General features: G+C 68.4%; 108 protein-coding genes, 3 tRNA genes and 1 riboswitch (1 of these 112 only partly in view). Of the genes, 51 read left to right on the top strand and 60 right to left on the bottom strand.

Annotated features, from left to right (window positions below; genetic code table 11):
* The 3 genes from QPR87_RS16305 to QPR87_RS16295 all read right to left on the bottom strand — a co-directional run.
* Positions 1–1,029: the start of a hypothetical protein gene (locus QPR87_RS16305; protein WP_285050384.1), read on the bottom strand. Its footprint begins 1,482 nt before the window's first position; the window shows 1,029 of its 2,511 coding nt (coding positions 1–1,029); the start codon lies at positions 1,027–1,029; its stop codon lies off the left edge, out of view.
* A 47-nt stretch (positions 1,030–1,076) separates the two neighbouring features.
* A complete protein-coding gene (locus QPR87_RS16300) occupies positions 1,077–1,445 on the bottom strand; it encodes a hypothetical protein (RefSeq protein WP_285050383.1) in 369 nt (122 codons plus the stop codon).
* A gap of 781 nt (positions 1,446–2,226) precedes the next feature.
* Positions 2,227–2,302, bottom strand: a tRNA-Ile gene (locus QPR87_RS16295).
* A gap of 171 nt (positions 2,303–2,473) precedes the next feature.
* Here QPR87_RS16295 and choX point away from each other — a divergent pair.
* The 7 genes from choX (at position 2,474) to QPR87_RS16260 (ending at position 9,157) form a co-directional block, all read left to right on the top strand.
* Entirely contained in the window at positions 2,474–3,409 is a 936-nt protein-coding gene (gene choX / locus QPR87_RS16290) for a choline ABC transporter substrate-binding protein (RefSeq protein WP_011748569.1), read from the top strand.
* Positions 3,410–4,906: a choline-sulfatase gene (gene betC / locus QPR87_RS16285; RefSeq protein WP_285050382.1), complete on the top strand. Its 1,497-nt coding sequence runs from the start codon at positions 3,410–3,412 to the stop codon at positions 4,904–4,906.
* 134 nt (positions 4,907–5,040) lie between these two features.
* A complete protein-coding gene (locus QPR87_RS16280; protein WP_011748571.1) occupies positions 5,041–5,622 on the top strand; it encodes a DUF1269 domain-containing protein in 582 nt (193 codons plus the stop codon).
* A gap of 39 nt (positions 5,623–5,661) precedes the next feature.
* Entirely contained in the window at positions 5,662–6,420 is a 759-nt protein-coding gene (gene mtgA / locus QPR87_RS16275) for a monofunctional biosynthetic peptidoglycan transglycosylase (protein ID WP_011748572.1), read from the top strand.
* Positions 6,421–6,505: 85 nt separating this feature from the next.
* Positions 6,506–7,195, top strand: a complete 690-nt coding sequence (gene fzlA / locus QPR87_RS16270) for an FtsZ-binding protein FzlA (protein WP_041529955.1) — start codon at positions 6,506–6,508, stop codon at positions 7,193–7,195.
* On the top strand, positions 7,176–8,219 hold the full coding sequence (gene queG, locus QPR87_RS16265) for a tRNA epoxyqueuosine(34) reductase QueG (protein WP_285050380.1): 1,044 nt from the start codon (positions 7,176–7,178) through the stop codon (positions 8,217–8,219). The genes fzlA and queG overlap by 20 nt, the downstream gene beginning before the upstream one ends.
* Positions 8,216–9,157, top strand: coding sequence for a DMT family transporter (locus QPR87_RS16260; RefSeq protein WP_011748575.1), 942 nt, complete (start codon positions 8,216–8,218; stop codon positions 9,155–9,157). The genes queG and QPR87_RS16260 overlap by 4 nt, the downstream gene beginning before the upstream one ends.
* 12 nt (positions 9,158–9,169) lie before the next feature.
* Here the strand turns inward: QPR87_RS16260 and QPR87_RS16255 are convergent, their stop codons facing one another.
* From QPR87_RS16255 to cysQ, 9 genes are all read right to left on the bottom strand, one after another.
* Entirely contained in the window at positions 9,170–10,525 is a 1,356-nt protein-coding gene (locus QPR87_RS16255; protein ID WP_285050377.1) for a hypothetical protein, read from the bottom strand.
* A 35-nt stretch (positions 10,526–10,560) separates the two neighbouring features.
* A complete protein-coding gene (locus tag QPR87_RS16250) occupies positions 10,561–12,261 on the bottom strand; it encodes a DUF5927 domain-containing protein (protein ID WP_285050376.1) in 1,701 nt (566 codons plus the stop codon).
* Positions 12,258–13,223, bottom strand: coding sequence for a glycosyltransferase family 2 protein (locus QPR87_RS16245; protein ID WP_502921617.1), 966 nt, complete (start codon positions 13,221–13,223; stop codon positions 12,258–12,260). The genes QPR87_RS16250 and QPR87_RS16245 overlap by 4 nt, the downstream gene beginning before the upstream one ends.
* A gap of 87 nt (positions 13,224–13,310) precedes the next feature.
* The gene (locus QPR87_RS16240) at positions 13,311–14,549 is read right to left on the bottom strand and encodes a glycosyltransferase family 4 protein (RefSeq protein WP_285050373.1); all 1,239 of its coding nucleotides are present in this window, start codon (positions 14,547–14,549) and stop codon (positions 13,311–13,313) included.
* Positions 14,539–15,537 (bottom strand): UDP-glucose 4-epimerase GalE, encoded by a 999-nt coding sequence (galE, locus tag QPR87_RS16235; RefSeq protein WP_230999365.1) that lies wholly within the window; start codon positions 15,535–15,537, stop codon positions 14,539–14,541. Before galE ends, QPR87_RS16240 begins: the two co-directional genes overlap by 11 nt.
* A gap of 5 nt (positions 15,538–15,542) precedes the next feature.
* Entirely contained in the window at positions 15,543–16,433 is an 891-nt protein-coding gene (locus QPR87_RS16230) for a UTP--glucose-1-phosphate uridylyltransferase (RefSeq protein ID WP_011748581.1), read from the bottom strand.
* A 146-nt stretch (positions 16,434–16,579) separates the two neighbouring features.
* Positions 16,580–17,773 carry a glycosyltransferase family 2 protein gene (locus tag QPR87_RS16225; protein ID WP_285050371.1) on the bottom strand — a complete coding sequence of 398 codons (1,194 nt, stop codon included), beginning with the start codon at positions 17,771–17,773 and terminating at the stop codon, positions 16,580–16,582.
* A gap of 14 nt (positions 17,774–17,787) precedes the next feature.
* On the bottom strand, positions 17,788–18,588 hold the full coding sequence (locus QPR87_RS16220; RefSeq protein WP_011748583.1) for a 3-deoxy-manno-octulosonate cytidylyltransferase: 801 nt from the start codon (positions 18,586–18,588) through the stop codon (positions 17,788–17,790).
* 4 nt (positions 18,589–18,592) lie between these two features.
* Positions 18,593–19,390 (bottom strand): 3'(2'),5'-bisphosphate nucleotidase CysQ, encoded by a 798-nt coding sequence (cysQ, locus tag QPR87_RS16215; protein WP_285050370.1) that lies wholly within the window; start codon positions 19,388–19,390, stop codon positions 18,593–18,595.
* A 141-nt stretch (positions 19,391–19,531) separates the two neighbouring features.
* Between cysQ and QPR87_RS16210 the strand changes: the two genes are divergently transcribed.
* The 12 genes from QPR87_RS16210 (at position 19,532) to QPR87_RS16155 (ending at position 33,401) form a co-directional block, all read left to right on the top strand.
* Positions 19,532–20,353: an ABC transporter permease gene (locus QPR87_RS16210; protein ID WP_011748585.1), complete on the top strand. Its 822-nt coding sequence runs from the start codon at positions 19,532–19,534 to the stop codon at positions 20,351–20,353.
* 257 nt (positions 20,354–20,610) lie between these two features.
* A complete protein-coding gene (dnaK, locus tag QPR87_RS16205; RefSeq protein WP_285050369.1) occupies positions 20,611–22,533 on the top strand; it encodes a molecular chaperone DnaK in 1,923 nt (640 codons plus the stop codon).
* A gap of 81 nt (positions 22,534–22,614) precedes the next feature.
* The gene (dnaJ, locus tag QPR87_RS16200) at positions 22,615–23,769 is read left to right on the top strand and encodes a molecular chaperone DnaJ (RefSeq protein ID WP_011748587.1); all 1,155 of its coding nucleotides are present in this window, start codon (positions 22,615–22,617) and stop codon (positions 23,767–23,769) included.
* 45 nt (positions 23,770–23,814) lie between these two features.
* Positions 23,815–24,606 (top strand): RadC family protein, encoded by a 792-nt coding sequence (radC, locus tag QPR87_RS16195; RefSeq protein ID WP_285050366.1) that lies wholly within the window; start codon positions 23,815–23,817, stop codon positions 24,604–24,606.
* Positions 24,607–24,788: 182 nt separating this feature from the next.
* Positions 24,789–25,376 carry a ubiquinol-cytochrome c reductase iron-sulfur subunit gene (gene petA, locus QPR87_RS16190; protein ID WP_104491673.1) on the top strand — a complete coding sequence of 196 codons (588 nt, stop codon included), beginning with the start codon at positions 24,789–24,791 and terminating at the stop codon, positions 25,374–25,376.
* A 10-nt stretch (positions 25,377–25,386) separates the two neighbouring features.
* On the top strand, positions 25,387–26,709 hold the full coding sequence (petB, locus tag QPR87_RS16185; protein ID WP_011748590.1) for a cytochrome b: 1,323 nt from the start codon (positions 25,387–25,389) through the stop codon (positions 26,707–26,709).
* 12 nt (positions 26,710–26,721) lie between these two features.
* On the top strand, positions 26,722–28,059 hold the full coding sequence (locus tag QPR87_RS16180; RefSeq protein ID WP_285050363.1) for a cytochrome c1: 1,338 nt from the start codon (positions 26,722–26,724) through the stop codon (positions 28,057–28,059).
* A gap of 138 nt (positions 28,060–28,197) precedes the next feature.
* Positions 28,198–29,067: a ribokinase gene (locus tag QPR87_RS16175; protein ID WP_230999368.1), complete on the top strand. Its 870-nt coding sequence runs from the start codon at positions 28,198–28,200 to the stop codon at positions 29,065–29,067.
* A gap of 39 nt (positions 29,068–29,106) precedes the next feature.
* Positions 29,107–29,910: a S49 family peptidase gene (locus QPR87_RS16170; RefSeq protein ID WP_285050361.1), complete on the top strand. Its 804-nt coding sequence runs from the start codon at positions 29,107–29,109 to the stop codon at positions 29,908–29,910.
* A 103-nt stretch (positions 29,911–30,013) separates the two neighbouring features.
* Positions 30,014–30,784, top strand: a complete 771-nt coding sequence (locus QPR87_RS16165) for an SDR family oxidoreductase (RefSeq protein WP_011748595.1) — start codon at positions 30,014–30,016, stop codon at positions 30,782–30,784.
* Between the two features lie 301 nt (positions 30,785–31,085).
* Positions 31,086–32,957 (top strand): excinuclease ABC subunit UvrC, encoded by a 1,872-nt coding sequence (uvrC, locus tag QPR87_RS16160; protein WP_011748596.1) that lies wholly within the window; start codon positions 31,086–31,088, stop codon positions 32,955–32,957.
* A 12-nt stretch (positions 32,958–32,969) separates the two neighbouring features.
* Positions 32,970–33,401 carry a DUF6841 family protein gene (locus QPR87_RS16155; RefSeq protein WP_011748597.1) on the top strand — a complete coding sequence of 144 codons (432 nt, stop codon included), beginning with the start codon at positions 32,970–32,972 and terminating at the stop codon, positions 33,399–33,401.
* 6 nt (positions 33,402–33,407) lie between these two features.
* Here QPR87_RS16155 and QPR87_RS16150 read toward each other — a convergent pair whose 3' ends face one another.
* From QPR87_RS16150 to QPR87_RS16130, 5 genes are all read right to left on the bottom strand, one after another.
* The gene (locus tag QPR87_RS16150; RefSeq protein ID WP_285050359.1) at positions 33,408–34,037 is read right to left on the bottom strand and encodes an ABC-type transport auxiliary lipoprotein family protein; all 630 of its coding nucleotides are present in this window, start codon (positions 34,035–34,037) and stop codon (positions 33,408–33,410) included.
* An 8-nt stretch (positions 34,038–34,045) separates the two neighbouring features.
* Positions 34,046–35,347: an MlaD family protein gene (locus QPR87_RS16145; RefSeq protein WP_230999371.1), complete on the bottom strand. Its 1,302-nt coding sequence runs from the start codon at positions 35,345–35,347 to the stop codon at positions 34,046–34,048.
* A gap of 4 nt (positions 35,348–35,351) precedes the next feature.
* A complete protein-coding gene (locus QPR87_RS16140) occupies positions 35,352–36,128 on the bottom strand; it encodes an ABC transporter ATP-binding protein (RefSeq protein WP_285050356.1) in 777 nt (258 codons plus the stop codon).
* Positions 36,125–37,219, bottom strand: a complete 1,095-nt coding sequence (locus QPR87_RS16135; protein WP_011748601.1) for an MlaE family ABC transporter permease — start codon at positions 37,217–37,219, stop codon at positions 36,125–36,127. Before QPR87_RS16135 ends, QPR87_RS16140 begins: the two co-directional genes overlap by 4 nt.
* A 443-nt stretch (positions 37,220–37,662) precedes the next feature.
* A complete protein-coding gene (locus tag QPR87_RS16130; RefSeq protein ID WP_285050353.1) occupies positions 37,663–38,580 on the bottom strand; it encodes a LysR family transcriptional regulator in 918 nt (305 codons plus the stop codon).
* 90 nt (positions 38,581–38,670) lie between these two features.
* On the opposite strand from QPR87_RS16130, the gene metF reads away from it, so the two are divergent.
* Complete coding sequence (metF, locus tag QPR87_RS16125; protein ID WP_285050351.1) at positions 38,671–39,534, top strand: methylenetetrahydrofolate reductase [NAD(P)H]; 864 nt, start codon at positions 38,671–38,673, stop codon at positions 39,532–39,534.
* Between the two features lie 27 nt (positions 39,535–39,561).
* On the opposite strand, the gene QPR87_RS16120 is transcribed toward metF, so the two are convergent.
* Both QPR87_RS16120 and QPR87_RS16115 read right to left on the bottom strand, forming a co-directional pair.
* The gene (locus QPR87_RS16120; protein ID WP_285050349.1) at positions 39,562–40,674 is read right to left on the bottom strand and encodes a T6SS phospholipase effector Tle1-like catalytic domain-containing protein; all 1,113 of its coding nucleotides are present in this window, start codon (positions 40,672–40,674) and stop codon (positions 39,562–39,564) included.
* Positions 40,675–40,754: 80 nt separating this feature from the next.
* Positions 40,755–41,912, bottom strand: a complete 1,158-nt coding sequence (locus QPR87_RS16115) for a type III PLP-dependent enzyme (RefSeq protein WP_041530253.1) — start codon at positions 41,910–41,912, stop codon at positions 40,755–40,757.
* Between the two features lie 138 nt (positions 41,913–42,050).
* On the opposite strand from QPR87_RS16115, the gene QPR87_RS16110 reads away from it, so the two are divergent.
* Positions 42,051–42,482, top strand: coding sequence for an Lrp/AsnC family transcriptional regulator (locus QPR87_RS16110; protein WP_011748606.1), 432 nt, complete (start codon positions 42,051–42,053; stop codon positions 42,480–42,482).
* Here QPR87_RS16110 and rsmD read toward each other — a convergent pair.
* Positions 42,449–43,045 carry a 16S rRNA (guanine(966)-N(2))-methyltransferase RsmD gene (gene rsmD / locus QPR87_RS16105; RefSeq protein WP_285050346.1) on the bottom strand — a complete coding sequence of 199 codons (597 nt, stop codon included), beginning with the start codon at positions 43,043–43,045 and terminating at the stop codon, positions 42,449–42,451. The genes QPR87_RS16110 and rsmD overlap by 34 nt on opposite strands.
* Positions 43,042–44,238 (bottom strand): NAD(P)/FAD-dependent oxidoreductase, encoded by a 1,197-nt coding sequence (locus QPR87_RS16100; RefSeq protein WP_230999376.1) that lies wholly within the window; start codon positions 44,236–44,238, stop codon positions 43,042–43,044. Before QPR87_RS16100 ends, rsmD begins: the two co-directional genes overlap by 4 nt.
* Before the next feature lie 79 nt (positions 44,239–44,317).
* On the opposite strand from QPR87_RS16100, the gene QPR87_RS16095 reads away from it, so the two are divergent.
* Positions 44,318–44,800 carry a peroxiredoxin gene (locus QPR87_RS16095; RefSeq protein ID WP_041530254.1) on the top strand — a complete coding sequence of 161 codons (483 nt, stop codon included), beginning with the start codon at positions 44,318–44,320 and terminating at the stop codon, positions 44,798–44,800.
* Here QPR87_RS16095 and QPR87_RS16090 read toward each other — a convergent pair.
* On the bottom strand, positions 44,734–45,447 hold the full coding sequence (locus tag QPR87_RS16090) for a winged helix-turn-helix transcriptional regulator (protein ID WP_011748610.1): 714 nt from the start codon (positions 45,445–45,447) through the stop codon (positions 44,734–44,736). The two genes, QPR87_RS16095 and QPR87_RS16090, sit on opposite strands and share 67 nt — an antisense overlap.
* A gap of 88 nt (positions 45,448–45,535) precedes the next feature.
* Between QPR87_RS16090 and QPR87_RS16085 the strand changes: the two genes are divergently transcribed.
* The 5 genes from QPR87_RS16085 (at position 45,536) to QPR87_RS16065 (ending at position 51,343) form a co-directional block, all read left to right on the top strand.
* The gene (locus tag QPR87_RS16085) at positions 45,536–45,892 is read left to right on the top strand and encodes a DUF1428 domain-containing protein (RefSeq protein ID WP_011748611.1); all 357 of its coding nucleotides are present in this window, start codon (positions 45,536–45,538) and stop codon (positions 45,890–45,892) included.
* Positions 45,893–45,903: 11 nt separating this feature from the next.
* Positions 45,904–46,692, top strand: a complete 789-nt coding sequence (locus QPR87_RS16080) for a VOC family protein (protein WP_285050345.1) — start codon at positions 45,904–45,906, stop codon at positions 46,690–46,692.
* Entirely contained in the window at positions 46,689–47,324 is a 636-nt protein-coding gene (locus tag QPR87_RS16075; RefSeq protein WP_285050343.1) for a YceI family protein, read from the top strand. Before QPR87_RS16080 ends, QPR87_RS16075 begins: the two co-directional genes overlap by 4 nt.
* Positions 47,325–47,327: 3 nt before the next feature.
* Positions 47,328–47,960 (top strand): glutathione S-transferase family protein, encoded by a 633-nt coding sequence (locus QPR87_RS16070; protein ID WP_285050341.1) that lies wholly within the window; start codon positions 47,328–47,330, stop codon positions 47,958–47,960.
* Between the two features lie 290 nt (positions 47,961–48,250).
* On the top strand, positions 48,251–51,343 hold the full coding sequence (locus QPR87_RS16065) for a valine--tRNA ligase (RefSeq protein ID WP_285050339.1): 3,093 nt from the start codon (positions 48,251–48,253) through the stop codon (positions 51,341–51,343).
* A 62-nt stretch (positions 51,344–51,405) separates the two neighbouring features.
* Here QPR87_RS16065 and QPR87_RS16060 read toward each other — a convergent pair whose 3' ends face one another.
* Together QPR87_RS16060 and QPR87_RS16055 are read right to left on the bottom strand one after the other, a co-directional pair.
* Positions 51,406–52,098: a sirohydrochlorin chelatase gene (locus QPR87_RS16060; RefSeq protein WP_285050337.1), complete on the bottom strand. Its 693-nt coding sequence runs from the start codon at positions 52,096–52,098 to the stop codon at positions 51,406–51,408.
* A complete protein-coding gene (locus QPR87_RS16055) occupies positions 52,091–52,654 on the bottom strand; it encodes a DUF4202 domain-containing protein (RefSeq protein ID WP_285050335.1) in 564 nt (187 codons plus the stop codon). The genes QPR87_RS16060 and QPR87_RS16055 overlap by 8 nt, the downstream gene beginning before the upstream one ends.
* Before the next feature lie 88 nt (positions 52,655–52,742).
* Here QPR87_RS16055 and QPR87_RS16050 point away from each other — a divergent pair, with 88 nt between their 5' ends.
* On the top strand, positions 52,743–53,252 hold the full coding sequence (locus QPR87_RS16050; RefSeq protein WP_230999382.1) for an NnrU family protein: 510 nt from the start codon (positions 52,743–52,745) through the stop codon (positions 53,250–53,252).
* On the opposite strand, the gene QPR87_RS16045 is transcribed toward QPR87_RS16050, so the two are convergent.
* Positions 53,236–54,252 carry an NAD(P)/FAD-dependent oxidoreductase gene (locus QPR87_RS16045; RefSeq protein ID WP_285050332.1) on the bottom strand — a complete coding sequence of 339 codons (1,017 nt, stop codon included), beginning with the start codon at positions 54,250–54,252 and terminating at the stop codon, positions 53,236–53,238. The genes QPR87_RS16050 and QPR87_RS16045 overlap by 17 nt on opposite strands.
* Before the next feature lie 47 nt (positions 54,253–54,299).
* On the opposite strand from QPR87_RS16045, the gene mnmC2 reads away from it, so the two are divergent.
* Entirely contained in the window at positions 54,300–54,956 is a 657-nt protein-coding gene (gene mnmC2 / locus QPR87_RS16040; RefSeq protein ID WP_285050329.1) for a tRNA (5-methylaminomethyl-2-thiouridine)(34)-methyltransferase MnmC2, read from the top strand.
* Here the strand turns inward: mnmC2 and QPR87_RS16035 are convergent.
* Entirely contained in the window at positions 54,953–55,669 is a 717-nt protein-coding gene (locus tag QPR87_RS16035) for a rhomboid family intramembrane serine protease (RefSeq protein WP_285050327.1), read from the bottom strand. The genes mnmC2 and QPR87_RS16035 overlap by 4 nt on opposite strands.
* Positions 55,670–55,773: 104 nt before the next feature.
* Here QPR87_RS16035 and QPR87_RS16030 point away from each other — a divergent pair, with 104 nt between their 5' ends.
* Positions 55,774–57,042, top strand: coding sequence for a 4-aminobutyrate--2-oxoglutarate transaminase (locus tag QPR87_RS16030; RefSeq protein WP_285050326.1), 1,269 nt, complete (start codon positions 55,774–55,776; stop codon positions 57,040–57,042).
* A 287-nt stretch (positions 57,043–57,329) separates the two neighbouring features.
* Here QPR87_RS16030 and QPR87_RS16025 read toward each other — a convergent pair whose 3' ends face one another.
* The 5 genes from QPR87_RS16025 to QPR87_RS16005 form a co-directional block, all read right to left on the bottom strand.
* Complete coding sequence (locus QPR87_RS16025) at positions 57,330–58,286, bottom strand: acetyl-CoA carboxylase carboxyltransferase subunit alpha (protein WP_011748623.1); 957 nt, start codon at positions 58,284–58,286, stop codon at positions 57,330–57,332.
* A gap of 68 nt (positions 58,287–58,354) precedes the next feature.
* Positions 58,355–58,795, bottom strand: a complete 441-nt coding sequence (locus QPR87_RS16020) for a molybdenum cofactor biosynthesis protein MoaE (RefSeq protein ID WP_285050322.1) — start codon at positions 58,793–58,795, stop codon at positions 58,355–58,357.
* Position 58,796: 1 nt separating this feature from the next.
* Positions 58,797–59,048, bottom strand: coding sequence for a molybdopterin converting factor subunit 1 (gene moaD, locus QPR87_RS16015; protein ID WP_011748625.1), 252 nt, complete (start codon positions 59,046–59,048; stop codon positions 58,797–58,799).
* Positions 59,038–59,667, bottom strand: coding sequence for a CDP-diacylglycerol--glycerol-3-phosphate 3-phosphatidyltransferase (gene pgsA / locus QPR87_RS16010; RefSeq protein ID WP_011748626.1), 630 nt, complete (start codon positions 59,665–59,667; stop codon positions 59,038–59,040). Before pgsA ends, moaD begins: the two co-directional genes overlap by 11 nt.
* A 59-nt stretch (positions 59,668–59,726) precedes the next feature.
* Entirely contained in the window at positions 59,727–60,167 is a 441-nt protein-coding gene (locus QPR87_RS16005; RefSeq protein WP_011748627.1) for a MerR family transcriptional regulator, read from the bottom strand.
* Between the two features lie 88 nt (positions 60,168–60,255).
* Here QPR87_RS16005 and QPR87_RS16000 point away from each other — a divergent pair, with 88 nt between their 5' ends.
* On the top strand, positions 60,256–62,454 hold the full coding sequence (locus tag QPR87_RS16000; RefSeq protein WP_285050318.1) for a heavy metal translocating P-type ATPase: 2,199 nt from the start codon (positions 60,256–60,258) through the stop codon (positions 62,452–62,454).
* Positions 62,455–62,618: 164 nt separating this feature from the next.
* On the opposite strand, the gene QPR87_RS15995 is transcribed toward QPR87_RS16000, so the two are convergent.
* The 10 genes from QPR87_RS15995 to QPR87_RS15950 all read right to left on the bottom strand — a co-directional run bounded on the left by QPR87_RS15995 (position 62,619) and on the right by QPR87_RS15950 (position 72,637).
* Positions 62,619–62,694: transfer RNA gene (locus QPR87_RS15995), tRNA-Ala, on the bottom strand.
* Between the two features lie 107 nt (positions 62,695–62,801).
* Positions 62,802–65,630 carry an aminomethyl-transferring glycine dehydrogenase gene (gcvP, locus tag QPR87_RS15990; protein ID WP_285050316.1) on the bottom strand — a complete coding sequence of 943 codons (2,829 nt, stop codon included), beginning with the start codon at positions 65,628–65,630 and terminating at the stop codon, positions 62,802–62,804.
* Between the two features lie 159 nt (positions 65,631–65,789).
* Positions 65,790–66,146 carry a glycine cleavage system protein GcvH gene (gene gcvH, locus QPR87_RS15985; protein WP_285050314.1) on the bottom strand — a complete coding sequence of 119 codons (357 nt, stop codon included), beginning with the start codon at positions 66,144–66,146 and terminating at the stop codon, positions 65,790–65,792.
* 10 nt (positions 66,147–66,156) lie between these two features.
* The gene (gene gcvT, locus QPR87_RS15980; RefSeq protein WP_285050312.1) at positions 66,157–67,269 is read right to left on the bottom strand and encodes a glycine cleavage system aminomethyltransferase GcvT; all 1,113 of its coding nucleotides are present in this window, start codon (positions 67,267–67,269) and stop codon (positions 66,157–66,159) included.
* A gap of 133 nt (positions 67,270–67,402) precedes the next feature.
* Positions 67,403–67,491, bottom strand: a riboswitch (glycine riboswitch).
* Between the two features lie 54 nt (positions 67,492–67,545).
* Positions 67,546–68,328 carry an SDR family oxidoreductase gene (locus tag QPR87_RS15975; protein ID WP_285050309.1) on the bottom strand — a complete coding sequence of 261 codons (783 nt, stop codon included), beginning with the start codon at positions 68,326–68,328 and terminating at the stop codon, positions 67,546–67,548.
* Positions 68,329–68,386: 58 nt separating this feature from the next.
* A complete protein-coding gene (locus QPR87_RS15970) occupies positions 68,387–68,725 on the bottom strand; it encodes a hypothetical protein (protein ID WP_011748633.1) in 339 nt (112 codons plus the stop codon).
* Positions 68,722–69,336, bottom strand: a complete 615-nt coding sequence (locus tag QPR87_RS15965; RefSeq protein WP_285050307.1) for a hypothetical protein — start codon at positions 69,334–69,336, stop codon at positions 68,722–68,724. The genes QPR87_RS15970 and QPR87_RS15965 overlap by 4 nt, the downstream gene beginning before the upstream one ends.
* 83 nt (positions 69,337–69,419) lie before the next feature.
* The gene (locus QPR87_RS15960) at positions 69,420–70,745 is read right to left on the bottom strand and encodes an ATP-binding response regulator (protein WP_285050305.1); all 1,326 of its coding nucleotides are present in this window, start codon (positions 70,743–70,745) and stop codon (positions 69,420–69,422) included.
* 3 nt (positions 70,746–70,748) lie between these two features.
* Positions 70,749–71,930: an FIST N-terminal domain-containing protein gene (locus QPR87_RS15955; protein ID WP_011748636.1), complete on the bottom strand. Its 1,182-nt coding sequence runs from the start codon at positions 71,928–71,930 to the stop codon at positions 70,749–70,751.
* On the bottom strand, positions 71,927–72,637 hold the full coding sequence (locus QPR87_RS15950; protein ID WP_011748637.1) for a response regulator transcription factor: 711 nt from the start codon (positions 72,635–72,637) through the stop codon (positions 71,927–71,929). Before QPR87_RS15950 ends, QPR87_RS15955 begins: the two co-directional genes overlap by 4 nt.
* A gap of 188 nt (positions 72,638–72,825) precedes the next feature.
* Here QPR87_RS15950 and QPR87_RS15945 point away from each other — a divergent pair, with 188 nt between their 5' ends.
* From QPR87_RS15945 to QPR87_RS15935, 3 genes are read left to right on the top strand one after another with little or no spacing between them, the layout of a single operon-like run.
* Complete coding sequence (locus tag QPR87_RS15945) at positions 72,826–73,815, top strand: ABC transporter substrate-binding protein (protein WP_285050302.1); 990 nt, start codon at positions 72,826–72,828, stop codon at positions 73,813–73,815.
* Positions 73,816–73,822: 7 nt separating this feature from the next.
* Entirely contained in the window at positions 73,823–74,605 is a 783-nt protein-coding gene (locus QPR87_RS15940) for an ABC transporter permease (RefSeq protein ID WP_011748639.1), read from the top strand.
* Positions 74,595–75,185, top strand: a complete 591-nt coding sequence (locus tag QPR87_RS15935) for an ATP-binding cassette domain-containing protein (protein ID WP_285050300.1) — start codon at positions 74,595–74,597, stop codon at positions 75,183–75,185. The genes QPR87_RS15940 and QPR87_RS15935 overlap by 11 nt, the downstream gene beginning before the upstream one ends.
* Here the strand turns inward: QPR87_RS15935 and QPR87_RS15930 are convergent.
* From QPR87_RS15930 to pqqA, 6 genes are all read right to left on the bottom strand, one after another.
* Entirely contained in the window at positions 75,173–75,943 is a 771-nt protein-coding gene (locus QPR87_RS15930) for a quinoprotein dehydrogenase-associated SoxYZ-like carrier (protein ID WP_285050298.1), read from the bottom strand. The two genes, QPR87_RS15935 and QPR87_RS15930, sit on opposite strands and share 13 nt — an antisense overlap.
* The gene (gene pqqE / locus QPR87_RS15925) at positions 75,940–77,076 is read right to left on the bottom strand and encodes a pyrroloquinoline quinone biosynthesis protein PqqE (protein WP_011748642.1); all 1,137 of its coding nucleotides are present in this window, start codon (positions 77,074–77,076) and stop codon (positions 75,940–75,942) included. The genes QPR87_RS15930 and pqqE overlap by 4 nt, the downstream gene beginning before the upstream one ends.
* A complete protein-coding gene (gene pqqD / locus QPR87_RS15920; RefSeq protein ID WP_011748643.1) occupies positions 77,073–77,381 on the bottom strand; it encodes a pyrroloquinoline quinone biosynthesis peptide chaperone PqqD in 309 nt (102 codons plus the stop codon). The genes pqqE and pqqD overlap by 4 nt, the downstream gene beginning before the upstream one ends.
* A complete protein-coding gene (gene pqqC / locus QPR87_RS15915; protein ID WP_285050296.1) occupies positions 77,378–78,172 on the bottom strand; it encodes a pyrroloquinoline-quinone synthase PqqC in 795 nt (264 codons plus the stop codon). The genes pqqD and pqqC overlap by 4 nt, the downstream gene beginning before the upstream one ends.
* Entirely contained in the window at positions 78,169–79,059 is an 891-nt protein-coding gene (gene pqqB, locus QPR87_RS15910) for a pyrroloquinoline quinone biosynthesis protein PqqB (protein WP_104491611.1), read from the bottom strand. The genes pqqC and pqqB overlap by 4 nt, the downstream gene beginning before the upstream one ends.
* A 66-nt stretch (positions 79,060–79,125) precedes the next feature.
* A complete protein-coding gene (gene pqqA, locus QPR87_RS15905) occupies positions 79,126–79,218 on the bottom strand; it encodes a pyrroloquinoline quinone precursor peptide PqqA (protein ID WP_024843519.1) in 93 nt (30 codons plus the stop codon).
* A 139-nt stretch (positions 79,219–79,357) separates the two neighbouring features.
* Between pqqA and QPR87_RS15900 the strand changes: the two genes are divergently transcribed.
* The 6 genes from QPR87_RS15900 (at position 79,358) to QPR87_RS15875 (ending at position 90,235) form a co-directional block, all read left to right on the top strand.
* Positions 79,358–80,413 (top strand): quinoprotein relay system zinc metallohydrolase 2, encoded by a 1,056-nt coding sequence (locus tag QPR87_RS15900; protein ID WP_285050293.1) that lies wholly within the window; start codon positions 79,358–79,360, stop codon positions 80,411–80,413.
* Positions 80,414–80,470: 57 nt separating this feature from the next.
* Entirely contained in the window at positions 80,471–85,972 is a 5,502-nt protein-coding gene (locus QPR87_RS15895) for an alpha-2-macroglobulin family protein (protein ID WP_285050291.1), read from the top strand.
* 154 nt (positions 85,973–86,126) lie between these two features.
* Positions 86,127–87,125 (top strand): GAF domain-containing protein, encoded by a 999-nt coding sequence (locus QPR87_RS15890; protein ID WP_049792328.1) that lies wholly within the window; start codon positions 86,127–86,129, stop codon positions 87,123–87,125.
* 106 nt (positions 87,126–87,231) lie between these two features.
* Positions 87,232–88,758, top strand: coding sequence for an aldehyde dehydrogenase (adh, locus tag QPR87_RS15885; protein WP_011748649.1), 1,527 nt, complete (start codon positions 87,232–87,234; stop codon positions 88,756–88,758).
* Between the two features lie 83 nt (positions 88,759–88,841).
* Positions 88,842–89,876 carry an alcohol dehydrogenase AdhP gene (gene adhP, locus QPR87_RS15880; RefSeq protein ID WP_011748650.1) on the top strand — a complete coding sequence of 345 codons (1,035 nt, stop codon included), beginning with the start codon at positions 88,842–88,844 and terminating at the stop codon, positions 89,874–89,876.
* Positions 89,877–89,878: 2 nt separating this feature from the next.
* On the top strand, positions 89,879–90,235 hold the full coding sequence (locus tag QPR87_RS15875) for a DUF779 domain-containing protein (protein WP_011748651.1): 357 nt from the start codon (positions 89,879–89,881) through the stop codon (positions 90,233–90,235).
* A gap of 53 nt (positions 90,236–90,288) precedes the next feature.
* On the opposite strand, the gene QPR87_RS15870 is transcribed toward QPR87_RS15875, so the two are convergent.
* The 5 genes from QPR87_RS15870 to QPR87_RS15850 form a co-directional block, all read right to left on the bottom strand.
* Positions 90,289–90,480: a Trm112 family protein gene (locus tag QPR87_RS15870; protein ID WP_011748652.1), complete on the bottom strand. Its 192-nt coding sequence runs from the start codon at positions 90,478–90,480 to the stop codon at positions 90,289–90,291.
* On the bottom strand, positions 90,477–91,115 hold the full coding sequence (locus QPR87_RS15865) for an LON peptidase substrate-binding domain-containing protein (RefSeq protein WP_285050287.1): 639 nt from the start codon (positions 91,113–91,115) through the stop codon (positions 90,477–90,479). The genes QPR87_RS15870 and QPR87_RS15865 overlap by 4 nt, the downstream gene beginning before the upstream one ends.
* Before the next feature lies 1 nt (position 91,116).
* The gene (gene trxA, locus QPR87_RS15860) at positions 91,117–92,028 is read right to left on the bottom strand and encodes a thioredoxin (RefSeq protein WP_285050286.1); all 912 of its coding nucleotides are present in this window, start codon (positions 92,026–92,028) and stop codon (positions 91,117–91,119) included.
* A gap of 90 nt (positions 92,029–92,118) precedes the next feature.
* A complete protein-coding gene (locus tag QPR87_RS15855) occupies positions 92,119–92,904 on the bottom strand; it encodes an exodeoxyribonuclease III (RefSeq protein WP_011748655.1) in 786 nt (261 codons plus the stop codon).
* A gap of 303 nt (positions 92,905–93,207) precedes the next feature.
* Positions 93,208–93,894 (bottom strand): response regulator transcription factor, encoded by a 687-nt coding sequence (locus tag QPR87_RS15850; protein WP_011748657.1) that lies wholly within the window; start codon positions 93,892–93,894, stop codon positions 93,208–93,210.
* A gap of 133 nt (positions 93,895–94,027) precedes the next feature.
* On the opposite strand from QPR87_RS15850, the gene ribA reads away from it, so the two are divergent.
* Together ribA and QPR87_RS15840 are read left to right on the top strand one after the other, a co-directional pair.
* The gene (gene ribA / locus QPR87_RS15845; protein WP_011748658.1) at positions 94,028–95,089 is read left to right on the top strand and encodes a GTP cyclohydrolase II; all 1,062 of its coding nucleotides are present in this window, start codon (positions 94,028–94,030) and stop codon (positions 95,087–95,089) included.
* 17 nt (positions 95,090–95,106) lie between these two features.
* Entirely contained in the window at positions 95,107–95,622 is a 516-nt protein-coding gene (locus QPR87_RS15840) for a L,D-transpeptidase family protein (RefSeq protein ID WP_502921616.1), read from the top strand.
* A 4-nt stretch (positions 95,623–95,626) separates the two neighbouring features.
* On the opposite strand, the gene QPR87_RS15835 is transcribed toward QPR87_RS15840, so the two are convergent.
* The gene (locus QPR87_RS15835) at positions 95,627–96,376 is read right to left on the bottom strand and encodes an SDR family NAD(P)-dependent oxidoreductase (protein ID WP_285050284.1); all 750 of its coding nucleotides are present in this window, start codon (positions 96,374–96,376) and stop codon (positions 95,627–95,629) included.
* A 102-nt stretch (positions 96,377–96,478) separates the two neighbouring features.
* On the bottom strand, positions 96,479–97,678 hold the full coding sequence (locus QPR87_RS15830; RefSeq protein ID WP_285050283.1) for a THUMP domain-containing class I SAM-dependent RNA methyltransferase: 1,200 nt from the start codon (positions 97,676–97,678) through the stop codon (positions 96,479–96,481).
* Positions 97,679–97,841: 163 nt separating this feature from the next.
* Between QPR87_RS15830 and QPR87_RS15825 the strand changes: the two genes are divergently transcribed.
* Positions 97,842–98,636 carry a VOC family protein gene (locus QPR87_RS15825; RefSeq protein WP_285050282.1) on the top strand — a complete coding sequence of 265 codons (795 nt, stop codon included), beginning with the start codon at positions 97,842–97,844 and terminating at the stop codon, positions 98,634–98,636.
* 1 nt (position 98,637) lies between these two features.
* On the opposite strand, the gene QPR87_RS15820 is transcribed toward QPR87_RS15825, so the two are convergent.
* Together QPR87_RS15820 and QPR87_RS15815 are read right to left on the bottom strand one after the other, a co-directional pair.
* Positions 98,638–99,426 carry a metallophosphoesterase family protein gene (locus QPR87_RS15820; protein ID WP_011748663.1) on the bottom strand — a complete coding sequence of 263 codons (789 nt, stop codon included), beginning with the start codon at positions 99,424–99,426 and terminating at the stop codon, positions 98,638–98,640.
* Positions 99,423–100,385 carry a diacylglycerol/lipid kinase family protein gene (locus QPR87_RS15815; RefSeq protein ID WP_285050281.1) on the bottom strand — a complete coding sequence of 321 codons (963 nt, stop codon included), beginning with the start codon at positions 100,383–100,385 and terminating at the stop codon, positions 99,423–99,425. Before QPR87_RS15815 ends, QPR87_RS15820 begins: the two co-directional genes overlap by 4 nt.
* 384 nt (positions 100,386–100,769) lie before the next feature.
* On the opposite strand from QPR87_RS15815, the gene QPR87_RS15810 reads away from it, so the two are divergent.
* The 3 genes from QPR87_RS15810 to QPR87_RS15800 are packed head-to-tail and all read left to right on the top strand — an operon-like array spanning position 100,770 to position 103,392.
* Entirely contained in the window at positions 100,770–101,975 is a 1,206-nt protein-coding gene (locus QPR87_RS15810) for an isochorismate synthase (protein WP_285050280.1), read from the top strand.
* The gene (locus QPR87_RS15805) at positions 101,975–102,631 is read left to right on the top strand and encodes an isochorismatase family protein (protein WP_285050279.1); all 657 of its coding nucleotides are present in this window, start codon (positions 101,975–101,977) and stop codon (positions 102,629–102,631) included. Before QPR87_RS15810 ends, QPR87_RS15805 begins: the two co-directional genes overlap by 1 nt.
* Entirely contained in the window at positions 102,622–103,392 is a 771-nt protein-coding gene (locus QPR87_RS15800; protein ID WP_285050278.1) for an SDR family oxidoreductase, read from the top strand. Before QPR87_RS15805 ends, QPR87_RS15800 begins: the two co-directional genes overlap by 10 nt.
* A 39-nt stretch (positions 103,393–103,431) precedes the next feature.
* Here the strand turns inward: QPR87_RS15800 and QPR87_RS15795 are convergent, their stop codons facing one another.
* Positions 103,432–103,674: a phosphopantetheine-binding protein gene (locus QPR87_RS15795; protein WP_230999407.1), complete on the bottom strand. Its 243-nt coding sequence runs from the start codon at positions 103,672–103,674 to the stop codon at positions 103,432–103,434.
* An 11-nt stretch (positions 103,675–103,685) separates the two neighbouring features.
* Positions 103,686–105,308: a (2,3-dihydroxybenzoyl)adenylate synthase gene (locus tag QPR87_RS15790; protein WP_285050276.1), complete on the bottom strand. Its 1,623-nt coding sequence runs from the start codon at positions 105,306–105,308 to the stop codon at positions 103,686–103,688.
* 187 nt (positions 105,309–105,495) lie between these two features.
* On the opposite strand from QPR87_RS15790, the gene QPR87_RS15785 reads away from it, so the two are divergent.
* Positions 105,496–106,845, top strand: coding sequence for a condensation domain-containing protein (locus tag QPR87_RS15785; RefSeq protein ID WP_285050275.1), 1,350 nt, complete (start codon positions 105,496–105,498; stop codon positions 106,843–106,845).
* A gap of 57 nt (positions 106,846–106,902) precedes the next feature.
* Complete coding sequence (locus tag QPR87_RS15780) at positions 106,903–107,358, top strand: GNAT family N-acetyltransferase (protein WP_285050273.1); 456 nt, start codon at positions 106,903–106,905, stop codon at positions 107,356–107,358.
* On the opposite strand, the gene QPR87_RS15775 is transcribed toward QPR87_RS15780, so the two are convergent.
* Positions 107,355–107,789, bottom strand: coding sequence for a hypothetical protein (locus QPR87_RS15775; RefSeq protein WP_285050272.1), 435 nt, complete (start codon positions 107,787–107,789; stop codon positions 107,355–107,357). The genes QPR87_RS15780 and QPR87_RS15775 overlap by 4 nt on opposite strands.
* Entirely contained in the window at positions 107,782–108,402 is a 621-nt protein-coding gene (locus tag QPR87_RS15770; RefSeq protein WP_285050271.1) for a DUF5671 domain-containing protein, read from the bottom strand. The genes QPR87_RS15775 and QPR87_RS15770 overlap by 8 nt, the downstream gene beginning before the upstream one ends.
* Before the next feature lie 199 nt (positions 108,403–108,601).
* Between QPR87_RS15770 and QPR87_RS15765 the strand changes: the two genes are divergently transcribed.
* The 3 genes from QPR87_RS15765 to gnd all read left to right on the top strand — a co-directional run bounded on the left by QPR87_RS15765 (position 108,602) and on the right by gnd (position 111,762).
* A tRNA-Gly gene (locus QPR87_RS15765) sits at positions 108,602–108,676 on the top strand.
* Positions 108,677–108,940: 264 nt separating this feature from the next.
* Positions 108,941–110,203: a class I SAM-dependent methyltransferase gene (locus QPR87_RS15760; protein WP_285050269.1), complete on the top strand. Its 1,263-nt coding sequence runs from the start codon at positions 108,941–108,943 to the stop codon at positions 110,201–110,203.
* A 158-nt stretch (positions 110,204–110,361) separates the two neighbouring features.
* A complete protein-coding gene (gnd, locus tag QPR87_RS15755; RefSeq protein ID WP_285050267.1) occupies positions 110,362–111,762 on the top strand; it encodes an NADP-dependent phosphogluconate dehydrogenase in 1,401 nt (466 codons plus the stop codon).
* Positions 111,763–112,203: the final 441 nt, after the last annotated feature.

The following is a 112,203-nucleotide window of genomic DNA, read 5'->3' as shown; positions in this document are numbered from 1 at the left end:
ATGCTCGGTCCAGGTCGTGCCATTGTCCAGCGTCCGCAAGACCTTGGCCTGACCGGCAGTGTAGGTGGAGACCATCCAGTCGCCTGGCGCGCCGGAAAATCCCCTCATGGGCTGGCCATAAACCTGATGAGTCAGGGACAGGCCAGTGATCTCCCGATGGTGCCAGACGACCGGCGAGGCCGTCGGATCGTCTGTCCAGACAAACCATTGCCGGTCGAGATTGTCGCCGGTGGTGACAACACCACCGATCCGGCCATTGTCAAGCTCGCCGATCGCCGCACAACGTACGCGCGCAGCGTCGGCACGGCTGAAAATCGTCTGCCGAAAATAGGTGCTGACGCCCATGTCGCGCGAGACCACATGATCGACCCGCGATCCGCGAGACATGTCGTGGCTGGCGCTGACCACCTGCCATTGGTGCAGTCGGTGCTGGGCCTGATTGTACCACAAGCCCGCAGGGAAAAATGTCCACGGATATTCCGCCACGCTGATCACGTAAGGACCAAAGGCGGGCAGCCTCTCGGGGGCGGCACTGATTGGTTGGCCGTCCACGATCCAGACCCCGTTATAGGCTCGGAAATGCTCGGGGATCACTTCGACGGCATAGGCCCTGCCGCCCAGGTCGATGTCGGCGCCAACAGGGACTCCGCCGGTCGTGTTGACCGTGACTCCGTCACCGACCAGCCCGTAGGAGGCCGCCGGCATCTCTGCCCCCTCGTCCCGGACCTGGCGCCAGCGCGCCCCATCGGCGCCGATCAGCAGGTGCGGCGGATCGGCCGGGCTGGTGCTGTCGGATGGATCATAGACCCACTGGCCACCGCGCCCGTCATACGCCTGATCGCCGCCCGTCAGGGTGATGACACCTACCGGCACCGGCCGCGTATAGGCTGCAACTGCCGCGATCGTGGGCAGCGTCTCGGTAGCCAAGAGGGGCGCCGCATTGGCCGCCGCCGTCCCCGCTTGGGCATCCGCTATGACCTGCGACAGGTCCGCGGGCTGCACCAGATACAAGTCGGAGACGATATCCACGCGCAACTCCTCGACGGCCGTCTGTCCATCGGACCCGTAGATACGAGCTAGTGCAACCATATAGGCCGCCCCTGCGGGTGGGGCAACCACATCGGGCACCGCCCCAGATACGATACGTGCGCCGACATTTCCGCGCGACCCGACGCCACGTCCAAGTCCAGACGGCCCGCCAGGACCGTCTCGCCGATCCGCGCATGCCGGTGATCCAGCCAAGCCACCACCAGCGCGACTGCATCGCCCGCCAAGATGGTCGTATCCACGATCCGCCAGATCCGCGCTACGACATCGAGCACATCCGTGCTGATCGCAACGGCGCCGCGCAACGCGATCTGACCGGCCGCGCGCTGCAGATACATCCAGCCCGTGTTCGACCGGGTGATCAAGCTGTCGGGCAGGTCTCCGCCCTCAGCCGTCACATAATCTCCAGGATAATCACCCGACGTATGGCTAGGCCGGGATCGATCCCAGCAAACCGCCCCTCCAGTTGCCAGACCTCCCCTGCCGCAACGCCGCTTCGGCAGCGACCCGGTGTAATTGGCACGAGCCCATGCGGCATGTCGTGTTGGGGACCATGGACTGGATACCCAATAGGGAAGCGTCAAGGACAACGGAACCGACGGCTGAGAGGAAGAGTCTCGAAAGTTGAGGTGGTTGCCCTCAGTGGTGACGATCCGTCCCAGCGCTGACCGGCCGACGGTTGCGGCGCTGACCAGGTCAACGTCGCTCTTGCCACTGTTGGCAAAGATTCCATCCTCCAGACCTCACGATGCGCGGATATCCGCCTTATCTACCGGCGTGCCGTTCGGATACCGCTAGCAAACACCAGGTCGCCCACGAGGTCATGCCCGTAGCCGCCGGGAAACTGGCTTTCCTCCAAACGGAGACGGGACGTACCTGCAGCGTCAAGGGCCTGGGGAACGTCATGAACAACGCCGCGGGACATGGAGTTGGAGAATCGAACCGCTCACGGGTTGCGGAAAGCCAAGCTGACGATGATCGCGGAATGCCGCGGATCCGTGGATGCAATCATGGCCTGGGCGGCCACAAGACGCTTGCGAGATCCAGAGATACATCCAGGCGGCAGGGATGAAGAGGCTCGCTCTGGGCACGGAACAAGAACAGAACGAAGCAAACCCACCTTGGGAAGGCAGCAAGCCATTCATAAAGTCGCTATATTTCAAAACACTGAAAGGTTCGTGGTAGGCCCGGAGGGACTCGAACCCCCAACCAAGGCGTTATGAGCGCCCTGCTCTGACCATTGAGCTACAGGCCCCGAACGGCGCAACCATTGATCGAGCAAGCTCGCTTCGTCAAGGACGAGATCGCCGCCGGCCCCGAAAATACCCGGGCAGCCCGGCATCCGCTCTTGATCCGGCATCGCGCCTGTGGGCTGATGGCGCATGAAGCCGCGGCCCTGCCGCGGCGCGAAACCGGAGATCCGACCATGCTCAGAACCGCCCTGTTGTCGCCTCTTGCCCTTGCCCTTGCAGCTGCGCCCGCGCTGGCGCAGGACCCCGCCAGTTGCGGAACCGTCCGCTTCTCGGATCCGGGCTGGACCGATATCACCGCCACGAACGGCGTCGCCATCGCCCTGCTGCAAGGGCTGGGCTACACGCCCCAGGTCAGCACGCTGTCGGTTCCCGTCGGCTATGAGGCGCTGAAGAACGGCGATACCGACGTCTTCCTGGGCAACTGGATGCCCGCGCAGCAGAAATTCCGCGACGACCTCGACGCCTCGGGCACCATCCAGGAACTGGTGCAGAACCTCGAAGGCGCCAAGTTCACCCTGGCCGTCACCGATGCTGCCGCCGATCTGGGCATCCAGGATTTCGCCGATCTGGATGCGCACAAGGACGCCTTCCAGGGCAAGATCTATGGCATCGAGCCCGGCGCCCCCGCCAACCAGACCATCCAGGGCATGATCGAAGCGGACAAGTTCGGCCTTGGCGACTGGGAGCTGGTCGAATCGAGCGAACAGGGCATGCTGGCGCAGGTCGCGCGCAACGATGCGGCCAAGACACCCTCGGTCTTCCTGGCCTGGGCGCCGCATCCGATGAACGTCAAGCTGGCCATCACCTATCTGTCGGGCGGGGACGAGGAGTTCGGCCCGGATTACGGCGGCGCCACCGTCCACACCCTGGCCCGCAACGAATGGGTCGAAGCCTGCCCCAACGTGGCGAAGCTGTTCACCCAGCTGACCTTTACCGTCGATCAGGAAAACCTGCTGATGGGCAAGATCCTCGACGACGGCATGGATGCGACCGATGCCGCCAAGGGTTGGATCGGCGAAAATGCCGAGACGGTGGCGACATGGCTTGACGGCGTGACCACGCTGGATGGAAAACCCGGTGCGGAAGCAGTCATGGCATCGGTAAAATAATTGAAACGACCCAATATCCTGATCGTGATGGCCGACCAGCTGTCGGGGGTGCTGTTCCCCGACGGCCCGGCCGAATTCCTGCATGTGCCGCATCTGCGGGCGCTGGCAGAACGCTCGACCCGCTACGGCAATGCCTATACCGGCAGCCCGCTTTGCGCGCCCGGACGCACCAGCTTCATGTCCGGGCAGTTGCCGCGCCGCACGCGGGTCTATGACAATGCGGCCGAGTTCTGCTCGGACATTCCGACTTATGCCCATCACCTGCGCCGGGCGGGCTATCACACCTGCCTGTCGGGCAAGATGCATTTCGTCGGACCCGACCAGTTGCATGGCTTCGAGGAACGGCTGACCACCGACATCTATCCGGCCGATTTCGGCTGGACCCCGGATTACCGCAAGCCGGGCGAGCGCATCGACTGGTGGTATCACAACCTCGGCTCGGTCACCGGCGCCGGCGTGGCCGAGATCACCAACCAATACGAATACGACGACGAGGTCGCCTATAACGCCACCCGCAAGCTTTACGACCTGGCGCGCGGCGGCGACGACCGCCCCTGGTGCCTGACGGTCAGCTTTACCCATCCGCACGACCCCTTCGTCGCCCGGCGGAAGTATTGGGATCTCTACGAGGGCATCCCCGAACTGGAGCCGCCCGAGCCGATCCCCCATGCCCGGATGGACCCGCATTCGCAGCGGCTGATGGACGCCTGCGACTGGCGCGGGCTGGAGGTCACGCCAGATCACATCCGCCGTGCCCGGCAGGGTTATTTCGCCAACATCTCATATATCGACGACAAGCTGGGCGAGATCATGGACGTGCTGGAACGCACCCGGCAGGAGGCGATCGTGGTCTTCCTGTCGGACCATGGCGAGATGCTGGGCGAACGCGGCATGTGGTTCAAGATGAGCTTCTTCGAGGGCTCGGCGCGGGTGCCCTTGATGATCGCGGCGCCGGGCATGGCGCCCGGCCGCGTGGAGGTGCCGGTCTCGACCGTCGACGTGCTGCCGACGATCTGCGACCTCGCCGGGATCTCGATGGCCGAGATCGCGCCCTGGACCGACGGACGCTCATTGGCGCAGGGCGCCGAGGGACGCGGCCCGGTGGCGATGGAATACGCCGCCGAAGGCAGCGTCGCGCCACTGGTCTGCCTGCGCGACGGCGATTGGAAATACATCACCTGTGAGGCGGACCCCGAGATGCTCTTCAACCTGGCAGAGGACCCGGCCGAGCGGGTGAACCGCGCGACCGACCCGACGGCGGCCGAGGTGCTGGCACGGATGCGGGCCATGGCCGGCGAGCGTTGGGACATGGCCGCCTATGACGCCGAGGTGCGCGAAAGCCAGGCACGGCGCTGGATCGTCTATGAGGCATTGCGCAACGGCGCCTATTTCCCCTGGGACTACCAGCCGCTGATGAAGGCATCCGAACGCTACATGCGCAACCACATGGACCTGAACGTGCTGGAGGAGTCCAGGCGCTTCCCGCGGGGCGAATAGGCGGCCTTTTCTGTCCAAGGGATGCCAGCCACCGCACGGCATCGGACCCCGGCCGCGACCGCGTGTCGCAGCCGGGGAACCCGCCGCACGGCCGGGGCGTTGGCCCGCCGTCATCAGCCAAGAGGATACATCCCATGTCCGACCTGCTTGTCATCGCCTTCGACGATGAGGCGACCGGTTTCGAGTTGCGCACCGAACTGGTCAAGATGCAGAAGGAATACCTGATCGAGCTTGAGGATGCCGTGGTCGTCACCCGCCCCTCGGCCGACGATATCCAGTTGCATCAGGCCGTGAACCTGACCGCCGCGGGCGCACTTGGCGGCGGGTTCTGGGGCACGCTGGTCGGGCTTATCTTCCTCAATCCGCTGATCGGCGCGGCGGTGGGTGCGGGCGCCGGCGCCATCGCCGGCAAGCTTTCGGACATCGGCATCAACGACGATTTCATGCGCGAGCTTGGCCAGTCCATCCCGCCCGGCGGCTCGGCCGTGTTCATCCTGGTGCGCAAGATGACTGCCGACAAGGTGCTGGCGCGGCTGGAAAGCTTCCATCTCAGGGGCCGGGTCATGCAGACCTCGCTGCCCGAGGCCGAGGAAGAGCGCCTGCGCGAAGCCTTTGCCGGCGGCAAGCTGGGCTCGGCGCTCGGCATGCCGCAGGTGGACCGGCCCGCCCCGGGCGCCGCACCGGCGGCAGGATCGGAGCCTTCGCCCTCGGCCTGACGCTTGACGCAAGGGGCATGGGCGTGACAGGACGCCTCCATGCCCCACCGCACGGACACCATTGACGACAACCCCGAGGCGCCGATGCCGCGCGCGCGTCGTCGCATGCGCGGCTGGCGGCCCCTGCGCCGCGTCGTGCTGTGGCTGTGGTCCTGGCTCAGCTGGATCGGCGTGCGGCTTCTGGCGCTGATGATCGTGTTGGTGCTGCTGTTTTCCTTCATCAACCCGCCGACCACCTGGACCATCATCCAGGGCCAGCGCGAATTTCCCGGCCGGGCGGCACGGCAATGGGTCGGCCTGGACCGGATCTCGCCCCACATGGTCCGCGCGGTGGTCGCGGCCGAGGATGCCAATTTCTGCAACCACTGGGGCTTCGACATGGTCGAGATCCGCCGCGTCATCGCCTCGGGCTCGTCGCGCGGCGCCTCGACCATCACCCAGCAGACGGCCAAGAACGTCTTCTTGTGGCAAGGGCGCAGTTGGCCCCGCAAGGTGATGGAGACGGTCTACACCCCGATGATCGAGGCGCTGTGGTCCAAGCGCCGCATCGTCGAGGTCTATCTGAACATCGCCGAATTCGGCCGCGGCGTCTTCGGCATCAAGGCGGCTGCGGAACATTACTTCAAGACCACGCCCGACAAGCTGACCCTGCGGCAGTCGGCGGCGCTCGCCTCGATCCTGCCGGCGCCGCGCACGCGCAACCCGCAGACCGGCTCGGCCCGCACCCGCTCGATCGTCAGCGGCGCCGAGACGATCCGGGCGGACGGGCGCGATTCCTGCCTGAGGCTGGGGCGCTGATCCGCCGGCCCCCGCCATGGCGGTTGAAACCGCGCGCCACGGGGCGTATCAACCGAAGACCCGAGAACGAACCGGTTTTCCCCTCATGAATACTTCCTCGCCCAGTTCCACGATTCGCCTTTACCATGTCGCCCTGTCGCCCTTTTGCCGCAAGGTCAGGCTGGTGCTGGCCGAAAAGCGGATCGAGGTCGAGCTGGTCGAGGACCGTTTCTGGGAGCCGGGCTCGGAAATCCTGCGCCGCAACCCGGCAGGCAAGCTGCCGGTCCTGCGCATGGAAGGCCGGCTGATGGCCGAAAGCCAGGCGATCTGCGAATACCTGGACGAAATCCAGCCCCAGCCCTCGCTGATGCCCGCCCTGCCGGCCGAGCGTTACGAGGTCCGCCGCCTCTGCGCCTGGTTCGACGACAAGTTCAACGCCGAGGTGACCCGGCCGGTGATGACCGAGCGGGTCTGGAAAAAGGTGATGCGCCTGGGCTACCCGGATTCGCGCACCGTCAAGGCGGGCCTCTCGGCGATCCGCTATCATCTCGACTACATGAAAAGCCTGCTGGAGCATCGCCGCTGGCTGGCGGGCGACGTGATGACGCTGGCCGATTTCACCGCCGCCGCGCATCTGTCCTGCCTCGATTACATCTCGGACGTGGACTGGACCTATTCGACCGAGGTTCAGGAATGGTATGCCAAGATCAAGTCGCGGCCCGCCTTCCGCAGCCTGCTGGCCGACCATCTGCCGGGCGTCCACCCGGCGCCGCATTATGCGCTCCTGGATTTCTGACCCCGCCGAGATCCGTTCGCGGCTGGAACAGCAGGCACGGGCCGAGGGTTTCTCGGCCCTTGGCATTTGCGCCCCCGACGCCGATCCGCAACTGCCCGAGCGGCTGGCCGCGTTCCTGGAACAGGGCCGCCACGGCCAGATGGGCTGGATGGCCGAGCGGGCGCATTGGCGCGCCTCGCCCGCGACCCTGTGGCCCGAGGCGCGCTCGGTCGTCATGCTGGCCGAGCTTTACACGCCGGAACACGACCCGATGGCGGTGCTGGACCACAAGGATCGCGGCGCGGTCAGCGTCTACGCGCAGGGCAAGGATTACCACGACCTGGTCAAGAAGCGGCTCAAGCGCCTTGGCGGCTGGCTGGTCGGGCTGACCGGCTGCGAGATCAAGGTCTTCGTCGATACCGCCCCGGTGATGGAGAAACCGCTGGCGCAGGCCGCCGGTCTGGGTTGGCAGGGCAAGCACACCAACCTGCTGTCGCGCGAACTGGGCAGCTGGTTCTTTCTGGGCGCGATCTTCACCACGCTGGACCTGCCGAAGGACGCACCCGAGCATTCGCATTGCGGTTCGTGCCGGGCCTGTCTCGACGCCTGCCCGACCGGGGCCTTTCCGGCACCCTATCAGCTGGACGCGCGGCGCTGCATCTCCTACCTGACCATCGAGCACAAGGGGCCGGTCGATCCCGAGCTGCGGCCGATGCTGGGCAACCGCATCTATGGCTGCGACGACTGCCTTGCCGCCTGCCCCTGGAACAAGTTCGCACAGGCGGCGACCGAGCTGCGCTATCACGGCCCCCACGGCGCGCCGGTGCTGGCGGAGCTTGCACAACTGGACGATACGGGTTTCCGCGAGCGTTTCTCGAGCAGTCCGATCAAGCGCATCGGCCGCGACCGCATGGTGCGCAATGTGCTTTACGCCATCGGCAATTCGGGGCTTGCACATCTGCGCCCGCTGGCCGAAGCATTGCGGCAGGACCCCGACCCGGGCGTCGCCGATGCGGCGCAATGGGCATGCGAGCGATTGCCATGATCCATACGCCTCCAAGCCCGCTGCGCGGCATCCTGCTGAAATGCCTCAGCGTGCTGGTGTTCACCATCATGGCCTCGATCGTCAAGGCGACCGCCGAGGGCGGGCTGGGCGTGCCGCCGGGCCAGCAGGTCTTTTTCCGCTCGCTTTTCGCCATTCCGGTCATCCTGGTCTGGCTGGCATTCCGGCACGAACTGGGCGTAGGGCTGAAGACCTTTCGCCCGATGGGGCATTTCTATCGCGGCGTGATCGGCACCGCCGCCATGGGGCTGGGCTTCTGGGCCCTGGCGCTGCTACCTTTCCCCGAGGTCACGGCCATCGGCTATGCCGCGCCGCTGCTGACGGTGATCTTCGCCGCCATGTTCCTGGGCGAGGACGTGCGGCTGTTCCGCCTGTCCATGGTGGTGCTGGGGCTGGTCGGCGTGGTGATCGTGCTGTCCCCGCGCCTGAGCTTCGGCGCCGAAATGGGCTACAAGGAAAGCCTGGGGGCCATGGTCACGCTGTCGGGTGCCGCCTGCACGGCGCTGGCGCAGATCTTCGTGCGCAAGCTGGTGCAGGAGGAGCGCACCTCGGCCATCGTGTTCTGGTTCTCGGTCACCTCGACGCTGCTGGGGCTGCTGACGGTGCCTTTCGGCTGGGTGATGCCCGATGCCGAAACCGCGGCGCTGCTGGTCACCATCGGGCTTCTGGGCGGGCTGGGGCAGATCCTGCTGACCTCGGCCTATCGCTATGCCGATGCCTCGCTGGTGGCGCCCTTCGAATATGCCTCGATGCTGCTGGCGCTGCTGATCGGCTGGTTCATCTTCGACGAGGCGCCGACCCTGGTCATGCTGATCGGCGCGGCGCTGGTCATCACCGCCGGCATCCTGATCATCTGGCGCGAGCGGCAGCTGGGGCTGGAGCGCAACCGCCAGCGCAAGGCCATGACCCCGCAGGGTTAGGGCGCGGCTGGCTTAGGGCTGCCCGGCAAAGCCGAAGGCGACGTAGTCGCGCAGGTAAGCCTTTTTCGCCGCACCGCACAGTTCCTGATCGTCCAGAAAGTCCGGGAAGGCATCCGGGCCGGGAAAGGCCGCGGGCTTCCCGATTTCCGCACTGGCCGCAAGCCAGGACAGATCGCGCGGCAGGTCCGCCTCGCGCAGCACCATGTCGGGTGAACCGATGCGGGCAAAGCCGGCCAGCACCTCGGATTGGCTGGCCCAGCCCGGATAGGTCGGCAGCGTGGTCTGGCCGTTCAGGTTGCGGCGCAGGAAATCGAGGAAGGCCGCGAACAATTCGGCCTTGCGACCCAGGTCCAGCGCGGCCAGTTCCTGATCCGGCGGCAGGGGCACGCGATGGATCTGGCGCATCAGATCGCGCAATTCAGCATTCCTGCCCCCGATCAGCGATTCGAACGCCGCCCAGGCACGCAGAAGCGGGTGGCGCAGCACGGTAAAGCTGCGGTGGCCGACATGCTGGCGCTTCCATTGCCGAAGGCTGTTCTGGTTGAAATCCCCCGCGACCGCGCCCATCCGCCGCAGCCAGCCAGAGACCCTGCCGGTCGGGCCGCCCTTGATCGGCATGAAGATCAGCCCCCTGCCCGCCTCGGATCCCAGGAACGAGGGCACGGCCGGTCCCCTGCGCGGCTCGAAATTGGGAATACGGCGCAGCATGAACGGATCGAGGCGGGCCAGTTCGGCCTCCATCTCGTCGAAGTTCTCGACCTTCTCGGACAGCTCGCGCGGGTTCTGCGGCACCTGGTCGCTGGCCGGCTCGACCCATTTCAGGTCGGTGCGGCCCAGCCAGTGCAGCAGGCCGGTCATCACCCCGGCATCGCGCAGGTCTTCATAGCCCAGCCAGAAGGCGGCCTGGCCGGTCAGCTGCAAACGGTGCATGACCTTGAGCTGGAATTCCTCGATCTCTCCCACCGTCTGCCGGAACTCGGCACCATCGAAGCACACGGCGGCGGGGATCGGCGTCTCGGTCTCGTTCAGCTTCCACTGGTTGGTGGTCCGGGCCAGCGCGGTCGAGACATAGCTGTCCACCGGGTTGCGGGTCAGGATGATCTTGGCGCAGGCGCGATCCTCCATGATGGCATCGAAGACGCGCGGATCGTGGTCGTGGAAATAGCGAAACCCCGGCAGGTGGTTCGGCTTGTCGAAGATGGCGGCCAGCAGCCGGTGCGGATCGGCATCGCGCTCGGCCATGGTGATGCCCTTGAGCTCGTCCTTATCGGGCCAGCCCATCATGTAGGGGTTGAAGGCCTCGCCGAAGCAGGTGACGCGCTTGATGGCATTCAGCGTCGCCTCCAGCAGGTTCGAGCCGGTGCGCATCTCGGCGAAGATGACGAAGCTGCGGAAAGGCTAGGTCATGGCGCGGGGTATCCTTGGAGGGTCGGCGTATCGGGATCGAAGCGGGGGGCGGTCAGATCGCCCATGAGCTGCGGGCGCAGCCCGGCATTGCGCAGCCTTTGCAGGAACCGGTCCATGCCGGCGATCTCGCGTATCGGCGGCAAGTCGGCCGCGGCCGCGGGGTCGCCACCCAGCCCTTGCAGGATGCTGCCCAGCACGACCGAGGGCCGGGCACAGAAATCGCCCAGATCCCAGACCTGCACCTGCGCCTTGAGCCAGACCGAATTCAGCACATCCATCTGCGCCAGTTCGGTGCGTTGCAGGATGGCGGCGGCGCTGCGAATGTCGTCAAAGGGCATGTCGGAATGCAGAAGCGGCACCGCCCAGGCGCCGGTGACGACGAAGATGCGCGCATTGGGGTCGGTAGCGAGAAACCAGTTCATCTCCTGCATGTCGCGCGGGCTGAACTGCCAGACCTGCATGCGCCGGGCGATGCGGATCAGGTTGGCCAGAAAGCCGCGCGGGTCCAGGTCGCGCAACGCGGCGCTGTCCGACAGCGCCCCCGGCCCGATCGGCGAGCGGCCGGCGAATTCCACGCCATCCACCGCGAAAAGATGGCCATGCACATCGGCATCGATCCGGTCGGCCAGCCAGGTCTCGAATCCCGGCAGCAGGTCGGCAAAGCCCTGGAGCACGGCATAGGGTGCCGCGGTCTTGCCGTTCTCGCGGTCCTTCAGCGGAAAGCGGCTTTGCATGTAAAGCCCGGCCCGGCCAAGCCGGCGGCGTGCCACCGCCTGCCCGACGATGCGGTCCACCCTCCCCGGGCGCGGCTCGGCGGCCGGGGCGGCGGTGGGGTCGCCTTGCGGGAAATGCCGGTAAAGCCGGGCCGCGCCGCGCCAGATCTTGCGGGCGACGAAGCAGCGCGATTGCTGCAAAAGCTCCAGGTGGTCGTCATAGAAGATATAGGGCTTGCCCTGGTCATCGAACTTGGCCAGCGTCAGCGACCGGCTTTCGATATTCGGCGAATGGCGCCGGGCGAGGGTCTGGAAATAGCTTTCGTCCGGGATCCAGACCCGGCTGAAATAGCGTTCGAACTCGGCCCGGCGCGGATCGGCCAGGATGGCGGCAAGCGTGGACCGCGTCAGGCACCACCATTGCGAGCCCAGATGCGGCACCAGCCCTTGCGGAATGCGGCGGCTGAGCTTCAGCCGGCGCTGCAAGGCGACATAGCGGTCGAACAGCTTGCGCCGGCGCCGGAACGAGAACGGAAAACGCAGGGTAAAACGCTCTTCGTTCAGCCCGCCGACGGTCCAGCCCACATCCCCGGCCGTGACGCTTTCGATGAAATCGCAGCCCGGATGCCGAGCCAGATAGGCGCAAAGATCCCGCACCGGCCGCAAGGGCAGGCAGGCACCCGAGACGACCAGCACATGCGTCACATCGCCGAAGTGGTCCAGCAGCAGCGCGGCCGCGTCCTGCGTGGCGCGCACCAGGCTGAAGGTGCCCCATTCGCAGGGATGGCGCGGGCTGAACAGCACCTGCGGCAGGTCGGCCAGCCCGGCACGCATGGCCCGGACGGCATCCGCCGACACCTTGGCATCGACATGGACCGAAACCGCGGCCCCGCCCTCGGCCCAGACGCGCGCCATGCCGGCGGCGATGGGCAGTTCCTCGTGGCACAGCATGACCACGCCCAGCCTGACCGGCGCGTCGCTCATGCCCAGTTCCCCTTGGAGATCAGGCCCAGATCCTCGAGCTGGCGCCAATCGCGCAATGCGCAGGATTGCTCGCACCAGAAATCCGGGTCGTCCCGCAGCCCGGCATGATAGGCCAGATATTCCTGGCTGTCGGCGTAATGCTGGCGCCGGGTCAGTTCCTCGGCGGATTTCTCGGCAAAGGTGGACAGGAACTTGGCATGCAGCAGGCAGCCCGACGCCTTTTCGCCGCCGTCCTGGTCATAGACCAGGTTCAACGAACGCGGCAGCAGCATATGGGTCGAACTGACATAGGCCATCCCCCGCCGCCAGCGAACCAGCGGGATCTTGTTCAGCGCCGGCGCGCTTTCGGGGTCGTCGGCGAAAAAGGCCCGGGCCCGAGGCCCGCCCTGGACCCACAGGTTGCCGTATTCGCCGTTCTTGCGGATGACGTAATTGGCTGGGTCGAACCAGCGCGCGATCTGGAAGGGGTCCTGCCCGGCGCGATAGGGCTGCGCGACCAGCGAGCCCCTGGGATACATGCCCAGGAGCATGGCCGAGAACGAGCGGATGTTGCTGGCGTCCAGCCAGTCGGTCAGCGCCTGCAAGGGCCGCGTGTCGTGATGCGGATAGACCAGGAATTCGTCGGGATCGACCGTCAGGCACCAATGCCCCGCACCATGGCGGTGCAAGAGCCAGTTCAGCCAGTCCATGCCAAAGCGCGCAGCCTTGTAGCTGGTATGGGCCAGCCAGACCGAAACGTCCTCTTGCCCGCTCAGATAGTCGCGCCCGCCGTCGTCCGAGCCGTTGTCGACCACCAGGAAATGCCGGATGCCCATCGCCCGGTAATAGTCCAGGAACCAGGGCAGGCGCAGGGCCTCGTTGCGCATGGTCGCGAACAGCAGGATATCGCCCGGGTTGATCCGCCCGGTGCGGTCCCGGACCGGGCGCAGCTGGCGGCCACGCCGCAATGCGCGCGCCAACAGCCATTGACGGCGGGCACGAAGCGTCAGCTTTCGCCGGAGAGACCTGAACGGGCGCGGCACGGGAACATCTTTACCTTTTACAAGGCGTCACATAGCCGTAACGGGCGGGTGGTGCAATGTCTGGCTCAACCCTGCGTAGAACGCCGCGAAATGCGTTTCCCAATCCGGCACCGCCAGCGCCGGCAGCCGCAAGGCCGGCGCATCGGCCAGCCGCGCCACCGCGGCCGCCCAGTCGGCCGGCGCATCGGGGGAAAGCCAGGTCGCGTAATCGCCCAGCATCTCGCGCGCGGCCGGCAGGGGCGTGGCAAGGACCGGGATGCCGCGGCCCGCCGCCTCGGTCAGCGGCAGGCCGAAGCCCTCGGCCCGGCTGGGCATCAGCAGCGCGTGGCTGCGACCGATCAGCGCGGCCACCGCGCCGTCGTCCAGATCGGACAGCTCGCGCACCGGCCCGCCGGACGGCAGGCGGTCGAGCCGGGCAAAGACCTCGCGGTTCTCCCAGCCGCGGCGACCGATGATGAACAGTTGCGGCGGATCGGGCCGGCGCTCCAGCATCTGCCAAGCCTCCAGCAGCAGGGCATGGTTCTTGCGCGGCTCGATGGTGCCGAGGGTGACGAAGAACGGGCGCGACAGGTCCAGGCCGGGGGGCAGCCCGGCGGCGTCGGGCGCGGCCAGACGGGTGCCGATGGGTGCGGCCACGACCGGCGCCCCGTCCGGCAGCCCCAGCCGCTCGCGCCAGCGCAGCACATCGGCGCGGGTGGCCTGCGAGACGGTCAGGATCAGCTCGGCCTGTTCCAGCGCGGCGGCAAGGCGGGCGCGGAACTTCTCCGCCTGCCCGGCGCGGGTAAATTCGGGATGGTCCAGCGGGATCGTGTCATGGATCAGTACCGCCCGCGGCAGGGGACGCAGGTTCCGCAACAGGCCCGGTTGCAGATTGGCGTGGCCGACATTCAGATAGGCGGCCTGCCCCAGATGCGCCTGCGCGGCGCGGCCAAGCCCCCGCCCTTCGCGGCCGGTCCGTGCCAGCGCCATGCGGCGCAGCGCGGCCTCGGCCCGCGCGGGCAGGGTGTGCCGCCCGCGCAGCCGGTCCAGCAGATCGGGCGGCGGCAGGTCGTCCAGCGCACCGCCCAGCCAGCGCAGGATCGCCGCCCCGGCCCGGGGCGGCAGCAGCAACTGGCCGCGCCGCACCCGACAGAGCAGCAGATGCGGCCGGTCCTGCAAATGGGCCAGCCATTCCGCCTCGACCCGGTCGATGCCCGTCGCCGGACCACCGCCGAGCCGCGAGATCAGCCGCGAGACATCCAGCAGGACCGCCGGATCAGGCCTCATATCCGCCGTTCTGGTGCCAGCGCCAGGCGTCGCCGATCATCTGCGGCAGGGTCGAGCGCGCCGGGTTCCAGCCCAGGACCGAGATCGCCTTCTCGCTGCCCGAGACCAGCTTGACCGCATCGCCACCGCGGCGCGGCCCCTCGGTCAGCGGCACCGGGCGGTTGGTGACGTGGCGGGAATGGTCGATCACCTCGCGCACCGAAAAACCGTTGCCGGTGCCAAGGCAAAACACCTCGTGTCCGCCCTCGGCCACCTTGCCGTCCAGCAGGTATCGCAGCCCCAGCACATGCGCATCGACCAGGTCCATCACATGCACATAGTCGCGGATGCAGGTGCCGTCCGGCGTCGGGTAATCCGTGCCGTGGATGGTCAGCGCCGGGCGCTTGCCGTCGATGGCATCGAGGATCAGCGGGATCAGGTGCGTCTCGGGCTGGTGGAACTCGCCCACCTCGGCCTCGGGGTCGGCACCGGCCACGTTGAAATAGCGAAAGATCACCGAGCGCAGCCCGTCGGAGGCGCCGAAATCCTTCAGCATGTCCTCGATCGCGCGCTTGGAGGCGCCATAGGCGTTCAGCGGCGTCTGCGCGGTCGCCTCATCCAGCACCACCCCGTCATGGTCGCCATAGGTGGCACAGGTCGAGCTGAAGACGAAGTTCCCGACCCCCGCCGCCAGCGTGGCCTCGATCAGGTTCAGCGAGGCGCCGACATTGCCCCGCCAATACTTGCCCGGCTCGCGCATCGCCTCGCCCACCTGGCTCAGCGCGGCGAAATGCATCACGGCGACGGGCTTGTGCCTGGCAAAGACCTCGTCCAGCCGGGCGCGGTCCAGCAGGTCGCCCTGCTCGAAGGGGCCGAACCGCACCGCCTGCCGCCAGCCGGTGCACAGATTGTCATAGGTGACGGGCTCGAAACCCGCCGCGCGCAATGCCTTGCAGGCATGCGAGCCGATATAGCCCGCGCCACCCGTCACCAGAACCTTGTCGGTCATGCCGCTTATTCCGCCGCCTTGCGCATCGCCTGGAGGTCGGAAAGATAGTCCGCGAACTCGTCCTTGAGATCATCGCGCGCCAGCCCGAAGGCCACGGTCGCCTGCAGGAAGCCCGCCTTGGAGCCGCAGTCGAACCGCTGGCCGCGGAAGCGCAGCCCGAACACGTCGCGACCCTCGGCGATCTCGTCGGCGATGGCGTCGGTCAGCTGGATCTCGCCGCCCGAGCCCTGCTTGAGCTTGTTGAGGTTGTTCAGCACCGAGGGGGCCAGGATATAGCGGCCGATCACCGCCAGGTTCGAGGGCGGGTTCTCCTTGGGCTTCTCGACCATGCCGCGGGCACGGACGATGGCGCCCATGTCCTCGGCCACGTCCAGCACGCCGTAGGCCCTGGTCTTGTCGAGCGGCACTTCCATGGTGGCGACCATGCTGCCGCCGGTTTCGTTATAGGCCTCGACCATCTGCTGAAGGCAGGGCGGCTCGCCCATGATGACGTCGTCGGTCAGGATGACGGCAAAGGGCTCGTCCCCCACCAGGCGACGGGCGCACCAGACGGCATGGCCGAGGCCAAGCGCCTTGTGCTGGCGGACATAGGCGATGGCGCCCGAATCCATGTTGGTCGAGCGCAGGATCTCCAGAAGCTCGGTCTTGCCGGATTTCTTCAGGCTCGATTCCAGCTCGTGGGCGTGGTCGAAGTAATCCTCCAGCGCCCCCTTGCCGCGCGAGGTGACGAAGATGAATTCCTCGATTCCCGCGGCGCGCGCCTCGTCGATGGCGTATTGGATCAGCGGGCGATCCACCAAGGTCATGATTTCCTTGGGAATGCTTTTGGTGGCGGGTAGAAAGCGGGTGCCCAGTCCAGCCACGGGAAAGATGGCCTTGGTGACTTTGCGAGTCATGAAGTCTGTCTCCTGATTTCTGCGCCGTCGCAGGATATTATCCCTTTTTGCCGGCGCCTGCGCAACAAGCGCCTGACCGGCCCAGTCGTTCCTTCGAAATGCCAAAGTGATTCAAATTCTAGACTTAATGGCAATAATCCGCTGGTTCATCTCCGCCGTCCAGGCAAATTTCCCCGTTCGCGCAGAATGCGCGCATTCCTGCCCAGGAATACCACAGGCGAATCGCCGGGTTGCGAGGCGCCCCAGAGCCCGCCGCATTGCTCCCACCAGCCGCCGGCCGTCAGGGTCAGCCGGTGCGGCAGGAAACTGGGGGTCAGCAGCAGCAGCGCCGCCGGCCGCCCCTCGGCCACGGCCCGCGCCGCGCCGGCGCGCAAGGCGGGCGCCTGCCAGTGCCAGCCGCCCAGAAACAGCGGCTCCCCGGTCGCCGCCGCGCGCGGCATGGGCCGGAACGGCGGAGGAGGAGACCGGCTCCAGAGCGGCGGCGCGGGCGCCGGTCCCCGCCCCTCGGCCAGGCCCCGCTCCAGCGTCGCAAGGATCGGGGCGATGGCAAAGGGATCGAGCCGACCGGCCACCATATGGCGCAAGAGCCTCCGGCGCTGGCTGGCGCGCAGCCAGCCCGCATCGCCGCCGTGCCGTGCGGCAAAGATCGCGGCCGACCGGCCGATGACGGTCAGATCGCCGGGCACGCCCGCCTCGCCCCGACCGGCGCCGGGGGCCGCGCCATGGATCACCTCGGCCTCCGGCACCACTGCCGTCAGCCCCTGCGGAAAGCGCGCCGCCATGCGCAGGTTCACGTCGCTTTCGTCCAGGTAATAGGCAAACGCCGGATCGAAGCCGCCGATGGCCAGCAGCGCCTCGCGACAAAAGCCGCAATTCGTGCCGATGGTGCTGACCGGACTGCCCTTTTCGGGGGCCAGCAGCGTGGTTTCGGCAATATTCAGCGGCAAGGTCCGGCCCGAGCGCGTGATCCGCTCGGCCCGGACCTGCCAGCGCAGCCCGTCCGGGCCGCGGGTGAAGCCGGCTGCGGCAAGGACGCGCGGATCGGCCAGGGGCGCGGCCAGCGCCGCAGCCCAGCCCGGCGCGGCAAGCGCATCGTCGTCGATGAACAGCACCACCTCGCCCGCCGCCAGCGCCAGCCCCTCGTTGCGCGCCGCCGAGACATTGGCGCGGTCGAAGGCCAGCCGCTTCAGCGGCAGGTCCGGGCGGATGCCGGCCGAGGCGGGATCGGCCACCAGCACGATCTCGAAATCGGGATGGGTCTGGGCGGCCAGCGCGGTCAGGCAACGGGCCAGAGCCTGCGGCCGATGGCGCGAGATGACGACGATGCTGGTCGAAGGCATCCCGCTCGGGGGCATCAGGCGATGCCCATGCGACTCATCATCGCCTCCAGCTTGGGCACGTCCGAGGGGTTGTTCAGCTCCCAGAACTCGCGGCCCTTCGCCTCGACCTCGACGCAAAGGATGCGGCGGCCGCGCTCCAGGAAACGCAATTGCTCCAGCCCCTCCAGCACCTCCAGCCGGCCCTCGCCCCAGGCCGGATATTCGGCCAGCGCCGCGGGGCGATAGGCATAGACGCCGACATGGTGAAACACCGGCGTCGGCTCGCTGGGGCCGAAATCGGCGCCGGCATAGGGGATGACCTCCTTGGAGAAATACAGCGCCCGGCGGTCGTGCCCGAAGACGGCGGTGGTGCCGCCGACCCGGCCGGCCACCCGATCGGAGATCAGTTCCGAGCGCATGGCCCCCGAGCAGCGCAGCACCGGCGTCGCCACATCGGCGCCCGGATCGGCACGCAGCCCGGCGACCAGCTCCTCGACGAACCAGGTCGGAGTCAGCGGTGCGTCCCCTTGCAGGTTCACCACGATCTCGGGCGAAAGCCCCAGGCTGGCCACCGCCTCGGCGCAGCGTTCGGTGCCGTTTCGGGCCGCGGTCGAGGTCATGGCGACCTCGGCCCCGAAGCCGGCGGCATGGTCGCGGATGCGCTCGTCGTCGGTGGCGACGATCACCCGGTCGATGCCCTGGACCGCCCGCGCCGCCTCCCAGCTGCGGCGGATCAGGGTCTGTCCGGTGCCGGTCGCACCGCGCAGCTCGACCAGCGGCTTGCCGGGATAGCGCGTCGAGGCGTGGCGCGCGGGAATGACGATAACGACGGACATCGGATCAATCCTTGACCAGCAGCACGCCCGGGGCGAAGGCGATGAAGAACGGGTTCTCGAATCCCGGCTTGCCATAGGCCAGGGCGGCATGGTCGTCGAAACGCACCACCTCGCCCCCCGCGCCGCGCAGCACGGCGTCGCCGGCGGCGGTGTCCCATTCCATGGTGCGGCCCAGCCGCGGGTAGAGATCGGCCTCGCCCGTCGCCACCAGGCAGAATTTCAGCGAGCTGCCCGCCGAGGTCATGTCGCGCACGCCGTAGCGGGCGATATAGGCGTCGGTCGCCGCGTCGCGATGCGATTTCGAGGCGACGACCATCAACGCCCGGTTGTCGGGCATCGAATTGACGCCGATGGGCGTGACCTCGCCCGGCTCTTCGCCGAAGGGGCCCTTTTCCTCGACCGAGCCGCCCTGCGCGGTGGTGTAGAACAGCCGCCCCTTGGCCGGGGCATAGACCACGCCCAGCCGCGGCACGCCGTTCTCGACATAGGCGATGTTGACGGTGAAGTCGCCGCGGCGCTGCACGAATTCCTTGGTGCCGTCCAGCGGATCGACGATCAGAAAGGTCGACAGGCTTTGGCCGTGGGTCTCGGCCTGTTCCTCGGTCACCAGCGGGATGTCGGGGAATGCAGCGCGCAGCCCGGTCGAAATCAGCGCATCGGCGGCCTCGTCGACCTCGGTCACGGGCGAGGCGTCGGCCTTCGCGCGCACGTCGAAATCCTCGGCGCCGTAGATCTTCATGATCTCGTCGCCGGCGCGCAGGGCGAGACGTCGCATTTCGGCAATCATTCGATCGAATTGCATCGTTTTTCCTTTCCGATCCGCAGCCTCGGGGATGCGGCGGCGATTGAATACCGCTGTCGGCTTCCTTATGATGCCGCGAACCGCGCAGGGCAAGCGCCCCGCTGAGCCGCAACAGAAACCCCAGGTGGAACCGAACCGCCGATGTTCACCCAGCGCCGCAGCCGCAACCTGCTCGAAGCCGCGTTCACCACGCTGTCGCTGATCTATCATGTCACGGTCAACAACCTGCGCAAGGGCCAGCGCAATGCCGTGGTCGGGCTGATCATGACGGTCACGCAGGCCATCGTCATGATCACGGGCTTCTACCTGATCTTCGCCATGATGGGGGTCCGGCATGCGCCGATCCGGGGCGACTACATCGTCTATATCATGTCCGGCATCTTCATGTTCATGGCCCATTCCCAGGCCATCGGCGCGGTGGCCTCGGCGGGCAGTCCCAACAACCAGATGATGAAGCACGGGCCGATGAACACCGCGGTGATGATCACGGCCGCGGCGCTCGCCTCGCTCTACAAGCAGACCTTCTCCAGCATCGTGGTGCTGACCGGCTATCACTACCTGATCCAGCCGATCCAGATCGACAACCCGCTGGGCTGCTATGCCATGCTGCTGCTTTCCTGGTTCGCGGGGTGCTGCATCGGGCTGATCTTCCTGTCGCTCCGGCCCTGGTGGCCGCAGGGCATCCAGGTGCTGACGCAGTTCTACCAGCGCATCAACATGGTGTTTTCGGGCAAGATGTTCGTGGCGAACCTGATGCCCAGCGCGTTGCTGCACATGTTCTCGTGGAACCCGCTGTTCCATGTCATCGACCAGACGCGCGGCTTTGCCTTCATCAACTACTCGCCGCGCAACTCGTCGCTGGACTATCCGCTCTATGCCACGCTGACGCTGCTGATGATCGGGCTGATGGCGGAATTCGTGACCCGCCGGACGGTCTCGATCAGCTGGTCGGCCGGCCGCTGATGCCGCGCCCCGCCCCGCATCTGCCGTGCCTTCGCGCCGGGCCTTGCCCGGCCGCGCGCCGGCGCCCCGACCGCAGGCGCCGACGGCATGTTTTCTGCCGTCCGGCCAGCTTGCAGCCCGCCAGACCCCTTCCTATATAGGCCCATGAAGTGCGAAGGGCCCCTGAACAGGGTTCCCCTCGCTCAATCCAGGGATCGGGCTTCGGGGGCCGTTTAAGGACCCAAGGCCCAGAATATCGCCGCAAGAAAGGTTATTGCATGTCCAAAGTCATCGGCATCGACCTCGGAACCACCAACAGCTGCGTCGCCATCATGGACGGCAGCCAGCCCAAGGTCATCGAGAACTCGGAAGGTGCGCGCACCACGCCCTCGATCGTCGCCTTCACCGACAGCGAACGTCTGGTCGGCCAGCCCGCGAAGCGCCAGGCGGTCACCAACCCGTCGAACACGGTCTTTGCCGTCAAGCGCCTGATCGGCCGCCGCACCACCGACGCGGAAGTCGAGAAGGACAAGAAGCTCGTCCCCTATGCCATCGTCGACGGCGGCAATGGCGACGCCTGGGTCGAGGTGCGCGGCGACAAGTATTCGCCCAGCCAGATTTCCGCCTTCATCCTGCAGAAGATGAAGGAAACCGCAGAATCCTACCTGGGCGAGCCGGTCACCCAGGCGGTGATCACGGTTCCCGCCTATTTCAACGACGCCCAGCGCCAGGCCACCAAGGATGCCGGCAAGATCGCCGGGCTGGAAGTCCTGCGCATCATCAACGAGCCGACCGCGGCCGCGCTGGCCTATGGCCTCGACAAGAAGGACAGCAAGACCATCGCGGTCTATGACCTCGGCGGCGGCACCTTCGACATCACCATCCTGGAAATCGACGACGGGCTTTTCGAAGTCAAATCCACCAACGGGGACACGTTCCTGGGCGGTGAGGACTTCGACATGCGCATCGTCAACTACCTGGCCGACGAGTTCAAAAAGGAACACGGCGTCGACCTGACCAAGGACAAGATGGCGCTCCAGCGCCTCAAGGAAGCCGCCGAGAAGGCCAAGATCGAGCTGTCGAGCTCCAGCCAGACCGAGATCAACCAGCCGTTCATCTCGATGGACAAGGATTCGGGCACGCCGCTGCACATGGTCATGAAGCTGACCCGTGCCAAGCTGGAAAGCCTGGTCGGCGACCTGATCAAGCGCACGATGAAGCCGGTGCAGGACGCGCTGAAGGATGCCGGCATGTCCAAGGGCGACATCGACGAGATCGTGCTGGTCGGCGGCATGACCCGCATGCCGAAAGTGGTCGAGGAAGTGACCGCCTTCTTCGGCAAGGAACCGCACAAGGGCGTGAATCCCGACGAGGTCGTGGCGCTTGGCGCCGCCATCCAGGCCGGCGTGCTGCAAGGCGACGTCAAGGACGTGGTGTTGCTGGACGTGACGCCGCTGTCGCTGGGCATCGAGACGCTGGGCGGCGTGTTCACCCGGCTGATCGACCGCAACACCACCATCCCGACCAAGAAGTCGCAGATCTTCTCGACCGCCGAGGACAACCAGAACGCCGTGACCATCCGGGTCTTCCAGGGTGAGCGCGAGATGGCGGCCGACAACAAGCTGTTGGGCCAGTTCAACCTGGAAAACATCCCGCCGGCACCGCGCGGCATGCCGCAGATCGAGGTGACCTTCGACATCGACGCGAACGGCATCGTCAGCGTCAGCGCCAAGGACAAGGGCACTGGCAAGGAGCAGAAGATCACCATCCAGGCCTCGGGCGGCCTTTCGGATGACGAGATCGACCGCATGGTCAAGGACGCCGAAGCCAATGCCGAGGCCGACAAGCAGCGCAAGGAGCTGGTCGAGGCCAAGAACCAGGCCGAAAGCCTGATCCACACCACCAAGAAGTCGCTGGAAGAGCATGGCGACAAGGTGGACGGCTCGACCGTCGAGGCGATCGAACTGGCCGTCGGCGCGCTGGAAGAGGCCCTCAAGTCCGAGGATGCCGGCAAGATCAAGGGCGGCATCCAGAACCTGATGGACGCCTCGATGAAGCTGGGCGAGGCCATCTACAAGGCCAGCCAGGCCGAAGCCGGCACCGGCGAGGCCGAGGGCGAGGGCGAGGCCGGACCGCGCGACGTGGATGACGAGATCGTCGATGCCGATTTCGAGGATCTCGGCGAAGACAAGCGCAAGTAAGCGCGATGCGAACCATCCGGCCGGCCCGATGCAGACCCGCACGGGCCGGCCATTTCTTGAAAGACCCCGGACTCGAACGACATGGCGAAACGTGACTATTACGAGGTGCTGGGCGTTGCACGGGGCGCCTCGGCCGACGAGATCAAGAAGGCCTACCGCGCCAAGGCAAAGCAGTTGCACCCCGACCGCAACAAGGATTGCAAGGTGTCCGAAGCCGCGTTCAAGGAAGTGAACGAGGCTTACGAGTGCCTGAAGGACGACCAGAAGAAGGCCGCCTATGACCGCTTCGGCCATGCCGCCTTCGAGAACGGCGGCGGCGGTTTCGGCCGGGGCAACGGCCATGGCGATTTCGGCTCGGCCTTCGCCGACGTGTTCGAGGACCTGTTCGGCGACATGATGGGCCGCCGCGCCGGTGGCGGCGGGCGTTCTCGTGCCAGCCGCGGCCAGGATCTGCGCTACAATCTGCGCGTCTCGCTGGAAGAAGCCTATAACGGCGCGCAAAAGACCATCAACGTTCCCGGTTCGGTCGCCTGCGCCGCCTGCAACGGCACCGGCGCCGAGGGCGCGGTCGAGCCCGCCACCTGCCCCACCTGTTCGGGCATGGGCAAGGTCCGGGCGACGCAGGGCTTCTTCACCGTCGAGCGCACCTGCCCGACCTGCAGCGGCCATGGCCAGATCGTCAAGAATCCCTGCCAGGAATGCCGTGGCGCCGGACGCGTCCAGAAAGAGCGCACGCTGTCGGTGAACATTCCCGCCGGGGTCGAGACCGGCACCCGCATCCGCTTGGCGGGCGAGGGCGATGCCGGGATGCGCGGCGGTCCGGCGGGCGACCTCTACATCTTCATCGAGGTCAGGGAACATCCGATCTTCATGCGCGACGGCCGGATGCTGGCCTGCCAGGTTCCGGTCAGCATGACCACCGCCGCGCTCGGCGGCGAGATCGAGGTGCCGACCATCGACGGCGGCCGCTCGCGCGTCAAGGTGCCGCCGGGCACGCAATCGGGCAAGCAGTTGCGGCTGCGCGGCAAGGGCATGCCGCCCCTGCGCCACGGGCCGGGGCTGAACGGCGAAGCCGGCGACATGCTGATCGAGCTGGCGGTCGAGACGCCGGTGAACCTGACCGCGCGCCAGAAAGAGCTTTTGCGCGAGTTCGAGGCCATCAATGCCGACAACAACCCGCAGACCCAGGGCTTTTTCCAGAAGATCAAGGGGTTCTGGGACGAAATGAAGGGCTGATCGGGCGTTAACCGCCTGTTCACCCCTCCATGCCAGTCTGGCGGCATGGAACCGAATCGCGCCTTTCACGAAGCACCATTGCCGCTTTTCGCCCCCGCGCCAGGCTCTGCGGGGGATGAAGCTCCGCTCGCCGGGGCCGCCTCCGTTGCGTGCGGCACACGCCCGCCCAGCTATATCGCCGATCACCGTGCCCGGCTGCGGGAACGCTTCATGCAGGGCGGCGCGGCGGCCATGCCCGATTACGAACTCCTGGAGCTGGTGCTGTTCCGCGCCATCCCGCGCCAGGACGTGAAGCCCCTGGCACGCCGGCTGCTCGATCGTTTCGGGGATTTCAACCGCGTGCTTTCCGCCCCGCCCGCCCGGCTGGCCGAGGTTTCGGGCGTCGGCCCCGCCGTCCTGCAAGAGCTGAAGATCGTCGAGGCGGCGGCACAACGGCTCGCCCGGTCGCGCGTCATGCATCGCCCGGTGCTGACCAGTTGGGACGCGCTGCTGGACTATTGCCACACCGCCATGGCGCATGGCGAGATCGAACAGTTCCGGGTGCTCTATCTCGACCGCAAGAACGTGCTGATCGCGGATGAGGAACAGGCGCGCGGCACCGTCGATCACGTCCCGGTCTATCCGCGCGAGATCATGCGCCGGGCGCTGGAACTGTCCGCCAGCGCGCTGATTCTGGTGCACAACCACCCTTCGGGCGACCCGACCCCCTCGCAGGCCGACATCGGCATGACGAACCGCATCGTCGCGGCGGCCGAGGTGATGGGAATCGCGGTCCACGACCACCTGATCATCGGCAGGTCGCGCGAACTCAGCTTTCGCAGCGAAGGACTGCTTTAGCGCAAACACGCGGAAAGGCGCCTGTTCCCGCGCAACCAAAATCCCACACCTGCGGCGATTTGCGGCGCCGCCGGACACCGGGGCCGCTGGACTGACGGGGATTTGATCGCTAGAACCGCGCGGCGAGGGCTTGTGCAAAACACGGCCCGTTCCGTCGTATCGCCCCGAATTCCGGGGCATAAATGGAGATCAAACCCGTGTCCCACGCAGACGAACACGCAGGCGATCACGGCGCCACCCGGAGGGACTTCCTCTACTACGCGACGGCCGGTGCCGGCACCGTCGCGGCCGGGGCCGCCGCCTGGACCCTTGTCAACCAGATGAACCCCTCGGCCGATGTCCAGGCGCTTGCCTCGATCCAGGTCGATGTCAGCGGCGTCGAGACCGGCACCCAGCTGACGGTGAAATGGCTCGGCAAGCCCGTGTTCATCCGTCGCCGCACCGAGGACGAGATCCAGGCCGGCCGTGAGGTCGATCTGGGCCAGTTGATCGACCGGAGCGCCCAGAACCCCAACAAGCCCGACGCACCCGCCACCGACGAAAACCGCACGATGGACGAGGCAGGCGAGTGGCTGGTGATGATCGGCGTCTGCACCCATCTGGGCTGCGTGCCGATCGGCGACGGCGCCGGCGATTTCGGCGGCTGGTTCTGCCCGTGCCACGGGTCGCATTACGACACCTCGGGCCGCATCCGCAGGGGGCCGGCGCCGCAGAACCTGCATATCCCCGTCGCCGAATTCCTCGACGACACCACCATCAAGCTGGGCTGAGGAGGCGCACATGGCCGGAATTCCCCACGACCATTACGAGCCCAAGACGGGCTTCGAGCGCTGGCTGCATCGCCGCCTGCCCATCGTCAGCCTGGTCTACGACACCCTGATGATCCCCACCCCCAAGAACCTCAACTGGTGGTGGATCTGGGGCATCGTGCTGGCCTTCTGCCTGGTGCTGCAAATCGCGACCGGCATCGTGCTGGTGATGCATTATACGCCGCATGTCGACCTGGCCTTCGCCTCGGTCGAGCATATCATGCGCGACGTGAACGGCGGCTACATGCTGCGCTACCTGCATGCGAACGGCGCCTCGCTGTTCTTCCTCGCCGTCTATATCCACATCTTCCGCGGCCTCTATTACGGCTCCTACAAGGCCCCGCGCGAGGTGACCTGGATCGTCGGCATGCTGATCTATCTGATGATGATGGGCACCGCCTTCATGGGCTATGTGCTGCCCTGGGGCCAGATGTCCTTCTGGGGCGCCACGGTGATCACCGGCCTCTTCGGCGCGATCCCGGGCGTCGGCGAAGCGATCCAGACCTGGCTGCTGGGCGGCCCGGCGGTGGACAACCCCACGCTCAACCGCTTCTTCTCGCTGCATTACCTGCTGCCCTTCGTCATCGCGGCGCTGGTAGTGGTCCATATCTGGGCCTTCCACACCACCGGCAACAACAACCCGACCGGCGTCGAGGTCCGTCGCGGCTCGAAGGAAGAGGCGAAGAAGGACACCCTGCCCTTCTGGCCCTATTTCGTGATCAAGGATCTGTTCGCGCTGGCCGTTGTGCTGGTCGTGTTCTTCGCCATCGTCGGCTTCATGCCGAACTATCTGGGCCATCCCGACAACTATATCGAGGCGAACCCGCTGGTGACGCCCGCGCATATCGTGCCGGAATGGTATTTCCTGCCCTTCTACGCCATCCTGCGCGCCTTCACCGCCGATGTCTGGGTGGTGATGCTGGTCAACTGGCTGTCCTTCGGCATCATCGACGCCAAGTTCTTCGGCGTGATCGCGATGTTCGGCGCCATCCTGGTCATGGCCCTGGTGCCGTGGCTTGACACCTCGCGCGTACGCTCGGGCCAGTATCGCCCGCTGTTCAAGTGGTGGTTCTGGCTGCTGGCGGTGGACTTCGTGGTCCTGATGTGGGTGGGCGCCATGCCGGCCGAGGGGATCTATCCCTATATCGCGCTGGCCGGCTCGGCCTATTGGTTCGCCTATTTCCTCATCATCCTGCCGCTGCTGGGCATCATCGAAAAACCCGATGCGATGCCGCAGACCATCGAGGAAGACTTCAATGCCCATTACGGGCCTGAAACCCATCCTGCCGAGTAAGGAGAGGCAACAATGACCCTGAGAAACGCATCGCTCACGGCTGTTGCGGCCCTGACCGTTGCCCTGGCAGGCGGCGCCGTGGCACAGGACGCAAGCACCGCGCCCGGCACGACGGCTCCTGCGGGCTCGAGCTATCATACGAACGAGGCCGCTCCCGCGGCTGCCGACACGGCACCGGCGGCGGAAGCCGCGGACGAGCCGGCAGCGGAAGAGGCCGAGGCCGGGGAAGCCGAGGCAACGGAAGAACCGGCCGCCACGGAAACGCCGGCCGAAGAGCCGGCAGCGGACGAGCCGGCGGCAACCGAGGAACCGGACGCCGAAGCCGAGCCCGCTGCCGAGGAAGCGCAAGCGACCACGGAAGAGGCCCCGGCCGAGGAGCCGGCTGCCGAGGAACCGGCAGCGGAAGAACCCGCGGAAGAGCCGGCCGCAGACGCTCCTGCCGAGGAAGCCCCGGCCGAGCCCGAAGCAGCTGCCGAGGAACCGGCCGCCGAAGAGCCGGAAGCGACCGAGGAGGAAGCCCCCGCAGAGGAGGCCGCCGCCGAGGAAGCTCCCGCCGAGGAAGTCGTCGAAGACGAAGCCGCTGCCGATCATGGCGACGCGGCCGCTCAAGAGGCAGGCGACAGCCATGCCGCCGCGCATATCGAGGACATCTCGTTCAGCTTCGAGGGGCCCTTCGGCAAGTTCGACCAGCATCAGCTGCAGCGCGGCTTGCAGGTCTATACCGAGGTCTGCTCGGCCTGCCACGGCCTGCGCTATGTGCCGCTGCGCACCCTTGCCGACGAGGGCGGCCCGCAGCTGCCCGAGGATCAGGTCCGCGCCTATGCCGCGAACTTCGACATCACCGACCCGGAAACCGAAGAGGATCGCCCGCGCGTTCCGACCGACCACTTCCCCACCGTCAGCGGTGAGGGGATGGGACCGGACCTGTCGCTGATGGCCAAGGCGCGCGCCGGGTTCCACGGCCCTTACGGCACCGGCCTTTCGCAGCTGTTCAACGGCATCGGCGGCCCGGAATACATCCATGCCGTCCTGACCGGCTATGACGGCGAGGAAAAGGAAGAAGCAGGCGCGGTGCTTTACCACAACGCCGCCTTCGCCGGGAACTGGATCCAGATGGCGGCGCCCCTCAGCGACGACCAGGTCACCTATGAGGATGGCACCCCGGCGACCGTCGACCAGATGGCGACCGACGTGGCCGCCTTCCTGATGTGGACCGCCGAGCCCAAGATGATGGATCGCAAGCAGGTCGGCTTCGTCTCGGTGATCTTCCTGATCGTGCTTGCAGCGCTGCTCTACCTGACCAACAAGAAGCTGTGGCAGCCGATCAAGCATCCGCGCAAGCCGGAATGATCGTCCGGTCCTGATCCTGAAACGCGCCCTCCGGGGCGCGTTTTTCTTTGCCGGGTCGCGCTTTCGCCCTGCCCGATATGGACAAGCCGCCCGCGCGCCGTTCAGATGGCCCGGTGCGACGTTGGCAAGGGGCTGGACATGACGATCTACAATCTCGGCTCGATCAACATCGATCACGTCTATCGCCTGCCCGCCCTGCCCCGCCCGGGCGAGACGCTGCACGCGCAATCCTATGCCCAGGGGCTGGGCGGCAAGGGTGCCAACCAGTCGGTCGCCGCCGCCCGAGCCGGGGCCGATGTCGTCCATCTGGGCGCCATGGCCGCGAGCGACGGCTGGGTGCTTGGGCGGCTTGCCGAGGCGGGTGTCCAGACCTCGGCCATCGCCCGCCTGCCGGACATCGCCACCGGCCATGCGATCATCCTGGTCGATACCGCGGGCGAGAACTCGATCGTGCTGCATGGCGGCGCCAATCTCGCCCTGCCGGCGACCCTGGCCAGCGGCATCGGCTTTGGCCCGGACGACATCCTGCTGATGCAGAACGAAACTAACCTGCAGGCCGAAACCGCCGCGCTGGCCCGTCGGGCGGGCGCGCGGGTGATCTATTCCGCCGCCCCCTTCAGCATCGCGGCGCTGCGCGAGGTTTTGCCGCATGTTTCGATCCTGTCGGTGAACGAGATCGAGGCCCGCGACACCTTCGCCGCCTTCGGCGAGGATCTGCCCGTCGAGGGCCTGCTGGTCACCCGCGGCGCCGAGGGGGCCGAATTCCGCGACCTGCGCGGCGGACAGGCCTGGCACCAGCCGGCCTTTGCGGTAGAGGCGGTGGATACGACCGGCGCCGGGGATTGCTTTACCGGCTGGTTCGCCGCAGGGCTGGCACGGGGCGAGAACCCGCCGACCGCCCTGCGCCATGCAGCCGCCGCAGCGGCGCTGCAGGTCACCCGCAGGGGCGCCGGCGATGCCATGCCCGACCGCACCGAGGTCCTCGCTTTTCTGAAAGCCCGCGGCTGAGAGCTTGCCCGCAGCCCCGCATCTGCCTATCTGGAGCCCATGAGAATTCCGTTCCTGAACCGCCCGGCCACCGTCGCCGTCCTGCGCCTGCAAGGTGCCATCGGGGTTGCCGGCCGCGGCGGCCCCGGCCTGTCCGATGCCGCGCTGGCGCCTCTGCTGGAACGCGCCTTCAAGCGGCGCAAGCCCGCCGCCGTGGCCTTGGCTCTGAACTCGCCCGGCGGCTCGCCGGTCCAGTCCAGCCTGATCGGTGCCCGCATCCGCCGCCTGGCCGAAGAGCGCGGGATCCCGGTCCATGCCTTCGTCGAGGACGTGGCGGCCTCGGGCGGGTACTGGCTGGCCACGGCGGCGGATTACATCTGGGCCGACGACAGCTCGGTGCTGGGCTCGATCGGGGTGATCTCCTCGGGCTTCGGCTTCGTCGAGCTGATCCAGCGCCACGGCATCGAGCGCCGCGTGCATACCGCCGGTCGCTCGAAATCGATGCTGGATCCGTTCCGGCCCCAGACCCCCGAGGACATCGAGCGGTTGGACCGCCTGCTGGGTCCGATCCACGAGGCGTTCAAGGACCAGGTGCGCGCGCGGCGCGGCAACCGCCTGCCCGAGGATCGCGACCTGTTCACCGGCGAGATCTGGACCGGCCGCGAGGCGGTCGAACTGGGACTTGCCGACGGGATCGCCCATCTGGTCCCGAAGATGCGCGAGCTTTACGGCAAGGAGGTGCGCTTCCTGACCTATGGCCAGCGTGTGCCGCTGCTGCGCCGCTTCGGCCTCTCCGCCGATGATTTCATCGACGGCATCGAGGAACGCAGCGCCTTCGCGCGTTTCGGGGCGGGGCGCGGATGATCAAGACCGTCATCCTGTGCCTGCTCATCATCGTCGCGCTGGCCCTGGCCGCCGGCCCGGGGGTGCGCCGCGTGATCGCGAGGCTGCTGGGGATCGGGCGGAAATGACCGCGCTGGTGACCGGGGGCGCCCGCCGTCTGGGCCGTGCCATCACGCTGTATCTGGCCCGGCGCGGGCTGGACGTGGCGATCCATTACCAAAGCTCGGCCGCCGATGCCGAGGCCACCGCCGCCGAGGCCCGCGCCATGGGCGTGCGCGCCCAGATCTTCGAGGCCGACCTTCTGGATCTCGACCAGAGCGAGGCGCTGGTGGACCGTGCCCATGCCACGCTGGGACCGCTGACGCTTCTGGTCAACAACGCCTCGATCTTCGAATACGACAATATCGCCACGGCGACGCACGAAAGCTGGGACCGCCACATGGGCTCGAACCTGCGCGCGCCCTTCATCCTGACGCAGGCATTCGCGCGCCAGGTTCCCAAGGCTGACCGCAGCGGCACCGAGCCGGTGGCGCGCGGGCTGGTCGTCAACATGATCGACCAGCGCGTGCTGAAGCCGACACCGGAGTTCATGACCTATTCGCTGGCCAAGGCCGGGCTGTGGTGGCTGACGCGAACCTCGGCCCAGGCGCTGGCGCCGGATATCCGCGTCAATGCCATAGGCCCCGGCCCGACCATGCAGGGCATCCGCCAGTCCGACAGCCATTTCGCCAACCAGCGCGCCGCGACCATCCTGCAACGCGGCGCCGGACCCGAGGATGTCTGCGCCGCGCTAGGCTATCTGATGGACGCGCCTTCGGTCACCGGACAGCTGATCTGCGTGGACGGCGGCCAGCATCTGGCCTGGCGAACCCCCGATGTCCTGGGAGTCGAATAGAGCAAAAATCCGCCGGTCTGCGGCAAGTTGTCCACCTTGCGGAACGCGTTCACGCAATCTTCACGATTCTGGTAAGAAATTCAGAGGATTGTGAAGGAGAGAAAAAATATCTCCTTTAATCAATGCCTTATTCTAGTGCCTAGAATTTGTGCAAATCGAGGAAACCCCAACAAACGCTAATTGAACGCGTGATACTCCCAAGCTGATTCACAGAGTTATCCACAGATTCCGTGGACAGGATTCAGCTTGAACTTCCCAGCACCAGCTTGCAGCCGAGCCCGAGAATCATTTGGTTAGCCATATGACCGATTCCACCCCAGAAACGCGCCCCGCCAAGACGGGCCACGCGCTGATCCAGGACTATCTGAAGACGCTCGACGGCTCGCCGGGGGTCTATCGGATGCTGGACCAGCAGGGGGCGGTGCTTTACGTCGGCAAGGCGCGGAACCTGCGGGCGCGGGTCTCGAACTATGCGCGCGGCAGCGGGCATTCGGCGCGGATCGCGCGGATGATCCGCGAGACCTGCTCGATGATGTTCCTGACCACGCGCACCGAGACCGAGGCGCTGCTCTTGGAGCAGAACCTCATCAAGCAGCTCAAGCCGCGCTACAACGTGCTGCTGCGCGACGACAAGAGCTTTCCGAACATCCTGGTGGCGAAGTCGCACCCCTTCGCGCAGATCAAGAAGCATCGCGGCGCCAAGGCGGAAAAGGGCGACTATTACGGCCCCTTCGCCAGCGCCGGGGCGGTCAACCGGACGCTGAACCAGTTGCAGCGGGTGTTCCTGCTGCGCTCTTGCACCGACGCGACCTTTTCCAGCCGGACGCGGCCCTGCCTGCTTTACCAGATCAAGCGGTGCAGCGCGCCCTGCGTCGGCCGCATCGGGCTGGAGGAATACAACGCCCTGGTCGCCGATGCCGAGCTGTTCCTGCAAGGCAAGTCCACCGCAATCCAGGCCCAGCTGGCCCGCGAGATGGCCGAGGCGGCCGAGGCGATGGAATACGAGCGCGCCGCCGCCTTGCGCGACCGCATCAAGGCGCTGACCGCCGTGCAATCGGTGCAGGCGATCAACCCGCGCGGCGTACCCGAGGCCGACGTGATCGCGCTGCACATGGAGGGCGGGCAGGCCTGCGTGCAGGTCTTTTTCATCCGCGGCAACCAAAGCTGGGGCAACCGCGATTTCTATCCCCGGCTGAACGGGGTCGAGTCGGCCGACGAGGTGATGCAGGCTTTCCTGGCGCAGTTCTACGACGGCAAGGTGCCGCCGCGGCTGATCCTGCTGTCGCACGGCATCGAGGACCCCGACCTGATGACCGAGGCGCTGTCGGAAAAGGCCGGGCGCAAGGTCACGCTGGGCGTGCCCCGGCGCGGCGAAAAGGCCGAACTGGTGGAAAACGCCCTGCGCAACGCCCGCGAAAGCCTGGCGCGGCGCATGTCGGAAAGCGCCGCGCAGCAGCGGTTGCTGGAGGGACTGGCCGAGGCCCTGGACCTGCCTGCCGTTCCGCAGCGCATCGAGGTCTATGACAACAGCCATATCCAGGGCACCAATGCCGTGGGCGGCATGGTCGTCGCCGGCCCCGAGGGCTGGATCAAGAGCCAGTATCGCAAGTTCAACATCAAGGGCACCGAGATCACGCCGGGCGACGATTTCGGCATGATGAAAGAGGTGCTGACCCGCCGCTTTTCGCGCCTGCTGAAAGAGGATCCCGACCGCCAGACCGACGCCTGGCCCGACCTCTTGCTGATCGACGGCGGCGCGGGGCAGGTCTCGGCCGTGCATGAGATCATGGCCGAGATGGGGGTCGAGGACATTCCGATGATCGGCGTCGCCAAGGGCGAGGATCGCGACCACGGCAAGGAAGAGTTCCACCGTCACGGCCAGCGCCCCTTCGCCCTGCGGATGAACGATCCGGTGCTGTATTTCATCCAGCGCCTGCGGGACGAGGCGCATCGCTGGGCCATCGGCACCCATCGCGCCAAGCGGGCCAAGGCGGTGATGGCCAACCCGCTGGACGAGATCGCCGGTATCGGCGCCGCCCGCAAGCGGGCGCTTCTGGCGCATTTCGGCAGCGCCAAGGCGGTCAGTCGCGCCGGCCTTGCCGATCTGGTCGCGGTCGAGGGCATCAGCGAAGCCATGGCGCAGAAGATCGTCGATCATTTCCACAAGGGCTGACAGGAGGAAGCCATGGAGGACATCATTCGCACATTCTTCGCCCGCTATGAGCGGCTGTTCGCGCAGGCCCTGGCCGGCGAGGCGGAGATGGAAGAGGTCGCCGCGCTCTACGCCCCGGAATTCATCGCCGCCTCTCCGGCCGGGGTGAAGGCGGGGCGCAACGACGACCAGCTACGGCAGGCCATGGCGCAGGGTTATGCGCATTACCGGGCCATCGGCACGAAAAAGATGACGATCCGCGAGATCCGGCTGTCGCCGATGGACGCGCTGCATTGCGTGGCCCATGTCGGCTGGACGGCCCTCTATGACCGGAGCGACGCGCCCGAAATCGCCATCGAATTCGAGGTGCATTACCTCGTCCAGATCCTCGACGGCACGCCCAGGGTCTTTGGCTGGGTGACCGGCGACGAAGAGGCGCTGCTGAAACAGCACGGCATCGTCTGACCAGGGCTAGCGGCAGCGCGCGGGATTGACCCCCACCGCCCGCAATCCCCAATCGGTCATCTGCGCGACAAGCTGCTGGCCCGCCGCATCGAAGGCCGGGATCAGGTCGGCGGTTTTCGTCGTCGGCGCCTGGGCGGTGGCGGTGAAATGCCCGCGCGAGACGACGCGGGCGTCCATCTCGCGCACCATCTGCGCATCGACCGTCAGCTTGATGGTGGCGCCCTGCCCCGCGACCTCGGCATTGAAGTCGTTGACCTCGGAAATCAGCGCGTAGTCGCCGGCCGTGCCCAGCGGCGCGCGGCCGACATGGGTAAAGGCATCATAGACGCCAAAGCCGCGCACCAGCAGGGTCTGCAGGGTGACGGGCACCGTATCGCCCCAGCGCGCATCGGGCAGGTATTGCGTCTGCAATTCGTTCGGGCGGACCATGATGCGGTCGGTGTCCAGCGTGCCGCGCGCCTTGGGCGGCTCGATCACCAGTTCGGCCAACCGGCCCCGGCCGCAGCTGCGCGGCACGTCCGAAGGCGGGCGCAGCTCGAACACATCGCGGTCGGGCTCTCCCTCCAGCGCGCGCAGCGCGGCGCAGCCCGGCAGGGTCAGGGTCAGGACAAGCAGGGCGGCGGTGATGCGCATCATGGACTCCCTCAACGGCGGAACTCGGGCACGCGCGGCCCCGAGAAGACTTGCGACGGGTTGCGCCTCAGCGCCGAGACCAGCTCGTTCACATTGCCCACCAGCCCGCGCAGATCGCTGGCCATGCGGGTGAATTGCGGCAGCCCCTCGCGGGTGAAAGCCTGCACCGGGGCGCGGGCGCTGTCCAGCATGCCGCGCAGGCTGGCAAAGGCGGCATCGGCGCTGTCGGCGGCATTGCGAAAGCGGTCGGTGATCTCGGGCAGGTCGGCGACCACGCGGTCAATGGCCTCGTTCGCCTTGCCCAGCGTCACGCGCAGATCGGCCACCACCGGCTCGACATTGCTGTTGATGACCCGGTCGGCGCCGTCGAAGGCCCGCTCGGCCGAGGCCAGCGTGCGGCTCCCGACCTCCAGCGCCGCATCCAGGCTGTCGAGGCTCTGGTCCGCGCGCTCGGTCAGCCGGTTCAGATCGGATTGCAGCGTGGCGGCGGTCTGGTCCAGCCGCTGGGTCAGCGTCTTCAGGTCGCCCGAGACATAGGCGCGTACCTCGTCCAGCGTGGCGGTGCCGGAGTCCAGCGCCGTATCGACCTTGGCCGCGCTTTCGTTGAACTTGGCCAGCGCGGTGTCGGCATTGCCCAGCGTCGTCTCGGCCGCCGCGCTGAGCCCGTCCAACCGTTCGCCGAAGGCCGAGATGTCGGATGCCGCCGAGGCGATGGAATCGGTGGCCGTGGTCACATCGGCCAGCGCCTTGTCCAGGCTGGCGCTGGAGCGTTCCACATTGTCCAGGATGTTGCGCACCCGGTCCTGGTTTTCGTCGCCCAGCAGCTTGGTCAGTTGCTCGGCCACGGTGTTCAGCCGCGACAGCATCTCGGGGCCCTGTTCCGACAGCGTTTGCAGGGCCGAGCGGTTGGCGGCGATCACCGGGATCGAATCCGGGTCCACGTCGCGCAGCAGCGGCGAATCGGGCCGGCCCGAGGTGATCGCGACATTGGCGATGCCGGTCACGCCCTGGATCTCGATCGAGGCGCGGGAATCGGTGCGCACCGGCGTATCCTCGGCCACCTCGACCCGAACCCGGACCGCGCCGTTCACGCTTGGCGACAGTTGCATGTCCACGACCTTGCCGACGGAAAGCCCGGCGAAAAGCACCTCCGAGGACACGCCCAAGCCCGACACCTCTGGGAAATAGATGTCGTAATAGGCGAATTGCCGGTCCAGTTGCAGCTTGGCGAACCACATCAGGAACAACAGCATCCCCAGGAAGCCCGCGATGGTAAAGGCTCCGATCAGGACGTAATTGGCCTTGGTCTCCATGGGCTTACTCCTTTGCGCGGCCGGTGGTCATGGCGGCGCGGGCGCGCGGACCGTGGAAATATTCATGCACCCAAGGGTGATCGACCCGAAGCATTTCGGCCATGGTGCCGCTGACCAGCACCTTCTTTTCCGCCAGGACCGCGATGCGGTCGCAACAGGCATGCAGCGTATCGAGGTCATGCGTCACCAGAAAGACCGAGAGGTCCAGCGCATTGCGCAACTCGACGATCAGCCGGTCGAAGGCATCGGCGCCGATGGGATCAAGCCCCGCCGTCGGCTCGTCCAGGAACAGGATCTCGGGGTCCAGCGCCAGCGCGCGCGCCAGCCCCGCGCGCTTTCTCATGCCGCCGGACAGGCCCGAGGGATATTTGTCGTTCGCGTTCCACGGCAGCCCGGCCATCGAGACCTTGAGTTCCGCCAGCCCCTGCCGCGCCTCGGGCGTAAGCCCCGGCACGGCGCGCAGCGGCACCTCGACATTCTCGCGCACGGTCAGCGAGGAAAACAGCGCGCCCCCCTGGAACATCACGCCCCAGCGCCGCTCCAGCGCCTCGCGCGCGGGGCCGGTCAGCGCGCCCACGTCCTGGTCGAAGACCCGGACCGTGCCGGCGGTCGGCCGGTTCAGCCCGACGATGGTGCGCAACAGCACCGATTTCCCGGTGCCCGAGCCGCCGACCACGCCCAGGATCTCGCCCCGCCGCAGGTCGAGGTCCAGCCCGTCATGCACCACATGGCGGCCGAACTGGGTGCGCAAGCCCCGAACCTCGATGATATTCCCGCTCACAGCCCCACCTCGGAGAAGAAGATCGAGAACAGCGCATCCGCGACGATCACGGCAAAGATCGCGTTGACCACGGCGCGCGAGGTCTCGGCGCCCAGCGATTCCGCGTCCTTGCCGACCTTCATCCCGGCATGGCAGCCGATGACGCCGATGATCAGCGCAAAGACCGGCGCCTTGGACAGGCCGACGATGACATGGTCGACGCTGGTATCCGCCAGGAGCCGATAGCGGAACATCGAAGGCGAGATGCCAAGTTCGATCCAGGACATCAGCGCGCCGCCGACCAGCCCGGCGATATTGGCGATCAGGCCCAGGATCGGCAGGGTGATGATCAGCGCCAGCACGCGCGGCAGGATCAGCACCATGTCGGGGTCCAGCCCCAGCGTGCGCATGGCGTCGATTTCCTCGTTCATCTTCATCGAGCCGATCGAGGCGGTCAGGGCCGAGGCGGTGCGGCCCGCCACGATGATCGCGGTCAGAAGGATGCCCAGTTCGCGCAGGATCGAAATGGCGATCAGGTCGATGACAAAGACCTCGGCCCCGAACTGGCGCAGCTGGACCGCGCCCTGAAAGGCCAGCACGATGCCGATCAGGAACGACATCAGCGCCACGATGGGCACGGCGCGCAGCCCGGTTTCCTGGCAGTGATACACCAGCGAGGTAAAGCGGAAATCGCCGGGATGCCGGATGCCGCGCGCCAGCGCAGCCAGAAAGCGGCCCAGATATTCCGCGATCTCGCGCAGGAACACCAGCGCGGCGACCATGCGGCGGCCGGTCTGCTCCAGCATCAGCCGCCAGCCGGCAGGGCCCGCAGATTCGGCCTCGGGCTGCGGCAGCGCCTGCCGCACGGTGTCGAGCAGTTGCGCCTGCGTCCCGGTCAACCCGTCCAGGCTTGCCCCCTCGCGTTCGCGCCCGGTCAGATACCAGGCGGCGGCGGTGTCGAGGCGGGTCAGCCCCGACAGCTCCAGCCGGCTTGCGGTCCCCGCTTCGGGCGGCAACTGGCCCAGCGTCCAGACGGTGAACTCGCCCGCCAGCCGCAGCACGCCGTCCGAGACGGAGGCGCTAAGCTTGGGATCGGTGGGAAGGCTGGCCATGACGGTCCTGATCGCAAGGGGTGAATGGGATTCATCCAGCGATTGCCGGAGTTTGTCAAATCCGGCCGGCACTCCCGGCCGGACGCTGTGGCCGATCCGCCCCTGGCCGGGCACGGGGCCTGCCGCGCGGCAAAAGCCGATACACGCATTTGCCGGGGCTTTCGATATTGTCCATATTGACTAAAATACGCGCCATGATTTAGTTGGGGCGTTCCGTTATGCCGCACGGCGCGACAATCGCCCGTAGAGGCCGGCTTGAACATGCTGCGGACCGGCTGGTCCAGCATGCGCGGCCGGGATGAAGAATACCGCTTGCGGCATGGCCCGCGGCCCTTGCGGCCAAGGCACATGCCCGGGAAGAGCTCCTCGGGATCCGGCTGAACGAGTATTATTTTAACCATGATCCCGAGGATGACCGTCCTCGCTGCCCTCCGGCACAAAGGTCAGCCCTGCGCCAGGGCACGCATCATCCTGACCGGCTCGGTCCTGGCCAGGCGCAGCACATGCGCCATATAGGGCTGTTGCAGATCCTCGGTCCGCAGCGCGGCGTAAAGCCGGCGCAACATGCCCTGACGGCCCAGCGGCAGCAGCGCCAGTTCGGGATTGCCGGCCTGGGCGCGCAGCACCCAGTCGGGCATCACCGCCACCCCGCGCCCGGATGCGATCAGCATCAGCGCGATGGCCGTCTGTTCGACCTGCCGCAGATGCGCGGGCTCGACCCCGGCCGGATCGAGGAATTGCGAGAAAACGTCCAGCCGCGCGCGGTCCATCGGATAGGTGATCAGCGTCTCGCCCGCCAGGTCGGCCGGCTCGGCATAGCCCTTGGCGGCCAGCCGATGGCCGGCGGCGACCACCATGGTCGGGGCATAGTCGAACAGCGGCTGGAAGGTGATGCCGGCCAGTTCCTCGGGGTCGGAGGAGATCACCATGTCCACCTGCCCCCGCTGCAAGGCCGGCAGCGCCTTCAGCGCCAGGCTGGAGCGGATGTCCAGATCGACCTCGGGCCAGGCGCGGCGGAACTGGTCCAGCACCGGCAGCAGCCAGTCGAAGCAATGATGGCACTCCATCGCCACATGCAGCCGCCCGGCCCGGCCCAGCTCAACGGCACGGAAATCGGCCTCGGCCGCCTCGATCAGCGGCAAGACCTGCTCGGCCGTGCGCAACAGCCGCATCCCCGCCGCCGACAACCGCAAGGGCTTGGTCTTGCGCAGGAAAAGCTCGATCCCCGCCTGCTCTTCCAGGGCCTTGATCTGGTGCGACAGCGCCGATTGCGTCAGGTTCAGCACCTCGGCCGCGCGGGCCAACCCCCCCTGCTCATGGATGGCGCGCAGGCTGCGCAGGTGGCGAAGTTCAAGGTGCATCTTGATCGGAACTCATGATAATCTTGAGGATTATGAATTTGTCTCACGTCGCCGCGCATGTCACAAGGCCTGCGACAAAAGGATGGCACCATGACGACACCCGCGATCAGCTTCGAATTCTTTCCGCCCCGGAACCTCGACCAGTCGTTCCGGCTGTGGGAGACGGCGCGCGCGCTGGCGCCCCTGGGCCCGGATTTCGTCTCGGTCACCTATGGCGCGGGCGGCACCACCCGGCAGCTGACGCATGAGGCGGTGACGGCGCTGGCCAGCCATTACGGGCTGAACGTCGCCGCCCACCTGACCTGCGTCGATGCCACGCGCGAGGAAACGCTGCAGATCGTCCAGGATTACGCGGCCGCCGGCGTGCATGAGATCGTGGCGCTGCGCGGCGATGCCCCGCAAGGGCAGGACCGCTTTACCCCGCATCCCGACGGTTTCGCCAATTCGGTCGAGTTGATCGAGGCGATCGCGGCGCGCGGCGACATGACCGTCCGCTGCGGCGCCTATCCCGAACCGCACCCCGAAAGCCCCGACACCGCCGCCGACGTGGCCTGGCTGAAGCGCAAGGTCGATGCCGGCGCGACTTCGGCGATGACGCAGTTCTTCTTTGACGCCGAGACCTATTTTCGCTTTCGCGACTCCTGCCTCGCGGCGGGGATCGAGACGCCGATCATCCCCGGCATCCTGCCGATCCAAAGCTGGGCCGGCACCCGCCGCTTTGCCGAACGCTGCGGCACCTCGGTCCCGCAATGGGCCGAGGACGCCTTTGCCGCCGCCGGCAAGGAAGGCGAGGCGCAACTGGCGCTGGATGTCTGCGTCAAGCTGTGCGAGCGGCTGGTCGAGGGCGGCGTGGATAAGCTGCATTTCTATACGCTGAACAAGCCCGAATTGGTGCTGAAGGTCTGCGCCGCGCTGGGAATCCAGCCCAAGGGCGAATTCTCGCGGGTGGCCTGAACCGGGACGGCGGGAAGGGCCAAGGCGTCAGCCATCCGGCCCCTCGCCGGGTTGTGCCGCCGTCTCGGGCTGCGTGCGGGTCTGCGCGACCGCTGCGGCCTGCGCGGCCATTGCGGACCCCGCCGCAGCCGGCACCTTCGGCCTCGCCCGGACCAGCCGGCGATGCGGGCGCGGCGGGGCGGCATCGGCCAGCGCCCCGGCCAGCAGCGCCGGGCCGGTATAGGGCCGCGGCACGGAAGGATGCAGCACCTCGGACGGGTCCGCCCCGGCAAGGCGCGGCGCGCGCGCCAGGAATGCCTTGCCCCAGTTGCGCCACGACCCGACCGAAGGCGCGGTGGCGTCGCAGGCGAAATGCCTGCGCCAATCGTCGGGCAGCGGCAGGCCGAACCCTTCGGCCCGCGACATCATCCAGACCAGCGGGATATTGGCCAGCGGCCGGGCATATTCCAGCCCCAGAAGCTGGCCGCCCACGTCCGGGTGGCAACCGCGAAACCACATCTGCTCGATCCGGCCCGGCGTCGAGGCGCTGTCCCAGATCAGCGGCTGAAAGGCGGCGCGAGTCTCGTCCAGGGCCAGCGCCTGCACACCATGCTCGACCTCGGCACCCAGATGCGCGTCGTGGAAGCGAAAGCGCGGCTCGGTCAGCATCCAGAGCAGCGGCAACCTGATCCCCAGCGCCATCACCGTGTCGAAGACGCCGATCATGCGAATCGGCACCACCGGATGGCAAAGCGTGGGGTCCAGCCTGCCGACCAGCCGGTCGCGGCCCTGTCGGTAAAGCTGCCAGGCCTGCTGCACGTTGCGGCGCGTGGCATGGGCATGGGTCAGCAGCCCGACCCGCCCGATCATCCCCGCAAGCGAGCGCACCGCAAAGGCGCCACGGGAATAGCCAAAGAAGAACAGCGGATTGCCCGGCCGCCATTCGTGCGCAAGCCAGGCATAGGCATCGCAGATATGCCGCTCCAACGCCGAGCCCATGGCCAGTTCCGGCAGCGTGCGCCAGGCATCCCATTGCTGGCCGGGGGCGTAATGCACCCGCACAGGCGCGGGCAGCGCGCCGCATTCGCCCGAGAGCAAGGCATGGATTCGGGCGATGGACGACCTTCGCCCCTCGGTCAGCGAGGCGAAGGTGCCATCCATCAGGACGATCTGGCATATCGGCGGACGCGTTGATTCCATACGCCGACGCTAGCACGGAAAAACAAAGCGTCGATTAATGCCTATTCAAGCGCGTTCACGGTCAGGTGTGCCATCAGCCCGAAACCGTTGAATCGGGTGTTGGTGACGGTCGAATAGGCGCCGGCACCGTGGAAGATGACATAGTCGCCCTCCTGGATATTGGCCGGCAGGGTCAGTTCGCCCGGCAGTCGGTCCACCGAATCGCAGGTCGGGCCGAAGATGATGCGCGGCATCGGCTCGTCCTCGCGCGGGGTGCCCTCGGGCGTCAGCACTTGCAGCCGGTCGAGGTTGCCGACGATGGGCAGTTCGAACAGCCCGCCATAGACGCCGTCGTTCAGGAACACGTTCTGGCCGTCGCGCACCGCCTTGACGCGGGTGATCAGCGCGAAGGCATCGGCGCAAAGCCCGCGGCCGGGCTCACAGACCAGTTGCGGCGCGTCGGTGCCGAAGGCTTCGTCGGTCACACGGCGGATCAACTGGAAGATCGCGGTCAGGTCGGGCTCGACCCCGGTCACGCGATGCGAGGGGAAGCCGCCGCCGACGTTCAGCCGCCGCGCCTTGACGCCGGCCATGGCGCAGATCTCGGCCGCGGTTGTGATGTAGCTTTCCCAGGCATGCGGATCGGTGCATTGCGTGCCCGGGTGGAAGGTCAGCGAGGGGATATAGCCGCGATCCGCCACCGCGCGCAGCAGTTCCGCCGCCAGTTCCGGCGAGGCGCCGAATTTCGAGCCGAAATCATAGGCCGCGCCCAGCACCGGCAGCTTGAAGCGCGGCGAGATCTCGCAATTCTCGGCAGGCACGCGGACGAAAAGCTTATCCAGCTCCGAACGGCTGTCCACCGACCAGGACTTGATCCCGGCCTCGACGGCATGGGCGATCTCGGCCTGCGAACGCACGGGGTTGTGGTAATGACGTGCCGCGTCCGGCGCCAGCCGGCCGATCAGGTCGATCTCATAGGGCGAGGCCACGTCGAAGCCCTTGACCCCGGCGGCCGAGAGGGTGCGGATCACCGCCTCGTCCGGGTTGGACTTGACCGCATAGGTGACCAGGCCCGGAAAGCCTTGCAGGAAACGCTGCGCGGCGGCGCGCAGGACCGAGGGGGCAAAGACCATCACCGGATTTTCCGGCGTCAGCCTGCGAATGATCTCGGCGGGATTGCTCCAGACGGTCTTGGGGCCGCGGCCCTCGGTCAGTCCCATCGGCATGTCCTTCCTGTGCGCGTGCGGAGTGGAAACAAGTCTGCGCCCTATGGGTTCCGATTGCTGCAATGAAAAGGGTGGAAATGGGCCGCGGCTTCGTTAATATGACGAAAAATTCGGCAAATCGACAGGTGGCGGGTGGACGAACTTGATCGCGGGATTCTGGCCCATCTGGCGCAGGATGCGCGCATGTCCGTAGCGGTTCTGGCGCGGCGGCTCAAGGTGGCGCGCTCGACCGTGCAGGCGCGGCTGGAGCGGCTGGAAACCTCGGGCGCCATTGCCGGTTACACGCTGCGGCTGGGCGATTCCGCGCGCGAGCATCGCATCCGCGCCACCTGCCTTCTGACCATCGAGCCGCGGGCACAGGCGGCGATCCTGGCCCGGCTGCGCAGCCTGCCCGAGGTCGAGCGCATCCATACCACCAGCGGGCGCGTCGACCTTTTGCTGCAACTGGCGGCCATATCGACCAGCCAGCTTGACGATGTGCTGGATCAGATCGGCGGATTGACCGGCGTGCGCTCAAGCGAGAGCCTGATTCACCTCTCCACCAAGCTGGATCGCGCCACCTGATCGTGTCCGGCGCGCAACAATGTGACAACTGTGTCGCCATATTTGCGCTGGTCGATCTGCTCCAGCCCGGCGACCGGGCCGGGCGCGGCCGATTCCTCCCAGACCACCATGCCGCCCGGGGCGATCCAGCCGCCGGCCAGGGCCGATTCCAGCGCACGCTCGCCCAATCCCTTGCCATAGGGCGGGTCCAGGAACACCAGCCCGTAAGGCGCGCCGCGATTCTCGCCCAGCCGTGTCGCGTCGCGGCGCCAGACGTCGGTCACGCCCATGGCGCGGGCCTTTTCGATATTGGTGCGCAACAGCCCCCGCGCCGCCACGCCGTTATCGACGAAGGCCACGCGGGCAGCCCCGCGCGACAGCGCCTCGAGCCCCAGCGCGCCGGTGCCGGCGAACAGGTCCAGGACCCGCGCGCCGGGGACCGGATTGCCATGCGTGCCGTTGATGAGCAGGTTGAAGATCGATTCGCGCACCCGGTCGGTGGTCGGGCGCAGATGCGCCGCCGGATCGCCCGCACCGACCTCGGCCAGTTTCAGCCCGCGCAGGGTGCCGCCGACGATTCTCATGCCATCAGCGCCTTCAGCTCGACCGCCTCGGCCACGGCTTCGGGGCTGGGCGAGCGGCCGGCCTCGATCAGCCGCTTGCCGATCATATAGGCGCGGGCGTCGTTCAGCGCGTCCACCGCGATCAGCCGGCCGTCGCGGTAATACCAGACCGAGCCGCCATTCGCCGCGGGCCGGGTCACCACCCGGTCGTAACCCAGGTTCAGCCCGGCGATCTGCAACTTGGCGTCGAACTGGTCCGACCAGAACCACGGCTTCGGCACATAGGCGGCATCGGCGCCCAGCATGTTCGCCGCCACCGCCTCGGCCATGTCGATGGCATTGCCGACGCTTTCCAGCCGCAGCCGCCCACCCGCCACTGGAAAGCTGGCGCAATCGCCCGCCGCCCAGATCGCCGGGTCCGATGTGCGGCCAAGCGCATCCACGGCAATGCCGTTGTCGATGGCCAGCCCCGCCGCCTCGGCCAGCGCGGTCTCGGGCGCGATGCCGATGCCGCAGATCACCAGATCGGCCGACAGGCGGCGGCCGTCGGCCAGTTCCACGCCATCGGCAGCGGTTTCCCCGGTGATGCGGGCGATGCCGGTGCCCTCGACGATCCCGACGCCATGGGCACGGTGCAGGGCGCGGATCATGTCCGCGGTCTCGGGCGCGGCGACGCGGCCCAGGATGCGCGGCGCCGCCTCGACCAGCGTGACCTCCAGCCCCAGCTTGCGGGCCACCGCCGCGGCCTCCAGCCCGATATAGCCGCCGCCGATCACCACCAGACGGTGCCCGGCGACCAGCGCCGGCTGCACCCCCGCGATGTCGGCAAGGTTGCGCACCACATGCACCCCCGTCAGGTCGCCGCCCATCGTGGCGGGCAGGCGGCGGGGCGCGGCGCCCAGCGTCAGGACAAGCTGGTCATAGGGATATTCGCCGCGATCCGTCGCCACCACGCGGCGGTCGCGGTCGATGCGCGTCGCGCGTTCCCCCAGATGCAGGGCGATGCCCTGTTCGTCCCACCATTCCGGGGCGCGCAGCGTCAGCCGGTCCAGCCCCATCTCGCCCAGCAGGTAAGCCTTGGACAAGGGCGGGCGCTGATAGGGCGGCGCGGGCTCGTCGCCGATGATGGCGATGCCGCCATCATGCCCCAGCGCGCGCAGTTTCGCCGCCAGAGAGGCCGCCGCCTGCCCCGCGCCAAGGATCACGATGTTCATTCTTCGCCCTCGCTGGTTTGCCCGCGGCGCAGAGCCTATAGTCGCGCCCGGAACGATGCAATTGACGGAGGAACCGCGCATGTCCATCGCAAAAGGCGACAAGCTGCCCGAAGGCACGCTGCTGAAACTGGGCGCCAACGGCCCCGAGGAAGTGGCGGCCGCCGACCTGGCCCAGGGCCTCGTGGCGATCTTCGCCGTGCCCGGCGCCTATACGCCGACCTGCACCAACGCCCATATGCCCAGCTTCGTGAAGAATGCGGCCAACTTCCGCGACAAGGGCGTCTCGCGCCTGGTCTGCATCACGGTGAACGACCCCTTCGTCGCCGGGAAATGGGCGGCGGATACCGGCGCGACCGATGCCGGCATCGAGGTGCTGGCCGATGCCGACGGCAGCTTCACCAAGGCGCTGGGGATGAACATCCAGGGCGCGGGCTGGGTCAACGGCCGCTCGAAGCGCTATGCCATGCTGGTCAGCGACGGCACCATCGAAGAGCTTCAGGTCGAGGAAGCGCCCAGCGCCTGCTCGGTTTCCTCGGGCGAATCGCTGCTGGAACTGGTCTGAGGCTCCAGGCGGAAGAACGCCGTGAACTGCTGCGCGGCATTGCGGTCGCCGCGCAGCCCGATCAACCCGGCCGAGGCCAGGGTTACCGGCCCCGGGCCATAGACCGCAGCCGCCAGCGCATTGCCCAAGCCCTCCAGCACGAAATCCGCCTGCGGCGCCCGCGCCGCCCGGACTTGCGGCATGCCTTGCGCAGACAGCGTGACCTCGAACCCCTCCTTGCCCGAGACGAAGCCGGCACGCAGCGGTGATCCGGCGGCGGCCGCGCTGTCCACCGTGGCCGAGATCGAGATCATCAGCGCGGAAATGCTGATGAATTTCCGCGGATCGTGCCCGGGCATGACCAGCGCCCAGCGGCAAAGCTCGCGCAGCACCGGATGCAGCGCCCGGCCGGCATCGGTCAGCGCATAGACCCCCAGCACATCGTCATGCGCCACCACCCCCGCCTGCACCAACTGGGTCAGGCGCTGGGTCAGCACGCTGGCCGTGACCCCGGGCAGCCCGGCGCGGATCATCTGGAACCGCTTGGGCGCGAACATCAATTCGCGCACCACGAGCAGCGCCCAACGGTCGCCGATGAAATTCAGCGCATGGGCGCCAAGGCACCCTTCCTCATAGCGCAGTCGCGAGATCTTGCCGGTGTCAGTCATGTTTCGATATTAGCAGTTGCTTTTTAATACTGCAACTGCCAACCTGCGACTCATTGGCGCATGCAGCGCCCGATGAGGAGGAAGAGAGATGACCTACTACTCCGGTTTCCTGCTGCCGGTTCCGACGGCGAACAAGCAGAAATACATCGACATGGCCCAGGGGGCCTGGTCCATGTTCAAGCGCTATGGCGCGCTGCGCATGGTCGAGGCCTGGGGCGTGGACGTGCCCCGCGGCAAGGTCAACGACTTCTACATGTCCACCCAGGCCAAGGACGACGAGACCGTCGTGTTCTCGTGGATCGAATGGCCCGACAAGGCGACCGCGGATGCGGGCTTCGAAAAGATGATGTCCGACCCCGAGATGCAGGGACCGCCAGAGATGCCCTTCGACGGCATGCGGATGATGTGGGGCGGCTTCGAACCCATCGTGGACGAGAAAGCCTGAAGGGGGCCGTCATGTATCACGGCAAACCCTGCTGGTTCGAGCTGTCCACCGCCAAGGGCGGGCTCGACGCGGCCGAGGCCTTTTATGGCAAGGTCCTTGGCTGGACGACCGCCGATTCCGGGATGGAGGGATTTACCTATCACCTGGCCAGCCATGGCGGCGACATGATCGCCGGGTTGATGGAGATGCCGGACGATTGCGCCGGCGTTCCGCCCTTCTGGATGATCTATTTCGACGTGGACAATGCCGATGCCACGGCAGCCAAGATCAAGACGCTGGGCGGCTCGGTGTTCCGCGAGCCGGCCGACATTCCCGGCACCGGGCGTTTCGCCGTGGTCACCGACCCGCAGGCCACCACCTTCGGCATCCTGCAACCGGCGCCGATGGACCCGCAGCCCCCGGTCGAATCCGGGGCCTGGAACCAGGGCAAGGAAAGCCACGGCAACTGGATCGAGCTGATGTCCACCGATCCCGGCGCGGGCTTCGATTTCTATGCCGAGCTGTTCGGCTGGACGAAGTCCACCGCCATGGACATGGGCGAGATGGGCACCTACCAGCTGTTCGCCTGGCAGGGCACCGAGATCGGCGGCATGATGGGCCTGGGCGACGCGCCCGTGCCTTGCTGGCTGCCCTATTTCGGCGTGAACGGCATCGATGCCGCCATCGCCCGCATTCGCGACGGCGGCGGCGAGGTTCTGCACGGCCCGATCGAGGTGCCGGGGCCGGCCTTCATCGCGGTGGCGCGCGACCCGCAAGGCGCGCATTTCGCCATCGTCGGGCCCAAGGACGAAACGCCATGATCCGCGCATCCCTGATCGCGCTTGCTCTCTGGGCCGCACCCGCTGCGGCCCAGGAGGTGACGCCGGACAGCATCCCGCGCGGCCAGCAGGACTATCATGCCGCCGGCGCCGGGGCCTATCGCCTGGATCCGGCGCATTCGGCGGTGCAGGCCCGCGTGCCGCATATGGGCTTTTCGGTCAGCGTGTTCCGCTTCGGCACCGTCTCGGGCCAACTCGACTGGAACCCCGACGACCCGGCGCGAACCAGGCTGGAAGCCGAGGTCGAGATCGCCTCGATCATGACCCCGGTCGAGGGCTTTGCCGAGATCCTGACCGGCCCGGACTATCTGGACAGCGCGACGAACCCCACCGCGCGCTTCATCGCCGACAGCTTCACCGCGGAAAGCCCGACCCAGGGCACGGTGTCGGGCCAGATCACCCTGCTGGGCAAGACCCAGCCCGCCACGTTCGACGTGACCCTGATCGGCGCGGGCAAGGGCTATACCGGCGACGAGGCCGGCAATCCGGTCATCCGCGACCTGATCGGCATCCATGCCGAGACCGAGATCGACCCGCAGGCCCATGGCATGAACGCGTTCTTCACCGATCCGATCACCATCGAAATCGACGCCGAGTTCGCTCGGCAGGAGTAAGCCATGACATATGCGATCACGACCTATGATTGGGTGCCACCCTTTGCCGTCGGCTATGTCCGCGACCTGCGCATCCGCTGGGCCTGCGAGGAAGCCGGCCTGCCCTATGAAATCGAAACCACCAGCGTGCGCGAAAAGACCCCGCAGCATTTCGCGCGCCAGCCCTTCGGCCAGGTGCCGATCCTGAGGGATGGCGAATTGTCGCTGTTCGAGAGCGGCGCCATCCTGCTTTACCTGGGCGAGCGCTCCGAGGCGCTGATGCCGCGCGAGGGCGCGGCTCGCGCCGAAACGCAGCAATGGCTGATCGCCGCCCTCAACAGCCTTGAGCCGGCGGTGATGGCCATGGCGCTGGCGCGGATCTTCGACCAGGACGCCCGGGCCGAGGAACTGGCCCTGCCGCGCCTGCACGAACGCCTGGCGCAACTGGTCCCGGTGCTGGAGGGGCGGGAATTCGTCACCGCCGGCCGCTTCACCATCGCCGACCTGCTGCTGGCCGACGTGCTGCGCATCGTGGACAGCATGGGGGAACTGGCCGCCCATCCGGTGCTTGTGGCCTATATGAACCGCATAACCGCGCGCCCGGCCTTCCAGCGCGCCCATGCGGCGCAGGTCGCGCATTTCGCGCAGGCGGCGTGATGCCGGCGCTTCGGGCCTCCCGTTCGCATCCGCTTGTCGGAGGCCGCCGGTAGCGCCTTCCGGGGCCGGTGCCGCGTTCAACCTGTCGCAACCCCAGGACGCGGCGCTTTCGGAAAGTCTCTGGCCAGTGTTTCCAATGCGGGAGGATGGCGCGACGGTGCTGCCGGAAAGCGCGATGGTTCCGGCATTTTCCCTTCAAACAGGGGATTCCGGTGCGCTTCGCGAACCGGCGCCTCTTGGCCTTTCGCCCGCGCTTCGCTATCCCCTTGGCGATGCAAGGGGTAAGCGACATGGCCATGGAAAAGAACTTCGACGCGCAGGCCGCCGAGGCGCGGATCGCGCGGGAATGGGCGGCACGGAATGCCTTCGCCGCGGGCGCCAATGCGAAACCGGGGGCGGAAAGCTTCTCGGTGGTGATCCCGCCCCCGAACGTGACCGGCAGCCTGCATATCGGCCACGCGCTGAACAACACGCTGCAGGACATCCTGGTGCGCTGGCACCGGATGCGCGGCTTCGATACGCTGTGGCAGCCGGGCCAGGACCATGCCGGCATCGCCACCCAGATGGTGGTCGAGCGCCGGATGGCCGAGCGGCAGGAGCCGGGCCGCCGCGACATCGGCCGCGAGGCTTTCCTGCAAAAGGTCTGGGCCTGGAAGCAGGAATCCGGCGATACCATCATCGAGCAGCTGAAGCGCCTGGGCGCCTCTTGCGACTGGTCGCGAAATGCCTTCACCATGTCCGGCGCTCCGGGCGCTCCGGCGGGCGAGGAAGGCAATTTCCACGATGCCGTCATCAAGGTCTTCGTGGACATGTATGACAAGGGCCTGATCTATCGCGGCAAGCGGCTGGTCAACTGGGACCCGCATTTCGAGACGGCGATCAGCGACCTCGAAGTCGAGAACCGCGAGGTTCCCGGCCATATGTGGCATTTCAAATATCCGCTGGCCGGCGGCGAAACCTATGAATATGTCGAGCGCGACGCCGACGGCAACGTCACCCTGCGCGAAATGCGCGACTATATCTCGATCGCCACCACCCGCCCCGAAACCATGCTGGGCGACGGCGCGGTCGCGGTCCACCCGGACGACGCCCGCTATGCCCCCATCGTCGGCAAGCTCTGCGAGATCCCGGTCGGGCCCAAGGAACACCGCCGCCTGATCCCGATCATCACCGACGAATATCCCGACCCGGATTTCGGCTCGGGCGCGGTCAAGATCACCGGCGCGCATGACTTCAACGACTATGCCGTCGCCATGCGCAACGAGATCCCGCTTTACGTGCTGATGGACGGCAAGGGGCGGATGCGCGCCGACGGGCTTTCCTATGAGGAAAGCGCCGAGATCGCCACCCGCGCGGCGCGGGGCGAGGATGTGGGCGACGTCTCGAACGTGAACCTGGTCCCCGGGGAGCTGCGCGGCCTGGACCGCTACGAGGCGCGGGCGCGGGTGATCGAGGCGATCACCGAGGAAGGGCTGGCCGTCACCTATCTGCACAAGTCCATCGACAAGGAAACCGGCGCCGAGCACCTGGAGCGCCGCCCGCTGGTCGATGCCAAGCCGATCATGCAGCCCTTCGGCGACCGTTCCGGCGTGGTCATCGAGCCGATGCTGACCGACCAGTGGTTCGTGGACACCGCCCGCATCGTCGGTCCGGCGCTGGAGGCGGTGCGCAGCGGCGCGACGAAGATCCTGCCCGAGCAGCATGAGAAGGTCTATTTCCACTGGCTGGAGAACATCGAGCCCTGGACCATCAGCCGCCAGCTGTGGTGGGGCCACCAGATCCCGGTCTGGTATGGGCTCGACCTGCGGCTGGAAGGCCAGGTCGAGGACGACCACGACGGCGTTCTGGACGAGGTCGAGATCTTTGCCCTGCTGGAAGAGGGCCTGGTCCATCGCGACGAGATCCACCACGCGGCGGCCAGTTTCGCCGAGGTGGCCGAGCGGTTCCGCGATTCCATCGCCCAACTGCCAGTGCCACTGGAAATGGCCCGCGTGATCGAGGTCGCGGATCGCGAAGCCGCCATCGACGTCTTTGCCCAGGGGCTGGCCGATTACAACCTGACGCAGGACCCGACCAGGCTGGTCTATCCGGTCTGGCGCGACGCGGATGTGCTGGACACCTGGTTTTCCTCGGGCCTCTGGCCCATCGGGACGCTGGGCTGGCCCGAGGACACGACCGAGCTGCGCAAGTATTTCCCGACCTCGGTGCTGGTGACGGGCTTCGACATCATCTTCTTCTGGGTGGCCCGGATGATGATGATGCAACTGGCGGTGGTCGGGCAGGTGCCCTTCCGCACCGTCTATGTCCACGGGCTGGTGCGCGACGAAAAGGGCGCCAAGATGTCGAAGTCGAAAGGCAACGTCATCGACCCGCTGACCCTGATCGACGAATATGGCGCCGACGCGCTGCGCTTTACCCTGACCAGCATGGCCGCGATGGGCCGCGATCCCAAGCTGGGGCCGAAGCATGTCGAGGCGAACCGCAATTTCGTCACCAAGATCTGGAACGCCACCCGCTTTGCCGAGATGAACGGCGTTCGCGGCGGGGGCGCGCGACCCGAGCCGCAGCATGTGGTGAACCGCTGGATCATCGGCGAGCTTGCCCGCATCCGGCAGGCGACCGACGAGGCGCTGGAAACATTCCGCTTCAACGATGCGGCGACGGGGCTTTACGCCTTTGTCTGGGGCAAGGTCTGCGACTGGTATGTCGAGTTCTCGAAGCCGCTCTTCGACGGCGAGTATCGCGAGGAAACCCAGGCCACCATGGGCTGGGTGCTGGACCAGTGCTATACCCTGTTGCACCCGATCATGCCCTTCGTCACCGAAGAACTTTGGGCGCTGACCGGGGATCGCGAGCGGATGCTGGTGCATGGCGACTGGCCCGCCTATGGCGCCGAGCTGATCGACGCGGATGCCGACCGGCAGATGAACTGGGTGATTGCGCTCATCGAGAACATCCGCTCGGCCCGCGCCCAGATCGGCGTGCCGGCCGGCGCCCGCCCCGACCTGCTCGTGACCCAGGCGGATGCCGCCGCCCGGGCGGCGCTGGCCGCCAACGGCCCGCTGATCGAGCGCCTGGCGCGCGTGAACCCGCCGCAGGACGGCGCGATGGGGCCGGGCATGATCTCGGTCGCCGCACTGGGGGCAAGCTTTGCCCTGCCGGTCGGCGAGATGATCGACGTGGGTGCCGAAACCGTGCGGCTGGAGAAGGCGGCAGGCAAGACCGAAAAGGACGCCTCGGGCCTGCGCGGGCGGTTGGCCAACCCCCGATTCGTCGAGAATGCCGAGCCCGAGGTCATCGAGGAGACCCGCGAGAAGCTTGCCGCGCTGGAGGACGACCTGGCCCGCATCCGGGCGGCGTTGGCGCAGTTGGCGGCGATGTGACCCTTGGCTTTTGCGCCCCTGCCGATGGCGCGGTCGCATGAGTATTTGGAGAACAGAGAAGTTCAGGGCCGCTTGGGAAGGGCGGCCTTGATGCTTTCGGCGATCATGGCCGTAACCTCGGGGGCAAGGCCGACCGGAGGCAGGACGAGGCCGCGAAAGCCTGCATCGGCAAGTGCCGTGGGCAGGTCGTCGGTGACGTGATCGGCCTGGGTGGCGAAAAGCGGCAGGCAGATCGTCTGCGCAGGCAGGTCGCGGGCGGCCTCGGCGATATGGGGCGGTTCCTCGATGAAGCCGCAACTCGCGGCGCCGACATGGGGGGCGAGGCCGGCGGCGATCCGGCGCGCCGCCTCGGAGGGCGCGCGCGAGCGGCCGGAGCCATGGGCGGCGACCAGCAGCCGGGTTTCAGCAAGGGGCCAGCCCTGCGTCTCGGCCGCCTTGGCGACCAGGGCGAGGCAAAGCGCGGGCAGGCCGGGATCGGCTCCGAAGGGCGGCAGGATGCGGGCCTGCGGCGCACCGGCAAGCGCCAGGCGGCGGGGCAGTTCGCTGCGGGTGAACCAGCCCGTCGCCATGAACATCGGATAGATCAGCGTCTCGTCATCGGCGAGGTCCAGCGCGCCGGGCATGGCCAGCGTCGCGCCCCTGACCAGCGCCTGCGGCACCAAGGCGTCGACGCGGGTGGCCAGGGACTCGACGGCCTGTTGCTGCGGGACGGGGTCGCCGGGCTGGCCATGGGCGACGACCAGCACCTTATGCACGGAAAGCGGCGGAGAAGGGTTCGGGGATGGCGAATTCCTCCAGCACCCGGACGCGGGCCATGGCGGACATCTTGCGCGCGGTCTTTTCCACGATGCGCTGCAATTCCTCCGCGTCGCGGCCCTCGGCGAAGGGGCCCATATACCAGCGGATGAAGGTGAAGCAGGCCACGTCCTCGAGCGCCTGCACCTCGTCGTCGCGCTTGATGCCCTGCTTGGTCAGCATCCTTTCGGCATGGGCGACGTCCTCGTCACCATAGCCGGCCTCGCGCATGATCGCCGCGATGCGGGCGGCATGGCGGCGGCCCTGTTCGGTGCGCCATGCCAGATAGCCGGCGCGGTCCATCGGATAGGCGTTGCGGGGCAGCAGGAAACGCTCGACATGCTGGCCGCGGCAGGCGATGCGCAGCGGCTCCGAGGCGTCGGGGTAAAGCGCCTGCTGCTCGGCCGTCATGCGCTGGCCGTAGAGCAGCGCCTCGGGCTGGCCGTCGGGGCCGAGATGCGGGTCGGCGGAATTGGCCTTGTCGATGGCGTCGATAGCTTTCTGAAGGCGGGTCATGTCGTCCTCGTTTTGCGCCATCATGCCGCAGCAGCGCGCGGCGTCAACGCGGATTGCCGTCGCACGGGCGCAAGGCTAGGCTTTCGGCATGGAATGGGGCGAATTCGCATTGGCGCTGGCGGCCTTTCTGGGCTCGCATGTCATCCCGGCGCGGCTGCGCGGGCCGCTGGTCGCACGGCTGGGCAAGGCGGGCTATATCGCCGGCTACAGCCTGCTGTCGCTGGCGCTGCTTTACTGGCTGATCCTGGCCGCGGGCCGGGCGCCCTTTGTCGAGATATGGCCGCAGGAGCCCTGGATGCGCTGGCTGGTCAACCTGGCCATGCCCGTGGCGGTGTTGGCGGCGGCCATCGGGGGCATGGCCGGGCTGATGGCCGGCTTCACGCTGTGGGGCGCGGTGCATCTGGTTGCGAACGGCGACCTGGCGCATGTCGTGCTGTTCGGGCTCTTGCTGCTTTACGCGGGTTTCGGCCTGGCGATTAGCCTGCGGCGGGGCGTCGCGCTGCGGCCGACATGGCCGCGCCTCGCGGCCGCCGTGCTGGTCTGGGCGGCGCTTTTGCATCTGCATCTGCCGGTGATCGGGGTCAGCCCCCTGCCCTGAGTTCGGGGCGAAAGTCCCGGGGGATGGTGTCGCGGCCCTCAAGGATCAGGTCGGCCAGCATGCCGGCACAGGCCGGCGCCATCGCCAGGCCGATCTTGAAGCCGCCGTTGGCGACGTAATGGCCGGGCCGTCCCGGCCAAGGACCGACCAGCGGCGCACGGGATGCGGCGCGCGGCCGGATGCCGGCCCAGCGGTCGACCACCGGCGCGTCCCGCAGCACTGGGCAAAGCGCGCGGGCCTTGTCGATCAGCGCCTCCAACTGGCCGTCCGTGCCCAGATCCGCCACATCGCGCTCGGAGGTCGAGCCGATGGCCACCGTCCCGTCGGCATGGGGCACGACATGCAGGCCGTCGGCAAAGGCCTGCGGCGCGTCGGGCAGGTCCATCGCCAGGAGCGCCGACTGGCCCTTGACGCCATTGCCGCCGAAGGGCGCAAGCCCCGCCACCCCGGTCGCCCAGATCGCGGGCGTATCGGGCGCGGCCTGCCCCTCGACGATCTCGCCGCCTTGGGCGCGGATCGCAGCCGCCAGCGCCGCACCGGCGCGGCGCGGGCTAATCCGCGCGGTCAGCCGATCCACCAGCCAGAGCCCCGAGGCCGAGGCCGGCACCAGCGGCCCCAGCGGCGCATCGGTCAGTTCCATCCCCGCCCATGCCGGCCAATGCGCCCGGGCGGCCTCGACGCGCTCGGCCATGCGCGCCTGGGCACCCTCGGGCACGGGCTGGATGCGGCCGGTGCGGGCATAGCCGGGATCGACGCCCCCCGCCGCCCCGACCTCGGCCCACCAGCCGGCTGCCGCGATCAGGGCGTCCAGTTGCACCTGCTTCTTGGCGTTCCAGTTTTCCGGTGCGTGCGGGGCCAGCGCACCGACATGGCCGCCCGAGGCGCCGGCGCCGATCCGCACCGCCTCGAACAGCCGCACCTTCCGGCCGCGACGCGTCAATTCCCACGCGCAGGCAAGGCCGAAGATCCCGCCGCCCGCCACCGTGATTTCGCTTGCCATCTGGTCCCTTTCGCCGCATCTGCCGCTGCAAAGAGGAGTTAGCGCGAATGCAGCGGCCCGACCAGAGCAGCGCCGATCTGGACTGGCGCGACGAGGCGATCCCCGTCTCGCGCCGTTTCGACGACCCCTATTTCAGCCTGAACGGCGGGCTGGACGAGACGCGCCATGTCTTTTTGTCTGGCAACGACCTGCCCCAGCGGCTGCAGCCCGGCTTTCATGTCGCGGAACTGGGCTTCGGCACCGGGCTGAACCTGCTGGCGCTGGCGCAAATCGCCACGGTGCCGATCCGCTTCACCAGTTTCGAAGCCTTCCCGATGAGCGTCGCTGAGCTTGCCCGCGCCCATGCAGCATTTCCCGAACTGGAACCGCTGGCGCGGCAGTTGCGCGACGAATGGCCGCAACGGCGCTTCACCCTGGGCACGGTCGCGGCCGAGATCGTCGAGGCCGACGCCCGCGAGGCGCTACCCCGCTGGCAGGGGCGCGCCGATGCCTGGTTCCTCGACGGTTTCTCGCCCGCCAAGAACCCCGAGCTTTGGGGCGAGGCGCTGATGGCCGAGGTGGCGGCCCATACCGCGCCCGGCGGCACGTTCGCCACCTATACCGCGGCGGGCCACGTGCGGCGGGCGCTGGCGGCGGCGGGCTTCACGGTCAGCCGCGCCCCGGGCTTCGCCGGCAAGCGCCACATGAGCCGCGGCCGGCTCTAGCGCCGCACCCGCGGGACGCGCGAGGGGGCATAGGTCGGCGCATGCGGCGGCCGGCCATGGGTGCGCGACCAGAAGCCCGGCCCGCCCCGGCGCAGAAAGACCGGCACAGCCAGGACGACCCCGGCCAGGAAACCGGCGGCATGGGCGACATAGGCCACGCCGTCATCGACCACGATGGCGCTCGACAAAAGCTGGATGCCGAACCAGGCCAGCAGCAGCACCCAGGCCGGCATGGTAAAGCGGCGGATGATGACGAGGATGATGGCGATCACGTCGACGCGCGCGCGCGGGAACATCAGCAGATAGCCGCCCATCACCCCGGCGATGGCGCCCGAGGCACCGACCATGGGGATGTCGCTCATCGGGTCGGTGGCGAACTGGCCCGCCGCCGCCGCCAACCCGCAGGCGAGGTAGAAGACCAGAAAGCCGAGCCGGCCCATCTGGTCCTCCAGATTGTCGCCAAAGACCCACAGGAACAGCATGTTGCCGGCAAGATGCAGGATCCCCGCATGCAGGAACATATGCGTCGCCAACCCCCACAGCCAGTCGCCATGCGCGACGGCTACGGGATAAAGCGCCAGCCGGTGCCACAACTCGACCTGCCCGCCCGCCCAGGGCATGGTGATCAGGAACATCGCCACGTTCAGCACGATCAGCGCATGGGTGACATAGGGCGTGCGCTCGGAGGGGTTGTGGTCGCGGATCGGGAACATGGCCACAGCCTGAAGCATCGCATGGGCGCGCGCAAGCGGGCCTGTTCGGATCGGCGGGCCGCGTATAGCATCGGCACCGAATCGCATCGAGAAGGGGCCCAGGGATGACCAGCCTGACCGACCGCAAGAACGCCGCCATCTCGCGCGGCGTCGGCATGACCACGCAGATCTATGCCGAACGCGCCGAGAATGCCGAGATCTGGGACAAGGATGGCAACCGCTATATCGACTTCGCCGCCGGCATCGCCGTGGTCAATACCGGCCACCGCCATCCGCGGGTTGTCGAGGCAGTCAAGGCGCAGCTCGACCGCTTCACCCATACCTGCCACCAGGTCGTGCCCTATGAGAACTACGTCGCGCTGGCCGAGCGGCTGAACCGGCTCGTCCCCGGCGACGGCCCGAAAAAGACCGCCTTCTACACCACCGGCGCCGAGGCGGTCGAGAACGCGGTCAAGATCGCCCGCCACCATACCGGCCGCGCCGGCATCGTCGCCTTTGCCGGCGGCTTTCACGGCCGCACCTTCCTGGGCATGTCGCTGACCGGCAAGGTCCAGCCCTACAAGGCCGGGTTCGGGCCGATGATGAACGACATCTGGCACCTGCCCTTCCCCAACGCATTGCACGGCGTGACGGCGGACGAGGCGCTGGCCGCACTCGACCGGCTGTTCAAGGCCGATATCGACCCCTCGCGCGTCGCCGCCATCATCGTCGAGCCGGTGCAGGGCGAGGGCGGCTTCTACGAGGCGCCGCCGGGCTTCATGCAGCGCCTGCGCCAGATCTGCGACCAGTATTCCATCCTGCTGATCGCCGACGAGGTGCAGACCGGCTTTGCCCGCACCGGCAAGCTGTTCGCCATGGAGCATCACGGCGTGGCGGCCGACCTGACCACCATGGCCAAGGGGCTGGGCGGCGGGCTGCCGATCAGTGCCGTCACCGGCCGCGCCGATGTCATGGACAGCCCCGCACCCGGGGGACTGGGCGGCACCTATGCCGGCAATCCGCTGGCCGTCGCCGCTGCCCATGCCGTTCTGGACGTGATCGAGGACGAAGGGCTTTGCGAACGCGCCACCCGCCTCGGCCAGCGGCTGAAGCAGCGCCTGGCCGGCATCGCCGAAACCGTTCCCGAGATCGTCGACATCCGCGGCCCCGGCTTCATGAACGCGGTCGAGTTCAACACCGCCGGCAGCGACAAGCCCAGCGCCGATTTCGCCAACCGCGTGCGGGAAGAGGCGCTCAAGCGCAACCTGATCCTGCTGACCTGCGGCGTCCACGGCAACGTGATCCGCTTCCTCGCGCCGCTGACCATCCAGGACACGGTCTTCGACGAGGCGCTCGACATCCTCGAGGACTCGATCCAGGCCGCCCGCAACTGAACGCGCGCTTTCGCCGTTCCGCAAATACTCCTGCAGCCGTGCGCGTGGGAAGCGTCGCTTGGGTATTTGGAAAACGGAAAGAGCCGCCACGCAAACCGCGGCGCGCCCGACGCTTCTTCGTCCCCACGATACCAATGCGGCAGCGCGGCCAGCACCGTCGCATGGGTTATTCGAGCAACAGAAAAGGCGCGAAGGCCCGGCCCCGGATCCTGGCGAAACCGGGCCGGGCAGCGTCGTTCGTCTTATTTCCGTTTCTTAAATACCCATGCGAGGGCGCGGCTGGGCGCTCAGCCCAAGGCCTTCGAGCCCATGGCCAGGAATTTCTGCCGGCGATCCTTGATCAGTTCGGCGGGCTTCTTGCCGGCCAGTTCGCCCAGCATGGCGGCGATCGCCTCGCCCACCGCCGCGATGGCCTCGGCGGGCGCGCGTTGCGCGCCGCCCACCGGCTCGGAAATGATGCGGTCGATCACCTCCAGCTTCTTCAGGTCCTGCGCGGTCAGCTTCAGCGCATGGGCCGCCTCGCGCATCTTCTCGGCATCCTTCCACAGGATCGAGGCGCAGCCCTCGGGCGAGATCACCGAATAGATCGAATGTTCCAGCATCGCGATGCGGTTCGCGGTGGCAAAGGCCACGGCCCCGCCCGAGCCGCCCTCGCCGATCACGACCGAGACCAGCGGCACGCTGATCTGCAGGCATTTCTCGGTCGAGCGGGCAATGGCCTCGGATTGGCCGCGTTCCTCGGCGCCCTTGCCGGGATAGGCGCCGGGCGTGTCGACCAGGGTGATCACCGGCAGGCGGAAGCGGTCGGCGACATCCATCAGCCGGATCGCCTTGCGATAGCCCTCGGGCCGGGCCATGCCGAAATTGTGAAAGATGCGCGACTTGGTGTCGTTGCCCTTTTCATGGCCGATGACGACGCAGGGCTGGTCCTTGAACCGCGCCAGCCCGCCCATGACCGCATGATCCTCGCCAAAGGCGCGGTCGCCGGCCAGGGGGGTGTATTCGGTGAAAAGCGCCTCGACGTAATCGCGGCAATGCGGCCGTTCCGGGTGGCGGGCGACCTGCGTCTTGCGCCAGGGATCGAGCTGCTTGTAGAGGTCGCGCAGCATCTCCTCGGCCTTGCGGTCCAGCGCCGCCGCCTCCTTCTCCAGATCGACGCCTTCGCCCTTTCGGGCCAGTGCCCGCAGTTCCTCGGCCTTGCCCTCAAGATCGGCAAGGGGCTTTTCGAACTCCAGGTAAGTCATTCAGGGCTCCGCGCTGTCATCCGGTCTGGTTGCGGTCTATATGCTTGCGGCAGGCCCGGATTGCAACGTCAGCCTTGCCACCGCGACAACGCATCCTCATCCTCGGCGCGGGCGTCGACCCAGGCGCCGGGGCCATCCGGGCCGATCTCGCGCTTCCAGAAGGGCGCGCGGGATTTCAGCCAGTCCATCAGGTATTCCGCCGCCTCGAAGGCCGCCGCGCGATGGCGGGCGGCGGTGGCGACCATCATGATCGGCTCGCCCGCCGCCAGCCGGCCATGGCGATGCAGGATACGCCAGCCGTCCAGCCCGAAGCGCCGCGCCGCCTGTTCGCCATAGGCTTGCAGCGCCTTTTCGGTCATGCCGGGGTAATGCTCGATCTCAAGCGCCACCAACCGGCCGCCTTCGTCGCGCACGAGGCCGGTGAAGGTCACGACGGCCCCCGAGCCCTGGCCGAAACCGGCCAGTTCGGCGGCCAGGTCGAAAGGCGCGCTCTGGACCCGGGCCGACATCTCAGCCCCCGGTCATCGGCGGAAAGAAGGCGACCTCGCGCACTCCGGCCAGGGGCGCGTCCAGATCGGCCAGTTCCTGATCGACCGCGACGCGCACCGCCGAAAGATCGGCCAGCGCCGCGGCGTGCCATTCGTCCATGGCGGAAAGTTGCGCGACCAGTTCGCGCACGGTCGCCGCCTCGGTCTCGATCCGCTCGCGCGGGTGGCCGATGCGTTCGCGCAGCCAGGCGAAGTAAAGCACGTCAAGCGCCATGGTCGTCCCTCAGGAAAGGCCGGGCCTTGGTGAAATAGTCCCAGCCGGTGATCGCGGTCAGCACCGCCGCGATCCAGACCAGCACCAGCCCGGCCTGCGTCGCCAGATCCGACCAGCTGTCGGACCAGGGCAGGCTGGTCTCGCCCACCAGCGGCGGGTGGCCGGTTTCATAGTAATTCAGCCCGGTGCCCAGGAAAAGCACGGCGATGGCCACCATCTGCGCCGTGGTCTTCCACTTGGCAAGCTTCGTGACCTTCAGCAGCCGGGCCTTGTCGCCCAGGAACTCCCGCAGGCCCGAGACGAAGACCTCGCGGAACAGGATCACCGTCGCGGGCAGGATCAGCCAGGGATTCATGCCCGAATAGCCGGTGATGACCACCACGGCGATGATGACCATCGCCTTGTCGGCAATCGGGTCCATGGCGGCGCCGAAGCGGCTTTCCTGCCCCCAGGCACGGGCCAGATAGCCGTCGAACCAATCGGTCACGGCGGCGATCAGGAACAGCGCCAGCGCCGCGAAGTCGGCAAAGGGCCGGCTGAGGAAAAAGAACATCAGCGGAACCAGCGGCGCGGCCGCAAGTCGCAGAACGGTGAGGAAATTGGGCAAGGTCCAGCGCATGGGGGCAATCTAGGCTTTCGGCGCGGCGGGGGGAAGAGGCGACCGGGGCAGACGTGCCGCTAGGCCGGATGGCCCGCCTCGGCCGCGCCATGGTCATGGGCGCAAAGCCCGTGGTCGCCCAGCACCTCGATGACCCGGCAATCGGCGATGGTGCCGCTGGCGCAATGGTCCAGCATGCGCTGCAATGCGTCGCGCAGCGCCGCCAGCCGGGCCATCCTGGCCTCGACCACCGCAAGCTGGCGCCGGGCGATTTCGTCGGCGGCGGCACAGGACTGGCCGGGACGGTCCGACAGGCTGAGCAACTCGCGGATCGCCTCCAGCGGAAAGCCCAGGTCGCGGGCATGGCGGATGAAGGCCAGCCGCTCCAGCGTGCCTTGCGTGTAAAGCCGCTGGTTGCCCGCCGTCCGCTCGGGCTCGGGCAAAAGGCCGATCTGCTCGTAATAGCGGATGGTCGGAACCTTGACGCCGGTGGCCTTGGCCAGCCTGCCGATCGGGAACATGAGAAACCCCTTGAAGCTCTAGTCGCTAGAGGAATTAGGGTCCCGAATCATCGAAGACAAGGCCCGTCGCGCGGGCAGGAGAAGGGTGATGAGCGCAGAACAGGCACAACGGCACGAATGGACGGTGACGGGCATGGATTGCGCGTCCTGCAGCGCCAAGGTGACACGGGCGGTCGAGCGGCTGCCCGGCGTAGGCGAGGTCCGCGTCGCACTGATGACCGAGCGGCTGTCGCTGACCCTGGAGCCCGGCACCACCGGCCGCGACGAGATCGAGGGCGTGGTGCGCAAGCTGGGCTACGGCATTGCGCCCAAGGGGCAGCAGGCGCCGCGCAGGAAAGCCTTGGTGCTGCCGGACGCGCCGCCGCCCTCGGCCGAAGCCGCGGCGCAGCCCTCCCGCCACGACCATGATGCCGGGGGCGAAAGCTGGTATCGGACAGGCAAGGGCCGGCTGGTGATCCTGACCGGAGTGTTGCTGGCGGCGGCATGGGGCCTTGAGCTTCTGACCTCGACCGAGACGGGCTATTGGGCCTTTCTCGCCGCCTGCCTGATCGGTGTCGCCCCGGTTGCAAGACGAGCATGGGCCGCACTGCGCATGGGCCAGCCCTTTACCATCGAGGCACTGATGACCATGGCCGCCATCGGCGCGTTGTTCATCGGCGCGGCGGAAGAGGCGGCGCTGGTGGTCTTTCTGTTCGCCCTGGGCGAGGTGCTGGAGGGCGTCGCCGCCGGCAAGGCCCGCGACGGCATCAGGGCTCTGGCCGATCTGGTGCCCAAGACCGCGCTGCTGGAGATCGACGGCGCCACCCGCGAGATTTCCGCCGACCGGCTGGAGATCGGCCAGACCGTGCTGGTCCGTCCCGGCGACCGCATCCCCGCCGACGGCGAGATCGTCGACGGCATCGGCGGCGTGGACGAAAGCCCGGTGACCGGCGAAAGCGTGCCCCGCACCCGCGGGCCGGGCGAGCCGGTCTTTGCCGGCTCGATCAATGCCGAGGCCACGCTGCGCATCCGCGTGACCCGGGAACCCGCCGACAACACCATCGCCCGCATCATCCGCCTGGTCGAGGAGGCCGAGGAGGCCCGCGCCCCGACCGAGCGCTTCATCGACCGTTTCAGCCGCTGGTACATGCCGGCCGTGGTCGCCGTCGCGGCACTGGTCATGCTGGTGCCGCCCCTGGGCTTCGGCGCGGATTGGGACACCTGGGTCTATCGCGGGCTGGCGCTGCTGCTGATCGGCTGTCCCTGCGCGCTGGTGATCTCGGTCCCGGCCTCGATCGCCTCGGCGCTGTCGGCGGGGGCGCGGCGGGGCCTGCTGATGAAGGGCGGCGCGGTGATCGAGGCTGCGGCCGGCATCCGCCATGTCGCCCTGGACAAGACCGGCACGCTGACCCGCGGCCGGCCGGCGGTGATGCGTATCCTGCCCGCCCCCGGCATCGGCGAGGCCGTGCTGCTGGCCACCGCCGCCGGCGTCGAGGCCGGGTCCGGCCACCCGCTCGCGCAAGCCATCCTGCACCGGGCGGCCGAGGCGGGGATCGCGCCCCCGCCGGCCCGCGCAGCCCGCGCCCTGCCCGGCCATGGGGTCGAGGCCGTGCTGGGCGAAAGCCGCGCCTGGGTCGTCTCGCCCCGACATGCCGCCACGCTGGGCGGGCTTCACGATGCCGGCGCGGCCGAGGCGCTGGAGGCCGAGGGCATGACGGTGGTCGCCGTGCTTGACGAGCACCGGCCACTGGGCCTGATCGCCCTGCGCGACGAGCCGCGCCCCGACGCAGCCGAGGCGATGCGACAGCTAAGGGCCATGGGCATCGAGGCGACCATGCTGACCGGCGACAACCCCCGCACCGCCCATGCCATCGCCGGCACGCTGGGGATCGGTTTCCAGGCCGCGATGTTGCCTGCCGACAAGCTGGCGGCGATTCGCGAGATGGCTGCACAGGGCGGAGTCATGATGATCGGCGACGGCATCAACGACGCGCCGGCGCTGAAACAGGCCAGCGTCGGCGTCGCCATGGGTTCGGGCACGGATGTGGCGCTGGAGACGGCGGATGCGGCGATCCTGCGCGACCGGGTGGCGGACGTGCCCGCGCTGGTCCGGCTGGCGCGGGCGACGATGGGCAACATCCGCCAGAACGTCGCCATCGCGCTGGGTCTGAAGGCGGTGTTCCTGGTGACCTCGGTGCTGGGCATCACCGGGCTGTGGATCGCAATCCTTGCCGATACCGGAGCGACGGTGCTGGTGACGCTGAACGCGCTGCGCCTGCTGGGCCACGACCCCGGCAAGGTGGGCTGAGCCGCGACGACGGGCCGCCCCGGATCGGCGCGCCGACCGGGCGATGCGGGGCGCCTCTTAGGATTCCACGCAGAAGGCAACAAGGCACTCGGCGTTTGGATGGGCTCAGGCCACACGGACAAGCCCATGCCGAAGCATCTGAAAGTGCAGTTCTTGGGATTTCCTGGTGGAGCCGAGGGGAATCGAACCCCTGGCCTCATCATTGCGAACGATGCGCTCTACCAACTGAGCTACGGCCCCATCGGCGTGCTATCTCGCCGAAGCGTCGGGGCTTGTCAAGGCCGCATTCGCGGCTTTCCGCAAGCCCCCGCAAAGACCCCCGCCCCATGCAGGCGGGGGCAGGTGCATCATTCGGCCGCTTCGGCATAATCCTCGACCGGAGGACAGGTGCAGACCAGGTTGCGGTCGCCATAGGCATTGTCCACGCGCCCGACCGGCGGCCAGTATTTATCCACGCGGAAGGCCCCAGGCGGGAAGCAGCCCTGCTCACGCGAGTAGGCGCGGTCCCAATCGGCGACCAGGTCCTCGACCGTGTGCGGCGCGTGGCGCAGGGGCGAGGCCTCGGCGTCGATCCGGCCCTCGGCGATCTCGGTGATCTCGTCGCGGATCGCCAGGAAGGCGGTGATCAGCCGGTCGATCTCGGCCTTGGTCTCCGATTCGGTCGGCTCGACCATCAGCGTGCCGGCGACCGGCCAGCTCATGGTCGGGGCGTGGAAGCCGTTGTCGATCAACCGCTTGGCGATGTCGTCCACGGTCACGCCATGCTCCTGGAAAGGTCGCGTATCCAGGATGCATTCATGCGCCACCCGGCCGCGATTGCCCATGAACAGCACCGGATAGGCCCCGGCCAGCCGGCTGGCAATATAGTTCGCGTTCAGGATCGCGACGCGCGTCGCCTGCGTCAGCCCCGCGCCGCCCATCATCAGGATATAGGCCCAGGAGATCAGAAGGATCGAGGCCGAGCCCCAGGGCGCCGCCGAAACCGCGCCCGAGCCCTCGCGCGGGTCGGCGGGCAGGAAGGGCGCCAGGTGCGCCTTGACCCCGATCGGTCCCATGCCGGGACCGCCGCCGCCATGCGGGATGGCAAAGGTCTTGTGCAGGTTCAGGTGGCTGACATCGCCGCCGATCTCGCCCGGCCGCACCAGCCCGACCAGCGCGTTCATGTTGGCACCGTCAATATAGACCTGGCCGCCGTGATCGTGGGCAATGCGGCAGACCTCGCGCACGGTGTCCTCGAAGACGCCATGGGTCGAGGGATAGGTGATCATCACCGCCGCCAGCCTGTCGCCGGCCTTCGCGGCCTTGTCGGCGAAATCCTCCAGGTCGATATCGCCGTTCGGGGCCGATTTCACCACCACGACCTTCATGCCCGCCATCTGCGCGCTGGCCGGGTTGGTGCCATGCGCGCTGACGGGGATCAGGCAGATGTCGCGGTCCTCGCCGCGCGACTTGTGATAGGCGGCGATGGTCAGGAGCCCGGCATATTCCCCCTGCGCGCCGCTGTTCGGCTGCAAGGAAAAAGCGTCATAGCCGGTGATCGCGCACAGCTTTTCGGTCAGGTCGGCAAAGACCTCGTGATAGCCGGCGGCCTGGTCCTCGGGCGCAAAGGGATGCAGCGCGCCGAACTCGGGCCAGGTGATCGGCATCATCTCGGCCGCCGCGTTCAGCTTCATCGTGCAGGAACCCAGCGGGATCATCGCCCGGTCCAGCGCCAGGTCGCGGTCCGAGAGGCGGCGCATATAGCGCATCATCTCGGATTCCGCCCGGTTCATGTGAAAGACCGGGTGCGTCAGGTAATCGCTTTCGCGGATCAGCGCCTCGGGGATGGCCGGCGCCTTGGCCGGCTCGGCCGGATCGGTGATGCCGAAGGCATCCAGCACCCGCGCGATCACGTCCGCATCGGTAGTCTCGTCGACCGAAATGCCGACCCGGTCGCGCCCGACCTTGCGCAGGTTGATGCCGCGATGGCGCGCGGCGGCCAGGATCCCCGCCTGCCCCACGCCGACCCGTACCGTGATGGTGTCGAAAAAGGCATCGGACTGGACCTCGGCCCCGGCGGCACGCAGCGCATCGGCCAGCGTCGCCGCGTTCAGATGCACCCGCTGGGCGATGGCACGCAGGCCCACCGGCCCGTGGAACACGGCGTAAAAGCCGGCCATCACCGCCAGCAGCGCCTGTGCGGTGCAGACATTCGAGGTCGCCTTCTCGCGCCGAATATGCTGTTCGCGCGTCTGCAGCGACAGCCGATAGGCCCGGTTGCCCTTGGCGTCGACCGAAACGCCGACGATGCGGCCCGGCATGGCGCGCTTCATCTCGTCGCGGCAGGCCATGAAGCCGGCATGCGGCCCGCCATAGCCCATGGGCACGCCGAAGCGCTGCGCCGAGCCGATGGCGATGTCGGCACCCATCGCACCCGGCTCCCTCAGCACGCAAAGCGCCAGCAGGTCGGTCGCCATGATCGCCACGGCGCCCGCCGCGTGCAGAGCCGCGATCTCGGCTGCATAATCCCGAACCTCGCCGAAGGTGCCCGGATACTGGAAGATCGCACCGAAGACCTGCGAGGGATCGCATTCCAAGCCGCGGACGATCTCGATGCCCAGGGGCTCGGCGCGGGTCTCGATCACGGCGATGGTCTGGGGATGCAGGTTCTCGCTGACGAAGAACGCGCGGGCCTTGGACTTCGCCACGCGTTGCGCCATGGCCATCGCCTCGGCTGCGGCGGTCGCCTCGTCCAGCAGGCTGGCATTGGCCACCGGCAGCCCGGTCAGGTCGGCGACCATGGTCTGGAAGTTCAGCAGCGCCTCCAGCCGGCCCTGGGCGATCTCGGGCTGATAGGGGGTATAGGCGGTGTACCAGGCCGGGTTTTCCAGGATGTTGCGCTGGATCGCCGGCGGCGTCACGGTGCCGTAATAGCCCTGCCCGATCAGGCTGGTCATCACTTGGTTCTTCGCCGCCACCTCGCGCATGCGCTGCAAAAGCGCCGCCTCGGACAGCGCCGGCCAGTCCAGGGATTCGGACTGCCGGATGCTTGCCGGCACGGTCTGGCCGATCAGGTCCTCCAGCGTTTCGGCGCCCACGACCTTCAGCATTGCCGCCATCTCGGCCGGGGAAGGCCCGATGTGACGGCGATTGGCGAAATCGTCGGGGTTATAGTCGGTCGGGGTCCATTTACCCATCACTGGCCTCGATGCGTCAGAATGTTCACAAGCATTGCCTTCGGGATCGCACGGGCCGGGAATGTCCCCGCCCTGTCTTTTTCCGTTTTCCAAATACCCTCGGGGGGTCCGGGGGGCGAAGCGCCCCCGGCCTCCGCCGGGCCGCAAGGCCCGGCAGCTTCAGCCGACCAGCGCCTGATAGCCCGCCTCGTCCATGAAGCCGGACAAGTCGACCGAGGCCGGCTTGATGCGAAAGAACCAGGCCGCCATCGGATCCTCGTTCACCGCGCCGGGCGTGTCGGGCAGCGCCTCGTTGACGGCGGTGATCACGCCGGCGACCGGCGCCACGATGTCCGAGGCCGCCTTGACCGATTCGATCACCACGATCTCCTCGCCCGCCTCGACCTCGCGCCCGACCTCGGGCAATTCGATGAAGACGACATCGCCCAGCTGCTCGCTGGCATGGGTGGTGATGCCGACGACGATCTCGTCGCCGTCCTGTTTCAGCCATTCGTGGTCTTCGGTGTATTTCAGCATGCCTGGCCTCTCAGCGCTTGTAGCTCGGTTTGTGGAAGGGAAGCGGAGTAATCGTCACCGGAATGCGCTTGCCGCGCAACTCGGCCCAGAGCGTCGCACCGGGCGCAAGCCCCGCGGGCAGGATCGCCATGGCGACAGGTCCGCCAACCGAGGGGCCGAAGCCGCCCGAGCAGACCTTGCCCAGACCCGCGCCGCCCTCGGCCGCGTCGAAGATCCCGACCCCCTCGCGAATCGGGGCGCGGCCCTCGGGACGCAGGCCCATCCGGCTGCGCGCAGGACCTGCGGCCAACTCGTCCAGGATGACGTCGGCGCCGGGAAAACCGCCCTCGCGTGCGCCGCCGGTACGGCGGACCTTGGGGATCGACCAGCCCAGCCCGGCCTCGCCCGGCAGGGTGCGGGCGTCCATGTCATGGCCGTAAAGCGGCATCCCCGCCTCCAGCCGCAGGCTGTCGCGGGCGCCCAGCCCGATGGGGGCGACCTCGGGCTCGGCCAGCAGCGCCTCGGCGAAGGCGACCACCCGATCCTCGGGCACGGAAATCTCGAATCCGTCCTCGCCGGTATAGCCCGAGCGGCTGACCCAAAGCGTCACGCCCTGCCAGTCGAACTCGGCCACGTCCATGAACTTCATCGACTGCGCGCCGGGAACCAGCCGCGCCAGCACCGCCTCGGCCTCGGGACCCTGCAGCGCCAGAAGACCGCGATCCGTCACCGGCTCGACCAAGATGCCCTGCGCCTCCAGCTGGCGCAGATGGGCGATGTCCTGCTCGGCGCAGGCGGCGTTCACCACCAGAAGCAGGTGGTCGCCCTTGTTGGCGATCATCAGGTCGTCGAGAATGCCGCCCTCGGCATTGGTGAACAGCCCGTAGCGTTGCCGCCCCTCGGCCAGCCCGGTGATATCGGCGGGCACCAGCCCCTCCAGCGCCTCGGCCGCACCCGGGCCGCGCAGGATCACCTGGCCCATGTGGCTGACATCGAACAGCCCGGCATGGCTGCGGGTATGCAGGTGCTCGTTCAGCACGCCCATCGGATATTGCACCGGCATCTCCCAGCCGGCAAAGGGCACCATCTTCGCGCCGCGCGCGAGGTGCAGGTCATATAGCGTCGTGCGCCGAAACTCGGCCATGGGCATCCCCCTTGTCTGCGGACGGACCAATCCCGGCCGCTGCGATGCCCCCTCTGTCCCTACCCCGAAACGGGGGCGCCTGAGATCGTTATCCCTTCGGCGGGCGGCGCAAGCCGCCTCTCTCCAGAGCGTTCGGCGGAAAACGGTCCCTTTGCCTGAGAGATTCCCGGGGCGGTTGCTCCTTCGGCCCTGGCTTGCGCCAATGTCTCCCGATTTCCGACCTTTGTCGTAGCCGGGCGGCGGCGTTCTGGCAAGGGCCTTCTGCCGCCCGGATTTTCATACCGAGACGTTCAGCGCGCCCCCGTCCAGCAGGATATTCTGCCCGACCATGAACCGCGCCTGCTGGCTGCACAGGAAGGCGCAGGCGGCGCCGAAATCCTCGGGGCGGCCATAGCTGCGGGTCGGGATCGTCGCCTCGCGGCGCCGGCGGGCTTCGTCCAGGCCGATGCCCTCGGCCTTGGCCACCCCCGAATCGAGGCTCACGGCGCGGTCGGTGGCATGGATGCCGGGCAAGAGGTTGTTCACCGCCACGCCATGCGGCGCCACCTGCCGCGACATGCCGGCGACAAAGCCGGTCAACCCGGCGCGCGCGGTGTTCGACAGGCCCAGCACCGCGATGGGCGAGCGCACGGATTGCGAGGTGATGTTGACCACCCTGCCCCAGCCGCGTTCCATCATGCCCGGCACCAGCGCCTGCATCAGCGCGATGGCGGTCAGCATGTTGGCGTCGATGGCCTTGATGAAATCCTCGCGCGACCAGTCGGTCCAGGTGCCGGGCGGCGGGCCGCCGGCATTGTTGACCAGGATGTCGGCCTGGCCGCCCAACGCCTCCAGCACGGCAGCGCGGCCTTCCTCGGTGGTGATGTCGGCGGCGACCGGCGTGACCGCCACCCCGTGCCGCGCCGCGATCTCCTGCGCCGTGGCCTCCAGCGCCTCGGCGCCGCGGGCGTTGACCACCAGATCGACCCCCGCCTCGGCCAGCGCCTCGGCGCAGGCGCGGCCCAGCCCCTTCGACGCGGCGCAGACAAGACCCTTCTTGCCCCTGATCCCCAGATCCATGGCTTCCCTCCTGTTCAGCTTGCCGCCAAGGAAGCGCGGGGCGCGCGGATTGTCCAGTTCAGAAGCAGAGGATCTCGGCCTCGGCCTCAGCGCGGCGGAAATTGGCGACGATGTCGTTGACGGCGATGCCCTGGCGGAAGATGCCCGCCCGCTCGCCGGCGGTCTGGCGCATGGCCAGCACTGTCTCGGCCTTGACGTAATCGTCATAGGACAGGATCTCGGCGATCTGGTCGATGGCGCAGCTGCACCGCTCCAGCATCTCGCGGGTCTGGCCGTTCGTCGCCATGCAGACGAAGACGTAATCGGCCCGCGCATTGGTCGGATAGTCGTTTATCGCCTGAGCCCCGGCCATGCCGGCCGAAAGCACGAGCGCCGCCGTCAGGGTTGCCCGGATCATTTCAACACCATTTCGCTGTGATAGGCCGGCCGTCCGCCCGAAAGCGGGCCGGTTTCGGCCAGCATCCGGCGGATCGGCCGCCCCGGATCGTCCAGGGTGAAGCGCAGTTCCAGCGTGTCGAAGCCGGCCATGCGCCCGCGATTCTCGTCCTGCGCAAAGGGCACGAAGACGGCGACGGTCGCCTCGCCCTCATGCCGAATCTCGCCGCTGCGGAACAGCGCATCCTTCAGCCGGTTGCGGATATAGAACGGGCTGCCCCCGGTCAGCGCCGCCATGTCCCGCGCGGTGGTTTCCAGAAAGAAGGTCAGCGCCGGATCGCCGCCCGAGACCGGAAACGGGCCGATCTTGCGCGTGGTGCGAGGGGTCTTTTCGGTCAGCTCCAGCGCCGGCTGGCCGTGCGGGGCATCGGTGGCCGCGCCCAGCGAAACGGTGCCCTCGCCCAACGGCGCAAAGCCCTCGGCCTGGGGGCCGGTCTGGTGCAGCGTCCAGACCAGCGGTCCCTGCGACAGATCCCATGGCCCGCGCTGGGCAAAGACCAGATCGCCCGCCTCGCCCGCCGAAAGCGGGCCGGCCAGCAATCCGATCAGCGCAAGGCCACGCAAGATTCTCATCCCGGTCCTTCCTCCCTGTTTGCGACCCTGCCCCCGCAAGGGCCGCGGCGAAAGCCCGCCGCCGGCTGTTTCGTGCTTTGGTCTTAGGCCAGCATCTGCTGCAGCATGGCCTGCAAGTCCTCGGGGCGCACCGGCTTTTCCAGCACAGGCACGCCCATCTTCTGGCAGGCGCCGCCCAGTTCCGGCGCGCGCCGGGCCGAGACCACGATGGCCGGCACCGCCTGCCCCGCCGCATTGCGCAGCGCCTCGATGGCCTGCAGGCCGGTATCGCCGTTGTCGAGGTTATAGTCGGCGATCACCACGTCCGGCGGCTCGTCGCCCATCTGCGCCAATGCCTCGGCAATGCCGCCCGAGACGCGGGCCACCATGCCCAGCTTGTCCCGCAACACCAGTTGCAGGGCGCGGCGCATGGCGTCGTCGTTCTCGACCACCAGCGCCACCCGGCCGCGCAGGTGCGGACCCTGGCCGGCGCCCTCGGGTCGCACGGCCTCGCCCCCCGGCGCGACCAGCGGCAGGCTGACGCGAAAGACGGTGCCGCGCCCCGGCTCGCTGTCCATGGCGATGGGATGGCCCAGCTTGGCGCAGGCGCGGCGCACGATGGAAAGGCCCAGCCCCATGCCCGGCGCCCCGCCCTCGCGGCCGATGCGCTGGAACTCGTCGAAGATGCGCGCGCGGTCGGGCGCGGCGATGCCGATGCCGGTGTCGTAGATCTCCAGCCAGGCCCGTTCGCCGCGTTTGCGCACGCCGACCAGCACGCCGCCGCGATCGGTGTATTTGATCGCGTTCGAGACGAGGTTCTGCGCGATCCGCCGCAGAAAGGTCGGATCGCTTTCCACCATCGCCGTGGTCGGCGCAAAGCTGAGCCGCAACTCCTTGGCCTCGGCCATGGGGGCGTATTCGATGGCGAGGCGGCGGAACAGCCCGCCCAGATCGACGGGCTTGCGCTGGAACTCGATGCGCTGGCTGTCCAGCCGCGAGATGTCCAGCACCGCGTGCATCAACTCCTCGACCGATTCGAACGCGCCCGACAGCCGGTCGGTCAATTCGCGCTGCAACGGGTCGAGCGAGGTGTCCTTCAGCGCCGACAGGAACAGTTTCGCGGCCGACAGGGGCTGCAGCAGGTCATGGCTCGCCGCGCGCAGGAAACGGGTCTTGGAGCGGTTCGCCTCTTCGGCCGAGGCGCGGGCGACGGCCAGTTCGCGGTTGCGTTCGGAAAGGTCGGCCAGCGCCTGCTCCAGCTCGCGGGTGCGGACCTGCACCTCCTGCTCCAGCGCGACGGCGGCCTGGAACATGGACCAGGCCGAACCGCGGCTTTCCTCCAGCCGGTCGATGCGCTCGACCAGCACATCGGCGATGCGCGTCAGCTTTTCGACCCGCCGGGCGGGGGGATCGTCGTCGCGCAGGAACATGGTTCAACCCGGCTCGGGCGGCATCAGCGCCATGCCGACGAAGGTCTGGTTCACATGCATGCCGCTGTGCTGCTCGCCATAGGTATTGAAGCCTGCGACACGATAGCGTGCCAGCAGTTCGGACATCTGCCCGTCCATGCCGGCGCGTTCCAGCGCCAGCCGCCGCAGCACGCAATCGAAGCCCAGCACCATCAGCGGCGGGCGCGGCAGCGCGTCCAGAGCCTCGGCAAAGCCGCGCGTCATATCCATCGCCCGGCCCAGCGTCAGGATGTTGCCGGCCTCGATCCCCGAAAGAAGCTGCAAGCCGCCCTCGGGCGTAATGGCGCGGATGGCGCGGACGTGGTGGCGCTTGCCGGTGCGCAAAAGCAGCGGGTGGCGGGCGAATTCCGTCGGCGTCAGCGCCTCGACGGGAATCCCCGCCAGCAAGGCGTATTCCTGCGCCGCCGGCTCGCCGTTCAGCTCCATGATGACGCGGTTGTGGCGGTCGGCGGCCGTCACCACGGCACGGCGGTCGGTCGGGCTGAAATGCTGGAACGAAACCTCGGCCGCCGCCAGATCGGTCTCGACCAGCAGAAACAGCGCCGCACCGGGATGCTCCGCACCGTCGACCATCTGGCAGGTCGGGCCGAACCGCATGCCCTCGGCGCTGGAGCCGCCGACGATCGGCAGGCCGGGGATCGCCGCATCCAGCGTCGCGGTCAGCACGTCCTCCTGGCGAGCCAGCGCATCGGCCAGCAGCACGCCAAAGCTGGAGCGCCGCAGGTCGGGGCGGAAATCGGCGTGAAAGCGGCGCAGGGTGGACATCCATTCCGACACCGGCACCAGCGCCTGGTCGCGCAGCACGCAGACGCCGACCCGGAAGCTGGCCGAGGGAAATCCCAGCGCCGTCACCGTCTGCGCGCAATAGCCGCGGGGGCCGATCTCGCCCACCGAGGAACAGCCGACGACGCGGCAGCCCTCGCCCAGCACCTCGCGCAGCGCAGCGCCCAATGCCGGCAGCCCCTCGGTCGGCATGCCGAACAGCAGCACCAGCGCCGGCCGCAAGGGCGCCATGGCATCGGCGATGCGCCGGGCGGTATCCGCGCCGGCGGCGGGCACCGAGACGGCGATGGGCGCGGGCGGCAGCACGACCGGCCGCGCCTCGGACCGTGCGCCGGGCCAGGGTTCGGGCAAGGCCGCGCTCATGCCGGTTCGAACAGCCTGACGCTATTGGCCAGAAGCACCGCCTGGGTGCGGCGGCGGGCGTTGATCTTGGACATGATCGCGGTGATGTGGGTCTTGACCGTCGCCTCGGCGATGGACAGCTCGTAGCTGATCTCCTTGTTCGCCTTGCCCTGGCAGATCAGCCGCAGGATCTTCATCTGCTGCGGCGTCAGCGTGGCGAAACGGCGGGCCAGTTCGGCCCGGGCCGCATCCTCTTCGCCGGCATGTTCGGGCTGGTAGCTGTCGGGCGTCACCCGCTCGCCCTCCCACATACGGCGCAGGCTGTCCACCAGCGCCTCGCGGCCCAGCGACTTGCTGATATATCCCTGTGCCCCGGCCGCCATCGCGGCCGAGATCATGGCGTTCTCCAGGTCGGCCGAGATCATGGTGATCGGCACGTCCGGGATCTGGCGACGCAACGTCACCAGCCCTTCGGCGCCCCTGGCGTCGGGCAGGTTCAGGTCCAGGATCACCGCATCCGGCGCGCCCTGGTTTCGGATCTGCTCTTGCGCGGCGGCAAGGCTGCGGGCGGTGCGCACGTTCCTGAGCCCGAAGCTGATCTTCAGCGTCAGGGCCAAGGCGTCGCACATCAGCGGATGGTCGTCCACGATCAGGATTTCGCGGACGCGATCGGCGGAAAGCCTTGGCGATGCGACGCGGTCTTGCGACTGCATTTCGGCTGAGGCCATCGTTCTCCTCCCAAAGAAACGATAGTGGGCCGGGCGGTGGCGCACCGGCCTCTATGGGTCCATTCTAAGACCCCCGCCCGCCGGCGCAAGCCCGTTGGACGACGGACCCGGATTGCGGCTACGACTTCGGTTGTATTGGCCGAAAATCGGGCACATGTCACTTTCACCTGGTCCAAGCGGAGGCCACCATGAAAATCAGCCGCAGAATCACCCTGCTGGCCGGTGCCGCGGCACTTGCCGGGCTGGCGCTGCCCGCCCATCCGCAAGGCACGGCCCAGGCCCCCGCGATCCGCATCGGCACGCTGGAGAACGGCACCGTCAACTGGGAGATCGAGACGATCCGCAGCCGCGGGTTCGACACCGCGAACGGCTTTCGGCTGGTGCCGACGATCCTGGCAGGCAATCCCGCCACCCAGGTCGCCATGCAGGGCGGAGAGGTCGACACCATCGTCTCGGACTGGCTGTGGGTGGCGCAGCAGCGGGCGCGCGGCACGGGCTTTCGCTTCCTGCCCTATTCGACCGCCGTGGGGGGCGTGATGGTGCCCGCCGGCAGCATCGTGCAGTCGCTGGCCGATCTTCGCGGCAAAAGGATCGGCATCGCCGGCGGCCCGGTGGACAAGAGCTGGCTGATCCTGCGCGCCTGGTCACGCGAGAAGCTGGGCGAGGATCTGGCCGATGCGACGCAGCAGGTTTTCGGCGCCCCGCCGATGATCCTGAACGCCGCCGAGACCGGCGAGGTCGATGCCGCGATCAACTTCTGGCACTTCCAGGCCAGGATGGCGGCGCGCGGCATGCGCGAGATCATGTCGGTCGAGACGGCGGCCGGCGATCTGGGCCTCGACCCTTCGACGCCGCTTCTGGGCTATGTGCTGCGCGACGACTGGATCGCGGCCAATCCGGCTCTGGCCGGGGGGTTGGCGCGCGCATCCCGCGCCGCCAAGGAACTGCTGGCCCGCGACGATGCCGTCTGGGAAGAGCTGCGCCCTATCATGGAAGCCGCCGACGATGCCGAGTTCCAGGCGCTGAGGGCCGGCTGGCGCGCCGGCATCCCCACCCCCGGCCCGGTCGATGCGGCCAATGCGCAAAGGATGTTCGCCACCATGGCCGAGCTTGGCGGCGAGGAACTGACCGGCGGCGTCGCCACCCTGCCCGAAGGCCTGTTCTGGTGGCCGGAGTGATCCCGTCTTGACCGAAGCCCCCAAGCCCCCTTCGCTGCGACCCGGCCTGGTGCCGGGGGTGCTGTCGATCCTTGCCATGCTGCTGGTCTGGACGCTGGCCTCGCAACTGACCGACCGGCCTCAGACCCTGCCCGCGCCCTGGGAGGTCGCCGCCCGCATCATGCGCCTGGGCGCCAGCGGAGAGTTATGGTTCAACGCCGGCATGACGCTGTTCCGGGTCGTCGCCAGCTTTGCGCTGGCCATGGCGGCGGGCATGGCGCTGGGGCTGTGGATGGGCCGCAGCCGCGGGGCCGACCAATGGCTGAACCCGGGCCTCATCATCCTGCTGAACGTGCCGGCGCTGGTGGTGATCGTGCTGTGCTATATCTGGATCGGGCTGAACGAGACCGCCGCCATCCTGGCCGTGGCGCTGAACAAGATCCCGGTGGTCACGGTGATGATCCGCGAGGGCACGCGGGCGCTGCGCCCCGACCTGGACGACATGGCGCGCGCCTTTCGCATGCGGCCCTGGGCGCGGCTGCGCCATGTCGTGCTGCCGCAACTGGCGCCGCATGTCGCCGCCTCGGCCCGGGCCGGCATCTCGCTGATCTGGAAGATCGTGCTGGTGGTCGAGTTCCTGGGCCGCTCGAACGGCGTCGGCTTCAAGATCCACCTGCTGTTTTCCAGTTTCGACGTCGAGGGGGTGCTGGCCTGGGCGCTGGCCTTCGTCGCGGTCATGCTGGCCATCGACCTCATCCTGCTGCGACCCTGGGAATCGCGCGCCAACCGCTGGAGGCAGGATGCGGCTTGAACTGGAAGCCAAGTCCTTCGGCCCGCGCCAGGTGCTGGGGCCACTGACGCTCTCGGTCGCGCGGGGCGAGCGGCTGGCGATCCTCGGCCCCTCGGGCATCGGGAAATCGACGCTGCTGCGCATCCTGGCCGGTCTCGACGCGGATTATCGCGGCCAGCTCGACAGCGCCGACCGCCTGGCCGTGGTGTTCCAGGAGCCGGTGCTGCTGCCCTGGCGCGATGCGGTCGCCAACATCACCATTCCGACCGGCCGCGACGCGGCCACCGCGCGCGACTGGCTGGCGCAGGTCGGACTGGCGGGGCATGAGACGAAATTCCCGCGCCAGCTTTCGCTGGGCCAGCAGCGGCGGCTGGCCCTGGCCCGCGCCTTTGCCGCCGGGCCGGACATATTGCTGATGGACGAGCCCTTTGCCTCGCTGGATACCGGGACGGCGGCACGAATGCTGGCCTTGACCGACGCGCTGCTGGATCGCAGCGGCGCCGGGCTGGTGCTGGTCACGCATGACCCGGCCGAGGCCGCAGCGCTGAAAGCCCACGCCCTGCACCTGACCGGCGATCCGGCGCGGCTTCAGAAGGACTGATCCCAGACCCGGCCCTCGGTATCCTCGGCATGGACCGTCACCGGCCCCTCGCCCGGCACATGGGCAAAGCGGAACACCGGATCTTCGGAAATCGAGATCCCGGCCTCCATGGTGAACAGCGGCGCCTCGCCCTGCTTCACCTCCAGCGTCTGGATGAACTCGGCGGGAATGGTCAGCAGCGTCACCTGATCGCGTTGCAGGCCCGAGAAATTCGGATGCCGGATCATCAGCGTGCCGACCTGGCGCCCATCCCCTTCGGTCTGGCGAAAGCGCATCTCGCCCATGGTGGCGCGCACCTCGTCCATGCTTTTGCCCGCTGGCGCCGCGCAGCCGCCCGAGGCTTTCACGAAGCGCCCGGCCATGACCTTGCGCCCATCCTCCAGCGTGGCGATGGCGCGCAGGTCGGAATAGCTGTCCACCCGCACCCGAACCTCGAAATCCAGAGGCATCAATGCCTCGCCGAATGTGAACTCGGCCGCCACCGGCGCGGGATTGCCGTCCACCACCAGCGCCAGCGCACGGATCGCGGGAGCGCCGGGCGGCTGGGTGATGCGCACCGGCACCAACGCCGGATTGTCGGCGCGCGGCGGCGCGTCGAGGTCGAAGATCGCCGGGTCGACCGGCGGCTCGTCATCCATGCCGATCACCGCCAGCCGCATGTCGTCCCACAGGGCCGAGGGCTGCATGGGATTCGCCACCTCGCCCGCCAGCGCCGCCGGGGCCAGCATCGATGCGAAAAGCAGGCAGGCCAGTCTCATCCCCGCTTCTCCCTTGTCATGCGGCGATAGACCAGCACGGTCGAATCGCTCGCCGCCTCGGCCTCGGCCGCGGCGCGCAGCCGGGCATGCAGGCCAGAGCGCGAACAGACCGGATCGGTGGCCCGGGCATCGCCCGCCAGCGCCATGGCCTGGCAGCGGCAGCCGCCGAAGTCGATCTCGCGCCGCTCGCAAGAGGCGCAGGGCTCGGGCATCCAGCCGGTGCCGCGAAAGGCGTTGAAGGCGGCGCCGTCGTGCCAGATCCGGGCCAGCGGCACCTCGCGCACGTTCTCGAACGCCAGCCCCTTGATGGTCTGGGCGGCATGGCAGGGCAGCACGGTGCCGTCCGGTGCGACGTTCAGCCCGGTCGAGCCCCAGCCGCCCATGCAGCTTTTCGGGAACGCTGCCAGATGGTCGGCGGGCACATAGTCGATGACCATGCGGCCCTGCAGGCGCCGGCGGGCCTCGTCCACCACCTCGCGTGCGCGGGTCGCCTGGGCCTGGGTCGGCATCAGCGGCCGGCGGTTCAGGTCGGCCCAGCCGTGGAACTGCACGGTCGCGACCTCGATGCGCCGGCAGCCCAGTTCTTCGGCCAGGTCAATCATCTCGGGCAGCCGGTCCAGGTTCTGGCGATGCACCACCGCATTCAGCGTCATCGGAAAGCCGATGGCGCGGGACCATTGCGCCACCTGCATCTTGCGCGCGAAGCTGCCGCCATAGCCGCTGATCCAGTCGGCCATCTCGGCGTCGATGCCTTGCAGGGACAGCTGGATGTGATCGACCACGCCGTCCAGTTCGCGCAGCCGCGCCTCGGTCAGCCCGATCCCCGAAGTGATGAGGTTGACGTAAAGCCCGGCATCGCGGGCCGAGGCGGCGATCTCGGCCAGGTCGCGGCGCGAGGCGGGCTCGCCGCCCGACAGATGCACCTGCAGCACGCCCAGGCCGGCGGCCTGCCGGAACACCTCGGCCCATTCCGCCGCCTTCAGCTCGGCGCTGGCGCGGGTCAGCTCGACCGGGTTCGAGCAATAGGGGCAGGCCAGCGGGCAGCGATGCGTCAGTTCCGCCAGCATGGCCATGGGCAGGCCGACGCGGACCGGGTTGCCGTCTATGTCGCGGGGGGCGGGATCGTCTCTCATGCCGGCCCCCCGGCTTCACCGTCCAGGAACACCATGCGCCGGTCCATCAGGTCGCGGAGGAACTCCTGCACGTCGCCCTCGATCTGCTCGGGCGGCGCGTCGTAGCGGGTGCAAAGCGTCTCGATCACCTCGGCCAGGCTGCGCTTGCCGTCCAGTTCCGACAGGATCGCATGGCCCACCGGGTCGAGCTGGATCACCCGCTCGGGCGCCAGCAGCACGCGGATGCCGCGCACGCGGTCGTCATGCAGCCGCACGCCCCGCGGCAGATAGGGCACCGCGGCCCCGCTGATGCGATCCGCGCTCATGAGGCACCCGCGGCCTCGGGCGCCGGCTCGGGGATCGCCGCGTCCAGAAGCCCCTCGCCCGGACGCCAGGCGCCGGGGGGTATGTTGCCCTGCACATAGCCGTGCCACAGCGCGTCGAGCTGCGCCCACAGCACGTCGGTCTTGAAGACCAGCGCCGCCGCCGCCGCATCCTGCCTTTCCAGCGTATCGGCACGGTCCAGAACATAGTTCAGGCCGAATTCGACATCCTTCGGCGCCTCGCTCAGCCGGTTGCGGAAATAGGCGAGGCTGGCATCGTCGGCGAAATCGTAATGCTTCAGCAGCCCCTCGATGCGCTCGGCATGGATCCTGGGCGCGAACATCTCGGTCAGGCTGGCGGCCACGGCATCCAGCAGCGGCATGTCGCGCACGAAGCGGACATAGGCATCGACAGCAAAGCGGGTCGCGGGCATCACGCCCGCGCCGCTGGCGACGTAATCGGGGTCGAGGCCGACCGCCCGGGCCAGCGCCAGCCAGCGCCGGATGCCGCCGCCCTGATCGACGCCACCGTCGTGATCCTCGATGCGGCTACGCCAGATGCGGCGCAGCTGCGGATCCTCGACCCGCGACAGGAAGGCCGCGTCCTTCATCGGAATGCGCGACTGGTATTGCCAGCGGTTGACGACCCAGGCCCGCACCTCGTCGGGCGTGCATTCCCCGCCATGCAGGCGTTTGTGGAACGAGTGGCGGTCGTGATAGCGCTCGGCGCCGATGCGCTTCAGGCGCTCGTGGAACTCGGCGCGGGTCTGGGCGCGGTGGTCGGCAAGTTTCATGGCGCGATCTCCATACCGTCATGGCCGATCTGCCAGCCCGCCGCCTGCGCCATCGCACGCTCGGGGCTGGCCGGATCGACCAGCGGGTTCGAATTGTTCAGATGCACATAGATGCGGGCACCAAGCGCCAGGTCGCGCAGCCCCTCCAGGCTGCCGCCGGGGCCTGATACCGGCACATGCCCCATGCGCCGCCCGGTCTTGGCCCCAAGGCCGGCGCGGACCATTTCGTCATCCGTCCACAGCGTGCCGTCGAACAGCAGCGCATCCGCGCCCGAGATCCGTTCGCGCAGCCAGTCGGGAACCGAGGCGCAGCCAGGGATATAGAAGACCCGCCGCCCCTCGGCAGCCAGTTCGACGCCCACGGTCTGCTCGCCCATCAGGTCGGTCTCGACCTGCTCGCCCTCCATGTAGAGCGGCACCTTGCCCGGCACGGCGAAAAGCCGCGCGACAAGGCCGGGCGCCAGCTCGAAGCTTTCCTCCAGCGCCAGCTCGCGCCGGGCGACCAGGCGGGGGTCCAGCGCGGCAAGCATCGGATTGGCGGCCAGCACGGCATGGATGGCCGGGGTCGCGAACAGGTCGAACCCCTGCCCCTCGCGCAGGGTCAGCAGGCCCGCGACATGGTCGATATCGCCGTTGGTCACCAGCACCGAGCGGATCGGAGAGCCGCGCAGCCCCCCGGGCCGCAGCGCCGGCGTCGCGGCCAGCTGCTGGCGCAGGTCGGGCGAGGCGTTGACCAGCGCCCAGTCCCGGCCATTCGCAGAGACGGCAATCCCGCTTTGGCTCATGGCGGGAATGCGTCCTGCGCGCGCGGCCTCGCAGTTGCGGCAACCACAGTTCCACTGCGGCACGCCACCGCCGGCGCCGCTGCCGAGAATCACGATACGCATGGGAAAGGCTCCGGCAGGCCCGGCCCCCGGCTGCCGGGGACCGGGCCGGGGAATATCGCCGGCGGGTTAGAACAGAACCGGCTCGTCCTCGGCCGGGGCATACATGTTGATTTCCATGCCGCAGGCGATTTCCTTCGGCGCGGGTTTGGTCCAGGCCATGAGTCCTCCTCCTCAAGGTCACCGCATGAATGCGGCTGTTTCGATGCTAAGCCGCTTGGGCGTTCAGTCAACACGCCAAAGGTCGTAGATGGCACGGGTCGCGGGCTTGTGTTAGCCTTGCCGCGCGAAAGGAAAGCGGATGTTCCATCTGGTCCTTGCCGCCTGCCTGGCGGCCCAGCCCGCCACCTGCCAGCCCCGCCTGCTGCCTGCCGGCGACGCCCCCACGCGCGAGGATTGCGAGGCGCGCGCCGCGCCCGTCGCCCGCGACTGGCTGGCCCGGCATCCGCAACTGACCGGCGACGGGCCGCGCTGCGTCGAAACCGCCGCACTGCCCGCCCTGACCGTGCAGGAGGCGGCGCCGGGCGTCCATGTGCATCAGGGCGCGATGGCGCAGATCTCGCCGCAGAACCGCGGGCGGATCGCCAACCTGTCCTTCGTCATCGGCGAGACGGTGGCGGTGATCGACGCCGGCGGCAGCCGCGCCGAGGGCGAGGCGCTTTACGCCGCGATCCGGCAGGTGACAAACAAGCCGATAAGCCACCTGATCCTGACCCATATGCATCCCGACCACATCCTGGGCGCCGAGGTGTTTTCCGAAGCCGGCGCCACCATCGTCGCCGATGCCCGCCTGCCCGAGGCGGTGGCGCGGCGGGCGGAAAGCTGGATGGCCTCGGTCCCGCGCCAGATCGGCGCGGCGGCCTTTGCCGGCACGAGGATCGCCTCGGTGGACCAGACCGTCGATTCCCCGCAGGCGCTGTCGCTGGGCGACCGGCAGTTGCGGCTGACGCCGGTCGCCTCGGCCCATACCGGCAGCGACATGACCGTTCTGGACGAGGAGACCGCCACGCTGTTCACCGGCGACCTGGTGTTCCTGGGCCTGACCCCCTCGCTCGACGGCTCGCTTGCGGGCTGGCTCGACTGGATCGCCGCGCCGCCCGACCCCGAGCCGGCGCTGATCGTGCCCGGCCATGGCCCGGTCGTGGAAAGCTGGGACGAGGCGGTCACGCCCCAGCGCCAATACCTGACCGCGCTGCGCGACGCCACGCGCGAGGCGATCGGCGCCGGCCTGCCGCTGTCGCAGGCGATCCCGGCCATCGTCGCGGCGATGCAGCCGGTCTCGGAAGGCTGGGCCGATTTCCGCAGCACCACCGCGCGCAATGCCGCCGCGGCCTATGCGCAACTGGAATGGGAATAGATTGCCTCGCCCGCGCGCCGGTGCCACAACTATGCCGAGCACGATAGGAGTAAGGCCATGGCACATCCCGTCTGGCACGGTTTCATCGCGGCGGCCCTGGGCGGGCTTCTCGTCACCGGCGCGGCCCTGGCACAGGATGCACCGCTGCCCGAACGGCGGCTGTCCCTGCAGGCCGATACCGACCTGCCGGGCGGCGACCTGGGGCCGATCTTCGACACCACGCTGCAAGCCTGCGTGCAGGCATGCCTGGGCAATGACGACTGCCGCGCGCTGACCTACAACCAGCGGTCCCGCGCCTGCTTCCCCAAGGGTGAGGGCACGGGCACCGCGACCGCCTTTGCCGGCGCGCTGTCGGGCCATGTCGTGGCGACCACGGCCGAGGAACGGCCGCGCGCCGAATCCCGTGCCAAGGCCGCCCCCTTCGTCGCGCCGCAGGATCTGGCCGCCGCGCAATCGCTGGCCCGATCCTTTCCGGCCCTGCACCCGCCGCTGGGCGCGGACTATCCGCAGGGCAGCGCGCAGGCTGCCGAAGCCTCGGGCGAACTGGCGCTGGCGGCGCGGATCACCGCCGCCGAGGTCGCACGCTATGACCGGCCCGCCGACTGGACCAATCTCGCCCGGCTGACGCTCTATACCAGCAACCAGGGCGACGGCGAGGCATCGAACGCCATCGCTTCGATGGCGATCAACGGCTATCTGCGGGCGGGCGAGGATGCGGTGGCGGCCCGGGCGCTGTCCTGGCTCGCCATGGCGTGGGAGCGGCTGGACCGCGGCCGCGACGCGCTGTCGGCGCTGCGGCTGGCGGCGCGGCTTTCGCCCGGCGACGACGCCATCGCCCAGGCGCTCGAGGAATCGCAGGCCCGCAACGGGCTGCGCGTCACCGACACCCAGGTCGAAGCCGAGGGCAAGATGCCGCGCTTCTGCGCGGTGATGTCGCGCGAACTCTCCTCCGGCACCGATTATGCGCAATTCCTGCGCCTGCCCGGCCGCGACCTGACCGTCGAGGCCGATGGCGAGCGGCTTTGCGTCGCCGGCCTGACCCATGGCCAGGATGTCGAGCTGACCCTGCGCGCCGGCCTGCCCGCCGCCGATGGCGAGACGCTGGCCCGCGACGTGACGCTGAAAGGCTATGTCCGCGACCGCGCGCCCTCGGTCCGCTTTCCCGGCCGCGCCTATGTGCTGCCGGCCTCGGGCGACCAGCGGCTGTCCATGGTGACGGTCAATGCCGACACGATCGACCTGCGCCTGCTGCGCATTTCCGACCGCAACCTGATCCGCGCCATGGCCGAGGACATGTTCGCGACGCCGCTGGACAGCTGGCGCGCCGATTATTTCAGCGATCGCATGGCGCGCGAGGTCTGGAAGGGCTCGGCGCAGGTGGCCAGGCCGATGGGGCAGGAAACCCTGAACCAGGAACTGACCACCAGCCTCGCCATTCCCGCCGAGGCCGGCCCGCTGGAACCCGGCATCTATATCGTCGAGGCCGGCATCGAGAACCAGAACGTCTCGGATACCGGGCTTGCCACGCAATGGTTCGTGATCTCGGATTTCGGGATCTCCACCTTCTCGGGCGCCGACGGGCTGACCGTCGCCGTGCGCAGCCTTGCCGACACCTCGGCCAAGGCGGGGGCCGAGGTCGCTTTGATCAGCCGCTCGAACGAGGTGCTGGCCAAGGCCGCGACCGATGCGGACGGCATCGCGCATTTCGCGTCGGGCCTCGCCATGGGCAAGGAAGGCGCCGCGCCGGCTCTGGTCACGGTGACCGAATGGCAGGGCGAGGGCGCCGAGCGTGCGCCCCGCGACATGGCCTTCCTGTCGCTCTCGGGCCCCGAATTCGACCTTTCCGACCGCGGCGTCGAGGGCCAGCCCCCCGCGCCGCCCATCGACCTGTTCGTGACCACCGACCGCGGCGCCTACCGCGTCGGCGAGACGGTGAACGCGACGGTGCTGGCCCGCAATGCCGAGGCCCGGGCGCTGGAAAACCTGCCGCTGACCGCGGTGATCCTGCGTCCCGACGGGGTCGAGGCGACGCGCCTGCCCGCGCAGGATGCCGGCGCCGGCGGCAGCGTGGTCAACTGGCAGATCCCCGGCAACGCCCCGCGCGGCACCTGGCGGATGGAGCTGCGCACCGAGGCGGACGGCCCGGCGCTGGCCACCGCGCGCATGCTGGTCGAGGATTTCCTGCCCGAGCGCATCGACTTCACCCCGCGCCTGCCCGAAGGCCCGGCGCGCGCCGGCGGCACGCTGGAGCTGTCGCTTTCGGCGCATTGGCTGTTCGGCGCGCCGGCCGCGAACCTGCCGGTCGAGGGGTTGTTGCGCCTGTCGCCCACCCGCAGCCTGGACGGTTTCGACGGCTATGCCTTCGGCCCGCACGACGACGACAGCGCGCCGGTAACCGACAGCCTGCCTGCGGGGGTGACCGACGCACAGGGCAATTACCAGGCGCAGATCGAACTGCCGCCCGCTGGCGAACTCGGCCCCCGCCCGGTCGAGGCCGAGGTGGTGCTGGACATCCGCGAAGGCGCCGGCCGTCCGGTCGAGCGCAGCGAATCCCGCGTGGTCATGCCCGAGGCCCCGACCGTCGGCATCAGGCCGCTGTTCGAGGGCGATACGGTTTCGGAAAACGCCGAGGCGCGCTTTGCGCTCATCGCCGTCGGCCCGGACCTGAAACCGGCGGCCGAGCCGCTGCGCTGGGTTCTGAACCGCGTCGACACCGACTACCAATGGTATTCGCTGGGCGGGCAGTGGAACTGGGAGGTGATCACCTCGCGCACCCGCATCGCCGAAGGCGTGGCCGAGCCGGGCGAGAGCCCGGCCGAGGTCGCGGTCCAGGTCCAATGGGGCCAGTATGAGCTGGTGGCCGAGCCGGCCTCGGGCCAGGGCGGGCCAAGCTCGGTGCAGTTCTACTCGGGCTGGGGCGCGGTGGCGAATTCCGGAACCCAGACGCCCGACCGCCTGAAGGTGGCGCTGGACCGGCCCGCCTATCGCAGCGGCGAGACCGCGCGCGTCCAGGTCGAGGCGACCAGCGACGGGCTGGGCCTTGTCTCGGTGCTGTCGAACCGGCTGGTCTCGATGCAGACCGTGGCACTGAAGGCGGGCGAGAACCGGATCGACCTGCCGGTGACCGACGACTGGGGCGCCGGCGTCTATGTCACCGTCAGCGCCATCCGCCCGCTGGGCGAGGCGCAGCCCGGCGACCGCCAGCCGGTGCGCGCGTTGGGTCTGGCCCATGCCGCCGTCGATCCCGGCGACCGCAGGCTTGCCGCCAGCATCGAGGCGCCGGCCGAGACCCGCCCGCGCGGCACGATCCCGGTGACGCTGAAGGTCGAGGGCGCGGCGGGCGAAACGGTGCATGCCACCATCGCCGCCGTCGACCAGGGCATCCTGAACCTGACCCGGTTCCAACCGCCCAACCCCTCGCAGCATTATTTCGGCCAGCGCCGGCTGGGCGTCGCCCTGCGCGATCTTTACGGGCGGCTGATCCTGCCGACCGGCGCCCCCGATGGCGCGTTGCGCGAGGGGGGCGATGCCAGCCTTGCCGGCAATGCCGAGGCGCCGCCGCCGACCGAAAAGCTGATGAGCTGGTTCTCGGGGCCCCTGACCGTGGGCGCGGACGGCACCGCGACCATCGAGGTGCCGGTGGGCGATTTCAACGGCGAGGTGCGGGTCATGGCCGTCGTCTGGTCCGAAAAGGGGCTGGGCCAGGCCGATGCCTCGGTCCTGGTGCGCGATCCGGTGGTGATGACCGTGACCGCGCCCGCCTTCCTCGCGCCCGGCGACCGGGCGCAGGTCGGGCTGCGACTGACCCATGCCTCGGGTCCGGCCGGCGAGATGCGGCTCTCGGTCCAGCAGGTGGGCGGCGAGGCACCGCTGACCACCAGCCTGCCGGCCGACACCGTGACCCTGGCCGAAAAGGCCGAGGCGCAGGTGCAGATGCCCGTCGCGGCGGGCGATGCCGAGGGGCTGGCCAATCTGCGGCTGACCCTGACCACGCCGGACGGGCAGGCGCTGACCAAGGACATCGCCATCCCCGTCGCGCTGAACGAGGCCGACATGCAGCGCCGCGACCGGCTGGTGGTCGAGCCGGGGCAAAGCCTGACCGTGCCCGCCGGCCTGACCGAAACCATGCTGCCCGGGGCCGAGATCACCGTCGCCATCGGCCCCTATGCCCGGCTGGACGTGGCGGGCGCGCTGATGCGGCTGGCACGCTATCCCTATGGCTGCACCGAGCAGTTGACCTCGGGCGCCATGCCGCTGATCTACATGCCCGGCCTTGCCGCCGTCGAAGGGGTGGCCAGCGAAGACACGGCCGAGCAGGTCCAGAAGGCCATCACCGAGATCCTGACCCGCCAGGGCTCGAATGGCGGATTCGGGCTGTGGTATGCCGATTCGGGCGATCTGTGGCTGGAAGCCTATGTCACCGACTTCCTGTCGCGGGCGCGGGCGGCGGGCTATCGCGTGCCGGACACCGCCTTCCGCATGGCCATCGACAACCTCAGGAACCGCGCCAATTACGCGACCGAACCCGGCGCCGCCTCGGCCGAGGAAAATGCGGCGCTGGCCTATGCGCTGGCGGTGCTGGCACGAGAGCGGGCGGCGACGGTGGGCGACCTGCGCTATTACGCCGATACCGCCGCGGGATCGTTCTCGACCCCGATGGGCGCGGCCCATCTGGGCGCGGCGCTGGCCTCCTATGGCGACCAGAGCCGGGCGGATCGCATGTTCACGCAGGCGCGGAACCTGCTGAACCTCGACGCGCCCGAGCCGCATGCCTTCCGCGCCGATTACGGCACCAAGCTGCGCAACGCCACCGCGCTGCTGGCACTGGCGGCCGAGGCGAAGACGCAGGCCGTCGACACCACCGACCTGACCAGCCGGATCGCCGAGCGCATCGCGCGGGCCGAAGAGGACGGCCGCAGCCTGTCCACCCAGGAATCGGTCTGGACGGTGCTGGCGGCACAATCGCTGTTCACCTCGACCCCGCCCGCGACGCTGAACGGCGTGGCGCTGAGCCAGCCGGTGGCCAGCCTGCCGGCGGATGCGAGCCTTGCCAATACCGGCACGCAGGCGCTGGAGGTGACACTGACCGCGACCGGCAAGCCCGCGGGTCCGGTCGCGTCCGGCGGCAAGGGCTATACCATCGCACGGCGCTATTACAGCATGGAGGGCGAGGCGCTGGACCCCGCCAGCCTGCAACAGGGCACGCGCATGGTGGTCGAGCTGGAGATCGCGCCGCAATCCGAGGGCGGCGGGCGGCTGGTCATCGCCGATCCCCTGCCCGCCGGGTGGGAGATCGACAACCCGAACCTGCTGCGCGCCGGCGACGTCTCTGCGCTGGACTGGCTGGAGGCCGAGACCTCGGCCGAGATGACCGAGTTCCGCGCCGACCGTTTTGCGGCGGCGCTGACCTGGACCTCGGCCGAGCGGTTCCGGCTGGCCTATATCGTGCGCGCCGTGACGCCGGGCGAGTTCCGCCATCCTGCCGCCAGCGTCGAGGACATGTATCGCCCCGAGTTCCGCGCCTGGTCGGACAGCGGCACCGTCGCCGTCACGCCCTGAACCGCCGGAACCGGACCCCTGGCACCCGACCCCTGCACCCCGGCCCCCGAAAGGCCGGGGTGCTTCGTTGCGGGCGCTTCACGAAAGCATTGCTTGCCCCGCGGCGCCCGGACGGGCAATAATCCCGCCATCGCGTAAGGAAGGGGAGGACGCCTTGCCCGAGACCCGCCCGGTAACGCCATCCGCAGCCCGCCACGAGGACCGCGTGGTGCAGGCCTCGCAATCGCCCGGCGCCGTCACCCGGCTGGCGGCAAGCTGGCGCCGCTCGATGCTCAAGCACGGGCTGGACCCGTCCCGGCCGCCCGAGCCGCGCCGCCTGACCGAGCGCGAGCTGTCCGAGCGCGTCGAGCGCATGGACCGCTTCATCGCCGTGGCCCGGCCGCAGCTGGACCAGCTGTTCCAGCTGGTCTGCCCGACCGGCTGCAACCTGCTGCTGACCGACGCGCAGGGCATCGTTCTGGAACATCGCGTCAGCCAGGGCGACGCCGCCACCTTTCGCGGCTGGGGTCTGTGGCGCGGCATGGACTGGTCCGAGGCGGTGCAGGGCACCAACGGCATCGGCACCTGCCTGGCCGAGGGGCGGCAGGTCACCATCCACCGCGACGAACATTTCTATGCCCGCAACGCCGGGCTTTCCTGCATGGACGCGCCGATCTGGGGACCGGACGGGCGGCTGATTGCGGCGCTGGACATCAGTTCGGCCCGCGCCGACCATACCGAGCGGCTGAACGCGCTGATCGCGGCGCAGGTCGCGCACAGCGCCCGGGCCATCGAGGCGGCGTTCTTCCGCGTCTCGTTCCCCGGCGCGCGAATCATCGCGCCCGAGGCCGAGGGAGCCGAGGACGGCACACTGCTGATCGCGGTGGACAAGGACGACCTGGCCATCGGCGCGAACCGCGCCGCCCGCCGCGCCTTCGGCCTGGAGAAAGAGGGGCAGTTGCGCCCGCGCCCGGCCTCGGACCTGCTGGGCCGGCAGGACGACGCCACCGGGTTCGAGCGCGCCGAACGCGCCGCCGTGATTCGCGCGCTGGCCAGGGCCGAGGGCAATGTCTCGGCCGCCGCCCGCGCGCTGGGTGTGGGACGGGCGACGCTCTATCGCCGCATGGCGCGGCTGGGCATCGACGAAAATCCCGGCAAACTGTCTCGCCCCTGAAACACATCGGGGCAGCGGCGCGCCTGCCCGCGTTGACCCGAGGCAGTCCCAGGGCACACCCTCTTGTGCAACCGGCTGGAGGAGCCGGAATGACAGGAGGAACATCATGCCGAACGACCAGACGCATCCCTTCCGGGGCGTGAACGCGCTGCCCTTCGAGGAACGCTACGACAATTTCATCGGCGGCGAATGGGTGGCGCCCGTCTCGGGCAGGTATTTCACCAACACCACCCCGATCACCGGCGCCGAGATCGGGCAGATCGCGCGCTCGGAGGCCGGCGACATCGAGCTGGCGCTGGACGCCGCCCATGCCGCCAAGGAGAAATGGGGCGCCACCAGCCCGGCCGAGCGCGCCAACATCATGCTGAAGATCGCCGACCGGATGGAGCGGAACCTGGAGCTGCTCGCCACCGCCGAGACCTGGGACAACGGCAAGCCGATCCGCGAGACCATGGCCGCCGACCTGCCGCTGGCCATCGACCATTTCCGCTATTTCGCCGGCGTGCTGCGGGCGCAGGAGGGCTCGATCAGCCAGATCGACGACGACACCGTCGCCTATCACTTCCACGAGCCGCTGGGCGTGGTGGGCCAGATCATCCCCTGGAACTTTCCGCTGCTGATGGCCTGCTGGAAGCTGGCCCCCGCGATCGCCGCCGGCAACTGCGTGGTGCTGAAACCGGCCGAGCAAACACCGGCCGGCATCATGGTCTGGGCCAACCTGATCGGCGACCTGCTGCCGCCGGGCGTGCTGAACATCGTCAACGGCTTCGGGCTGGAAGCCGGCAAGCCGCTGGCATCCTCGAACCGCATCGCCAAGATCGCCTTCACCGGCGAGACGACGACGGGCCGGCTGATCATGCAATATGCCAGCGAGAACCTGATCCCGGTGACGCTGGAACTGGGCGGCAAGTCCCCGAACATCTTCTTTGCCGATGTCGCGCGCGAGGATGACGATTTCTTCGACAAGGCGCTGGAAGGCTTTACCATGTTCGCGCTGAACCAGGGCGAGGTCTGCACCTGCCCGTCGCGCGTGCTGATCCAGGAATCGATCTATGACAAGTTCATGGAACGCGCGGTCCAGCGCGTGCAGGCGATCAAGCAGGGCGATCCGCGCGAAAGCGACACCATGATCGGCGCGCAGGCGTCGAGCGAGCAGAAGGAAAAGATCCTCAGCTATCTCGACATCGGCAAGAAGGAAGGCGCCGAAGTGCTGACCGGCGGCAAGGCGGCCGACCTGGGCGGCGAGCTTTCGGGCGGCTACTACATCGAGCCGACGATCTTTCGCGGCAACAACAAGATGCGGATCTTCCAGGAGGAAATCTTCGGCCCGGTGGTCTCGGTCACCACCTTCAAGGACCAGGCCGAGGCGCTGGAGATCGCCAACGACACGCTTTACGGCCTTGGCGCCGGCGTGTGGTCGCGCGATGCCAATACCTGCTATCGCATGGGCCGCGGCATCAAGGCCGGCCGGGTCTGGACCAACTGCTACCACGCCTATCCGGCCCATGCGGCCTTCGGCGGCTACAAGCAGTCGGGCATCGGACGCGAGACGCACAAGATGATGCTGGACCACTATCAGCAGACCAAGAACATGCTGGTCAGCTACTCGCCCAAGAAGCTGGGCTTCTTCTGATGGAATGGCCGGGCGCATGTCATCCTGCGCCCGGCACGCCTCCCCCTCCCTCCCCCAAGAGCAACTGCAAGGAGTGCCCTCTCATGGCCAAAACCATGAAAGCCGCCGTCGTGCGCGAATTCGGCAAGCCCCTGACCATCGACGAGGTGCCGGTCCCCGAACCCGGCCCCGGCATGATCCAGGTCAGGATCCAGGCCTCGGGCGTCTGCCATACCGACCTGCACGCGGCCGAGGGCGACTGGCCGGTCAAGCCGAACCCGCCCTTCATTCCCGGCCATGAAGGCGTGGGCTTCGTCTCGGCCGTGGGCGCCGGGGTCAAGCACGTCAAGGAGGGCGACCGCGTCGGCGTGCCCTGGCTCTACACCGCCTGCGGCCATTGCCGGCATTGCCTGGGCGGCTGGGAAACGCTGTGCGAAAGCCAGCTCAACACCGGCTATTCGGTGAACGGTGGCTTTGCCGATTACGTCGTGGCCGATCCGAACTATGTCGGCCACCTGCCGAAGAACGTCGATTTCCTGGACATCGCCCCGGTGCTCTGCGCGGGCGTCACGGTCTACAAGGGGCTGAAGGTCACGGATACCAAGCCCGGCGACTGGGTGGTGATCTCGGGCATCGGCGGGCTGGGGCATATGGCGGTGCAATATGCCAAGGCCATGGGCATGAACGTCGCCGCCGTGGACATCGACGACGAAAAGCTGGCGCTGGCCCGCAAGCTGGGCGCCACGGTGACGGTGAACGCCGCGACCGAACCCGACCCGGCGGCGGCGATCAGGAAACAGACCGATGGCGGCGCACAGGGCGTGCTGGTGACGGCGGTCGGCCGCAAGGCCTTCGAGCAGGCCATCGGCATGGTCGCACGCGGCGGCACGGTGGCGCTGAACGGCCTGCCCCCGGGCGACTTCCCGCTGGACATCTTCGGCATGGTGCTGAACGGCATCACCGTGCGCGGCTCGATCGTGGGCACGCGGCTGGACCTGCAGGAATCGCTGGATTTCGCCGGCGACGGCAAGGTCAAGGCCACCGTGCACAAGGCAAAGCTCGAAGACATCAACAACATCTTCGGCCAGATGCACAAAGGTCAGATCGAAGGGCGCATGGTGCTGGACATGGCGGGCTGAGCATGGAACCCGTCGCCACCCCCGCAGGGCCGGACCAGGTCGAGGCCACGCCCGCAGCCCTGGCGCTTCTGGCCGAGATCGTCGCCGATCACGGGCCGGTGCTGTTCCACCAGTCCGGGGGCTGCTGCGACGGGTCCTCGCCCATGTGCTATCCGCAGGGCGAATTCCGCATCGGCCAGCATGACGTGAAGCTGGGCGAGATCGGCGGCATGCCCTTCTATATCTCGGCCAGCCAATACGAAGCCTGGAAGCACACCCGCCTGATCATCGACGTGGTGCCCGGTCGCGGCGGCATGTTCAGCCTGGATAACGGGCGCGAGCGGCGCTTCCTGGTGCGGTCCGAGATCTGCCGGCTCTGACCGCGGCACGGGCGCACGGCCTCCCCCAAGCCGTCCGTGCGCCCGCCCTTTTCTCAGGCGCGGATCTGGCGGGCCTCGTTCAGCAGCATGATCGGAATGCCGCCCCGGATCGGAAAGGCCAGCCCGGCGGCTTCGGAAATGAGTTCCTGCGCCTCGGCGTCATAGCGCAGCGTCGCATGGGTCACCGGGCAGACCAGCGCCTCGAGCATGTGGCGGTCATAGCCGCGTTCGGTCGTGTCGGTCACTGGATCGTCTCCTCGTTGTCGCCGCCGTGCAGGGCGTATTCCAGCAGCCCCTCCAGCAGCACGCGGCGCTTGGCAAGCGTCGGCGCCTCCAGCAGGGCCTGCTTTTCCTCGGGGGCGAAGGGCAGCAGCATGGACAGCGAATTGACCAGCGTCTCGGCCTCGGACGCCTCGGCGGCATCCCAGTCGGTGGACAGGCTGCGCTGCTCCATATAGCGACCCAGCCGCGCCATGAAGCCCTTGCGCTCGAAACGCGGATCCTCCTCGGGCTGGGCGGCCAGGTCCGTCTCATAGCCCGACCAGTTCACCTGGCCGCGCAGATAGGGGGTAAAGCCGGGCTGCACCTCGTTCAGCCGGAAACGCGAACGCGCCTTGAGCGAGATCATCAGCCGACCGTCGTCCAGTTCGGAAAAGGCCACGATCCGGCCCGCGCAGCCGACCTGGGCCAGCGCGTCCAGCCCGCCCTCGGCCGGCTGGATCATGCCGATCAGCCGCGAGGGGGTCTTCAGCACGTCCTCGACCATCTGCAGATAGCGCGGCTCGAAGATCTGCAACGGCAGGCGGGTGCGGGGCATCAGGACCGCGCCCGGCAGCGGGAACAGCGGGACGGTCTCGGGCAGGTCGATGCCGCGCGCCATGTCAGGCGAAGATCAGCGAGGACAGGCGGCGGCGCCCCTTCTGCGCCAGCGGATCGGTGGGCTTCATCGCGTCGAAGATGGTCAGAAGCTGCGCCTTGGCCGCGCCCTCGTTCCAGTCGCGGTCGCGGCGGAAGGCTTCCAGAAGCTGGTCGATCGCCTCCTCGACCTCGCCCGCCGCATGCAGCGCGGTGGCATAGTCGAAACGCGCCTGCTGGTCGGCCGGATCGGCCTCGACCTTGTGGCGCAACTCGTCCAGGGGACCGGCGCTCGCGGCCTGCCGCGCCAGCTGCAACTGGGCGCGGGCCGCCTCGACCGGCGCGGCATTGGCGACGGCAGCGGGCACCTGCGCCAGCGCCTCTTCGGCGCGGTCCTCGGCCCCGGCGGCCAGATGGGCGCGGATCAGCCCGCCCCAGGCGGCGGCGTTCTCGGGCTCTTCCTCCAGGATCGCGGCGAAGGTTTCGGCGGCATCCTCGGGGGCGCCCTCGGCGATCATCGCCTCGGCAGCCTCCAGCGCCTCGGCCAGCCCGCCGTCATCGCCGCCCATGGCCACCAGCTTCTCGACGAACTGCTTGATCTGGCTTTGCGGGATCGCGCCCTGGAAGCCGTCGACCGGCTGACCCTGGAAGAAGGCATAGACCGTCGGGATCGACTGCACCCGCAACTGGCCGGCGATCATCTGGTTCTCGTCCACGTTGACCTTGGCCATGCGGACGCGGCCCTTGTGGCGGGCGACCTCGGCCTCGAGCTGCGGGCCCAGCGTCTTGCAGGGGCCGCACCAGGGAGCCCAGAAATCGACGATGACCGGCATCTTCATCGAGGCCTCGACCACATCGGCCATGAAGGTCGCCTCGGTCACGTCCTTGATGATATCGGCGGGGGCGGCATCTTTTGGGGCGGAGCCAAGCTCGAGCATCGGAATTCCTCATGCGAAAGGGTTGCCCCCTAGATGGCGCAGCGGCCGGCGCGATGCAAGATTCGGCTGGCCGCGCGGCGCCCCGACGGCTCACAGATCGAAGCTGGCCAGCACCGGAACGTGGTCGCTGGGCTGCTGCCAGCCGCGCAGCGGCCGCAGGATGCGGCTGTTGTGCCCCGCATTGGCGATATCGGGCGTGGCCCAGATATGGTCCAGCCGCCGGCCCTTGTCGGCCGCGTCCCAGTCCCGCGCGCGATAGCTCCACCAGCTGTAAAGCAGGCCCTGCGGAATGTCCTTGCGGGTGATGTCCACCCATTTGCCGGCATCCTGCGCGGCGCCGAGATGCTCGACCTCGATGGGCGTGTGGCTGACGATCTTCAGCAATTGCTTGTGCGACCAGACGTCGTCCTCGCGCGGGGCGATGTTCAGGTCGCCCACCATGATCGAGCGCGCGGGCCGGTCGGCATGGAAGACGTCGCGCATCTCGGTCAGGAAATCCAGCTTCTGGCCGAACTTGACGTTCTGCTCGCGATCGGGAATGTCGCCGCCCGCCGGGACGTAGAAGTTGTGGATGGTGACGCCGTTCTCCAGCCGCGCGGCGACATGGCGGGCATGGCCCAGCCCGGCATAATCGCGGTCGCCCGCATCCTCGATCGGCAGCTTCGACAGGATGGCGACGCCGTTATAGCCCTTTTGCCCGCGCGCGACGAAATGGTCGTAGCCCAGCGCCCGGAACGCCTCCAGGGGGATGTTCTCGACCGGGCTTTTCGTCTCTTGCAGGCAAAGGATGTCCGGCGCTTCCTCGGTCAGGAAGCGGGCGACCAGCGCCTCGCGCAGGCGGACCGAATTGATGTTCCAGGTGGCGATGGTGAACATGGCAGCTCCTTTTCGGGGACGGACCCTAGGGGCGCGGGCACCGCTTGTCCACCACCGCCGCGACCGGCCCGGTCCGCCCACCATCCCCCACCCTGACCAGGGAAAGCCGCCCCCCATCTTCTCCGTTTCAGAAATACTCTCGGGGGGTGCGGGGGGCGAAGCGCCCCCGCGCGGCAGGGCAAGCGAAAAACCCGGCCGCCGGTCTGGACCGGGGCCGGGTCATCATGTGGCCGCATCCTCCGACCACCGGGCTTCGCAATCAGAACCCGCCAGCCATGCGCGGGTTCCGGGGATCAACATTTATCAAGCGACCAGGCGATAGCCGCCGGATTCGGTGACCAGAAGCCGCGCGTTCGAGGGATCGGGCTCGATCTTCTGGCGCAGGCGATAGATATGGGTCTCCAGCGTATGCGTGGTCACGCCCGCGTTGTAGCCCCAGACCTCGTGCAGAAGCACGTCGCGCGGCACCACCCCGTCCTGCGCGCGATACAGGAACTTCAGGATGTTGGTTTCCTTTTCGGTCAGGCGGATCTTGCGGTCCTTGGCGTCGATCAGCATCTTCATCGCCGGCTTGAACGTATAGGGGCCAAGCTGGAAGATCGCGTCCTCGGACTGCTCATGCGTGCGCAATTGCGCGCGCAGCCGCGCCAGAAGCACCGGGAACTTGAACGGCTTGGTGATGTAGTCGTTCGCACCGCTGTCGAGCCCAAGGATGGTATCGGCATCGGTATCGTGGCCGGTCAGCATGACGACGGGGCATTTCACCCCCTGCTTGCGCAGCCGCTTGCAAAGCTCGCGCCCGTCGGTATCGGGCAGGCCCACGTCCAGCACGACCAGGTCGAAGATCGCGCCCTTGGTCCTTTCGACCGCCTCATGGCCCGAGCCCGCCTCGAACACCTCGAAATCCTCGGTGGCGACCAGCTGCTCGGCCAGCGCCTCGCGCAGGTCGTCCTCGTCATCGACCAGCAGGATCTTTTTCAGTCCGGCCATTCTTGCCTCCTTTGGCGTTATGGCGGAAAACTGTGGCGCGGCGCGGCAAGCGTCCAGCGGTTTGCAGCAATTCTCACATGGAGTTGTCGGAATTCCGCCCTATGTTTCAGATTGTTTCAACCATGCTGGCCCGATGACCCTGATCCCGACCCTGACCGAGACCCTTTCGCGCGCCCGCGCCGACCTGCGCATGGGGCTGCCCGTGGTCATCGGCGGCCAGCTCGTCGCCGCGGTCGAAACGCTGCGCGCCGACCGGCTGGCATCCATGCGCGCCCTCGGCCCGGCCGTGCTGGCGATCACCGGACCGCGCGCCGAGACGCTGAAGGTCCGGGTCTATGACGGCGATCTGGCGCGGATCGAGGTGCCGGGCGACGGCGACCTGGCCTGGCTGCGGGCCGTGGCCGATCCGGCGGGCGACCTGATGACGCCGATGAAGGGGCCGTTTCGCAGCCCGCGCGGCGGCGCGGTGGATGCGCATCGCGCCGGCATCGCACTGGCGAAATCGGCGCAGCTCCTGCCCGCCGTGCTGGTGGTGCCGCTGGCCGTGCCGGTCGAGGGACTGACGCAGCTTTCGCCCGGCCCGGCGCTGGCGCAGATGGCGACCGAGGCCGCGATGGCCCCCGTCGCCGCCGCCCGCCTGCCGCTGCTGGCGGCCGAGAACTCGAAACTGCACATCTTTCGCCCCGACAATGGCGAGGCCGAACATTACGCGGTCGAGATCGGCGCCCCCTCGCGCGAGGCGCCGGTTCTGGCGCGGCTGCATTCGGCCTGCTTCACCGGAGACGTGCTGGGCAGCCTGAAATGCGATTGCGGGCCGCAGCTTCATGCCGCGCTGGCCGCCATGGGTCAGGCGGGCGAAGGCGTGCTGCTCTATCTGAACCAGGAAGGGCGCGGCATCGGGCTGGCCAACAAGATGCGCGCCTATGCGCTGCAAAATCAGGGCTTCGACACGGTCGAGGCCAATCACCGCCTGGGCTTCGAGGATGACGAGCGCGATTTCCGCATCGGCGCCGGCATCCTGAAGAAGATGGGCTTCGGCGCGGTTCGGCTGATGACCAACAACCCGAAAAAGGTCGCCATGCTGGAGGGCCATGGCATCCGCGTGGCCGAGCGCGTGCCGCTGATCACGCCCCGCAACCGCCACAATACCGGCTATCTGGACGTGAAGGCCGCGAAATCGGGCCATCTGCTGTGAGGCTGCTCTTGACGCCCATGGGGCTGCGGGCGGGGTCGCGGATCATCCCCTGCGCGGTCGGGCGCGGCGGCATCCGGGCCGACAAGCGCGAAGGCGACGGCGCGACGCCCATCGGCCGGCATCGCATCGTCGGCCTGCTCTATCGCCCCGACCGGGTGGCGCGGCCGAACGGCTGGGCGCGGCCGATCCTGCCGGGGGATCTGTGGTGCGACGCCTCGGGCCATGCCGCCTATAACCACCCGGTGCGCGCGCCCTTCGGCCCCAGCCACGAGGCGATGCGGCGCGCCGATCCGCTTTACGACATCGTGCTGGTGACGGATTGGAACTGGCCGCAGGCCAGGCCCGGCATGGGCTCGGCGATCTTCCTGCATCAATGGCGCCGGCCGGGCTTTCCGACCGCGGGCTGCATCGCCATGGCGCGGCGTGACCTGATCTGGCTCGCCTCGGCCGTCGTGCCGGGCGATGTGCTGGAGATCCCCGCCCTGCCGCGCTGGCCGGCGCGCAAACCCGCCAGCCGCCACGGCAAGGACTGAAGCGTCACAGCGCCGTATAGCCGCCATCCACCAGGTGATAGCTGCCGGTGATGAAGCTGGCGCGGTCCGAAAGCAGGAACACGACAAGCCCCGCGACCTCGTCCGCCCGGCCCAGCCGGCCGATGGGATGGCGGCCGACCAGCGCCTGCTTGGTCTCGCTGTCCAACTGGTCGAGCAGCGGCGTGTCGATGAAGGCCGGGCCGACCGAGTTCACCCGGATGCCCTTTTGCGCATATTCCAGCGCCGCGTTCTTGGTCATGCCCACCACGGCATGCTTGGCCGAGACATAGGCGCCCGCGCCGTTGAACCCGACCGAGCCCAGGATCGAGGCCATGTTCACGATCGCCCCGCCGCCCGCCTCCAGCATCGCCGGAATCCCGTAGCGCATGCCGTAGAAGACCGCGTTCAGGTTGACGTCGATGACCTTTTTCCAGCCGTCCAGCGGATAGTCCCCGACCGGCGCGCTGGGGCCGCCGATACCGGCATTGTTCACCAGCAGATGCAGCCCGCCCAGCCCCTTGGCGACCTCGACGGCCTTGCGCACCGCATCGGGGTCGGAGACATCGCCCGCCACGGCCTTGGCCTTGCCGCCCGCCGCGACGATCCTGTCGGCGGTGGCGCGGGCAGTCGCTTCATGCAGGTCGGCCACCACCACCGTGGCGCCCGAGGCGGCAAGCTCCAGCGCGATCGCCTCGCCCAGCCCCGAGCCAGCGCCGGTCACAAGGGCGATCTTGTTGTCGAAACGAATGTCCATGGGGTTTCTCCTGCGCGGTTTGGAAGCATCATGGCGCGCGCGGGGGATTCCGTCCCTGCGGCCAATCGTATCAATGCGGCGCCGCCAGCCGGGGTTCCCCGGTCACAGCGGCCCGGTCTGCCACAGCCGGATCTTCAGCCCGCCATGGGCGACATAGGGTCCCGGCTCGCGAAAGGGCAGGCCGGTGGCGCGGGCCAGCGGCGCCTCGCTGGTGACCAGCCCGACGCGCCAGCCCCGGAACCGCTCGCGCAGCACCTCGCCCATGGCGGCGTGCAGGCCGAACAGCGGACCCTTATTGCCGATGCGTGCGCCATAGGGCGGGTTGACGATGACAAGGCCCGGCGGCCCTTCGGGACGCTGAAGCTCGCCGATGGCGCGGTTTTCGAAGCTGGTCCAGCCGTCCAGCCCGGCGCGGGCGGCATTCTCGCGGCTCATGCGGATCGCGCCGGGATCGCGGTCGCTGCCGTGGTAACGGGGCTGTGCCGGGGCGGGCGGGACCGGCGCGCTACGCATCGCCTGCCATGCCTGCGTGTCATGGCCCGGCAGGTGTTCAAAGGCGAAATGCCTCAGCCGTCCGGGGTGCAGGCCCGCCGCGATCTCGGCCGCTTCGATGAGGAATGTGCCCGACCCGCACATAGGGTCCAGCACCGGCTCGCGCCCGTCGAAACCGCATTGGCGCAGGAACATCGCGGCCATGGTCTCGCGCATCGGCGCCTTGCCCACCGCCTGCTTGTGGCCGCGCCGATGCAGCGATTCGCCCGAGCTGTCCAGGCTGATGGTGCAAAGATCGTCCTCGATGCGGATCTTCAGCGTGACCGGCGCATCCTCGGCAATGGGGGCGCCCAGCGTGTCGCGGATGGCGGCCTCGATGCGCTGGGTGATGGCGCCGGCGTGATAGATGCGGGACTTGCGGCTGCTCGCCTCGATGCGGACCGGCACGTCGGGGCGCAGCCAGTCGGCCCAGGGAAAGCGGCGCACCCGCTTGTCCAGCTGCGCCGGATGCAGGGCGCGAAAGGCGCCGATGCGGGCCAGCACGCGGGTCGCGCCGCGGATTTCCAGGTTGGCCCGCCAGACATCCGGCCAGCCGCCGGCGAAGGTCACCCCGCCCGGCTGGACCTGCGCGTCCCAGCCAAGCGCGCGGGCCTCCTCGGCCAGCGGTTCCTCCAGCCCGGGGGTGGCGACCAGGAAGATTTCCATCCGCGCCGGATCGGCGGCCAGCGGCGCCGGTTCGGGCTGCGGCCGCGGCGCGATGGGGGCGGCAGGGGTCTTGGCGGGACGTGTCTTGGGGGCGCGGGGCTTCATCGGGTTCCGGCTGGCAAAAGGGCTCCGCATCATGCGCCGCGGCGCGGGCGAAGGCAATCCGCGCTTATTGTCTCCGCAATGGCGGCAGTCTTCCCCGATTGGTGCCATTTCCTGCCATGCACATCCCGCCTATCTTGGCTGCAACAGGATAAAGGAGAGTATCATGGCAACGAGCGACGCCCCCATCCAGATCGGCCGGGTGGCCCTGACCGTCAACGACCTGGGCCGGGTCGGGGATTTCTATCGCTCCGTCATCGGGCTGGAGCGGATTTCCGGCAGCGGCGAAGAGCTGGTGCTGGGCGCGGGCGGCAAGCCGCTGCTGGAGTTGCGCAGCGACAAGGCAGCCCGCCCGCGCCCGCAGGAGGCGGGGCTGTTTCACACCGCCTTTCTCTTGCCCGACCGTCAGGCCCTGGGGCGCTGGCTGCGTTTCGTCGCCGATCAGGGCATCAGGCTCGACGGCGCCTCGGACCATCTGGTCAGCGAGGCGATCTATCTGCGCGACCCCGAGGGCAACGGGATCGAGGTCTATGCCGACCGCCCCCGCAGCGCCTGGCAGCATGACGGCGCCGAGGTGCGGATGGACACCATCGCGCTGGACCTGCCCGGCCTCATGGCGGCGGCCGAGGGCGACTGGACCGGCGCGCCCGGGGAAAGCGTGGTGGGGCATGTCCACCTTCAGGTGGGCGACGTGGCCGCGGCCGAGGATTTCTGCATGAACCGGCTGGGCATGGAACGCATGGCGCATCGCTTCGGCGCCAGCTTCTTCGCCACCGGGGGCTATCACCATCACCTGGCGGGCAATGTCTGGAACAGCCGCGGCGCGGGGCCGCGCAGCGCCGATTCGGCAGGGCTGGCCGAGGTGGTGCTGGCCGCCGATCCTGATCGGTTGCAGGCGTTGGGGGCGCCCGAATTTCGCGACCCCTGGGGCACGACCTTCCGCGTCGAACCCAAGGGCTGATCTAGGCCGGGCGCCAAAGCCCGTCCCGGCGGATGAAGCGCAGATGCTCGGGCGGGCGAAAGCCGGGCTCGGTCATGGGCGCGACATGGCGCTCGACCAGCAGGTCCGGGCCGGCGAAGTCCAGCACGGCGAATTCGTTCTGCCGGTCGCCGGGACGGGCGCAAAGCGCCGTGCCGGCCTGCACCTGCAGGATCGGCCGCCCCTGTTCACCCAGAAAGGCGCCGATCGACCACAGGTGCAGATGGCCGCTGAGCACCAGTTGCACGCCCTCGGCCTCGAAGCGGGCAAGCGCGGGGCCCGCGCCCTGCATCAGCGCCTTGTCCACCTGCGGGCGCTGCTGCATCGGATGGTGCAGCGCAACGATGTTGATGCAGGCCGGGTCGATCCCCGCGATCACCCGCGCGACCTGCGCCGGCGTGATGATGCCGCGCTGCCAGGCCATCGGATCGACGCTGTTGACGCCCTGCACGCGCAGGTTGCCGACATGGCCGACCGGCTCGAGATTCGCGGCGATGGCGCGGCGCCAGCGGCGATAGGGGCGCATCATCCGGTCCGCCAGCTTGTAAAGCGGGATATCGTGATTGCCGGGCACCGCCAGCAGCGGCGCCTCGATCCGGCGCAGAAAGGCCGCGGCCTGGGCGAATTGCGCCGACCGGCCGCGATGGGTCAGGTCGCCCGTCACCACCACCAGATCGGCGCGGGCGCCGTTGATCCGGTCGAGCAGCGGATCGACCAGCGGCTGGCGTTCCAACCCGAAATGCAGGTCCGACAGATGCAGGATGCGCGTCATCCGGCGTCCCGCCCGCCGCTTTCGGCCGGGACCAGCACCTTCAGCGCGCCATGGCGCACGCGGATGCGAAAGGGCGAATCCATCCAGGTCTTTTCGCCGTCATGGGCGACATATTCATGGCGCGGCACGGTCTCAAGCTCGAATTCATCGGCACAGATCAGGTCGAAATCGGCATAGCGCGCCGTCTTGCCCAAGGCCAGCCGCAAGGCCGAGCGCACCAGGGGCCCCGGCCGCTTCGCCCGCGCCAGCAGCAGCGCCAGCTGGCCCCGCCGCACGCAATCGGCCCCCTCCAGCCCGAACGTATCCAGCTGGTAGGCGCTTTTCGCCACAAAGGCCAATGCGGTGGTGAAATGCCGCTCTTCGCCGTTCGCGCGCACGGTCAGGCGCAGCGGCCGGCGCAGGGTCCACAGCGCCGCCACCGCCGACCAATAGGCCGCCAGCCGCGACCGGCCCCAGCGGCGATAGATGCTTTCGCGGCGCCGCAGGATCTCGGGATAGGCTCCGAAGCTGACATTGTTCACGAAGATCATGCCGTTCATCTCGCCGACATGGACCCGGCGGATGCGGGGGGCGTCGAAGATCCCCAACGCCGCCTCGACCGTCTCGCCCGAGCCCAGGTCGCGGGCGAAATAGTTGAAGGTGCCGCCGGGGATCACCGCCATCGCCGCCTCCGTGCCCGCGACCGCCCCGGCCACGGCGGCCTGGGTGCCGTCGCCGCCGGCCGCGACGATCAGGTCGAACCCCTCGGCCACGGCCGCGCGGGCCATGGCGGGCAGGTCGTCGCCCTGCCCGGTGCCCCGGACCTCGAACGCAGCCACCCGGCCGTGCAGCGCGGTGCGCAGCTTGTCCGCGATGTCGTCGCCCGCCTCGCGGCCCGAACCCATGTTCACGATGGCACAGACCCGTGCGCTTCCCAGATCGAAATCGGGGTCTTCCGCAGGATCGCGCTGGCTGGTCATCCGGTCGTCTTTCCACATTGCCACGCCCCGCAACCCCCCGACCCGGCGCCGGGTTCCAGCCTCGCCCCTCGCCCGGCCTGCGCCAAGGTTGCGACAAATCGCCTGCCCGGAATAATCCTGATCTTTTTACTTGCCTTTCCGGGGGTGCTTTGACAGATTGCGCCCGGGAAGCTGAGGGGCGGGACATCCACCCGACCGGCCGTGCCCCTTGGGGTTGCGACGGTTCGCCACCCGAGACATCAGTCACCTAACCCTGCGCAGGAGAGTTCTGCCCCGGAAATCTGATCGCGGCATCATCCATGTCTGCGCAACCCGCGCCATTTTTCACCGCAGCGGGCGGCTACCGGGACCGGGGACGAAATTCCTTTGAAAACGAGATGCATCATGAACATCCGCCTGTCCGAGGCGCCGAAAAAGACGGCGTCGCCCGTGCCTGATCCGGTTCTGTTCGGTTTCGACGGCCCCTCGGGTCGCATCCTGGGCCAAGGCCCCGCACGTCGCATCGCCCCCGGCAACGCCGCGACGCTGGAGACGCGGGTGACGGCGGCCCTTGCCGGGGCCGCGCCGGACGAGATGATCGGCGGCGCCCTGCCCTTCGACCGCGAGGCCGGGGACTGCCTGTGGCAATGCCGCCGCAGCGAGGCGCCCGCCCCCGGCGGCATCACGCCGCAGGGCCTGCCGCTGCCGGGCTGGCGCCTGACCGCCGAGCCCGCGGCGCGCGACTATGCCGATGCCGTGGCCCGCGCGCTCGGCATCATGGCCGAAGAGGCGGGCAGCGAGGATGCGCTGGAAAAGATCGTGCTGGCGCGCACGCTTCTGGTCGAATCCGCCGCGCCGATCCCGGTCGAGGCGCTGATGGCGCGGCTGCATGCCGACCGCAGCGTGACCGCCTTTCGCGTGGCGTTGCCCGCCGGGCCCAACCATCCGCAGGGCCGCGCGCTGATCGGAGCGACGCCCGAACTGCTGGTCGAGAAGCGGGGCCGGCGCATCGCATCGCATCCGTTGGCGGGCTCGGCGCGCCGGCTGTCCGATCCGGCCGCAGACCGCGCCGCCGCCGAAGCCCTGTCCGGTTCGGCCAAGGACCACCGCGAACATGCGCTGGTGGTCGAGTCGATCCTGGACACGCTGGCGCCCTTCTGCCGCGAACTGGGCTGCCCCGAGGGCACCTGCATCACCTCGACCCGCAGCATGTGGCATCTGGGCACCCGGATCGAGGGCCGGCTGAAGGACGAGGGCACGCCCTCGGTCGTGCTGGCCTCGGCGCTGCATCCGACGCCGGCGGTCTGCGGCGTGCCGATGGCGCGGGCGGCGGGCTTCATCAAGGCCCTTGAACCCGTGGCGCGGGATTTCTATGCCGGCGCGGTCGGCTGGTGCGACGCAAGCGGCGACGGCGCCTGGCATGTCGCCATCCGCTGCGCCGAGATCAGCGGCCGGCGGGCGCGGCTTTACGCGGGCGCGGGGATCGTTCCCGGCTCGGACCCGATGGCCGAGGCCGCCGAGACCGGCGCCAAGTTCGGCGCGCTTCTGGCCGCCCTGGGCCTGCCGCAGGACGCGGCGCTGCAGGGCGTGCCATGCAACGGAGAGACCTGATGGCCCTGCCCGGCATCGCCCCCTACGCCCCCCCGACCGAGGCCGAACTGCCCAAGGCGCGCGGTCCCTGGCAGCCCGACCGCGACCGTCTGGCGCTGCTGGTCCACGACATGCAGCGCTATTTCTGCCGCGTCTATCCCGAGGGCGCACCGCTGGCGCCGGTGATCGGCAATATCGCGCGGCTGATCCATGCGGCGCGGGCGGCGGGCGTGCCGGTCTTTTATACCGCGCAAAAGGGCAATCAGTTCCGCCCGGATCGCGGGCTCCAGGCCGACCTGTGGGGGCCGGGAATGAGCGCCACCCCCGAGCATGAGGAGATCCTGCCCGAGTTGGCCTCGGCGACAGGCGACATCGTGCTGGTCAAGCATCGCTACAGCGCCTTCCAGCGCTCCAACCTGGAGCAGCTGATGCGCGCGCGCGGCCGCGACCAGCTGATGATCTGCGGCGTCTATGCCCATATCGGCTGCCTCGCCACCGCCGCCGAGGCGTTCCAGCGCGACATCGAAGCCTTTGCCGTGGCCGATGCGCAGGCGGATTTCTCGCGCGAGAAACAGGACATGGCCATGGAATGGATCGCCGCCACCTGCGGCGTGCCGCTGTCCACCCGGCAGGCGCTGGAGGCGCTTGGCACGCATGAGGTGAAGTCATGCGCCTGACCGGATTTCAGGGCAAGACCGCCATCGTCACCGGCGCGGCAGGCGGCATCGGCCGCGCGGTGGTCGCCGCGCTGCTGGACGCCGGGGCGACGGTCGTCGCCGCCGATACCGAATCCGCGCTGGCCGGCAATCCCGTCGCGGGGACCGAGAACCGGGTGCTGGACGTGCGCGACGGCGATGCGGTCGAGGCCCTGGTGGCCGAGGTCGAGGCAGCGCATGGCCCGCTGGCGCTTGGCGTCCATGCGGCCGGCGTGCTGGCCATCGGGCCGCTGCTGGAGCTGCCGCCCGAGGAATGGGAGCGGGTGATCGGCGTGAACGCCCGGGGCACCTTCCACGTCACCCGCGCCCTTGGCCGGGCCATGGTGCGGAACGGCGGCGGCGCCATCGTCGCGGTCAGTTCGAACGCGGCGGGGATTCCGCGCATGAACATGGGCGTCTATGCCGCGTCCAAGGCGGCGGCGACCATGCTGGTCCGCTGCCTGGGGCTGGAACTGGCCGCCCAGGGCGTGCGCTGCAACATCGTCGCGCCGGGCTCGACGCTGACGCCGATGCAGACCGGCATGTGGACCGAGGACGGCGGCGCGGGCGAGCGCGCGGTGATCGAGGGCAGCCTGGACGCCTATCGCACCGGCATCCCGCTGAAGAAGCTGGCGACACCCGAGGACATCGCCGGCGCGGTGATGTTCATGCTGTCGGACCAGGCGGGCCATGTCACCATGGCCGACCTTTACGTCGATGGCGGCGCGACGCTGCGCGCCTGACCCTTTGTCGGGGCCGGCCTGACACGGCCGGCCCGTCGCTCACAGCCGCGACGAAATCAGCGCCCACCAATTGTCCAGCGACGGCTCGCGGGCCAGTTCCTCGAAGCTGGCCTCGATGCCCATCTGCTTGAGCTCCGACGAAAAGGTCATCACCGCGATCGAGTCGAGCCCGTAGAGGACAAGGTTCTCACCCGGCTCGATCTCGCAATCGTCCTCGATCATCTTCTGAACACGGGCGGCCAGCCATTCGGGGCTGAGATCGGTCTTTTCGGCAATATCCATCATTCGTCCTTTCAGGCGGCGGTTTCGGCCACGAGGCTGTCGCGCAGGCGGCGCTTGTCGATCTTGCCCACCGCCGTCAGCGGCAGTTCGGGCACGAAGCGGAAACGGTCGGGCAGCTTGTATTCGGCCACGCCCAGTTCCAGCAGGTGCCGGCGCAGCGCCGGCGGGGAAAGCTTGCCCGACCCCTCGCGCAGCACCAGGAAGGCGCAGCTTTTCTCGCCCAGATGCGCGTCGGGGGCGGCGACCAGCGCGGCATGGGTGATGTCGGGATGGCGCACCAGCAGGTTCTCGATTTCCTCGGCGGCGATCTTTTCGCCGCCCCGGTTGATCTGGTCCTTGATGCGGCCGACGACGCGCAGGTTGCCGCCCTGCCGCACCACCACGTCCCCCGAATAGTAGAACCCCTCGGCGTCAAAGGACTTCGCATTGTGCTCGGGGCTGCGGTAGTAGCCGCGGAAGGTATAGGGGCCGCGGGTTGCCAGCGCGCCGGGCGTGCCGTCCGGCACGTCGCAGCCGTCCTCGTCGACGATGCGCACCTCGTCGTCGGGGCTGATCGGGCGGCCCTGGGTGGTGAAGATCACCTCGGGCGGATCGTCCAGCCGGGTATAGTTCACCAGCCCCTCGGCCATGCCGAAGACCTGCTGCAGGCGGCAGCCCAGCAGTTCGGGAACGCGCCGCGCCGTCGCCTCGGCGAAACTGGCGCCGCCGACCAGCATCAGCTCCAGGCTGTCCAGCATGGCGCGGCGGGCGGGCTCTTCCTCGACCGCGCGCAGCCACAGCGCGACGGCGGGCGGCACCAGCGGCGCCATGGTGACCCGTTCGCGCGCCACGATCTGGAAGCAGGTCAGCGGTTCGGGGCTGGAGGCCATGACCACCGTGCCGCCGGCATGGAACACCCCCAGCGCGCCGGGCGAGCTCATGGTGAAGTTGTGCCCCGCCGGCAATGCGCAAAGAAAGCGGGTGGCCGAGGTCACGCCGCAGATCTGGACGCTGGCGCGGATGCTGTAGTCGTAATCGTTATGGGTGCGCGGGATCAGCTTGGGCGTGCCGGTGCTGCCGCCCGACAACTGGAAGAAGGCGACCTGATCGCCCGGGGTCGGCCCCGCCCCCGCCGGCAGGTCGCCGCCATGGGTCAGCCAGTGATCCAGGCTGCGCTGGGGGTCGTCCTCGCCCAGCAGCAGCAGATGCGCGACGCCGCCCGCCCGCAATTCCTCGGCAAAGGCGTCGTCGCGGAACAGCTCGTGCTGGCGCGAGGCGATGACCACGCGCGGCGTGATCTGGCGGACATATTCCGCAAGCTCCAGCCGGCGATGGCTGAACAACGCGTTCACCGGCGCCACGCCGATCCGCAGAAGCGCGAAGAAGGCGACGAAGAACTCGGCCACGTTCGGCAATTGCACCAGCGCCGTATCGCCATGGCCCAGCCCCTGCTGCGCCAGCCGGGCGGCCAGGTTGCGCGACAGCCGGTCCAGATCGGCATAGCTGAAACGGCGCGAACCGCAGACCAGCGCCTCGGCCTCGGGGTTGGCGGCCAGCTGCGCGTCCAGGATATGGGTCAGCGGCTGGTCGATCCAATAACCGGCCTCGCGATAGCGCTGCGCGAGGTCTTGCGGCCAAGGGCTGAATTCAATCATGCGAATACCTGTTCTTACGGCAATGACCCGCTCAGGGCACCTGCGGCACCTTGACGGGTGTTAATAGTTGAGTATTTTTATCCCGCTTTCTCTCTTGAAGCAAGCCAGCCGCATCCTTCCCGGGACGCAACCAAGCCAGCCCCCTCTCGTTCAGAATGCCAGACCCTGCGACAGGGATAAGGATTTCATGACGCATCATCAAGCCGAGGGGCTTTGGCTGCCCCTGACGCTGGCCCAGATGGATTTCTGGGAAGAGTTCCGGTTCCACCCCGGCGAGGCGGTCTCGACCGTCGCCCATGTCATCGAGTTGCGCGGGGTCGCGGACCCCGAGGCGCTGGCCGGCGCCATAACGGCGACCATAGCCGAGACCGACATCATGGCGCTGCGCTTCGGCCTCGGTGCCGATGGCCGGCCGGTGCAGCGGGTCGATCCCGCACAGCGGCCCCGGCTGCGCCACCTGGACCTGTCGGACCGCGCGGATGCGCGCGAGCACGCCCTTGCGCTGATGCAGGCGGATGTCGATGCAGCGCTGGACCTGCTGGACCGGCCCATCGCGGCGCAGTGGCTGATCCGGCTGGCCGAGGGGCATTACCTGTGGTTCAACCGCGGGCATCACATCGCGCTGGACGGCTATGCCATGGGCCTGATCGAACGGCGCTGCGCCCAGCTTTACGCCGCCTTGGCCAAGGGCGCGGACCCCGGCCAGCCGCTGCGCCCGCTGGCCGACTATCTGAACGAGGAAACCGACTATCGCGCCAGCCCGCGCCATGCCGCCGACGGCCGGCACTGGGCCGAGGTGCTGGCGGCCAGGCCCCGCCCGCGCGTGCTGCGCAAGGGGTCCGAGGATTATCCCGCCGAGGCGCTTTGCGCCGCGCATGACCTGTCGGCGCTGCGCCCCGCGCTGATGCGGCAGGCGCAGGCGGTGGGCATGGGCTGGCCGGACCTGTTGACGGTGCTCTGCTCGGCCTGGGCCGCACTGCACCTGCGGGACGGCTCGGCCGAGCGGCTGGCCGACGACCATGGCCGCATCGCGATGCCGGTCTGGCTGCCCTATATGAGCCGGATGGGCAGCGTCGCCGTCTCGGTCCCGGCGCTGGTGGTGAACATCCTGCCGCTGGACGTGACCCTGCACCCGGCCGAACCGCTGGGCGAGGCGCTGGCCCGGCTGGGCGGGCGGCAGCGCAAGCTGCGCCGCCACGGCCGCTACCGCATCGAGCAGATCGCCGAGGATTACGGCATGGAGCCGCGCAGCCGCTTCTTCTTCTCGCCGCTGATCAACGTGCTGCCCTTTGACGAGGCGCGCTTTGCCGGCTGCGAAACCGCGCGGCATGTGCTGTCGAACGGCCCGGGCGACGGGTTCAACATCACCATCCGCGGCGATGGCGAGGCGCAGGGGCTGGAACTGCTGGTCGAGGCCGATCCGACCCTGACCCCGCCCGAGGATTTCGCCCGGCTGTCCGACGGCCTGCCGCGTTTTCTTTCGGCGGCGCTGGTGCCGGAAAACCTGCCGCTCCCGCTGGCGGGCCTGCCGGGCTGACGCGGCCTTGCCGGCCCGCCCACCCCGGCGCAAACTGCCCGGGCAGGAGGCGACGGGATGGACAGCGACGACATGCGCCTTGCCACGGCCGGCGATCTGGCCGTGGTCGGGGATTTGGTGAACAGCGCCTATGGTCATTACGTCGCCCGCATCGGCCGCAAGCCGGGACCGATGCTGGACGACCATGCGGCGCGCATCGCGGCCGGCCGGACGCATCTGCTGGAGCGGGGCGGCGCGGTGCTGGGCCTGGTCGTGCTGATCCCGCAACCCGATGCGCTGCTGGTCGAGAACGTGGCGGTCTCTCCCCGGGCGCAGGGGCTGGGACTTGGCCGGCGGCTGATGGAATTCGCCGAAAAGCGCGCCCGTGCGGCGGGGCTGCCCCGGCTGCGGCTTTATACTCATGTGGCCATGGTCGAGAATCAGGCCATCTATGCCCGGCTCGGCTATGCCGAAACGCGCCGTGTCCACGAAGCCGGGCTGCACCGCATCTATATGGAAAAGCCGCTGGCCTAGTCGCGATAGGGAATCGTCGCCCCCGCCCCCGGCCGCTGCGGGCCGGCCGGGATGAAGTTGCGCGTGCTGCAACCCGTCGCATCGCGATCCGCCAGCCCGGGCGAACGGCGCTGCGGCAATTCGAACCCGGCGCAAAGCCGATAGCTGCGCGGGCCGGTCACCTCGTAGCGATAGGGCTCGCCGGTAAAGGGATCGGCGAGCCGCACCTGCCGGTCGCATCGCGGGGTGGTATCCAGCATCTCGGGCAGGCGGTCGCCGTTCTCGCGCGCCAGGCAGACCACCAGCCGGCCCAGATTCGCCAGGTCGTTTTCACGCTCGCGGTCGCGGCGCTCCTTGCGGGCATGGCCGGGGCCTCCGGTCAGCGCCAGCCCGGCGACGACGGCGGTCGCGGCCAGCAGCGCGATGGCAAGGGTCGCCCAGCCCTTAATCATTCAACTCGTCCCGGTAATAGGCAAAGACCAGCCCCGCGACCCCGGCGACAAGGGCGGCCTTGGCGGCGAAACGCACGGTCAGATCGCCGTTGAGCAGCGTGTAGATGACATAGATCCCGTCCGCCAAGAACACCAGCGCCACCACCAGCAAGGTCAGCGACGCGAACCACTTGCGCACCAGCGACCGCCGCCGCCCGGCATCGCCCAGGCTCATCCGCGCCACCCGGCGGTTCAGCGCCAGGAACAGCGGCACGAAGGCGATCAGCGAGGCGATGGACCAGCGCGTGGAACTGCCCGGCCCGTAATAGCGGCTGTCGGCCGGGTCGGGAATCAGCCGGTCGATCAGCGCCATGCCCAGCTCGCAGACATGCCAGCCGATCATGCCCAGGGACAGGAACAGCAGGCCGTAAAGCAGCGCCTCCTGCGCCGAGGCATAGGGGCGAGGACGCGGCACCGGCGGCAGGCCGGGGGCGGTCTCCCAGCCGCCCAGCGCCTCGTCGATCTCGGGTGCGGACCAACCGGCATGGGCCAGCGCCCGGGCGATGCCGTCGCGGTCGCCGCCCTGCACCATGGCCCGGCGGACGAATTCGGAAAGCTGGTCGGACGGTTTCATCGGCACCCCCTGTCTGGCCGGCAGGTTTCGCCATGCCGGACGCCCGGTCAAGCCTGTCGGGACGCCGGCTGGGGCGGTTTCACCCTGCCCCGGCACCGGCGCGAAAATTTTCCCGGCGGCGCGATTTTTCCCCTTGCACCCCCCGGCGCGCTCCCATAAATGACGCCTCACCGAAGGCGAAGCGCCATCGGGATGGAGTGCGGGCGTAGCTCAGGGGTAGAGCATTACCTTGCCAAGGTAAGGGTCGTGAGTTCGAATCTCATCGCCCGCTCCAAAATCTTCCTTCGGGATCGGCGAAAAGCGGCCTACGGGCCGCTTTCGACGTTTCAGGCCACCCCCTGAAGCCACACCATAGCTGCGTTCGATCGACCCGGAGAGAGCATTTGCCCTGCCTCTGGCCATTTTCCGTGAATCGGCGCTAGTATGGTAACCGGAGTTGCCCCGGCTGCCACATCCGGGACAGCCGTCAGGAACAAGCTGCCGCGCTTTCGCAACCACGCATCCCCCGAATCGCGGCCAGCCCAAGCGTGAGGTGATCATGCCGGCTCTGGAAGCTCTGATCGAACGGAAACTGCAACGACTGGGCGTGCCGCTGGCCGTTCGCCTGCCCTCGGGGCGGCGGCTGGGACCGGCGGATGCACGCGTCACCATCGCCTTCAAGGACATGGCCGCGCTGGCGCCGCTGGCCTCGGCGCGGCTGGGCCGGCTGGGGGACGAGATCGTCCGCGGCCGCGCCCGGATCGAGGGCTCGATGCGCGACCTGATGCGAATCGTCGCGGCGCTGGTGCCCGACGAGGGCCAGCCGATCCAGCCCAAGCCCTGGCAAAGGCTGTTCAATCACCTGCATTCGGTGCTGCGCCACAGCCGCGACCGCGACGCGCGGCAGATCCGCGCGCATTACGACGTCTCGGACGATTTCTATGCGCTCTGGCTGGACCCGCGACGGGTCTATTCCTGCGCCTATTTCGCCCAGCCGCAGATGACGCTGGCGCAGGCGCAAGAGGCCAAGCTGGACCTGATCTGCCGCAAGCTGGACCTGCATCCGGGCGAACGCTTCGTCGATATCGGCGCCGGCTGGGGTGCGCTTTTGCTGCATGCCGCGCGCCATTACGGCGTCGATGCCACCGGCATCACCCTGTCGCAGAACCAGTTCGACCATGTCAGCCGCATCATCGCCGAAGAGGGCCTGGGCGAAAGGGTGCGCATCCTGCTGTGCGACTATCGCGACCTGGTGCCCGACAGGCCCTTCGACAAGCTGGCCTCGGTCGGCATGTTCGAACATGTCGGGCGTGCCAGGATGGGCACCTATTGCGACACCCTGCGCCGGCTGCTGCGGCCGGGCGGGCTGGCGCTGAACCACGGCATCGCCGCCTCGGGGGTGGACGATGCGATGGTCGGCGGCGGCCTGGGCGATTTCATCGAGAAATACATCTTTCCGGGCGGCGAGCTGATCCATGTCAGCCAGGCCATCCGCAGCATGTCGCAGGCCGGGCTGGAAATGGTCGATACCGAGAACCTGCGGCCGCATTACGCGCGCACGCTCTGGGCCTGGTCCGACGCGCTGGAGGCGCAACTGCCCGAGGCCGAGCAGGAGCTGGCACGCTCGATGCCGCCCGAGCGCGCCGCCGAGGTGTTGCAGGCCTACCGGCTGTATCTGGCCGGCTGCGCGCTGGCCTTCGAGCAGGGCTGGGTGGCGCTTTACCAGATCCTGCTGATCCATCCCGACCCGGCCATGACGACGCCGGACCTGCCGGGCGCGCAATCCGCCTATCCCTTCCGGCGGGACCATATCTATCGCTGATCCGGCGCGATGCGCCTTCACAATGCGCAGGCCGGCCCTTGGCAAGCGGGGCCGCCTGCGAATAGTTAACGGTAACATCGGCCGAAAGCCGAGAATCTGGGACATCCATCGCCCCGGCAAGGCCCGGGCGATGCCAAGCGGAACGGAGCGGAACCGAGATGACAAAAGCGACAATCGGCCTTATCGGCCTTGGAACGATGGGTGCGGCGCTGGCGCTGAACATTGCCGAGAAGGGCTTTCCGATCGCGGTGTGGAACCGCACGACCGAGGTCACGCGCCGCTTCCACGCCCAGGCGGGCGCCCTGGCGGACCGCGTGGTCCCGACCGAGAGCCTGGCCGATCTGGTGGCCGCCATCGCGCCGCCGCGCGCCATCGTCCTGATGGTCCCCGCCGGCCCGGCCGTCGACGACCAGATCGCGGCGCTGGTCCCGCTGCTCGGGCCCGAAGACCTGGTGATCGACGCCGGCAACGCCAATTTCCACGACACCGACCGCCGCGCGGCGGCCGGCCTGCCGATGCGCTTTCTGGGCATGGGCGTCTCGGGCGGCGAAGAGGGCGCGCGCCACGGCCCCGCCATCATGGGCGGCGGGGCGCGGGCCGACTGGGACCGCATCGCCCCGGTCATGGAGGCCATCGCCGCCCGGGCCGAGGACGGCACCCCCTGCGCCGCCTGGATGGGCGAGGCCGGCGCCGGCCATTTCGTCAAGACCGTGCATAACGGCATCGAATATGCCGACATGCAGATGATCGCCGAGGTCTACGGGCTGATGCGCGACGGGCTGGGCATGCCGGCCGCCGCCATCGGCGAGACCTTCGCGGCCTGGAACCGGGGGGCGCTGAAATCCTACCTGGTCGAGATCTCGGCCGCCGTCGCCGCGGCCTCCGACCCGCTGACCGGGGCGCCGATGCTGGACGTGATCCTGGACGCCGCCGGGCAGAAGGGCACCGGGCGCTGGACCGCGATCGAGGCGCAGCACCTGGCGGCGCCGATCCCGGTGATCGAGGCGGCGGTGGCGGCGCGCAACGTCTCGGCCCGCCTGGACGAGCGCAGGGCGGGCGAGGCGCGCTTCGGCGCCGGCCCGCAGGCGCTGGAGCTGGCGCTGCCCGAGCTGGAGGCGGCGCTGATCGCCGGCAAGATCCTGTGCTATGCGCAGGGTTTCGCGATGATCGAGGCTGCCGGCCGGGCCTTTGGCTGGCGGCTGGACCTGCCGGGCATCGCGCGGGTGTGGCGCGCGGGCTGCATCATCCGCTCGGCCATGCTGAACGACATGGCGTCGGCGCTGGCCGAGGATCCGTCGCGCAACCTGGTGCTGGCGCCCTTCTTCGCCGAGCGGCTGCAGGCGGCGATCCCCGCGCTGCGCCGGATGGTGGCGCAGGGCGTGCTGCACGGCCATGCGCTGCCGGCGCTGGGTGCCGGGCTGGGTTGGTTCGACCTGATGCGCACCGGGCGGGGGACGGCGAACATGATCCAGGCGCAGCGCGACTTCTTCGGCGCCCACGGCTTCGACCGCCTCGACGGCCAGGACAACCACCATGGGCCGTGGGCAATGGCAGGCTGAGCGGGGGGGGGGCGGCGGTTGCCGGTTGCCGGTTGCCGGTTGCCGGTTGCCGGTTGCCGGTTGCCGGGAAGGATCGAGCCAAAGCCTCTCCCGCCCCTCAAGGGCCAACGGTTTTCGCGAAAGCGGCGGACAAGGCAACAACCCCCTTGACCCCGCCCGGCGAAAGCCCAGCAAACGCGAGGCTCCGGCGGGTTGACGGAGAGGTTACGCAGCGGATTGCAAGGCCCAGCGTTTCCCCAGAAAAACCAACGCCCTCCCTGAAAATCGTTATCAAGACAAACCGGGAACAACCGACGAACATGATAACAGCGGATTAGGCCGTGTTGACAAACGGGGTTCACCGGGCGGGCTGAACATGATTCAAGCTGGTATCTGCGACGGAGACCAGCTTGGCACGAGACCTGATGTCGGACGGGGAATGGGCGATCCATGAGCGCTTCA

Source organism: Paracoccus sp. SSJ, assembly GCF_030234105.1.
In the GTDB taxonomy this organism is placed as follows: Bacteria; Pseudomonadota; Alphaproteobacteria; order Rhodobacterales; family Rhodobacteraceae; genus Paracoccus; species Paracoccus denitrificans.
This window is presented reverse-complemented; position numbering and strand designations above follow the sequence as displayed.

Coding starts and splice junctions, on each gene's coding strand:
- QPR87_RS15945 (WP_285050302.1), top strand. CDS start 72,826: ATGAAAATCAGCCGCAGAATCACCCTGCTGGCCGGTGCCGCGGCACTT.
- QPR87_RS16130 (WP_285050353.1), bottom strand. CDS start 38,580: ATGCACCTTGAACTTCGCCACCTGCGCAGCCTGCGCGCCATCCATGAG.
- queG (WP_285050380.1), top strand. CDS start 7,176: ATGCGCTCCTGGATTTCTGACCCCGCCGAGATCCGTTCGCGGCTGGAA.
- QPR87_RS16155 (WP_011748597.1), top strand. CDS start 32,970: ATGGAGGACATCATTCGCACATTCTTCGCCCGCTATGAGCGGCTGTTC.
- QPR87_RS15770 (WP_285050271.1), bottom strand. CDS start 108,402: ATGAAACCGTCCGACCAGCTTTCCGAATTCGTCCGCCGGGCCATGGTG.
- QPR87_RS15855 (WP_011748655.1), bottom strand. CDS start 92,904: ATGTTCACCATCGCCACCTGGAACATCAATTCGGTCCGCCTGCGCGAG.
- QPR87_RS16035 (WP_285050327.1), bottom strand. CDS start 55,669: ATGTTCCCGATCCGCGACCACAACCCCTCCGAGCGCACGCCCTATGTC.
- QPR87_RS16260 (WP_011748575.1), top strand. CDS start 8,216: ATGATCCATACGCCTCCAAGCCCGCTGCGCGGCATCCTGCTGAAATGC.
- QPR87_RS16090 (WP_011748610.1), bottom strand. CDS start 45,447: ATGACTGACACCGGCAAGATCTCGCGACTGCGCTATGAGGAAGGGTGC.
- QPR87_RS15815 (WP_285050281.1), bottom strand. CDS start 100,385: ATGACCAGCCAGCGCGATCCTGCGGAAGACCCCGATTTCGATCTGGGA.
- QPR87_RS16210 (WP_011748585.1), top strand. CDS start 19,532: ATGTTCACCCAGCGCCGCAGCCGCAACCTGCTCGAAGCCGCGTTCACC.
- QPR87_RS16220 (WP_011748583.1), bottom strand. CDS start 18,588: ATGTCCGTCGTTATCGTCATTCCCGCGCGCCACGCCTCGACGCGCTAT.
- QPR87_RS16145 (WP_230999371.1), bottom strand. CDS start 35,347: ATGGAGACCAAGGCCAATTACGTCCTGATCGGAGCCTTTACCATCGCG.
- QPR87_RS16045 (WP_285050332.1), bottom strand. CDS start 54,252: ATGGCAAGCGAAATCACGGTGGCGGGCGGCGGGATCTTCGGCCTTGCC.
- QPR87_RS16025 (WP_011748623.1), bottom strand. CDS start 58,286: ATGACTTACCTGGAGTTCGAAAAGCCCCTTGCCGATCTTGAGGGCAAG.
- QPR87_RS16005 (WP_011748627.1), bottom strand. CDS start 60,167: ATGTTCCCGATCGGCAGGCTGGCCAAGGCCACCGGCGTCAAGGTTCCG.
- QPR87_RS16230 (WP_011748581.1), bottom strand. CDS start 16,433: ATGACTCGCAAAGTCACCAAGGCCATCTTTCCCGTGGCTGGACTGGGC.
- QPR87_RS15775 (WP_285050272.1), bottom strand. CDS start 107,789: ATGATTAAGGGCTGGGCGACCCTTGCCATCGCGCTGCTGGCCGCGACC.
- QPR87_RS15835 (WP_285050284.1), bottom strand. CDS start 96,376: ATGGACATTCGTTTCGACAACAAGATCGCCCTTGTGACCGGCGCTGGC.
- trxA (WP_285050286.1), bottom strand. CDS start 92,028: ATGCTCGAGCTTGGCTCCGCCCCAAAAGATGCCGCCCCCGCCGATATC.
- gnd (WP_285050267.1), top strand. CDS start 110,362: ATGACAAAAGCGACAATCGGCCTTATCGGCCTTGGAACGATGGGTGCG.
- QPR87_RS15900 (WP_285050293.1), top strand. CDS start 79,358: ATGTTCCATCTGGTCCTTGCCGCCTGCCTGGCGGCCCAGCCCGCCACC.
- mnmC2 (WP_285050329.1), top strand. CDS start 54,300: ATGCAGCGGCCCGACCAGAGCAGCGCCGATCTGGACTGGCGCGACGAG.
- pqqD (WP_011748643.1), bottom strand. CDS start 77,381: ATGAGCGCGGATCGCATCAGCGGGGCCGCGGTGCCCTATCTGCCGCGG.
- QPR87_RS15790 (WP_285050276.1), bottom strand. CDS start 105,308: ATGATTGAATTCAGCCCTTGGCCGCAAGACCTCGCGCAGCGCTATCGC.
- QPR87_RS16020 (WP_285050322.1), bottom strand. CDS start 58,795: ATGTCGGCCCGGGTCCAGAGCGCGCCTTTCGACCTGGCCGCCGAACTG.
- fzlA (WP_041529955.1), top strand. CDS start 6,506: ATGAATACTTCCTCGCCCAGTTCCACGATTCGCCTTTACCATGTCGCC.
- QPR87_RS16085 (WP_011748611.1), top strand. CDS start 45,536: ATGACCTACTACTCCGGTTTCCTGCTGCCGGTTCCGACGGCGAACAAG.
- radC (WP_285050366.1), top strand. CDS start 23,815: ATGGAACCGAATCGCGCCTTTCACGAAGCACCATTGCCGCTTTTCGCC.
- QPR87_RS16225 (WP_285050371.1), bottom strand. CDS start 17,773: ATGCCTTCGACCAGCATCGTCGTCATCTCGCGCCATCGGCCGCAGGCT.
- QPR87_RS15785 (WP_285050275.1), top strand. CDS start 105,496: ATGACGCATCATCAAGCCGAGGGGCTTTGGCTGCCCCTGACGCTGGCC.
- QPR87_RS16100 (WP_230999376.1), bottom strand. CDS start 44,238: ATGAACATCGTGATCCTTGGCGCGGGGCAGGCGGCGGCCTCTCTGGCG.
- mtgA (WP_011748572.1), top strand. CDS start 5,662: ATGCCCCACCGCACGGACACCATTGACGACAACCCCGAGGCGCCGATG.
- QPR87_RS15805 (WP_285050279.1), top strand. CDS start 101,975: ATGGCCCTGCCCGGCATCGCCCCCTACGCCCCCCCGACCGAGGCCGAA.
- QPR87_RS15795 (WP_230999407.1), bottom strand. CDS start 103,674: ATGGATATTGCCGAAAAGACCGATCTCAGCCCCGAATGGCTGGCCGCC.
- adhP (WP_011748650.1), top strand. CDS start 88,842: ATGGCCAAAACCATGAAAGCCGCCGTCGTGCGCGAATTCGGCAAGCCC.
- petA (WP_104491673.1), top strand. CDS start 24,789: ATGGAGATCAAACCCGTGTCCCACGCAGACGAACACGCAGGCGATCAC.
- QPR87_RS16080 (WP_285050345.1), top strand. CDS start 45,904: ATGTATCACGGCAAACCCTGCTGGTTCGAGCTGTCCACCGCCAAGGGC.
- gcvH (WP_285050314.1), bottom strand. CDS start 66,146: ATGCTGAAATACACCGAAGACCACGAATGGCTGAAACAGGACGGCGAC.
- QPR87_RS16135 (WP_011748601.1), bottom strand. CDS start 37,219: ATGGCCAGCCTTCCCACCGATCCCAAGCTTAGCGCCTCCGTCTCGGAC.
- QPR87_RS15935 (WP_285050300.1), top strand. CDS start 74,595: ATGCGGCTTGAACTGGAAGCCAAGTCCTTCGGCCCGCGCCAGGTGCTG.
- QPR87_RS16115 (WP_041530253.1), bottom strand. CDS start 41,912: ATGGGACTGACCGAGGGCCGCGGCCCCAAGACCGTCTGGAGCAATCCC.
- QPR87_RS15865 (WP_285050287.1), bottom strand. CDS start 91,115: ATGGCGCGCGGCATCGACCTGCCCGAGACCGTCCCGCTGTTCCCGCTG.
- QPR87_RS16050 (WP_230999382.1), top strand. CDS start 52,743: ATGGAATGGGGCGAATTCGCATTGGCGCTGGCGGCCTTTCTGGGCTCG.
- petB (WP_011748590.1), top strand. CDS start 25,387: ATGGCCGGAATTCCCCACGACCATTACGAGCCCAAGACGGGCTTCGAG.
- QPR87_RS16280 (WP_011748571.1), top strand. CDS start 5,041: ATGTCCGACCTGCTTGTCATCGCCTTCGACGATGAGGCGACCGGTTTC.
- QPR87_RS15840 (WP_502921616.1), top strand. CDS start 95,107: ATGGGGCTGCGGGCGGGGTCGCGGATCATCCCCTGCGCGGTCGGGCGC.
- QPR87_RS15850 (WP_011748657.1), bottom strand. CDS start 93,894: ATGGCCGGACTGAAAAAGATCCTGCTGGTCGATGACGAGGACGACCTG.
- dnaJ (WP_011748587.1), top strand. CDS start 22,615: ATGGCGAAACGTGACTATTACGAGGTGCTGGGCGTTGCACGGGGCGCC.
- rsmD (WP_285050346.1), bottom strand. CDS start 43,045: ATGAGAATCGTCGGCGGCACCCTGCGCGGGCTGAAACTGGCCGAGGTC.
- QPR87_RS15955 (WP_011748636.1), bottom strand. CDS start 71,930: ATGAGCGCGGCCTTGCCCGAACCCTGGCCCGGCGCACGGTCCGAGGCG.
- metF (WP_285050351.1), top strand. CDS start 38,671: ATGACGACACCCGCGATCAGCTTCGAATTCTTTCCGCCCCGGAACCTC.
- QPR87_RS15800 (WP_285050278.1), top strand. CDS start 102,622: ATGCGCCTGACCGGATTTCAGGGCAAGACCGCCATCGTCACCGGCGCG.
- QPR87_RS15970 (WP_011748633.1), bottom strand. CDS start 68,725: ATGATCCGGGCAACCCTGACGGCGGCGCTCGTGCTTTCGGCCGGCATG.
- uvrC (WP_011748596.1), top strand. CDS start 31,086: ATGACCGATTCCACCCCAGAAACGCGCCCCGCCAAGACGGGCCACGCG.
- QPR87_RS16150 (WP_285050359.1), bottom strand. CDS start 34,037: ATGATGCGCATCACCGCCGCCCTGCTTGTCCTGACCCTGACCCTGCCG.
- galE (WP_230999365.1), bottom strand. CDS start 15,537: ATGACCGACAAGGTTCTGGTGACGGGTGGCGCGGGCTATATCGGCTCG.
- QPR87_RS16075 (WP_285050343.1), top strand. CDS start 46,689: ATGATCCGCGCATCCCTGATCGCGCTTGCTCTCTGGGCCGCACCCGCT.
- QPR87_RS15825 (WP_285050282.1), top strand. CDS start 97,842: ATGGCAACGAGCGACGCCCCCATCCAGATCGGCCGGGTGGCCCTGACC.
- QPR87_RS16175 (WP_230999368.1), top strand. CDS start 28,198: ATGACGATCTACAATCTCGGCTCGATCAACATCGATCACGTCTATCGC.
- QPR87_RS16120 (WP_285050349.1), bottom strand. CDS start 40,674: ATGGATGGCACCTTCGCCTCGCTGACCGAGGGGCGAAGGTCGTCCATC.
- QPR87_RS15760 (WP_285050269.1), top strand. CDS start 108,941: ATGCCGGCTCTGGAAGCTCTGATCGAACGGAAACTGCAACGACTGGGC.
- QPR87_RS16250 (WP_285050376.1), bottom strand. CDS start 12,261: ATGAGCGACGCGCCGGTCAGGCTGGGCGTGGTCATGCTGTGCCACGAG.
- QPR87_RS16065 (WP_285050339.1), top strand. CDS start 48,251: ATGGCCATGGAAAAGAACTTCGACGCGCAGGCCGCCGAGGCGCGGATC.
- pqqB (WP_104491611.1), bottom strand. CDS start 79,059: ATGCGTATCGTGATTCTCGGCAGCGGCGCCGGCGGTGGCGTGCCGCAG.
- pqqC (WP_285050296.1), bottom strand. CDS start 78,172: ATGAAACTTGCCGACCACCGCGCCCAGACCCGCGCCGAGTTCCACGAG.
- pgsA (WP_011748626.1), bottom strand. CDS start 59,667: ATGCGCTGGACCTTGCCCAATTTCCTCACCGTTCTGCGACTTGCGGCC.
- QPR87_RS16070 (WP_285050341.1), top strand. CDS start 47,328: ATGACATATGCGATCACGACCTATGATTGGGTGCCACCCTTTGCCGTC.
- QPR87_RS15950 (WP_011748637.1), bottom strand. CDS start 72,637: ATGGCCTCAGCCGAAATGCAGTCGCAAGACCGCGTCGCATCGCCAAGG.
- QPR87_RS15780 (WP_285050273.1), top strand. CDS start 106,903: ATGGACAGCGACGACATGCGCCTTGCCACGGCCGGCGATCTGGCCGTG.
- QPR87_RS15960 (WP_285050305.1), bottom strand. CDS start 70,745: ATGTTCCTGCGCGACGACGATCCCCCCGCCCGGCGGGTCGAAAAGCTG.
- QPR87_RS16165 (WP_011748595.1), top strand. CDS start 30,014: ATGACCGCGCTGGTGACCGGGGGCGCCCGCCGTCTGGGCCGTGCCATC.
- gcvT (WP_285050312.1), bottom strand. CDS start 67,269: ATGGCCGAGTTTCGGCGCACGACGCTATATGACCTGCACCTCGCGCGC.
- pqqA (WP_024843519.1), bottom strand. CDS start 79,218: ATGGCCTGGACCAAACCCGCGCCGAAGGAAATCGCCTGCGGCATGGAA.
- QPR87_RS16095 (WP_041530254.1), top strand. CDS start 44,318: ATGTCCATCGCAAAAGGCGACAAGCTGCCCGAAGGCACGCTGCTGAAA.
- gcvP (WP_285050316.1), bottom strand. CDS start 65,630: ATGGGTAAATGGACCCCGACCGACTATAACCCCGACGATTTCGCCAAT.
- QPR87_RS15830 (WP_285050283.1), bottom strand. CDS start 97,678: ATGAAGCCCCGCGCCCCCAAGACACGTCCCGCCAAGACCCCTGCCGCC.
- choX (WP_011748569.1), top strand. CDS start 2,474: ATGCTCAGAACCGCCCTGTTGTCGCCTCTTGCCCTTGCCCTTGCAGCT.
- QPR87_RS15975 (WP_285050309.1), bottom strand. CDS start 68,328: ATGGATCTGGGGATCAGGGGCAAGAAGGGTCTTGTCTGCGCCGCGTCG.
- cysQ (WP_285050370.1), bottom strand. CDS start 19,390: ATGCAATTCGATCGAATGATTGCCGAAATGCGACGTCTCGCCCTGCGC.
- dnaK (WP_285050369.1), top strand. CDS start 20,611: ATGTCCAAAGTCATCGGCATCGACCTCGGAACCACCAACAGCTGCGTC.
- QPR87_RS15875 (WP_011748651.1), top strand. CDS start 89,879: ATGGAACCCGTCGCCACCCCCGCAGGGCCGGACCAGGTCGAGGCCACG.
- adh (WP_011748649.1), top strand. CDS start 87,232: ATGCCGAACGACCAGACGCATCCCTTCCGGGGCGTGAACGCGCTGCCC.
- QPR87_RS15810 (WP_285050280.1), top strand. CDS start 100,770: ATGAACATCCGCCTGTCCGAGGCGCCGAAAAAGACGGCGTCGCCCGTG.
- QPR87_RS16170 (WP_285050361.1), top strand. CDS start 29,107: ATGAGAATTCCGTTCCTGAACCGCCCGGCCACCGTCGCCGTCCTGCGC.
- QPR87_RS15895 (WP_285050291.1), top strand. CDS start 80,471: ATGGCACATCCCGTCTGGCACGGTTTCATCGCGGCGGCCCTGGGCGGG.
- ribA (WP_011748658.1), top strand. CDS start 94,028: ATGACCCTGATCCCGACCCTGACCGAGACCCTTTCGCGCGCCCGCGCC.
- QPR87_RS16055 (WP_285050335.1), bottom strand. CDS start 52,654: ATGACCCGCCTTCAGAAAGCTATCGACGCCATCGACAAGGCCAATTCC.
- QPR87_RS15820 (WP_011748663.1), bottom strand. CDS start 99,426: ATGACGCGCATCCTGCATCTGTCGGACCTGCATTTCGGGTTGGAACGC.
- QPR87_RS16030 (WP_285050326.1), top strand. CDS start 55,774: ATGACCAGCCTGACCGACCGCAAGAACGCCGCCATCTCGCGCGGCGTC.
- QPR87_RS16240 (WP_285050373.1), bottom strand. CDS start 14,549: ATGAGGCCTGATCCGGCGGTCCTGCTGGATGTCTCGCGGCTGATCTCG.
- QPR87_RS15930 (WP_285050298.1), bottom strand. CDS start 75,943: ATGAGACTGGCCTGCCTGCTTTTCGCATCGATGCTGGCCCCGGCGGCG.
- QPR87_RS16180 (WP_285050363.1), top strand. CDS start 26,722: ATGACCCTGAGAAACGCATCGCTCACGGCTGTTGCGGCCCTGACCGTT.
- QPR87_RS16255 (WP_285050377.1), bottom strand. CDS start 10,525: ATGCGCACCGGCTCGAACCTGCTGGAGGCGACGCTGAATGCCATCAAG.
- moaD (WP_011748625.1), bottom strand. CDS start 59,048: ATGGCGCTTGACGTGCTTTACTTCGCCTGGCTGCGCGAACGCATCGGC.
- pqqE (WP_011748642.1), bottom strand. CDS start 77,076: ATGAGAGACGATCCCGCCCCCCGCGACATAGACGGCAACCCGGTCCGC.
- QPR87_RS16000 (WP_285050318.1), top strand. CDS start 60,256: ATGAGCGCAGAACAGGCACAACGGCACGAATGGACGGTGACGGGCATG.
- QPR87_RS15965 (WP_285050307.1), bottom strand. CDS start 69,336: ATGAGAATCTTGCGTGGCCTTGCGCTGATCGGATTGCTGGCCGGCCCG.